The sequence below is a fragment of the Pararobbsia silviterrae genome (assembly GCF_003628125.1).
Lineage (GTDB): Bacteria > Pseudomonadota > Gammaproteobacteria > Burkholderiales > Burkholderiaceae > Pararobbsia > Pararobbsia silviterrae.
This window is the reverse complement of sequence record NZ_RBZU01000016.1, coordinates 1-112,122: the sequence shown is the minus strand read 5'-3', so window position 1 is coordinate 112,122 and position 112,122 is coordinate 1. Positions and strand designations below refer to the sequence as shown.

The window sequence follows — 112,122 nt, the reverse complement described above, 5'->3', positions numbered from 1 at the left end:
GATGGGCGTGTTTCATCCGGATCTCGTCGGCATTCAGGTCCGCGTCATGCAGCGGCTCGGCGCGCAGCACGTGCTCGTCGTCTATGGCCAGGACGGCATGGACGAGGTCTCGCTCGGCGCGGCGACGAAGGTCGGCGAACTCAAGGACGGCATCGTGACCGAGTACGAGATCCATCCCGAAGACTTCGGTCTGCAGATGGTGTCGAACCGCAGCCTCAAGGTCGCCGATGCGACCGAGTCGAAAGCGCTGCTGCTCGGCGCGCTCGACAATACGCCCGGCGTCGCGCGCGAAATCGTGACGCTCAACGCGGGCACCGCGCTCTATGCGGCGAATCGCGCCGCCTCGATCGCCGACGGCATCGCGCTCGCGCGCGAAGCGATCGCCAGCGGCGCCGCGCGCGCGAAGGTCGACGCCCTCGTGCAATTCACGCAACGATGCACGGTCTGACGCCTCGCACGCGTCGCCCCCGTCCAACGACTCTCTGCACGAAGCCATGAGCGATATTCTCGAAAAGATCATTGCGGTCAAGCGCCAGGAAGTGGCGATCGCCGAACAAAGCGCGCCGTTCGAAGACCTCCGTCTGACCGCCGAATCGCGTGCGCCCGCGCGCGATTTCGTCGGCGCGCTGCGCGCCAAACACGCGATCGGCGCACCGGCCGTCATCGCCGAAGTCAAGAAGGCGAGCCCTTCGAAGGGCGTCTTCAAGGAAGACTTCCGGCCCGCCGAGATCGCCGCGTCGTACGCGCGTCACGGCGCGGCCTGCCTGTCGGTGCTGACCGACGTGCAGTTCTTCCAGGGCAGCGCCGCCTATCTCGAAGCCGCGCGCGCGGCATGCGAGATCCCCGTGCTGCGCAAGGACTTCATCATCGATCCGTACCAGATCGTCGAAGCGCGCGCGATGAACGCCGATTGCATCCTGCTGATCGCGGCCGCGCTCGAACCGCAGCAGATGCACGATCTCGAAGCGCTCGCGCATTCGCTCGGTCTCGCCGTGCTCGTCGAAGTCCACAACGGCGAGGAACTCGACGACGCGCTCAAACTGCGCACGCCGCTGATCGGCATCAACAACCGCAATCTGCGCACGTTCGAAACCTCGCTCGACACCACGCTCGGCCTGCTCGAACGCATTCCCGACGATCGCATCGTCGTGACCGAGTCGGGCATTCTCGGCCGCGCCGACGTCGAGCGCATGCGCGCGCGCGACGTCCACACGTTCCTCGTCGGCGAAGCGTTCATGCGCGCCGACGATCCGGGCGCGGAACTCGCGAAGCTTTTCTTCTGAGAGAGGTCGCATCCCATGGCCGTCGAAGCGGAACTTAAACTCGCGCTGCCGGCCGCTCAGCGCGAACACGCGACACGCGTGCTCGAAGCGATCGCGGGCGGCGCAGGGCGCCCGATCCGGCTCTCGAACGTCTACTACGACACGCCGACGCTCGATCTCAAGCGCGCGCGCAGTGCGCTGCGCGTGCGGCTCGCGGGCGATCGCTGGCTCCAGACGTTCAAATCGGGCGGCGGCGCGCAAGGCGGTCTGCATCGGCGTCACGAATGGGAAATGCCCGTCGCGGGCGATGGGCTCGAACGCGATGCGCTGATCGCGGCGGTCGAACGCGATCTCGCGGCCGCGCACGCGTCGTCGAGCGCCGCGCACGATGCCGAACACGCATCGTTGAGCGCGGCGCTGCAAACGCTCCGTGATGCGTTCGCGACGCTCGGCCCGCTGTTCCGCACGGACTTCACGCGCACGCTCTGGAACGTGACCGAAGGCGACGCGCAGATCGAGATCGGATTCGACGACGGCGAAGTCATCGCGGGCGATGCGCTTCACCGCCGCACGCTGCCGATCCTCGAGATCGAACTCGAACTCAAGCGCGGCGACGAATCCGCACTCGAACGGCTCGCCGCGCGGCTGCGCGAACGCATTCCCGGCCTCGCGGCCGACGACGTCAGCAAGGCCGAACGCGGCTATCGCCTGATCGACGCGACACCGCGCTGAGCGCGTCGACTGCGTCGGCCCCGCCGGCCGCGTCGCGCGACGTCGTGGCGAGGCGCACGGTCGCCGCCGCGGCGCTCCATCGCAGGCGATCGCTACAATCGGCTTCACTGTCTCCCGGCGCAACACGCGCCGAGCTCACCTTCGATCCCAGCATGCCGACTTCGCGACGCAATTCGAAAGATCACCAGACGCAGGACCTGTTTGCGGACCCGGCACCCGCGTCCGCCCCGCTCCACACGCCGCTTCATGCGCAGTTCGCGGCGCTGTCGCCCGCCTGGCGAGCGTGCGTCGCGTCGTTCGTCGACGGACCCGCGTTCACGGACCTCTGCCGCTTCGTCGACGGCGAGCGCGCGGCCGGCAAGACGATCTACCCCGACACCGTGTTTCATGCGCTCGAACTTGTCGAACCCGATGACGTGAAGGTCGTGATCCTCGGACAGGACCCCTATCACGGCGAAGACAAGGGCATCCCCCAGGCACATGGCCTCGCGTTTTCCGTGCGGCCCGGCGTGCGCCCGCCGCCGTCGCTGCGCAATATCTTCAAGGAGATTTCGGCGAGCCTCGGTCACACGACGCCGACGCACGGCACGCTCGAATCATGGGCCCGGCAGGGGGTCTTGCTGCTCAACACGGTGCTGACGGTCGAGCGCGCGCAGGCCGCGAGCCACGCGAAACGCGGCTGGGAAGGCTTCACGGACACGCTGATCGCGGAATTGTCCGCGCGGCATGCGGGCCTCGTGTTCATGCTCTGGGGATCGCATGCGCAGGCCAAACGCGGCTTGCTCGGCGGCCGCGACCATACGGTGCTCGAAGCGCCGCATCCGTCGCCGTTATCGGCGCATCGCGGCTTTCTCGGCTGCCGTCATTTCGTGCTCGCGAACGAGGCGCTCGCCGCGCGCGGCCGCGCGCCGATCGATTGGCGTCTGCCCGAGGCGACGGACTGATTGGCTGACTGATGACGGACTGATCGACGAATGAAAAACACCCCGGACGCTCGAACGGCATCCGGGGTGCAGTCATGCTTCGCATCGCGCCGGCGCGACGGCCGGCTCAACGCCGACCGAACGCGACCGCGCAGCACTCGATTACAGCGCGGCAATCGCCTCGCGCGCGCCCGCCAGCGCGGTCTGCGCGGCGTCCGGGCCCATGGCCAGGCCTTCGGCGTAGATGAACTCGACGTCGGTCATGCCGAGGAAGCCGAGGAACGTCTTCAAGAACGGCGTTTGCGTATCGTTCGGCGTGTTGATGTACTTGCCGCCGCGCGCCGCCGTGATGTAGACCTTCTTGCCCTTCACGAGTCCTTCAGGACCGTTCTCCGTGTAGCGGAACGTGACGCCCGCACGCGCGATCTGGTCGAAGTACGCCTTGAGTTGCGTCGAGATGCCGAAGTTGTAAAGCGGCACGCCGATCACGACGACGTCCGCGGCCTGGAGTTCTTCGATCAGCGCGATGCTGCGCGCGTCGATCGCGACTTGCTCGGGCGTGCGCTTGTCGGCCGGCGTGAAGAACGCGCCGAGGATCGCGTCGTCGAGGTGCGGCAGGTTGTCGACGAGCAGGTCGCGAACCACGACCTTCGCGCCTTCGCGCTTCGCGAGTTGCGCGACGAGTTCATTGGCGAGTTGGGTCGATTGCGCGCCTTGCGAGCGAGCGGCGGAATTCAGTTGAAGAATGGTCGTCATCTTGGGCTCCGGTAGTGGGTGGTCTCGCGGAATGCCGTAAGACCTTGGATGCCATTATCGACATCGGCCGCCATCGAAAAAGCCACCGCGCCTCAACAGATTGTCCTGCCCGAGACAACAGTGACGCGTTCGATGCCGAAACCCCAGGGCAGCCTCCGTGCGCCGCCCCGCCCAGCAAGGCTCGCCGTCCTATGCGCCGATCCAGCCCTTGCGCAGCGCCGCCGTGGTGCTTTTCCGGCGACGGATCGTCGCTGTGTCGTTGACAGTCAGCCGGTAGCGCGAGACCTCGGCCGCGTCGAGCGCGATCGTCGTCTCGCGGAGCTCGTCGCGCCGGAACGCATGCACACGGACCTTGTCGCCGGGCCGATACCGCGCGAGCAAGGCGTCGAGGTTGCCTCCCGTGACGCGCAAACCGTCGATCGCGACGAGCACGTCGCCCGCCGACAGCCCCGCGCGACGCGCCGCGCCGCCGTCGTGCACGGCCGCCAGCACGGCGTCCGCGCCCGCCCGCATGCGCACGCCGAGCGAAGGCTTGCCGTTCGCCGCATCGGGTTCGAGGGCAACGCCGAACGGCGCGAGCAGCGCGTCGAGCGGCAGATCGCGCGTGCCGTGCACGGCCTCGCTGAACAGACGGCCGAGCGCGACGCCCGTCACTTCGCGAATCAGCGACTCGACGTCGTCTTCACCGATCCCCTGCGGTTTGCCGCGATAGAAGTCGCGGCCGTAGCGAACCCAGAGCGCGCGCATCACGTCGTCGAGCGACTTGCGATTGCCGGTCTCCGCACGGATCGCGAGATCGAACGCCAACGCGACGAGCGATCCCTTCGTGTAGTAGCTGACGATCGCGTTCGATGCGTTTTCATCCTGGCGGTAATACTTGATCCACGTATCGAACGAACTCTCGGCGACGCTCTGCTTGCGGCGTCCGCTGCCGCGCTGCACGCCGCCGACCGTCTTGCCGATCAGCGTCAGATAGTCGTCACGCGCGATCACGCCGCTGCGCACGAGCATGAGGTCGTCGTAATACGACGTGAAGCCTTCGAACAGCCAAAGCAGCGATGTGTAGTTCTCGCGCGTGAGGTCGTACGGCGCGAACGCGGCCGGCTTGATCCGCTTGACGTTCCAGGTGTGGAAATATTCGTGGCTGCACAGGCCGAGATAGGTCCGATATCCGTCGGTCATCGCCTCCTTGCCGCGCACGGGGAGATCGCCGCGGCTGCAGATCAGCGCCGTCGAGGCGCGATGTTCGAGTCCGCCGTAGCCGTCGCCGACGGCCACGGTCATGAACACGTAGCGGTCCATCGGCGCGCGCTTCGTGCGCGGCTCGAACAAGGCGATCTGGGCCGCGCAGATCGTCGCGAGATCGCGTGTGAGGCGCGGCATGTCGAGCGCCGTCACCTTGCCCGCGATGACGACGTCGTGCGGCACGCCGTGCGCCTCGAAGCGTCCGAGCTCGAAACGCCCGAGCGTGACGGGATGATCGACGAGTTCGTCATAGTTGTCGGCGCGATACTCGCCGAAACCGTAGCGCCGCGTGCCGCGCACCTCGCGCAGCGCGGTCGCGACGCGCCAGTCCGCGTAGGCCTCGCCGTCGGGCGGCGCGATCCGGACGCGGCATTCGACGTCCTCGCGGCCCGCCGGAAACAGGAACACGCTCGTGCCGTTGAAGAAGCCGAGCGTGTCGTCGAGATGCGCCGCGCGCACCGACAGATCCCACGCGTAGACCTCATACGTGACGCTCAACGCGCCTTGCACGGGCGCGGCTTCCCAGGTCTGCTTGTCGAGCTTGCGCAGCGCGACCTTGCGGCCGGTCGCCTCGCTGCGCGCGGCGATCGTCACGATGTTGCGCGCGAATTCGCGAATCATGTAGCTGCCCGGGATCCAGACCGGCAGCATGAACCGCTGCCCCTGCGCGTCGGGATCGGCAATCGTGACGGTGACTTCGAACAGATGGGCGGCGGGGTCTTTCGGGACAATCGCGTAGTGAACGGGCTTCATCGGACGGGTGCGTTCTTGTTGTCATGAAAAACGGCATGCCCCGAATCGGACGGCATGCCGCAATCGTCGGCCCGCAGCGCGGCGGGTCTGTCGAGCCCATCGAGCCGTCGGCCCGCTCGGGCCGATGCTCGAGGATCGAGCGTCAATGGACGCTCGACATTTCCTTCTCGAGCCGGTCCGCGGTCACGGCGCCCGGCAGGCGGCGTCCGTCGGCGAGGAACACGGTCGGCGTACCCGTCACGCGCAAGGTACGGCCGAGATCGAGGTTATGCGAGAGCACGGTCGTATCGCAGGTGCCCGGCGCGCTCGGCGCGTGATGATCGAGCATCCAGCTCGTCCAGGCCTTCGCGCGGTCGGTCGAACACCAGATCGACTTCGACTTGAGCGTCGAGTCCGGCGACAGGATCGGGAACAGGAACGTGTAGACCGTCACGTTGTCGACGGACTTGAGTTCCTCTTCGAGCTTGTGGCAATACGGGCAATTCGGATCCGAAAACACCGCGATCTTGCGCTCGCCGGTGCCCTTGACGAGCTTGACGGCGTCGTTGAGCGGCAATTTCGAGAAGTCGATCTTGTTCAGTTCGGACGCGCGCGCATCGGTCAGATCGACGTGATTCTTGACGTCCATGAGGTCGCCCGTCAACACGTAGTCGCCGTTCGCGTCGCTATAGACGATCTGCTGGTCGGTATCGACTTCGTAGATGCCGGGCATCGGCGTCTTGAGCACGTCGCGCACCTGGATATCGCTGCCGAGACGCGACTGCAAGATGCTCTTGAGCTTGTCGGTCGTCGCATCGGCGTTCGCGCGCGAGAACGGCAACGCGGCGAGCAGCGCGATCGCGAGCAGGGGCAGCGCACGGCGAAGAGGGGATTTCATGCTTGTCTCCGATGTTTCCAGAAAGAGGGGCCACGAATCGCGGCGTACCCGGATGCGCGCGCCGTCGGCGTCAGACGCACATTGTGCGCCGAGTGCCGACCGTTTGCTGCAAGGCCGTCGCGGCGGACCGGCCGGTCTTCGGCATGCGCGCGCCGTGCGGCGACGGCATCCCGCGTCTGCGGCGTGTGCAGCGTTTGCGGCGTGTGTCGTGTGTGTCGCATCGCGCGCGCTCAGCCCAGCGCATGCGAGACGAGCCAGCGCTTGATCTGCGGCTGCGCGCCGACAAGCGCCAGGCCGGCGTTCCGGATGCCCTTCGCAATCGGCCCGGGCAGCGCGAACAGCCGCTGCAGGCCGTCGGTCGCCGCCATCATGCGCTGAATATCCTCGCGGCGCGAGCGCTCGTAGCGGCGCAGCAGGATCGGATCGCCGACGTCGCGGAACGTTTCCTTCGCGCCGAGCGTATCGACGAGCGATGCGACGTCGCGCAAGCCGAGATTCATGCCCTGGCCCGCCAGCGGATGTATCAGATGCGCGGCATCGCCGACGAGCGCCACACGCGGCGCGACGAGCCGGTCGACGGTCTGCAGCGCGAGCGGAAAGCCCTGTGCCGGCGTCACGCACTCGAGCGTGCCGAAGCGGTCGCCGACGACGTCCGCGAGCGCCGCGGTCAGGGCCTCGGGGGACATTTCGAGCAAGGCCTGCGCGTGCGCGGTCCGCGCCGACCAGACGAGCGACGCATAAGGTCCGGCGAGCGGCAGCATCGCCACGATTTCGCCGCCCGTGAACCATTGGGTCGCCGTCTCGCCGTGCGAGCGCGAGATCCGGAAGTTCGCGACCACGCCCGTCTGCTGATAGTCGCGCCGTTCGACCTTCGCCCCCATTTGAGCGCGGACCCACGACTGCGCACCGTCGGCGCCGATCACGAGCCCGGCGGTCAGCGTCTCGCCGTTATCGAGCGAGACCGTCGCGTGCGCGTCGGAGATCTCGAGTCCTTGCGCGCGCGCATCGAGCCAGTTCAATTGGGGCTGGAAACGTAAAGCGGTATCGAGCGCGTGCTCGACGACATTCGATTCGACGATCCACGCGAGCTGAGGCACGGCGGCCTGGAACGCGGAGAAATGCAGTTCCGCGTTCGCGTCGCCGTAGACGCGCATGTCATAGACGGGGCCGATCTTCGACGCATCGATCGCCTGCCAGACGCGCAATCGTTCGAGAAAGGTCTGCGAACTCGACGAGAACGCATAGACGCGCGAGTCGAAGCGCGCGCCGGGCGGCAACGGATGGGCGGGCTGCGCGAGCAGCGCGACACGCATGCCGATCTGGGTCAGAGCAAGGGCGGCGGCCTTGCCGACGAGACCCCCGCCGACGACGAGGGCCTGAAAGGTCTGGGGAGTTCCACGCATGGCGGCATTATAGCCGCGGGGGTCCGGCCGGCAGACGGGACGGCGCACAGGCCGGCGCCCCGCCGACGTCGGCCGCGGCCGCTCGGCATATCGGGGTTCACCGATCGGGGTTCACCCGCGCCCCCTCACGTCGCCGGGTTCCGCGACGCGCGCGACGGTACAATACGCGCTTTCCGGTATGGCGAACTTCGGGGCGGGTCGGACGACCGCCGAGGCGGCAGCACGACCGCGCGAACGCACGCGCGGGCCATACCGTTACCGATACTTCCGGATTCAAAGGATTTCATGAGCCTCAAATGTGGGATCGTCGGCTTGCCGAACGTGGGCAAGTCCACGCTATTCAATGCGCTGACCAAGGCCGGCATCGCCGCTGAAAACTATCCGTTCTGCACGATCGAGCCGAACGTCGGCGTCGTCGAGGTGCCCGATCCGCGCCTGGGCAAGCTCGCGGAGATCGTCAAGCCCGAGCGCATCGTGCCGGCCGTCGTCGAATTCGTCGATATCGCGGGGCTTGTCGCGGGCGCGTCGAAGGGCGAAGGCCTCGGCAACCAGTTCCTCGCGAACATCCGCGAGACCGATGCGATCACGCACGTCGTGCGCTGCTTCGAGGACGACAACGTGATTCACGTCGCGGGCAAGGTCGATCCGCTGTCGGATATCGAAGTCATCAACACCGAACTCGCGCTCGCCGATCTCGCCACGGTCGAGAAGGCGCTGTCGCGCTATTCGAAGGCCGCGAAGTCGGGCAACGATAAGGAAGCCGCGAAGCTCGTCGCGGTCCTCGACAAGGTTCAGAAACAGCTCGACCAGGCGAAGCCCGTGCGCGCGCTCGACCTCAACGAAGACGAACGCGCGCTGATCAAGCCGTTCTGCCTGATCACGGCCAAGCCGACGATGTATGTCGCGAACGTCAAGGAAGACGGCTTCACGAACAATCCGCACCTCGAAGCCGTGCAAAAGTACGCCGAGGCCGAGAAGTCGCCCGTCGTCGCGGTCTGCGCGGCGATCGAGGCGGAAATCGCCGATCTGTCGGATGAGGACAAGGCGGTGTTCCTCGCCGACATGGGCATGGAAGAGCCGGGCCTCGACCGCGTGATCCGCGCGGGCTTCCGGCTGCTCGGCCTGCAGACCTACTTCACCGCGGGCGTCAAGGAAGTTCGCGCGTGGACGATCCATGTCGGCGACACCGCGCCGCAAGCCGCGGGCGCGATCCACACCGACTTCGAGCGCGGCTTCATTCGCGCGCAGACGATCGGCTTCGACGACTACATCTCGCACAAGGGCGAGACCGGCGCGAAGGAAGCCGGCAAGATGCGCGCCGAAGGCAAGGAATACGTCGTCAAGGACGGCGATGTGATGAATTTCCTGTTCAACGTCTAAGCGCGCAACGCAACCCGGACTCCAGACCCCATGGCTCAATACGTATTCACGATGAACCGGGTCGGCAAGATCGTGCCGCCCAAGCGCCAGATTCTCAAGGACATCTCGCTGTCGTTCTTCCCCGGCGCGAAGATCGGCGTGCTCGGCCTCAACGGCTCGGGCAAGTCGACCGTCCTCAAGATCATGGCGGGCCTCGACACGGAAATCGAAGGCGAAGCCACGCCGATGCCGAACATCCAGATCGGCTATCTGTCGCAGGAACCCCAGCTCGACCCCGAGCACACCGTGCGTCAAGCCGTCGAAACCGGTCTCGGCGACGTCTTCGAAGCGCAGAAGAAGCTCGACGAAATCTACGCGGCCTACGCGGAGCCCGATGCGGACTTCGACGCGCTCGCGGCCGAACAAGCGAAGTACGAGGCGATCCTCGCGACGTCCGACGGCGGCAGCGCCGAGCAACAGCTCGAAGTCGCGGCCGACGCGCTTCGCCTGCCCCCATGGGATGCGAAGATCGGTCACCTGTCGGGCGGCGAAAAGCGCCGCGTCGCGCTGTGCCGCCTGCTGCTCTCGAAGCCCGACATGCTGCTGCTCGACGAACCGACGAACCACCTCGACGCGGAATCCGTCGAATGGCTCGAACAGTTCCTGACGCGCTTCCCGGGCACCGTCGTGGCCGTCACGCACGATCGCTACTTCCTCGACAACGCGGCCGAATGGATTCTCGAACTCGACCGCGGCCACGGCATTCCCTGGAAGGGCAACTACAGCAGTTGGCTCGACCAGAAGGAAACGCGCCTCAAGCAAGAAGAAGCCAGCGAATCGGCTCGCCAGAAGGCGCTCAAGAAAGAACTCGAGTGGGTGCGCCAGAACCCCAAGGGCCGCCAGGCGAAATCGAAGGCCCGTCTCGCGCGCTTCGAGGAACTCAATAGCGCCGACTACCAGAAGCGCAACGAGACGCAGGAAATCTTCATCCCCGTCGGCGATCGGCTCGGCAATGAAGTCGTCACCTTCGAGAACGTCACGAAGAGCTACGGCGACCGCCTGCTCATCGACAACCTGTCGTTCACGCTGCCGCCCGGCGCGATCGTCGGCATCATCGGGCCGAACGGCGCCGGCAAGTCGACGCTGTTCCGCATGCTCACGGGCCGCGAACAGCCGGACAGCGGCACGATCACGCTCGGACCGACGGTCAAGCTCGCGTACGTCGATCAGAGCCGCGACGCGCTCGACGGCAACAAGACGGTCTTCGAGGAGATCTCGGGCGGCGCCGACGTGCTGACGGTCGGCAAATACGAAACCCCGTCGCGCGCATATATCGGCCGCTTCAACTTCAAGGGCGGCGACCAGCAAAAGGTCGTCGGGAATCTGTCCGGCGGCGAACGCGGGCGGCTGCATCTGGCCAAGACGCTGATCGCGGGCGGCAATCTGCTGCTGCTCGACGAACCGTCGAACGACCTCGACGTCGAAACGCTGCGCGCGCTCGAAGACGCCCTGCTCGAATTCGCGGGCTGCGTGATGGTCATCTCGCACGATCGCTGGTTCCTCGACCGGATCGCGACGCACATCCTCGCGTTCGAAGGCGAATCGCAGGTCGTGTTCTTCAACGGCAACTACCAGGAATACGAAGCGGACAAGCGCAAGCGTCTCGGCGAAGAAGCCGCGAAGCCCAAGCGCATCCGCTACAAGCCGATCGCGCGCTAAGCATCGCGTCACCGATCCCGTCCGACGGCCGACCCTCATGTCGGCCGTTTTTTTTGCACGCGCGGGTCCGCAACTTGCGCGGACGTTTCAAAAGCGCGTTTGAGGCGTTCCATCCGACAAGGAGGTCGGCATGCAGCGAAGCCCGTCGAGGATCGGCGTCATCGCCTGGATCGCGGTCGTCCTGATCGTCATCGCAGGCACGCTCGCCTATGTCTGGGCCACCCGCACGGTCCGCCAACGCATCCTCGAAGCGCTCGGCCCCGACGCCAGCGTCGAACAGATCGACGTCGGCTGGTCGTCGGTCAGCCTGCGCGGCGTCCGGCTTCGCGCGCCGTCGGGCTGGCCCGCGCCCGACGCGTTTCGCGCCGATCGCATCGATATCGCGCCCGACTGGCCCGCGTGGTTCTCGCACCGCGTCCATCTGACATCGGTCGAGATCACGCATTTCTACGAGTCGGGCGTGCGAACCCCGCAAGGCACGCTCGTCGTCCTGCCCGGACTCAAGGAGCACGTCGCGCGCATGGCGCAGCAGCACGCGGACGACACCGGTCCCGACGGTCCGCGCGCGCCCATGACGATCGACGTCGATCGCATCCATTTCAGCCAGGGCCAGTTCGACTTCTACGACGAAAAGATCGCGTCCCCGCCGTTCGCTGTCCATCTCGATGCGCTCGACGCGTCGATCAGTACGCTCGATTTCCCGGCGCTGTCGAGCCGGTCGACGATCCGGATCGGCGCGCGCATGGGCGGCGGCACCGTCGCGATCGACGGCTGGATCGCGTTCGACACGCGCGACTCCGCGTTCGCGATCCGCCTCGAACGGATCGACGCGAAAGCGCTCGCGCCTTATCTATTGCGCGGACAGAAGGTCACAATCACATCGGGCACGCTCGACATGACGATGGACTGGCATGTGCAGGGATTCGAGTTGCATGCCCCGGGCCGCGTCAGCCTCGCGAACTTCGCCATCGCCCCGAGCCGCGACGGCCCCGTCGATTCGCTCGCGTCGATTCCGAAAAAAGCCGCGGTCGCGGCGCTCAAGAACGACCAGGGCCGCATCGACATTCCGTTCGCGCTGCAGGGCAATCTGCGCGACCCTCATTTTTCGATCGAAGAGGACTGGTCCAAGCGCGTCAGTGCCGGCCTCGCGAAAGCGGCGGGTGTCTCGGTCGACGACGTGAGCAAAGGCGCAAGCGATGCCGCGAAGGGCATCGGCAACGCGCTCAAAAGCCTGATCGGAAAGTAGCGCGGCGCGCGCACGCGTGCGCCATTCGCTCAGAACGTCACGCCGAGCGTCTCGAGCGTGCGCGCGGTCGTCGCGGCGCTCGTATGGTGGATGCCGTGCCAACCGAGGCGCGTCGCCGCGTCCGCGTTCTTCGCGTTGTCGTCGATGAAGACGATCTCGGCCGGTTCGATATCGGGAAACTGCGCGCGGATCCGCGCGAACATCTCCGCGTAGATCGCGGGATCCGGCTTGACGAGCCGGACCCGGCCCGACACGACGATATCGCGAAAGCGCTGCAGGAACGGATAGTGTTCGAGCGCATACGGGAAGGTCTGCGCCGACCAGTTCGTGAGGCTGAACAGCGGCATGCCCGCCGCATCGAGCCGCTCGAACAGCGCGATGCCGTCGTCGAGCGTGCCGCGCAGCATCTCGGTCCACCGCGCATAGAAGGCGCGAATCAGCGGCGCATGGTCGGGAAACGCGGCGACGAGCGCCTCGGTGCCCGCTTCGATCGTCTGGCCGCCGTCTTGCCGGATGACCCAGTCCATCGTGCAGACGTGAGTCAGAAACCAGCGACGCGCGTCGTCGTCGGGAATCAGTTCCTTGTAGACGTACTCGGGACTCCAGTCGAACACGACGCCCCCGAGATCGAACACGACCACCTTGATCGCCATCGCGCGCTCCCCGTTCAGATCGCTGCCGTGCGTTCGATGAGCCACGCTTTCGCCTCGCCGTCGACATGCGGCAGCACGCGCGCGCGCACGGTCTCGTGATACGCGTTGAGCCAGGCGATGTCCTCGGCGCTCAGCAGCGCGCGCTCGATGCAGCGCGTGTCGATCGGGCACAGCGTCAGCGTTTCGAAGCGCAGGAATTCGCCGAACGGCGTTTTGCCGGCGTCGACGTTGAGCACGAGATTCTCGATCCGGATCCCCCACTCGCCCGGACGATAGATGCCGGGCTCGATCGACGTGATCATGCCGGCTTCCATCGCCGTATGCGCCTCGGGCGCGGCGTAGTACGAGATGACCTGCGGGCCTTCGTGCACATTGAGGAAGTAGCCGACACCGTGGCCCGTCCCGTGCGTGTAGTCGACGCCGCTTGCCCAGATCGGGGCGCGCGCGATCGCGTCGAGCAGCGGCGATTTGATGCCGCGCGGAAACGTCGTGCGCGACAACGCCATCGTGCCCTTGAGCACGACCGTGAAATCGCGCTTCTGCGCGGCCGACGGCGTACCGACCGGCACGACGCGCGTGATGTCGGTCGTGCCCCCGACGTACTGGCCGCCCGAGTCGATCAGCAGCAATCCGTCGCCTTCGATGACCGCGTGCGAGGACTCGAGCGCGCGGTAGTGCGGCATCGCGCCGTTCGCGTTGAAAGCGGCGATCGTCGCGAAGCTCGGGCAGGTGTAGCCCGGACGCCGGGCGCGCGCCGCCGTGATCTGCTCGTCGATCGTGAGTTCGGTCACGCGTTCACGGTTCACGGCGCGCTCGAACCATGCGAAGAACTCGCAAAGCGCGGCGCCGTCCTGCTCCATCGCCGCGCGCACGTGATCGGCTTCGGCGCCGACCTTGCGCGACTTGGCGAACGTCGACGGATTCACGCAGGCGATCTGCCGGAGCGTCGCGGGCGCCGACCGGAGCACGCCGTAGGTCACGCGGCGCGGATCGACGAGCAACGCGCCGTCGGCCGGCAGCGCACGCAGCGCATCGGCGAGCGCCTCATAGGGCGCGAGCGTCACGCCATCGGCGTTCAGCGCGTGCTCGACGGCCGCCGGAACCTTGCGCGCGTCGATAAACAACGTCGCCGACGTCGCGCCGATCAGCGCATGCGCGACGAACACCGGGTTGTAGTTCACGTCGGCGCCGCGCAGATTGAAGATCCAGGCGAGATCGTCGAGCGTCGAGACGAGATGCCAGTCGGCGCCCGCGTCGGCGATCGCCTGGCGCACGCGCGCGAGCTTGTCCGCGCGCGAGACCGGCGCAAACGCCGGATCGTGTTCGTAGATCGGCTGGGCGGGCAAGGCCGGGCGGTCGGACCAGATGGCCGCGAGCAAATCGACGTCCGCGACGAGTTCGATGCCGCGCGGGCGGAATGCATCGATGAGTGCGTTCGCGGCCGCGAGTCCGAGCACGGTCCCGTCGACGCCGACGCGCGCGCGTTCGCGCAAATTCGCGGCGAGCCAGTCGATATGCGCGTTCGCCTGCCCGGCGACGATCTTCATCATCTGGATGCCGGTGCCCGCGAGTTGCGCTTCGGCCTGCACCCAGTAGCGGCCGTCGACCCAGAGACCCGCGAAATCGTGCGTGACGACGAGCGTGCCGACCGAGCCCGTGAAGCCCGACAGCCATTCGCGCCCTTGCCAGTGCGCAGGCAGGTATTCAGAGATATGCGGATCGGACGACGGGACGATCGCCGCATCGACGCCGGCCTCGCGCATCGCATGGCGCAACGCGTCGAGCCGGAACTGCACGGACGAGACGGCGGGCGTTCTTGCATTCATCGGTCAATCTCCTGAAAAGTACACAAGCGAGGCGCCGTCAGGTCCGCGCCCGGCGCGCGGCGAGCCGGGCCACGACGACGACGGCCGCGATCGCCGCCAGGACCGTCGCGAGCCATTCGAGTGACTGCCCGTCGCTGAACGCGCCGCTGACGTTACCCGCGAGCTTGATCGCGAGCGCGGCGACGACGCCCGCGACGACCGCCGCGGCCCGACCGCCGCGGCCCGCGAACGCGGGCGTCGACGGATGGAAGCGCCAAGCGGCCCAAGCGATGACCGCGGCAAGAATTGCAGTACCCAACCAACCCATCGGAACGGCATCCCTTTGCAAAAACGGTGTGGCGAATTATCGCAAATCGCCGCCACCGCGACGGATCTGCGCGGAACCGGCCTCAAAGCTATAATACCGGCCAAGTATCAGGGTCTAGTCGAACGAATGCAGCTGCTCGCCATCGGGATCAACCACCACACGGCGCCGCTCGCCTTGCGCGAACGCGTTGCGTTCCCGCTCGACCGGATCAAACCCGCGCTCGAAATGCTGCGCGGCGTCTGGCCCGGTACGGCAGGCACGGCGGCCACGCCGCCCGGCGAACCGACCGCCATTGCCTCGGCGACGGCCATTGTCGGCGCGCCGGCCTGGGTCGGCGGCTCGGCCGAAGCCGCGATTCTGTCGACATGCAATCGGACCGAACTCTATTGCGCGACCGACGACCGCGGCGCGCGCGAGCACGCGATCCAGTGGCTCTCGCAATTTCATAACATCTCCGTCGACGAACTCGCGCCGCACGTCTATGCGCTGCCGCAGTCCGAAGCCGTGCGCCATGCGTTCCGTGTCGCGTCGGGGCTTGATTCGATGGTGCTCGGCGAGACGCAGATCCTCGGCCAGCTCAAGGACGCCGTGCGGACCGCGACCGAAGCGGGCGCGCTCGGCACCTATCTGAACCAGTTGTTCCAGCGCACGTTCGCGGTCGCCAAGGAAGTCCGTGGCCAGACCGAAATCGGCGCGCACTCGGTCTCGATGGCCGCCGCGGCCGTCCGGCTCGCGCAACGGATTTTCGACAATGTCTCGAAGCAGCGCGTGCTGTTCATCGGCGCCGGCGAGATGATCGAACTCTGCGCGACGCATTTCGCCGCGCAAAATCCGCGTGAGCTCGTCGTTGCGAACCGCACGGCCGAGCGCGGCACGCGTCTGGCCGAACGGTTCAACGGCCGGGCGATCCCGCTCGCCGACCTCCCCTCGCGGCTCCACGAATTCGACATCGTCGTCTCGTGCACGGCCAGCACGTTGCCGATCATCGGCCTCGGCGCGGTCGAACGCGCGATCAAGGCGCGCCGCCATCGGCCGATGTTCATGGTCGATCTCGCGGTGCCGCGCGATATCGAACCCGAAGTCAGCGATCTTGAGGACGTGTTCCTCTATACCGTCGACGATCTCGGCGCGATCGTGCGCGAAGGCAACGCGATGCGCCAGGCGGCCGTCGCGCAGGCCGAAGCGATCATCGAAACGCGTGTCTCGAATTTCATGCAATGGCTCGACGCGCGCAGCGTCGTGCCCGTGATCCGTCAGCTCCACGGCCATGCCGACGCGATGCGGCTCGCCGAGCTCGACCGTGCGCAAAAGATGCTCGCGCGCGGCGACGATCCGTCGGCCGTGCTCGAAGCCCTGTCGGTCGCGCTCACGAACAAGTTCATGCATGGCCCCACGCATGCGCTGAACCGCGCGGCCGGCGAGCGCCGCGAGCAACTCGTCGAGCTGCTGCCCGATATGTTCCGCCCCGCCGGACGCTATAGCGGCCACCATTAGCGACGCCCCTCGCGCGACGGCCCGCCGCCGGCGCTTTTCCGACGAGTCCGCCGCGCCACGCACGCCGGCCCGACGCGCTACCTAGCCGTCATGCGACCGACTCGCCCGTACCGCCTCTTCGCCTCGGAACCCCGATGAAATCGAGTATGCAAAGCAAGCTCGACCAGCTCACGCTACGACTGGCCGAACTCAATCAGTTGCTGAGCCAGCCGGATATCACGTCGAACATCGACCAATATCGGCGCTTCACGCGCGAGCACGCGGAACTCACGCCGGTCGTCGAGCAATACGCGCTCTGGCGCCAGGCGTCCGACGATGAGCAGACCGCGCTCGACCTCGTCGCCGATCCGTCGATGCGCGACTTCGCCGAGGACGAAGTCCGCGAGGCGCGCGGCCGCATGACGACGCTCGAAGGCGATCTGCAGAAAATGCTGCTGCCGAAGGATCCGAACGACGACCGCAACATCTTCCTCGAAATCCGCGCGGGCACGGGCGGCGAGGAAAGCGCGCTGTTCGCGGGCGCGCTGTTGCGCATGTATATGCGCTACGCGGAACGCCATCGCTGGCAGATCGAACAGATCTCGGAAAGCGCATCGGATCTCGGCGGCTACAAGGAAGTCATCGTGCGGCTCGTCGGCCAGGGCGCGTATTCGCGGCTCAAGTTCGAATCGGGCGGTCATCGCGTCCAGCGCGTGCCCGAAACCGAAGCGCAGGGCCGCATCCATACGTCGGCCTGCACGGTCGCCGTGATGCCCGAGGCCGACGAAGTCGCCGAAGTCCAGATCAATCCGGCCGATCTGCGCATCGATACCTTCCGTGCCTCGGGCGCGGGCGGACAGCACATCAACAAGACCGATTCCGCGGTCCGCGTGACGCACCTGCCGACCGGCATCGTCGTCGAGTGCCAGGACGACCGCTCGCAGCACAAGAACAAGGAGCGCGCGCTCAAGGTGCTCGCCGCGCGCATCATGGACAAGCAGTATCAGGAGCAGCACGCGAAGGAAGCCGCGACGCGCAAGAGCCTGATCGGCTCGGGCGACCGTTCGGAACGGATTCGGACATACAACTTCCCGCAGGGACGCATGACCGACCATCGGATCAATCTGACGCTCTACAAGCTCGACGCGATCATGGACGGCGACCTCGACGAGTTGATCGGCGCGCTCGCGAGCGAACATCAGGCCGAGCAACTCGCGGCGCTCGGCGAAGGCGCATGAACCCGCGGACCGCCGCCGCGTTGCTGCGCGCGACGCCGCTCGATGCGCTCGATGCGCGCGTCTTGCTCACGCACGCGCTCGGCTGGCGCCGCACGGATCTGATCACGCGCGGCGATGCGCCGCTCAGCGATGCGCAGATCGCGGCGTTTGTCGCGCTCGAACAGCGCCGCGTCGCGGGCGAACCCGTCGCGCAGATCGTCGGACATCGCGAATTTTTCGGCCTCGACTTCGAGGTCACGCGCGATGTGCTGATTCCGCGGCCCGATACGGAGCTGCTCGTCGAAACCGCCTTGCTCGAATTGCGCGCGCGCGCCGAGTCTCGCCCGCGCGTCGCCGATCTCGGCACGGGCAGCGGCGCGATTGCGATCGCGATCGCGCACGCGCGTCCCGATGCGCGCGTCATCGCGACCGACCGCTCGCGCGCCGCGCTCGACGTCGCGCGACGCAACGCGAGCCGCCTGCTCGACGCGACATCCGCCGGGCCGGCCATCGATTTCCGTGAAGGCGACTGGTTCGACGCGCTCGCCGCCGAAGCCCATGCCGACCACGCGGAGCCGCCGCGTTTCGCGTTGATCGTCAGCAATCCGCCGTACATCCGGGCGGGCGACCCCCATCTCGACGACGGCGACCTGCGCTTCGAACCGGTCGACGCCTTGACCGACCACGGCGATGGACTTCGCGCGCTGCGCACGATCGTCGGCGGCGCGCGCGCATGGCTCGATCGCGGCGCGGCGCTCTGGGTCGAGCACGGCTACGACCAGGCCGCGGACGTCCGCGCGCTGTTCACGGCCGGCGGCTACACGGATGTCGAATCGCGCCGCGATCTGGCCGGTATCGAACGCATCACGGGCGGCCGCATGCCGGCTTGATCCGGGGCCGCCCGGGAAGGGCCGCGGCCGAGCGCCACGGCACGCCGGCCGGCGAAATCCGCTATTATTTCCGCATTGTTACCCCCAATCAGAACCCTCGCCATGACTACGCAAGAACGCATCAAGGAAATCGTGACCACGAACCCGGTGGTCCTGTTCATGAAGGGCACGGCTCAGTTTCCGATGTGCGGCTTCTCGGGCCGCGCGATCCAGGTGCTCAAGGCCTGCGGCGTCGAGAAGCTCACGACGGTCAACGTGCTCGAAGACGACGAGATCCGCCAAGGCATCAAGGAATACGCGAACTGGCCGACGATCCCGCAGCTTTATATTCAAGGCGAATTCGTCGGCGGGTCGGACATCATGATGGAAATGTACGAATCGGGCGAACTTCGCCAGATGCTGACGGCCGCGGTCTGACCGCGTGCGCCGGCTGATCATTGCCGTCACCGGAGCGACGGGCGCGATCTATTCGATCCGGCTGCTTGAAAAGCTTCGCTCGCTCGGCGGCATCGAAACGCATCTCGTCGTTTCGTCGGCGGGCTGGCTCAGCATCCAGCATGAATTGGCACTCGACCGGCCGTCGGTCGAGCATTTTGCCGATGTCGTGCATAACGTGCGCGACGTCGGCGCGACGATCGCCAGCGGATCGTTCGCGACGGACGGCATGATCGTCGCGCCTTGCTCGATGAAAACGCTCGCGAGCATTGCGCACGGCTTGTCCGACAACTTGATCGCGCGCGCCGCGGACGTCACGCTCAAGGAGCGCCGCCGGCTCGTGCTGATGGTGCGCGAAACGCCGCTCAATCTCGCACATCTGCGCAATATGACCGCCGTGACCGAGATGGGCGGCGTGATCTTTCCTCCGTTGCCCGCGTTTTACGAAAAACCTGCCTCGATCGACGAGATGGTCGACCATACGGTCTCACGCGTACTCGATATGTTCTCGCTGGGCCCGACCCTTACCGAAGGCTGGGGCGGACTTCAGAAAACATCGGCCGGCGGGACGCATTAACTGACTTTGCCGAGGCGATTCTGTGAAGCTCGATTCGCAGCGATCCAACGGATCTTGAGCATTTTCGACCGACCGTGCGAGCCTTATCCGGCGGTCTTTCCGGTAAATGAACCCCTTTGCAGGAAGATCGCATCGCATGTCGAAAAAAGCGATTGACCGCCGTCCGGATTGACCGTATAAAGCTAGTGCAGGATTTTCAAGCGACGACGAGTAACAGCCTTCGCAGTCGCCCTCCAACGGTACTCCGGTTGTCCTATTCAAACCATCCTTGATTGTCATGCGCACCACGGGAGCCTCTAAGGCTCTCAGATTCAATTCATCTTTTGGAACGTAATATGGAAACGGGTACCGTTAAGTGGTTCAACGACGCAAAGGGCTTTGGCTTCATTACGCCGGACGGCGGCGGTGAAGATCTGTTCGCGCATTTCTCGGAAATTCGCGTCGAAGGCTTCAAGACGCTGCAAGAAAACCAAAAGGTCAGCTTCGAAGTGAAGACGGGCCCGAAGGGCAAGCAAGCAGCGAACATCAAGCCGCTGTAAGGGTTTTGGATGTCCGGGCGTCCTCGATGCTCGGTGCCTCCCCTGAAAAAAACCGCAAGACGTTTGTCTTGCGGTTTTTTTATGGCCGTTTCGATCGTCGCCGCCCCGCGACGCCTGTTCGCGTGCGCCCCCACGCCCTGACGGCCCCCCCGCCGCGCGCGATCACGCGGGATCGAACAAACGCCGTGCGTGAATGCCGAGGCCCGTCGCCACGCTCGCGAGCCGATCGCCGATCACGGGTTTCGCGTTCGGAAACGCGGCGCCGAGCGCATCGGTCAGAAAGCCGAGCCCCGTCGATCCCCCCGTGAAGTACAAGGCATCGACGCGATGCGCGGGCATGCCGGCCATGCGAACGGTGTCGTGCGCGGCGTCGACGATGCGCCGCGTCTCGTCCAGCGAGCAGGCGATCAAGGCCGCATTGTCGAACGCGGCCTCGAGCGCGGGCTCGACATCGTCGAGTTCGATGACCGACGCGCCGCCCGCGGACACCGCGATCTTCGCGTCCTCGGCGCGCGCGGCGAGCGCGTGACCCAGCCGACGTTCGATGACGGCCATCAAACGCCGGTGATAGGCCGGATCCGCGTAGAGATGCCGGAGCAGCGCGAATTCGCCCGCCCGTCGCGGCGTATATACCGTATTGATCAGATGCCAAGTCGCGAGATCGTAATAGATACGATTCGGCACTTCCTTGCCCGACGGATCGAGCGACTTGTAGCCGAAGCGCGTCAGCACGCCTTCGAGTTCGACGCGCTTGTCATAGTCCGTCCCCGCGACGTGCACGCCGTGATGCGCCAGCACGTCGGACTTCCGATTCAGGTGTTTGGCACGCTCGGGACCCACGCGCACGAGCGAAAAATCGGATGTGCCGCCGCCGATATCGGCCACGAGAACGAGTTGCTCGTGATCGAGCCGCGCTTCGTAATCGAACGCCGCCGCGATCGGCTCGTATTGGAACTCGACCTCGCGAAAGCCCGTACGCTTCGCGACGGCCTCGAGTTGCGACTGCGCGAGCCGATCCGCAACGGGATCGTCATCGACGAAATAGACCGGACGCCCCATCACGACACGTTCGAGCATCCGCTGGCCGGCCGCCTCGGCCTTTTGCTTCAGATGCTGGACGAACAGCGTGATCACGTCGACATAGCGGATCGCCGAGCCGTCGCCGAGTTCGGTCGTCGAGTCGGCCAGCGCGGAACCCAGGATGCTTTTCATCGAGCGCATGAGCCGGCCGTCGTACCCGTCGATATAGGCTTCGATCGCGGCGCGCCCGTACGCCTGCGACTCCTCGTCCGTATTGAAGAACACGGCCGTCGGCAGCGTGACCGCCTGGTCCTCGACGGGCACGAGCCGCATCGAGGCGTGGTGAGGCACGGCAATCGCCGAATTGGACGTTCCGAAATCGATAGCGCAGAAATTCATGCGTGAAGCCCGGTTGGCGCCTCGAAAGAGGCTGCACGCGGATTCGAATCGCGCGTGCGAAGTGGGCTTCGGGTTTTAGCACAACGCAAAAGCGGCGACAACCGCCGCACACCGCATCATTGCTCGGCCGACGGGACGGAAGATACCGTAATGTGCGGGGCCGGCGATCGCCGGCCCTGAAGGTGACGTCATGCGACGCGAACTGTTACTGTGCAGCGGCGTTGGTCAGCAGCGTGCCGTTGCCTGCCGCGTTGTTCGCGACGAGCAGGTTGATTGCATCCGCCGTCAGACCGCTCAACCCGGTCGTCGGCACCGTGACAAGCAGCCAATCGGCGTTGTTGCTCAGCGAGAACGGCGCCGAACGGAAAAGCTCGGTCTTCGATCCCGCGTCGGTGACGATGACGACATAGGTGCCGCCGTCGACGTAGATCGAATCGGAGCCCGAGGCCGGTACGGCGGCGTTGTACGCGACATTCGCGAGTTGGGGTGTCACGCTCGTGATGTCGGGGTTCGTCGCGCTGCCCGCGATCACGTAGACGTCGACGGCGCCGCCCGCGTTCGCGTTGACCGACGCGTTGAACACGCGCAGACGCGCCTGGTCGTTGAGCAGCCCCTTGTCGAACGGATCGTCGATGATGGTCAACGCGGGCGTCAGCGTCGAACTCACGAGTGCAATACCGGTATATTCGTGTCCATTCGCCGCATTGAAGGGGCCGGCCGACGCGAGGGGATTCGTCGGACCCGCGCCGGCGGTGTTGTACGAGAGGGTTGTCGCGCCCGACGAGAAGCTGTTGTACCCGCTGACGAATTCATAGGACACGCTGCCTTGCGCGAGCACGTTATTGTTGAAGAAGTCGACCGTCGGACCCGCCGGGATCGCGTGGATATATCGGACCACGGGCTTGCTGATACCCAGCTCCGCGGCGACATCGTTACCGCCGCCGCACGCCGCCAGCGTCAGCGCCGCGGCGCCGGCCAGCATCAGGGACTTGAACACTTTCATGACGTCACTCCTGTCTATCGATCCATACCGTTTGAATAAATGAGCCGCATGTGCGACAAAGCGTGGTATTCCAGCGATGCACCGTGATGCAGCTGATCCGGCAGGCGAGAGGTCATTCTTGTGTTGGGGAAGGTGTCTTACCTCCCCTTACAGGCGCTTCAAGCGACGGGATCGTCGAACCGCGGATAGGCCCGAAGACGCGACGTTGCGCCACAATTCAGCAATCGATGTGCCTCGCGTAGGTATACAAAGCGCGCGCGCCGGGTTCGTACCGTGCGCGTTCGAACGAGCGTTCCTAAAGATCCGGCTCAATCAGCCGTAATTGAAGACGAATACACTGTTCTTGGACTCTCGATGAACGACCGTGCCGTACCCGGTCCGGTGCCGGTCAGCGCCGACGCCTCGCGGCCGGAAAGCCGCCCTGCCGCCGCCTCTCACGCCGCCCCGTCGGCCGACGCGTCGCCGTCGTCGCTGGCGGGCCTGTTTCGCGCCGTCTCGCGGCTCGCCCCGTTCGGCGGCCGCGAAAGCGCGACGCCGCCTGTCGCGCGACGCATGGGCGGGCGTATCGGCGATGAAGACATCGTTGAAACGCGCAGCCACGCGCCCTACGTACTCGGCGAACACACGGTCGAAGGGATCGACTTTCTGGCGCAGGTCGATCTCGATCTGCGCTTTACCTACATCTCGGAAGCCGGCCTGCGGTTCATGGGCTATCACCGCGCGTTCCTCGAGGCGACCTCGCTCACCGCGCTCGTGCCCGACGCCGATGCGCCACTGCTGTCCGACGCGATCGCGCAAGCCCGTGAAAGTGCCGAGCCGATCGGCTGCACGCTGCGCATGAACAAATCGTTGACCTACCCCGGGTGGGTCAATTTGCGCGTCGCGCCGCTGCGCGAGGACAACGCGCTCGTCGGCTTCGCGATCTCGGCGTCGGATATCTCGGCGTGGGCGATCCGTCAGGAACGCCTGCGCTTCGAGGCCGAACACGACGCGCTGACGGGACTCGACAATCTCGTGTCGATCCAGCGGCGCCTGCAACGCGTGTTTGCGGACGCATCGCGCGGCGATGTGCGCGTCGCGCTGTTGTCGATCGATCTCGACGCATTCCAGCGGATCAACAATGCGCTCGGCTACGAAGCGGGCGACATGATGCTCAAGCTCACGGCCGAGCGGCTGATGGCGAGCGTGGACCCCGACGACATCGTCGCGCGGACCGGCAGCGACGAGTTCGTCGTGATGAGCCGGCGCAGCGCCGACGCGCGGAGCAGCGAAACGCTTGCGCGCCGCCTGATCGCGGCGATCTCGCAACCCTACTCGTACGAAGGACAATCGCTGCATATCGCGGCGAGTATCGGGATCGCGTTGAGCGAACAGGTCGGCTCGGACGAGCGCCAATTGCTGCGCGGCGCGGACCAGGCGCTCTATCGCGCCAAGCGCCTCGGCGGCAACACGCTGATGTTCTTCGTCGACCAGCGCGACCCCGAGGCGGCCGACAAGCTCAAGCTTGAAGCCGAGCTCTATGAAGGCGTGCGCAACGGCGAGTTTTCACTGCACTATCAGCCGATCGCGCGTATCGATTCGCGCAATGTCGTCGGCGTCGAAGCGCTGATGCGCTGGCATCACCCGAAGCGGGGTCTGGTGCCGCCGTCGACGTTCATTCCGCTCGCCGAGGCCGTGGGGCTGATCAATTATCTCGGCGCGTGGGCGCTCAAGACCGCGTGCATGCAGCTCGCGCTCTGGGACTCGCTCGGCATGCGGCTCGAATACGTCGCGGTCAACGTGTCGGCACAGCAATTCCGGGAGGCCGGGTTTGCCGCGACCGTGCGCGAAACGCTGCAGCTCACGGGCATCGAGCCGCATCGGCTCGTGCTCGAAATCACGGAAAGCGTGCTCATGCACGATCCGCAACGTGCGCGCGTGCTGCTCGAAGCGCTCGCGGAGATCGGCATCCGGTTCGCGGTCGACGATTTCGGCACGGGGTATTCGAGTCTTGCGTATCTGCAGCGCTTCCCGCTCACCGAACTCAAAATCGACCGCAGTTTCGTCGAGAATCTCTCGGAGTCGCGAAACGACCAGGCGATCGTCACGGCGGTCGCGGCGCTGGCGAAGACGCTGAATCTGAGGCTCGTCGCCGAAGGCGTTGAAACAGAAGCGCAACGGAGCTTGCTGATTCGGCTCGGATGTGGCCATATACAGGGTTGGTTGCTATGCAAGGCGCTTCCGGCGCATGAGCTGCAAGAAAAATTCAGGTCGCACGCACTCGCGATCCACGACGTACACGGAAAATAACAAAGCACGATGTTAAGCCGCTTGGCAACTGGGTTCCTATGAGCAGCTCACCGATCGACAAGGTCTGGGCTCGCTTCAGCGACCGCGGTGATTTCCCTATGCTGTCCCAGTCGGTACAGGCTGCGGTCTCCGCGATGGATACGCGGGACTTCGATTTCACCGCGCTCGTCAATGTGATCCTCTCGGATTTCGCATTGACGCAGAAGGTCATTCGCCTCGCCAACTCGGCGATGTATTCGGCATTCGGCGGCAACGTGACGACCGTCTCGCGCGCGTTGATGATTCTCGGCATCGAGGCCGTCGGTCACCTGGCCGTCGGCCTCAAACTGCTCGACCATTTCTCGAGCGCGCGCAGCAATCGAATCGACGCGCAACTCGAACTGAGCCGGACCATGTTGTCGAGCCATGTCGCGCGGCATGTGGCGGACCGCAGCAAGAAAGCCGCGCGCGAAGAAGCGGTCGTCTGCACGCTGATGCGTCAGGTCGGGAAGCTGCTCGTCGTGTTTTATCTCGAGGACGAGTGGCGCGAAATTCAGCTTCGCTCGGCGCGCGAGGAACGCAGCGAGGAAGAGGTCTGCGCCGACGTGCTCGGCATCACGTTCGAGCAATTGGGCCAGGAAGCCGCCGCGCGCTGGCGTCTGCCCGATGCGATCCGGACCGGCATGCGGAGTCCGACCGAGCCGGCGTCATCGCCGCCGTCGCATCATCAATGGCTGCAGTCGGTCACGGGTTATTCGACCGCCGTCTCCGAGATCATGGCGAATCGCGACCTCGACGAGGACCTGCGTCAGATTCTGCTCGGCGACCTCGCGCGCGCGCATTCCGACACGCTCGCGATGACCCCCGAGCAACTCGTCGAACTCACGGTCTCGCTGTCCGAGGAAGAAACGGCCAACAACCTGCTCGACGAGATCGGCAATCTGCGCAGCAACTCGGCAGCGGCCGCACGGCCGGTCGATCCCGAAGCGCGCCTGCAGGCGGGCATCGTCGAGCTCCGGACGCTGCGCTCGAATCACGCGCTCAAGCCCGTGCAGACGCTTGCGTCCGAAACGATCCTCGCGGCGATGGGCATGGCGCGGGTTATCGTGTTCGAACGGCTTGCCGAGCATCAGGCGTTCGAGGCGCGGCTCGGCGCGGGATCGAACGTCAATCGCGTGCTGCCGATGCTTCGGTTCCCGGAGTCGTTCGCCCCCGACGTGTTTCATCTCGCGATCGCGAACTCGGTCGGCATCTTCATCGAGCAGGCGCGCGAGGCGAAGATCGCCGCCCATATCCCGTCGTGGTTCCGCAATGCGCTGCCTGACGCGCATGCGTTCGTGCTGTTGCCCGTGCGCGTGAACACGACGACGGTCGGGCTCGTCTATGGCGACTGGACGCACGCGAGCACGGTCCGCAAGATCACGCCGAAAGAGATGTCTGCGCTCAACGAACTCGCGGCCGAACTCGGCCGCTTCTTCCAGCACGCATCCGTCGGCGCGCGCGTCCGCTAAGCGCGGTATACGCGCGGGCTCACCCGTGCGTGTTCCGCTGCTTCCGATTGCCCCGCGAGTCAGGCGCTCGCCACGCCGCCCGCGATCTTGAACGCGTCGATGAGTTCGACGTCGGTCCGTGCGCCGAGCTTCTTCATCGCGCTCTGCTTCTGAGCGCTGATCGTCTTGAGGCTGCGTCGCGTGCAATGCGCGATCTCGGTGACGGTCATCCCGCGCGAGTAGAGGCGCATGACTTCCATTTCACGCATCGTCAAGGGCTCGTCGCCGACGCCCTCGCGTCGCCGCTCGAACATATGGCCAAGCAGCAGCTTGGCCGTGCGCGTATCGACGAATTTGCATCCTTGCAGCACTTCGTCGATCGCGTCCGGCAAACAGGCGATACCCGTCGTCTTGCTCACGAACCCCGCGGCAATCGTCATGATGCGTTTGACTCGAACGAGATCGTCGTGTTGGGACAGTACGATGATCTTCACGTGCGGATACGAGCGCGAAAGACGCTCGAGCATCATGAGACCGTCGGGTTCGGGATCGCCGCAAAATGAGAAGTCGCTGACGACGATGTCGCAGCGATAGAGCCGGAGCGCATCGAACAAACCGCCGATCGACTGCGCAACAGCCACGACGCGGCGTCCCTCGCACGCTTCGATGGTCTTCTCGACGCCTGCGAGAACGACCGGATGATCGTCCGCGATGATGATGTCAACAACGGGCGACATATCCGCCTCGCCGCACGGATCTTCCCGTAGTGCGCACATAGCTTTTCTCCATAGCGTCCGGAAATGCTGCGAGGGGATGCCGTGTGACGACACGCCTCCGCCTCTTGAATGGCCGATCGTGGCCGCTCGGCTCGGCCCGGGCACCGCCCGGAACGCCAGGACGCGATCGTTTGCTTCGCGTCAATCGCGCGCCGTCGCGTCGGTGCCTGGGTCAAAACACAAATCGCTCATGCGAGGCACTCATTAGAAAAAATCTTGCCGCCCATCACAACCCGAAAGTTTATTAGGATTGGTCTGAATCGAACCCCTTGACCGACTTCCCGCGTGACGAAGCGTGTCTCGTCGATGCGGATGTCGCGCGGAATCACCGAAGCGAGGCGGCTCGGCCCGTCGCCGAGGACGGCAAGGTATCCCCCGGAACTCGTGCGAAGGCCCGAGGATGGGGGCGTCGGACGAACGCGGGACGTCGGCTCGTGTGGCGCGCGGCGCATCGCGCTCGACTCGCGCGGCCCCTACCTCGGTGTGCGACTGCGCGTGCATCGATGCCCCCACTTTTTCGAGATACACGCGCGATTTTCTATCTACCGGTAGATTTGGGACGCAAAATAATCGGTCCGCCTCCGTCGACGACATCGGCGACGACGTCGACTTCGTGGGCCCGCGACACGGTCAATCGGCCATCTTGGGCCTCACCTGGCGGCTGCGTACGCCGGATCTCGCGTGCATCGGTCGACGATCGTCGCAAGCCCCTATCTTCTGATAGATAGCCTGTGACCCCGCTCCGCTGTGAGGTTTAGCTACAGGGTTTAGCTACAGGGTTTGGATGCAGGATTGCAGAGCTGCGGAAGTGCGGGTTCTGGGCTTGGGGCTTGGGGCTTGGGGCTTGGGGCTTGGGGCTTGGGGCTTAGGGCTTAGGGCTCGGGTGCGAGTCGTACCCCCTGAATTCGGCCACACGCACACCGTCACGACAAAGCGGCTAGAGTCCGAACGCGCTCAGCGTGCCGTTGCCGAGCATCACGGAAAATCCGATCAGGATCAGCACCCAGGGTAAGACGAGCGGAGCATATCGGCGAATCGGCCGACCGATCAGGCGGTGGGACACGAGCCAGTTCGCGAGCGCGCACCAGATGCCGACCATGACGACGAACACGAGTCCGACGACGATGTCTTCCGCCAACGGACGTGCCGCGAACAACGGCACATAGACGGCGAGATTGTCGGAACCGTTCGCGATCGCGACGGTGGCCACCATCCAGACGATCGAACGCGTACGCGCGGCCCCCACCCGCCCGTCCGTGCGCGACAACGGACTCACGCCGTCGGCCGCCCCATGCATCGACGCTCCGTTGCGGCGAAACAGTTCGAGCGCCTTGCCGACACCGATCAGTATCGGCATCACGCCGATCAGGCCGACGTAGGCCCGCGGAATATGGATCATGAGCGCAGCGATCACCGCCGCGAACGCGACAAGCGCCATCGATCCGATGTACTGGCCGATCACGACCGCGCGCGCCGCGCCGCGCGCATCGGCAAAGCATGCGAGCAGCACGAACAGGTTGTCGACGTTGGTCGCGGCGAAAGCCGCCACCGCGAGCAAGACGGCTGTCAGCATATCGATCCCGTCGCGTTCAACGCATCGCCGTCAGCGGGCACGGCGGTCCGCCGAATCGGCGTCCGCGCGCCGACACGGATCGCGCGGCCGAACCCGCGCAGCGCGTCGCGCATCCGTCGCGAGGACACGCTAGGCATGGCGTCGGCGGGTCGGTTCGCCCGAATAGGTGTAGGCTCGTCGTGACATCGGTCCATTCTGGCGCGCACGCGCGTCCCTTTGTATTGCATTGAAGTCCCGGGCGCGGCATGGCAATTGCAGGCGCTCCCGAATCTTTGACAAACGACGGGTATGACCATGACCTCTGACACGCAGGATCACTTCCCGCAGAACGAGATGCTCAACACTCTGCGCAAGGAGCGCAAGCGCGTTCAGATTTTTCTGATCAACGGCATCCGTCTCGTCGGCACGATCGAGTCGTTCGACGCGTATCTGATCATGTTGAGTACACCGACCGGCGTCCAGGGCATCTACAAGCGCGCGATCTCGACCGTTCAGGTCGATACCGGCACGCGGCCGCCTTCCACGCGCGATCGTCCTCGCGACGAGCACACATCGTCGACCGTGATCACGCGCCGTCGCCGGCCCACGGGCCCTCCGGGCGCAGGTGGCCATGGCCGCTCCGACACGGACGACTCCAGCTGATCGAGATCCGCGTCGAATCGACCCGCACATCGGACAGACTTGCCGTTTGCATCGAACCCGGTACCCACATCGATCAGACGGTGAGCGGATCGCCCGGATGCCTTGCCGCGACACGTTCCGCGCGAGCCGGACACCGCCTGGCCACGCCGCTCATCACACGCGCGCCGCTCAGCCTGCGCGCGAACCGAGCAGATCCAGCGCGAGCGCTTCGGCGACCTCGATGCCGTCGATCGCAGCCGAGTAGATGCCTCCGGCATACCCGGCGCCCTCACCGGCCGGATACAGCCCTTCGACGTTGACGCTCTGGCAATTGTCTTTGCGACGGATACGCAAGGGCGACGACGTGCGCGTTTCGACGCCCGTCAGGACCGCGTCGCCCATCGCGAAACCCGCGATCTTCTTGTCGAGCTCGGGCAGCGCTTCGCGGATCGCCTCGATCACGTAGTCGGGCAATGCGGTGCTGAGGTCGGTCGGCGTCACGCCCGGCTTGTACGACGGAATCACCGAGCCGAGCGACGTCGACGGCCGCCCGGCGATGAAGTCCTCGACGCGTTGCCCCGGCGCGAAATAGTTGCCGCCGCCGAGTTCGAAGGCACGCGACTCCCAATGCCGCTGGAATTCGATCCCCGCGAGCGCACCGCCCGGATAGTCATCGGGCGTGATGCCGACGACGATGCCGGCGTTCGCGTTGCGTTCGGCTCGCGAATACTGGCTCATGCCGTTCGTCACGACGCGCCCGGGTTCGGATGTGGCCGCGACGACCGTGCCGCCCGGGCACATGCAGAAGCTGTAGACGGCGCGTCCGTTGCTCGCGTGATGGACGACCTTGTAGTCGGCCGCGCCGAGGTCCTTGTGACCCGCGAATTTGCCGAAGCGGCTTCGGTCGATGACGCTTTGCGGATGTTCGATCCGGAAACCGAGCGAAAACGGTTTGGGTTCGAGATAGACGCCGTTGTCGTCGAGCATCTTGAACGTATCGCGCGCGCTGTGGCCGATCGCGAGCACGACGTGATGCGTGACCAGCGTTTCGCCGGTCGACAGTTCAAGGCCGCGGATCTTGCCGTCTTCGATGACGAGATTCTCAACCTTCGTCTCGAAGCGCACCTCGCCGCCGAGCGCGTGGATCGTCGCGCGCATCTTCTCGACCATGCTCACGAGCCTGAACGTGCCGATATGCGGCCGGCTCAGATACAGAATGTCCTCGGGCGCGCCGGCCTTGACGAATTCGTCGAGCACTTTACGGCCGAGATGACGCGGATCCTTGATCTGGCTATAGAGTTTGCCGTCGGAGAACGTGCCGGCGCCGCCCTCGCCGAACTGGACGTTCGAATCGGGGTTCAGCACGCTCTTGCGCCAGAGGCCCCAGGTGTCCTTGGTCCGCTCGCGCACGGCCTTGCCGCGTTCGAGAATGATCGGTCGCAAGCCCATCTGGGCAAGGATCAGGCCCGCGAACAAGCCGCATGGCCCCATGCCGATCACGACCGGGCGATGCCGATCGAAACCCGGCGGCGCCATCGCGACAAAGTGATAGTCCATGTCCGGCGTCACACCGTAATGCGGCTTGCCGGCCATGCGCTTGAACGCGCTCGCCTCGTCCTTGAGTTCGCAATCGACGATATAGGTGAGCTTGATGTCGGACTTTTTGCGCGCGTCATGGGCGCGGCGATAGACCGTATAGCGGATCAGACCATCGGGCTTGACGCCGATATCGGCGAGCCGCGCATGGACCGCGGCGTCGAGCGCAAGCTGCGGATGGTCGAGCGGCAGTTTGACTTCGGAGATTCGGAGCATAGGTTCGGACGAAAAGTGGGCGCGCGGGGTGCGCCAGACTCAGGCGAGATTCTAGCGGTTTTGGGCCGACGCTTCCGCGAAGTGGTACTGCATTCGGACTTCGCATATAATCGGCGGCTGTGTTTCGCCCCCTTAGCTCATTTGGTAGAGCACTTGACTTGTAATCATGAGGTGGTCTGTTCGAATCAGACAGGGGGCACCAGACAAATAAAACGGGCTGCACGAAAGTGCAGCCCGTTTTTCATTGCGGGTCGCGCCGAACCGCCGATCTTGCGGCGGGACAGCGGTCCGGCTACTTGACGACTTTCAGATGGCCTCGGCCGCCCTTGCCCGGCGAATCGTCGGGCGAACCGTCGCTCGACGACTCCGCCGAGACACCGCCCTCTTGCGCGGCTTCGCCCGACACGACGAGCGACGGCGCGCCGGCCTGCGACGCGGGTTGGGCGCCGACGGGCGACTCGCTGTCGAGTTGTTCGAGTTCCTCGACGCCGTCCCCGGCGCCGTCGCCAAGCGCGTCGTCTTCCGGCACGACGTCGTCAGGTTGCCGTTCCTCGACCGGGAACGCCATGCCCTGGCCGTTCTCGCGCGCATAGATCGCGAGCACGTTCGAGACCTGCACTTCGATGTGGTGCGACTTCCCCGAGAACCGCGCGTTGAAGTCGATCCACTCGTTGCCCATCTTGAGGCCGCTCGTCGCTTCGAAGCTGATGTTGAGCACGATCTCGCCATCGCGGACGAATTCGCGCGGCACGCGCGTCCGATCGTCGACGCGCACGGCCAGATGCGGCGTATAGCCGTTGTCGGTGCACCATTCATACAGCGCGCGCAACAAATACGGCTTGGTCGGTGTTTCTGCCATTCCCATGTCCTATCGCGTGCGCACGCCATCGCCGGCATAGCGGCGTTCAGGCATCCGCCCGCATCCATCCAATCGTCCGGCCCCGCGCGTTCGACGGCGCGAAGCAGCACATCTCGTCATTCGGGCGGCCGCCGCGCGCCGCAAGCGCGCTCGGCCGCATCCAACCGCCCGCGGCGTGCCGTGACCCGGGCGGAGACCCGAGCCCGGTCGGCGTCTTACCGGCGCATGACCTTTTCGGACGGCGTCAGCGCTTCAATATACGCCGGACGGCTGAAAATGCGCTCGGCGTACTTCATCAGCGGCGCCGCATTCTTCGACAATTCGATCCCGTAGTGGTCGAGGCGCCAAAGCAGCGGCGCGATCGCGACGTCGAGCATCGAGAACTCTTCGCCGAGCATGTACTTGTTTTTGACGAAGATCGGCGCAAGTTGCGTCAGGCGGTCGCGGATCGCGATGCGCGCCTTTTCATGCGACTTTTCCGCGGCCTTGCCCTTTTCGTTTTCGAGCGTGCCGACATGCACAAACAGCTCCTTCTCGAAATTGAGCAGGAACAGGCGCGCGCGTGCGCGTTGGACCGGATCGGCCGGCATCAGTTGCGGGTGCGGGAAGCGCTCGTCGATATACTCGTTGATGATGTTCGATTCGTAGAGAATCAGATCGCGTTCGACGAGAATCGGCACCTGGCCGTACGGATTCATGACCGCGATGTCTTCAGGCTTGTTGAACAAGTCGACGTCACGGATTTCGAAATCCATCCCCTTTTCGAACAGCACCAGACGGCAGCGCTGGGAGAACGGGCAAGTCGTGCCTGAATAAAGAACCATCATTTTTTAGTTTCCTTAAAAAACCGAAGGGCCAGCGAGGCGGCACGCGCATCGGCGCGTCGCTGTTCGCTGGCCCCTGCATCAAATCGCTGGCGCGTTATTTGACGTCTTTCCAGTAGGCGGCGTTCAGACGCCATGCGAAAAAGCTCAGCAAACCCAGGAACAGCAGCACCCAGGCCCCAATTTGCTTGCGCTCCTTGGCCGCCGGCTCCGCCATCCAGACGAGGTACGAGGTCAGGTCCGCGACCGCCTCGTCATAGTCGTTGGGCGACATAGTACCGGGAGTGACTTGCTGAAATCCAATAATTCGGTGCTGAACCTCACCGTTTTCGTCGGTGGAATCCTCGAATTTCGGCGTTCTGACGCCTTGCAGCTGCCAAAGTACGTGCGGCATGCCCACATTCTGGAACACGGCATTGTTCCAGCCCGTCGGACGCGTGTCGTCCTTGTAGAACGAGCGCAGGTAGGTGTAGATCCAGTCCGCGCCGCGTGCGCGCGCCTCGACGCTGAGGTCGGGCGGCGCCACGCCGAACCATTCCTTCGCGTCTTGGGCGCGCATCGCCACGGTCATCGGATTGCCGACCTTGTCGGTCGAGAACAGGAGATTGTCCTCGATCTCCTTGTCCGTCAGGCCGATGTCGCGCAATCGCGAGTACCGCATCGCGGTCGCGCTATGGCAATTCAGGCAGTAATTGACGAAAAGCCGCGCGCCTCGCTGGAGCGAGACGAGATCGGCCGTGCGATTCGGCGCCTCGTCGAGATGCACGTTTTCTTCGGCGACGACATGCGTGCTCAGCAGCGCCGCACCGAGCATCGCCAGGATCGAAAGAAGCTTTTTCATTCGTATTGTCCCGTTGGCTGGCGTTCAGTGAGGTTTGTACGTCACGCGTTCCGGCACCGGCTTGAACGTGCCGAGCCGCGTCCAGAACGGCATCCCCCAGAAGAAGCAGAAGTACACGAGCGTGCCGATCTGCGCGAGCAACGTACCCGCGGGCGTCGGCGGTTTCGTGCCGAGGAACGCGAGCATCAGGAAAACGAACACGAACAGGACGTAAAGCAGCTTGTGGAACGTCGGCCGGTAGCGGATCGACTTGACCGGACTTTGATCGAGCCAGGGCAGGAAGAACAGCGTGACGACCGCGCCGCCCATCGTGAGCACGCCCCAGAACTTGGCCTGCGTGACGAGCATGATGCCGATCACGATGCCGGCGCCGACGACCGAGCCGATCTTGCCGCGCGCCGTGCGCGCCTTGATGAGCCCGAGCAGCGCAAGCAGACCCGCGATGACTTCGAGCACGATCTTGAAGTACTCGGTCACCGAACGCAGCATCGCGTAGAACGCTGTGAAGTACCAGACCGGCGCGATTTCAGGCGGCGTCTTCAGCGAGTCGGCCGGGATGAAGTTGTTCGCTTCAAGGAAGTAGCCGCCCATTTCCGGCGCGAAGAACACGATCGCGCAGAAGATGAACAGGAAGACCGACACGCCGAGGAAGTCATGCACCGAGTAGTACGGATGGAACGGAATGCCGTCGAGCGGAATGCCGTTCGCGTCCTTCTTCTCCTTGATCTCGACGCCGTCGGGGTTGTTCGAGCCCACTTCGTGAAGCGCCATGATGTGCGCGACGACGAGCGCGAGCAGCACGAGCGGAATCGCGATCACGTGGAAGGCGAAGAACCGGTTCAGCGTGACGTCGCTGACGACGTAGTCGCCGCGAATCCAGAGCGAGAGGTCCGGACCGATGAACGGAATCGCCGAGAACAGGTTCACGATGACCTGCGCGCCCCAGTACGACATCTGTCCCCACGGCAGCAGGTAGCCGAAGAACGCCTCGGCCATCAGGCAGAGGAAGATCAGGCAGCCGAAGATCCAGACGAGTTCGCGCGGCTTGCGATACGAGCCGTACAGCAGCCCGCGGAACATATGCAGATAGACGACCACGAAGAACATCGATGCGCCGGTCGAATGCAGGTATCGGATCAGCCAGCCAAACGGCACGTCGCGCATGATGTACTCGACCGACGCGAACGCGAGCTGCGAATCCGGCTTGTAGTTCATCACGAGGAAGATCCCCGTGACGATCTGCAGCACGAGCACGAGCAGTGCGAGCGAGCCGAAGAAGTACCAGAAATTGAAATTCTTCGGCGCGTAATACTCAGAGAGATGCGCCTTCCAGAGCGAGGTCAGCGGGAATCGGCGATCGATCCAGCCGAGCAGCCCCGTCGTATCGACTTGCTTTTCTGCAGCCATGATTACGCCTCCCCACTTTCGTCTTTGCCGATCACGAGCGTCGTCGCGTTGACGAACATATAGCGCGGCACGTCGAGGTTCTGCGGCGCGGGCTTGTTCTTGAACACGCGGCCGGCGAGATCGAAGGTCGAACCGTGACACGGACAGAGCCAGCCGCCGGGCCAGTCGCTCGGCAGGTTCGGCTGGGGCCCGGGCGAGAAGCGCGGGCTCGGAGAGCAACCAAGATGGGTGCAGATGCCGACGAGAACGAGAATGTTCTTGTGATCGGCGCGTGACCGGTACTCATTGTTGCAGTACTCGGGCAAAGGCATCGAGAAGGGGTTCAGCGTGTGCGGATCAGCAAGCTCGGGGTCGGCCTTGACCACGTCCTCGAGCATCGCGTCGGTGCGGTTGACGATCCAGACGGGTTTGCCGCGCCACGGCACGACCATCATTTCGCCGGGCTTCAGATTGCTGATATCGGCCTCGACCGGCGCCCCCGCCGCCTTGGCCTTTTCGGATGGTGCCAACGAACCTACAAACGGAACCAGCGTCGCTACTCCACCTACTCCTCCTGCAACCGACGTCGCAATGAGCCAGGTACGGCGGCTATTGTCGACGCGACCATTCTCGTTATCTCGCATCACACGCCCCACTTCTAAGTTGGATTTTCCGGCACGTTAGATTATACCGACGGCCTTTTTGAGCATAAGACGGCGCTTATAAGGATTGACTAAATCCGATTTCACCCGCCGCTATTCGCAACATGCTTCAGAGGCAGTGCAACAAACCTTTGATCGATAAGTATTTTTCAGCAAGAGCAGAATAGTGCAGCTCAGTTCAATATATGCAATGCAGCATAAATTGCGAGAATGGGCGGCAATGGGGCGCGCTATGGATGCGCGCCCGCGGGAAAACCCGATGTCTGCGGATTTCAAACCGGATTGTCGATATCGATAAACAGGTGTTCGATATCGAATTGATCGGACAGATGCGCGCCGACCGCCTGCACGCCGTAGCGTTCGGTCGCGTGATGGCCGGCTGCGATATAGGCAACACCGGACTCGCGCGCGAGATGCGTCGTCGGCTCGGAAATCTCGCCGCTCAGGTAGACATCCGCGCCCGCCGCGATCGCGTCTTCGAAATAACCCTGCGCGGCCCCCGTGCACCAGGCGATCCGACGGATCGGCCGATCGTCGTCGCCGATCACGAGCGGCTCGCGGCCGAGCGTGTTGTTGACCTGTGCCGCCAGCCCCTCGAGCGTCACGGGCATCGGCAGCGTCGTCATCCAGCCCATCTCGTTGTCGCCGAAACGGCCATCGGGAATCCAGCCGAGCCGTTCGCCGAGCTGGACGTTATTGCCGAGCTCGGGATGCGAGTCGAGCGGCAGGTGGTAGGCGAACAGATTGATGTCGTTGACGAGCAGCGCGCGCAGGCGCCCGTGCTTCTGTCCGACGACGGGTGCGGCCTCGTTCTTCCAAAAATAGCCGTGATGGACGAACAGCGCGTCGGCGCCCCACTCGATCGCGGCTTCGACGAACGCGAGCGATGCGGTCACGCCCGTCGCGATCTTCTCGATGCGGCGGCGCCCTTGTACCTGAAGCCCGTTTGGGCAGTAATCCCGAAAGCGCGGCGTTTCAAGCAGGTTGTTCAGATACAATTCAAGGTCATTCCGATCCATATAAGCCCCTGATAACTTTATGCTTCGACGCTTCTGGCTGCTCTTTGCGCAGGCAGTAACGGTGCTGTTGGCGCTGATCTTCATCGTCGCCACTTTGAAGCCCGAGTGGTTACAACACCAGGGTCGCTTCGGCCGCCAGCTTTCGGCGCCGATCGTCGCGCTGCAGGAAGTCGCTCCGGGGCTTACGGGCCACGTCGCGAGTTCCGCCTCGTCGTATGCCGACGGCGCCCAGAAGGCGATGCCCGCCGTCGTCAATGTCTTCTCGAGCAAGGGCAACGGGTCGGCAGCCAAGGATCCGCGCCTCAACGACCCGCTGTTCCGCTACTTCTTCGGCGAGCGCGGCTCGCCCGCCAAACCGGCGCCGCATGCGACGTCGAACCTAGGCTCGGGCGTCATTGTCAGCGCAGACGGTTACATTCTAACGAACCAGCATGTCGTCGACGGCGCCGACGAGATCGAGGTCGCGCTCGCCGACGGCCGCAAGACCGACGCGAAGATCATCGGCTCCGATCCGGAAACCGACCTCGCGGTGCTCAAGATCAACCTGCCGAATCTGCCGATCATCACGCTCGGACGCATGGATTCGACGCGTGTCGGCGATGTCGTGCTCGCGATCGGCAATCCGTTCGGCGTCGGCCAGACGGTCACGATGGGGATCATCTCGGCGCTCGGGCGCAATCACCTCGGCATCAACACGTTCGAGAACTTCATCCAGACCGACGCGGCGATCAATCCGGGCAATTCGGGCGGCGCGCTCGTGGACGTGAACGGCAATCTGCTCGGCATCAACACGGCCATCTACTCGCGCAGCGGGGGCTCGCTCGGGATCGGCTTCGCGATTCCCGTGACGACGGCGCGGACCGTGCTCGAAAGCATCATCGAAACCGGCACGGTCACGCGCGGCTGGATCGGCGTCGAGCCGCAGGACGTTACGCCCGACATCACGGAGTCGTTCGGGCTCACGCAGAAAACCGGTGCGATTGTCGCCGGCGTGCTTCAGGGCGGCCCTGCCGACAAGGCCGGCATCAAGCCGGGCGACATTCTGATCGGCGTCAACGATCAGACGATCGAAGACACGACGAAACTGCTCAATGTGATCGCGCAAATCAAGCCGGGCACGACCGCGCTCGTTCATCTGATTCGCAAGAACAAGCCGCTCGACGTCGATCTCGTCGTCGGCAAACGTCCGCCGCCGCCGAAACGCGCGGCCGCGGACGGCGGGGACAACGGCGGCGACGGCAACGGTGACGATAACGGCGACGACGGCAGCTCGGGGGCTCAGTAGCGCTTGCTAGAGGGGCGTTCGGGATGGAGAGGAGAGCCCGCCGGGAAGGCATGCCCGCCCTGCGCTTGCCGCCCGAACCGATTCGATCGCCGAGTCGGGCGCGAAGCGCCCGTCTCGACAATCGATCCGGCTCGGCGTCCGTCAGTCCGACGTCGCGCTGTCGCCGCTTTCGATACGCGGCTTGTCCTTGCCGACGATAAGCCGCGCGGCGACGATGCCGGCTTCATAGAGCAGGATCAACGGTACGGCCAGAATCAGTTGCGAGAACACGTCGGGCGGCGTCACGACGGCCGACACGACGAACGCGCCGACCACGACGTACGGGCGAATCTGCTTGAGCTTCGCGAGCGTGACGACGCCCATGCGCACGAGCAGCACGACGACGATCGGCACCTCGAACGTCACGCCGAAGCACAGGAACATCGTCAGCGTAAAGCTCAGATAGTTATCGATATCGGTCGACATTTCCGCGCCGAGCGGCGCGTTGTAGTGCGCCATCACGCGAAAGATCGTCGGAAACACGACGAAATAAGCAAATGCCATCCCGCACAAAAACAGGATGTAGCTGCTGCTCACGAGCGGCACGACAAGCTTCTTCTCATGCTGATAGAGGCCCGGCGCGATAAAGGCCCAGATCTGATAAAGCACGACGGGCAGCGCAATCACGAGCGCGACCATCATCGTGACCTTCATCGGCACGAAAAACGAGCCCGTGACGTCGGTCACGATCATCTTGCCGTCCTTGGGCAGATTGTCGAGCAGCGGCCGCGCCAGCAGGTGGAAGATATTGGGCGCCCAGTAGACAAGCCCGATGAACACGACGATCACGGCAATGCCGGCGCGGATGATGCGATCGCGCAGTTCGATCAGATGCGAAATGAACGACTCTTCGCCGGGTTGTCCGCTGTCCTCGGTTCGGTTCGGTTCGGGTGAGCTCACGCGGGCCCTTCAGGATGGTGTGATCGGTCGGATGGAAGTCCCGCGCGCGACATGCGATCCTCGGCGCGCCGGGGCGCGGGCGATCGGCTCGATGGAGCGCGGGGCGGCGGGTCGAAGGTCGGAGCGCGCGGGTCGGGTCTCAGAGGAAGCGGATCGGCCGTCGCAAGCTCGGCGGGGTATGCCGCGCAACGCGTGCGGCGCCCGACTGGACGCGCGTGCGCGTCGCGCTCACGCGCTTGTACCAGTTCGGCATGGCGGTCTGCTTGACGCGCCAGTTCTTGCGCTTGGGCGCAGGCGCACCCGCGCCGTAGCGCGACACCACGGGCGTGCCCGTGATATTGACGTCGGCGCCGATCTCGTTCGACGCGACGCTTTCGCCCTGGCTCCACGCATCGGTGATCGACGCCTGCTGCTCGCGCGCGGCATCGTGGACCGTATTTTCGACGTTGCGCGCCGCGTCCTCGAAGCCCGTCTTCATCTTGCGAAGCTCGTCGAGCTCCATCTCGCGCGTGACTTCCGCCTTGACGTCGTTGATGTAGCGCTGCGCGCGGCCGAGCATGGTGCCGGCGAGACGCGCGACGCGCGGCAACCGTTCAGGGCCGATCACGACTAGCGCGACCACCCCGATCAGAGCCATCTTTGAGAGACCGAGATCGAGCATCGATACGTGCCGAAGCGTGGATTAGCGGAAGTCCTGAGCCTTGGCGCGTTCCTTCGCCTCGACGTCGATCGTCGTTTCGCGCGGCAATTCCTTGTGCTCGCCGGCGGGCGCTGCCGTCTCGGCCTCGCGCATGCCTTCCTTGAATCCCTTGACGGCGCCGCCGAGGTCGGTGCCGATATTGCGCAGCTTCTTCGTGCCGAACACCAGGGCCACGATCAACAACACGATCAACCAATGCCAAATGCTAAGCGAACCCATCATCTATCTCCATTGCACATCACTGCGCGCGCCGAGCGGCGCGTCGCGTTCATGGTCCATGGCCAATATTCGACGGCAAAGCGTCTTTTTACCGGTCGCCAATGTCCCACGCGTGTCACGGGCAAGTCCCCGCTGTCACATACCTGCCTACCCCATCCGCGACCACGGACGCGGGCCCGCGAGAAGATGCGCGTGCAGATGGTAGACCTCTTGTCCGCCGCCGGGCCCCGTGTTGATCACGGTCCGGAACCCCGTGTCGCCATCCGTATAGGCGACGCCGAGCTGTTCGGCGAGTTTCGAGACAAGCACGACCATTCTACCAAGCAGCGGCGCATCGTCCGGCGTAACTTCCGAGAGCGTCGCGATATGCTTGCGCGGAATCACGAGCACGTGGATCGGCGCGGCCGGACGAATATCGTGAAACGCGACGAATTCGGGGTCTTCGTGGATCTTCTTGCTTGGAATTTCGCCTGACGCGATTTTGCAGAACAGGCAATTGTCATGGCTCATAGTGTTCGATCACCGTCGTCCCAACAGGTTGATTGTCTCGCCTCGACCGGCCCGCGAACCTCACGCCGCCCGCACCGCTCGTCAGCACCCGCCATGGCGCGCATCCGGCCCCGCCTGTCCAGGCGGGGCATCGGGCCTATGCATCGGGCCTATGCATCAGGCCCATGCATCGCGCCCATCCGTCCGACAGGCGCATCACGGCGGCCGATCCGCGCGCGGCTCCAGTGTAGTGCACGCCGCGCATCATGACCGCGCGCACGCCTAGCCGGGCCGCCGCGCCTTTTCCTCGAGCCCCGAGAGCCCCTCGCGACGCTCAAGCTCGGCGATCACGTCCGCGGGACCCAGTCCGAAGTGCGCCAGCAGCACCATGCTGTGGAACCAGAGGTCCGCAACCTCGCCGACGAGCTTCGCGGGCTCGCCGCCATGGCGCGCATCCTTCGCGGCCATGACCGTTTCGGTCGCTTCTTCGCCGATCTTCTTCAGAATCGCGTCATCGCCCTTATGAAACAGGCGCGCCACGTACGACGAATCGGGATCGCCGCCCTTGCGGCTTTCGAGCACCGCCGCGAGCTTGCTCAACGTATCAGGGGTTGTCATGCGTCGATCGTCTTCGTTTATTTGTAAATCGCGTCCGGGTCCTTGAGCACGGGCTCGACGGTCACCCACTCGCCCGCCTCGGCCGTCCCCTCGAACTTCTGGAAGAAACACGCGTGACGGCCCGTATGACACGCAATGCCCGAGACCTGCTCGACCTTGAGCAGGACGACATCCTCGTCGCAATCGAGCCGGATCTCGTGCACGTGCTGGACGTGGCCCGACTCCTCGCCCTTGAACCAGAGCTTGTTGCGCGAGCGCGAGAAATAGACCGCGCGTCGATGTTCGACGGTAAGCCGCAAAGCCTCGCGATTCATCCACGCGAACATCAGCACGTCGTTGCTGCCCGCTTCCTGCGCGATCACGGGTACGAGCCCGTTCGCGTCCCACCGGACCTTGTCCAGCCAATCGGTCGTCATGATCAAAGCCTCACTGCGATGCCGCGGTCGGCCATGAAGTGCTTGGCCGCTTGAATCGTGTGTTCGCCATAGTGGAAGATGCTCGCGGCGAGTACCGCGTCAGCGTGGCCTTCGGTCACGCCGTCGGCGAGGTGCGCGAGCGTGCCGACACCGCCCGATGCGATCACGGGGACCGGCACGGCATCCGAGACGGCGCGTGTGAGTCCGAGATCGAAGCCCGACTTCGTGCCGTCGCGATCCATGCTCGTGAGCAGGATTTCACCCGCGCCGAGCGCCGCGACCTTGCGCGCCCATTCGATCGCGTCGAGTCCGGTCGTCTTGCGCCCGCCATGCGTGAACACTTCCCAGCGCGGCGGCTCGCCGTCAGCGGACACGCGCTTTGCGTCGATCGCGACGACGATGCATTGCGAACCGTATTTGTCCGCCGAGTCCGCGACGAGCTGCGGATTCGCGACCGCGGACGAATTCATGCTGATCTTGTCGGCACCCGCATTGAGCAGACGGCGAATGTCCTCGACGACGCGCACGCCGCCACCGACCGTCAACGGAATGAAGACCTGCGAAGCGACGGCTTCGATGATCGGCAGAATGAGGTCGCGACCGTCGGACGTCGCCGTGATGTCGAGAAAGGTCAGTTCGTCGGCGCCTTCGCCGTCGTAGCGGCGCGCAATTTCGACCGGGTCGCCCGCGTCGCGGAGTTCGACGAAGTTGACGCCTTTGACGACGCGACCGGCGGTCACGTCGAGACACGGGATGATGCGTTTCGGGAGAGCCATGATGTTCGTGAAGATCGCGCGTCGATCGCGCGAAGAGTCGCTCATTGTGCACGGATGCGCGTCGTTGAATCGAACGCCGCACCGGAACCGGCCGGGGTGCACGGTCCCGCGCACGCATCCGTATGACGCGCGCGCGGATCAGGGAACCGCTCGGCGCCGGACCGGCCGCGTGACGCCGGACAGCCTGTCACGCGCGCCGACATGCCGCGATCAGACGCCCGTTTCGCGCAACGCGTCGGCGCGCGACTGCGCGGCGGCGAAATCGAGTTCGCCCGCATAGATCGCGCGGCCGCAAATGACACCCTCGACGCCGTGATCCTCGACTTCGCAGAGCAGATCGATATCGGCGAGCTTCGAGAGTCCGCCCGATGCGATCACGGGAATCTTGACCGATTGTGCAAGACGCACGGTCGCGTCGATATTGATGCCCTGAAGCATGCCGTCGCGGCCGATATCCGTATAGATGATCGACTCGCAGCCGTAGTCCTCGAACTTCTGCGCGAGATCGATGACTTCGTGGCCCGTCAGCTTGCTCCACCCGTCCGTGGCGACCTTGCCGTCCTTCGCGTCGAGACCGACGATGATGTGACCGCCGAACGCCGAGCACGCGTCCTGCAGAAAGCCGGGATTCTTGACGGCGGCCGTGCCGATGATCACGTACGAGAGGCCGTCGTCGAGATAGCGCTCGATCGTGTTCAGATCGCGGATCCCGCCGCCGAGCTGCACGGGGATATCGGCGCCGACCTCTTCGATAATCGCGCGAATCGCGGCTTCATTCTTCGGCTTGCCGGCGAACGCGCCGTTGAGGTCCACGAGGTGCAGGCGACGCGCGCCCTGATTCACCCAGTGCCGCGCCATGGCCGCGGGGTTTTCCGAGAAAACCGTCGCCTGATCCATATCGCCTTGCTTGAGGCGAACGCATTGACCGTCTTTCAGATCGATGGCCGGAATAAGCAGCATAGCAATCGTGTTGTGTATGAGAAAAAAAGCGGTCCGGGCCGCACAGGGCCCTGTGGGCCGGGTTTCACGCTAGTGTAGTACAAGTCCCGCGCCGCGCACGACCTGGCCGGATGGGGGAAACCCAGTCCGTGCGCCTGCGGCGGGCTGATGCGGCGCGCCAAGCGATCGAATCGATCGGTCGTCGGCGCGCGCGGCCGCGACGCCGAGCCGGCCTACGGCCGCCACTCGACAAAGTTGCGATACAGGTGCAGCCCTGCGTCGGCGCTTTTCTCGGGGTGAAACTGGGTCGCGAAAATGTTATCGCGCGCGACGGCCGACGTAAACGCGTCTCCGTAGACCGTCTCGCCCGCCGTGTGCGTCGGGTCCGACGGCGTCACGAAATAGCTGTGGACGAAATAGAAGAAGCTCTGGTCCGCGATGCCGCGCCAGACCGGATGCGCAGCCGTCTGCCGCACACGGTTCCAGCCCATCTGCGGAATCTTGAAACGCGACCCGTCGTCCTGCAAGCGCCCGTCGAGCGCGAAACGCGTGACCGAGCCGTGAATAAGCCCGAGCCCCGGCGTGTCGCCTTCGGCGCTCCAGTCGAGCAGCATCTGCTCGCCGACACAGACGCCGAGCAGCGGCTTTTCGCGCGACGCTTCGAGCACCGCCTCGAGCAGGCCCGACTCGCGCAGCGAGCGCATGCAATCGGGCATCGCGCCCTGTCCGGGCAGCACGACGCGCTCGGCCGCGCGGATGCGTTCGGGCTCGGTCACCACGGCGACCTCGGCCTCGGGCGCCGCCTTGCGCAGCGCCTGGGCGACCGATCGAAGGTTGCCCGAACCGTAGTCGACAATCGCAATCGAATTTTTCATCTCAAAACTGGAAACAGGGACTTGAGTCCATTAGCCATAAATTCGACGGCCAGCGCCGCCAGGATCAGACCCATGATGCGGGTCGCGATATTGATGCCCGTCTGCCCGACAACGTTCGCGATCGGCTCGGCCGCGCGCAGCGCGACGTAACAGATCGCGCCGAGCCCGGCGCCGACCGCGATCAGCGGCAGTCGGTCGTACCAGTGCACGGCTTGCCCCGCATAGACGATCACGGTGCTGATCGTACCCGGCCCCGTGAGCAGCGGAATCGCGAGCGGGACCACGGCGACGTTGTCCTTGAGCTCGGCGTCGGTCCGCTCCTGCGGCGTGGCCTGCTGCGGCGGCGTGCGCGCCGCGAGCATGTTGATCGCCATCATCAGCATGATGATGCCGCCGCCAACCTGCAGCGAGCCGATCGAGATGCCGAAGAACGCGATCGTGCGCTCGCCGATCGTCGCCGCGAACCCGATCACGAAGGCGACCGCGATCGATGCGATCCGGACCGTGCGCTGCGTTTGCACGCGCGTCTGCGACGCCGTCAGACTCAAAAAGATCGGAATCGCGCCAAGCGGATTGATCAGCGCAACCAGCGATATGAACGACTTGAGTAGGTCCATCGGATCGTCCGGATCGGCATCAACGTGGTCGGGACCTTCGCCGCCGGTTCAGGCCGCGTTCGCGGCCCCGCCACCGGCGGCGCGGCGGATCGACGCACGCGAGCCCATCATGCGTCAGCCGATGAGGTTACCTTTTGTCGACGGGACTTGCCCAGCGGCACGCTCGTCGAACTCGACGGCCATACGCAGCGCGCGTCCGAACGCCTTGAACGCGGTCTCGACCTGATGATGCGCATTGATGCCGCGCAGATTGTCGATATGCAACGTCGCCGCCGCGTGATTCACGAAGCCGCGGAAAAACTCGATCGTCAGATCGACGTCGAACGTGCCGATCCGCGCGCGCGTAAACGGAATATGGAATTCGAGGCCCGGCCGTCCCGACAGATCGATGACCACGCGCGTGAGCGCCTCGTCGAGCGGCACGTACGAATGACCGTAGCGGCGCACGCCTTTCTTGTCGCCGAGCGCCTTCGCGACGGCTTGTCCGAGCGTGATGCCGACGTCCTCGACCGTATGGTGATCGTCGATATGGACGTCACCGTGCGCTTCTACTTCGAGATCGACCATGCCGTGGCGTGCGATCTGATCGAGCATGTGGTCGAGAAACGGCACGCCGCTCGCAAGCTTCTGCTGGCCGGTGCCGTCGAGATTGATCTTCACACGGATCTGCGTTTCGCTGGTGTTGCGAACGACTTCCGCTATGCGCATGGGTATGTCCTGAATCGGGTTTGAACAGTGGGCGTTGGCCTAGGCCTTGAGTGCAGCGGCCATCGCGGCCAGCATCTGCGCATTCTCGTCAGGGGTACCGACCGTGAGTCGCAGGCAATTCGAGAGTTGCGCGTGCATTTTACTCACGTTTTTGACGAGCACCCCTCGCCCAAGCAAGGTTTCGAACGCGTGCGAGGCGTCGGGCACGCGCACGAGCACGAAGTTCGCCGCACTCGGAAACACGCGCACGTCCGGGATCGATGCGAGCGCGTCGACGAGCGCCTCGCGCGCGTCGCGCAACGTCGCGGCCTGCGCGTCGAGCACGTCGAGGTGATCGAGCATGAAATCGGCCGTGGCCTGCGTGAGCACGTTGACGTTGTACGGCGGCCGGACCTTGTCGAGTTCGGCGACCCAATCGGGCGGCCCCGCGAGATAACCGAGGCGAATCCCCGCGAGCCCGAGCTTCGAGACGGTCCGCATGACGACGAGATTGTCGAATTCGCCGACGCGCGACATCCAGCTCCGTTGCGCGAACGGCTGATACGCCTCGTCGATCACGACGAGCGCGCCACGCGCGGCGCGAAGCACGCGCTCGATCTGCGCATCGTCGAACAGATTGCCCGTCGGATTGTTCGGGTACGGCAGATAGACGAGCGCGGGACGATGCGTGTCGATCGCCGCGCAGATCGCGTCGGCATCGAGGCTGAAGTCGTCCCTCAGCGGCACGCCGACGAAGTCGAGATGCGCGAGCCGCGCCGAGATCTCGTACATGACGAAGCTCGGCACGGGCGCGAGCGCCACCGCGCCGGGCTTCGAGAGCGCGACCGACACGATCGAAATGAGTTCGTCGGAACCGTTGCCGAGCAGGACGTCGGCGTGCGCGGGCACGCCCATGCGGGCGCGCAGCTTGTCGAGCACGGCGGCCGGGCGCGGCGCCGGATACCGGTTCAGCGCGACGCCGGCGAGCCGTTCGCCGAGCTCGGCCGCGAGCGCGGCGGGCAGCGGGAACGGGTTCTCCATCGCGTCGAGCTTGATCAGGCCCGTCGCGTCGGCAACCGCATAGCGTTGCATCGCAAGGACGTCAGGGCGAACGATCGTGTGCAGCGTGGCATTCATATCGGTGTCCGGCAGTACGGGCAACGCGCCCGCCTTCGTACGGGGGCCGCCCGAGCGTCCGGCGAACGCCCGGGGATCGCCCCCGGGGTTCACCTGGGGACCACCCGGCGCGTCCCCCGACCCAGCTATTTCATGCGCATTTCGGCGCTGCGCGCATGGGCCTGCAGCCCTTCGCCATAAGCGAGTTCGGCCGCGATCTCGCCAAGGGTCTGCGCGCCTTCCTGGCTGATCTCGATCATGCTCGAACGCTTGATGAAGTCGTACACGCCGAGCGGCGACGAAAACCGCGCGGTCCGCGAGGTCGGCAGCACGTGGTTCGGTCCCGCGCAATAGTCGCCGAGACTTTCGCTGCTGAAGCGGCCGAGGAACATCGCGCCCGCATGGCGGATCTGCTGCGCCCAGGTCTGTGCGTCGAGCGCCGACACTTCGAGGTGCTCGGGCGCGATGTCGTTGGCGATCGCGCAGGCCTCGGCCATGTCGCGCACCTTGACGAACGCGCCGCGGCCTTCGAGCGACTTCGCGATGACGTCGCGTCGCGGCATCTCGGGCAGCAGCTCCTCGATCGCGGCCTGCACGCGCACGAGGAAGTCCGCATCGGGGCACAGCAGGATCGATTGCGCGAGTTCGTCGTGCTCGGCTTGCGAGAACAGATCCATCGCGACCCAACGCGGATCGGTCGTGCCGTCGCAGACGACGAGAATTTCCGAGGGCCCCGCGATCATGTCGATGCCGACGACGCCGAACACCCGGCGCTTGGCCGCCGCGACATACGCGTTGCCGGGACCGACGATCTTGTCGACGGCGGGCACGGTCTGCGTGCCGTACGCGAGTGCGCCGACCGCTTGCGCGCCGCCGATCGTGAAGACGCGGTCGACGCCGCCGATGAGCGCGGCCGCGAGCACGAGATCGTTCGCGACGCCGTCGGGCGTCGGCACGACCATGATGATCTCCTTGACGCCCGCGACCGTCGCCGGAATCGCGTTCATGAGCACCGACGACGGATACGCGGCCTTGCCGCCGGGCACGTACAGGCCGACGCGGTCGAGCGGCGTGACCTTCTGGCCGAGCACCGTGCCGTCGGCCTCGGTGTATTGCCAGCTATGCGTGCCGCATTCGAGCTTCTGCTTCTCGTGATACGCGCGCACGCGCGCCGCCGCGCATTCGAGCGCCGCGCGCCGCTTCGGCTGCAGTCCCTCGAGCGCCGCCTCGAGCCGCGCGCGCGGCAGTTCGAGCGTCGCGACGTCGGTCGCATCGACGCGGTCGAACCGTTTCGTGTAGTCGAGCACGGCCGCATCGCCGCGCGCCTTGACGTCGGCGAGAATCCGCGTAACCGCGCTTTCGATCGCCTCGTCTTCGCTCGCCTCGAATGCAAGCACCGCGTGCAACGCCTCCTTGAACCGGGCTTGCGTGGAATCGAGCTGGCGAATCTTGATCGACATCTGTTGGGTTCCTTTCCGATCTCGTCAGGCCGCCGTCGCGGGCGACACGGCGCGCTCGAACGCGTCGAGAATCGGCTTGAGCGCCGCGCGCTTGAGCTTGAGCGCGGCCTGATTGACGACGAGCCGCGAACTGATCTCCATGATCTGCTCGACTTCGACGAGATTGTTCGCGCGCAGCGTGCCGCCCGAACTCACGAGGTCGACGATCGCATCGGCGAGTCCGACGAGCGGCGCGAGCTCCATCGAGCCGTACAGCTTGATCAGATCGACGTGCACGCCCTTCGACGCGAAATGCTCGCGCGCCACCTGCGTGTACTTCGTCGCGACGCGCAGGCGCGCGCCCTGCCGCACGGCGTTCGCGTAGTCGAAACCGCCCGGCACCGCGACCGACATCCGGCAACGCGCGATATCGAGATCGAGCGGCTGGTAGAGCCCGCCGCCGCCGTGCTCGATGAGCACGTCCTTGCCCGCCACGCCGAAATCGGCTGCGCCGTATTCGACGTACGTCGGCACGTCGGTCGCGCGCACGATGATCACGCGCAGGTTCGGGTTCGTCGTCGGCAGGATCAGCTTGCGCGAAGTCTCGGGATTCTCGGTGACCTCGATGCCCGCCGCCGCGAGCAGCGGCAGCGTTTCCTCGAAGATGCGGCCCTTCGACAGCGCGAGGGTCAAAGGCGTCGTCGTCATTGCACGCGCCCCGCCGGTGCGTCGCCCGCGCGATTCGCCGGCGCCGAGATGTCGGCGGCGTGCGCGTCGATCGCATGCGTCGCGTTCGAGTCGTGGATGCCGTTCACGCCGTTGACGTGCGGCGCGTCGTCGTCGGCTTCGTCGACAAGCGTAGCGGGCGCGCCGCGACCGTCGATCCGGCGTACGTCGGCGCCCACGCCGCAGAGCTTCGCTTCCATGCGGTCGTACCCGCGGTCCAGGTGATAGATCCGGTCGACATGCGTTTCGCCCGACGCGACGAGGCCCGCGATCACGAGGCTCGCCGACGCGCGCAGATCGGTCGCCATGACGTTCGCGCCCGACAGACGCTCGACGCCGGTCACGAGCGCCGTATGACCGTCGATCGTGATGTTCGCGCCGAGACGGTTGAGTTCCTGGACGTGCATGAAGCGATTTTCGAAAATCGTCTCGACGACGCGCGACGCGCCGTCCGCGACGCTGTTCAGCGCCATGAACTGCGCCTGCATATCGGTCGGGAACGCCGGATATTCGGAGGTCCGGAAGCTCACGGCCGTCGGACGGCGATCCATGCGCACGCGGATCCAGTCGTCGCCGCCCGAAAGCTCGGCGCCCGATTCGCGCAGCTTGTCGAGCACGGCGTCGAGCAGGCCCGCGCGCACGCTGCGCAGCGTCACGTCGCCGCCCGCGGCCGCGACGGCGCACAGGAAGGTGCCCGCTTCGATGCGGTCGGGAATCACACGATGGCTCGCGCCATGCAGGCGCTCGACACCCTGGATCACGAGACGGCCCGTGCCGATGCCGTCGATCTTCGCGCCCATGCTCACGAGCAGATTCGCGAGATCCGTGACCTCGGGTTCGCAGGCGGCGTTCTCGAGCACCGTCTCGCCCTCGGCGAGCGTGGCGGCCATCAGCAGATTTTCCGTGCCGGTGACCGTGATCATGTCGGTCAGGATCGAATTGCCCTTCAGGCGTCGCGCGCGGGCCTCGATGAAGCCATGCTCGATCGAGATCTCGGCGCCCATCGCCTGCAAGCCCTTGATGTGCTGGTCGACGGGCCGCGCGCCGATCGCGCAGCCGCCCGGCAGCGAGACCTTCGCATAGCCGAAGCGCGCGAGCAGCGGACCGAGCACGAGGATCGACGCGCGCATCGTCTTGACGAGTTCATACGGCGCGACCGGATTGTCGACATGACGTCCGTCAAGGCTCACTTCGTGGCCCGATGCGCTCGCGTGCACGCCCATCTGACGCAGCAGCTTGAGCGTCGTGCGCACGTCCTGCAGATTCGGCACGTTCGACAGCGATACGGTGTCCGCCGTCAGAAGGCTGGCGCAAAGAATCGGCAACGCCGCGTTCTTCGCGCCGGATACGGTGATTTCGCCGGAAAGCCGGCGGCCGCCCTGAATCACAAGTTTGTCCATGATTTCCTTCGTGGACGAGTTGTTCTGAGAGATGCCGGCTGTTTGTGCGCCGCCGGCCCTGCCGCTTGATTCTTCGATTCGCAAAACGATTCCCAATGTACTGCGAGTGACTGCGTATCCCGATTGCGCGTGTGGTTCGCATGCGGCCCCGTCATCGCGAGACCGCTTCTTGTCGATTCGATCGCGGGTGCGCGCTCAGGCGGCGCGCCACTCCGCGGGTGTCAGCGTCTTCATGCTCAATGCGTGGATCTCGGCCTTCATGCGATCGCCGAGCGCGGCATAGACAAGCTGGTGCCGCTGGATCGGCCGCTTGCCCGTGAAGGCTTCGCTGACGATCGTCGCAAAGAAATGCTGGCCGTCGCCCTCGACCGCGAGGTGCTCGCAGGCGAGCCCCGCGGCGATGTATTGCTTGACGTCTTCGGGAGTCGGCAACATGAATCTTCCTTTCAATAGCGAAGCTTGTAGCCGCGCTTGAGCAAGGCCACGGCGAGCGCGGCCACGATAACCAGAAAACCGCCGACGACGAGCACGCTGAGCCACGGATCGACGTCGCCGACGCCGAAAAAGCCGTAGCGGAATCCGTCGATCATGTAGAAGAACGGGTTCAGCTGCGAAATCGCGCGCCAGACCGGCGGCAGCGAGTGCGTCGAGTAAAAGACGCCCGATAAGAAGGTCAGCGGCATAATCAGGAAATTCTGAAATGTCGCGAGCTGATCGAATTTCTGAGCCCAGATCCCGGCGATCAGGCCGAGCGTGCCGAGAATGGCCGCGCCGAGCGCGCCGAACACGATGATGAAAAACGGCGACGCGAACGTGATCGGCACGAACCAGATCGTCACGATGAATACGCCGAAGCCGACCGCGAGTCCGCGCACGATCGCGGCGAGCACGTAGGCCGAGAACATCTCCCAGTGCGAGAGCGGCGTCAGCAGCACGAACACGAGATTGCCCGTGACCTTCGACTGGATCAGCGACGACGACGAGTTCGCGAACGCGTTCTGCAACACGCTCATCATCACGAGCCCCGGGATCAGGAAGCTCGTATAGAGCACGCCCGGATAGACGGCGACGTGGTTTTGCAGCGCGTGCCCGAAGATCGTCAGGTAAAGCAGCGCGGTCACGATCGGCGCCGCGACGGTCTGAAACGCGACCTTCCAGAAACGCAGGACTTCCTTGTAGAACAGCGTGCGGAATCCGCTCATGCGAGCCCCTCCACGAGCGCGGGCTCGCGCATGACCTGCACGAACACGTCCTCGAGATCGGCCTTGCTGATCTCGATCTCGTCGAACGTGCATCCGGCCGCGCGGCATTGCGCGAGGATCGGTTCGACGTCCTCGTAGCTGCCGAGCCGCAGCACGTGATCGCGCTCGCTCGCGTTCGGGCGTCGGCCGCCCTCGGACTCGAGCACGCGCAGCTCGGCCGGCAGCACGCCCGTGGCGAGCCGCAGCGACAGCTGCATGACCGAGAACCGCTTGAGCAGATCGGCCGTGCGGTCGAGCGCGACGATTTCGCCCCGGCGCAGCATCGCGATGCGCGTGCAGAGCTGTTCGGCTTCTTCGAGATAGTGCGTCGTCAGCACGATCGTATGGCCTTCGCGATTGAGCCTCGAAATGAACTTCCAGAGACCCTGGCGAAGCTCGACGTCGACGCCCGCGGTCGGCTCGTCGAGCACGATGACGGGCGGCTTGTGCACGAGCGCCTGAGCGACGAGCACGCGCCGCTTCATGCCGCCCGAGAGTGCCCGGGTGTTGACGTCGGCTTTTTCGGTCAGGTCGAGATTCGCCATGATCTCGTCGATCCAGTCGTCGTTGCGGCGCAGGCCGTAGTAGCCCGACTGGATGCGCAGCGTTTCGCGCACCGTGAAGAACGGATCGAAGACGAGTTCCTGCGGCACGACGCCCAGCGCGCGGCGCGCGGCCTGGAAGTCGGTGACGACGTCATGCCCTTCGACGAGGATATGGCCCTCGTCGGCGCGCGCGAGGCCTGCGAGGATGCTGATCAGCGTGGTCTTGCCGGCGCCGTTCGGGCCGAGCAGGCCGAAGAACTCACCGGGTTCCACGCTCAAATTGACGCCCTTGAGCGCTTGAAGCGCCTGATAGCGCTTCTTGACGTTGCGTATTTCGATCGCTGACATGACGGCTCGCCCGGTCCAAGCAGACCGCGACAGGAGGGCAAAACGCGAGATCGCGCCCTGCCTCAATGCTCAAAAACGCTTGATTATAGGCGAAGTCGGCACACCGCCCCGCGTGCGCCTCAATCCCGTCTCGACTCAGGGCTTGAGCACGCGCTCGCGCGGGCGAAACGATCAGACCGCGGACACGATCAGGGGCGTGACGCCGTAGGCCTCGGCGAGGCTCGCCAGTCCGGCCGGCAAGCCGGCGACCGCGAGATCGGCGCCGCGCTCCTGCGCGGCGCGGCGCCACGCGAGCAGGACCGCGAGCGCCGACGAGTCGAAGTGTTCGAGCGGCGCGCAGTCGACCTGCGTCGCCCCGGCCGCGATGCGCGAGAGCCCCGCGTCGAGCACCGCTTTCGCGGTCTCGAACGTCAGTCTCGCGCCGGTTTCAAATTGCGTGTGAGCACCCATGCGACAGCACGCGATTACGACTGGCCGCGCGCGGGCGACGCGTTGAAGTGCGTGAGGAAATCGAGCAGGCCGTCGATCCCGCTTTGCGTGATCTTCTCGTTGAACTGCGACTGATACGCCTGGATCAGCCACGCGCCGAGCACGTTGATGTCATAGACTTTCCAGCCGTTCGCCGTCTTCTCGAGCCGGTAATCGAGCTCGATCGTCTGACCCTGGTTCAGGACCTGCGTGCGCACGACGGCATCCGTATCGGACGCGCCGCGCAACGGCTGGAACGTGACCTGCTGGTCGTGGATCTGCGCGATCGCGCCCGAATACGTGCGGATCAGCAGCTTCTTGAACTGTTCGACGATCTGCGTCTGCTGCTCGGGCGTCGCCTTGTTCCAGTTGCGGCCCATCACGAGGCGCGTCGTGCGCTCGATATCCGTGTACGGGAGGATCGTTTCGTTGACGAGCTGCGTGATGTGATCGAGATTGCCGCCTTGAACAGCCTTGTCGCTCTTGACCGCCGCCATGACTTCGGCCGTCAGGCCCTTGACGAGCCCCTCGGGCGTGCTCGCATCGATCGTCTGCGTCGCCTGCGCGCGCGCGAGGCCGCACGCCAACATGAGCACCACGAACATCGACATCCAGAAAGGCTTCTTCATCGCTGAGTTCCCTACCATTTGAGTCACCATTCGAGCGAGCGTAACGCATTCAGTTCACGGCGCAGACGTTGCGATCCGTGCGAATCCGTATCCTCGCGTTACTTCATTACACCCAACCACGCGGTTCGCGTCGTTTGACGCACGCGCGCGCCGAGACATTTCGAATCGTTTCAAGCGCGCCGGCGACAGGCCACGACCGACCGCAGCGCCATCCCGCATGCTTGCACGGTCACGCGCAACCCGGTCGGCTCGACGTCACTTGACCCGGAGCGCGGGCGCGATCGACGGCATCATCATCTGCGATCCCGGCATCGACGGTTCGACCGGCTCGCTTGCCCCGACAGGCGCCGACGCGACCGCATCGCTCGACGACGCGGTCGCCGCGCCACCGTCCGACGAGGCGCCCGGACTCGCGTCCGATGCGGGCGCCGCGGGTGCGGGCGTCGGGTGCGACGATCCCGGCGCGGGCGTCGTCGGAGCCGGCGACGACGCCGGACTCGCGGGCGCCGCCTTGCCCGGCGACGTCGGCGCAGCGCCCGCCGCGGGCGCTGCCGCACCGCTATCGGTCGCGCCCTCGTCATCGTAATTCGGCAGCGGCGCCGACGTACCGTTACCCGCGTGCAGCAAATACGCGCGGCGCTGCTGATACGCGTCACGCACGAACGAATACTTGTCGAGCGCCGCGTTCGAGAGCAGATCGCTGGCGCCGAGCAGGTTCGCCCGCGTATTCACGAGACGCACGACGAAGATGTAGTTGCGCAGGCTCACCGGACTGATGAACGACGTCGGATCGAGCTCGAAATCGACGATCGTGCCGACGCCGTCGCGCAGATCGCTCGGGCCGAGCAGCGGGATCACGAGATACGGGCCCGCCGGCACGCCGTAGCGCCCCATCGTCAGACCGAAATCCTGTTGATGCTTGGGCAGATTCATCAACGTCGCGACGTCGAACAACCCGCCGAGCCCCCAGAACGTATTGACCGTCACGCGCATGACGTCCGATACGAAATCGGTGATCTTGAGCTGCAGCAATTCGTTGAACGCCGTGTACGCGTCGCCGACGTTCGCGAACACATTGGTCACGCCCGTGCGGATCGGCTGCGGCACCGCCCATTGGTAACCCTGCGCGACCGGCTTGAACGTGTACTTGTCGAGCGTGTCGTTGAACGTGAAGATTGCACGATTCATGCCTTCGAGCGGATCGCTCGGCGACGGCGTGCGCGTCGTCGCGCACGCCGCGAGCGCGAGGCTCAGAGCCAGCGCGCCGAGGCGCGGAAGGTGCCGAACATTCATTACTTCACCCCTTGAGCGTCCGCCGGTGCGCCCGACGTGGCGGGCGCCGGCGTTGCGGCCGGACCGGCGGGCGCCGCCTTCGTGCCCGCGTCGGCCGCTTTGTTATAGAGAAACTGCCCGATCAGGTTCTCGAGCACGATCGCTGATTGCGTCATTGTGATCGTATCGCCCGATTTCAGCATGTCGGTGTCGCCGCCCGGTTCGAGGCCGATGTATTGCTCGCCGAGCAGGCCCGAGGTCAGGATCTTGGCCGACGAATCCTTCGGGAATTGGTATTGCTTGTCGATCGACAGCGTGACGACCGCCTGATACGCCTTGTCGTCGAACCCGATGCTCTTGACGCGCCCGACGACCACGCCCGAACTCTTGACCGCCGCACGCGGCTTGAGTCCGCCGATATTGTCGAAATTGAGCTTGACGTCGTAGGTCGGCTGGAACGACAGCGCACTCAGGTTCGCCGCCTTGAGCGCGAGAAACAGCAACGCGGCGAATCCCACGATCACGAATACGCCAACCCAGAAGTCCAGTGCGTTTTTCTTCATGCGTTCTCTCTGCTTTCGATTCTTGGGACGTTCGTAGGTCGACGTGGGAGGGCCGGAATGGACGAAGGGGCTAGTTCGCGAACATCAGCGCGGTCAGCAGGAAATCGAGTCCGAGCACGGACAGCGACGCATAGACGACCGTGCGCGTCGTCGCACGCGAGACGCCTTCGGGGGTCGGCTTCGCCTCAAAACCCTGGAACAGCGCGATAAACGTCACGGCGAGCCCGAACACGACGCTCTTGAGCACGCCGTTGCCGACATCGCTCCAGACGTCGATGCCGCCCTGCATTTGCGACCAGAACGCGCCCGGATCGACACCGATCATGACGACGCCGACGACATACCCGCCGAGGATGCCGACCGCGCTGAAGATCGCGGCCAGCGCGGGCATCGCGATCGCGCCGGCCCAGAAGCGCGGCGCGAGTACGACGGACATCGGATCGACCGCCATCATTTCCATCGCGGTCAGCTGTTCGCCGGCCTTCATGAGGCCGATCTCCGCGGTCAGCGACGTCCCCGCGCGCCCCGCGAACAGCAGGCCCGTGACGACGGGCCCGAGTTCGCGCACGAGCGACAGCGCGACGAGCAGGCCCAAGGCCTGTTCCGAGCCGTAGCGGTTCAGCGTGTAGTAGCCCTGCAGACCGAGCACGAAGCCGACGAACAGGCCCGACACGCCGATGATCAGCAATGAATAATTGCCGAGAAAATGGATCTGCTTCATCACGAGGCGCGGACGCCGCACCATCGCGAACCCAAGCAGCACGAGACGCACGAACATGCGCGCGCCGTAGCCGGTGCGCGCAATCGCGTCGATGAAGCCCCGCCCGATCGCTTCAATCACGCGCGCGTCTCCGTCGAAGCCGGGACCGACGCCGAGGCAGCGGACGCGAAGCCGAAGTCGTGATCGAGTCCGGCGTTCGCGTAGTGGAACTTGAACGGACCGTCGGGCGCGGCGTCGATGAATTGACGCACGATCGGGTCGTCCGACGCGCGCAGCATGTCGGGCGTGCCTTCCGCGTGCACGCCGCCGTTCGCGATGAAATAGACGTAGTCGGCGATGCCGAACGACTCGGGCACGTCGTGCGTGACGAGAATCGACGTCGCGCCGAGCGCGCGGTTCAGCGTGCGAATCAGATTCGCCGTGATGCCGAGCGAGATCGGATCGAGCCCCGCAAACGGTTCGTCGTACATGATCAGCGCCGGATCGAGCGCGATCGCGCGCGCCAGCGCGACACGACGCGCCATGCCGCCCGAGATCTCGGACGGCGTCAGCGCACGCGCGCCACGCAGGCCAACCGCATTGAGCTTCATGAGCACGAGGTCGCGAACGATGTCATCGGGCAAGTCGGTGTGCTCCCGCAGCGGGAACGCCACATTGTCGAACACCGACATGTCGGTAAAAAGCGCGCCGAACTGGAACAGCATCCCCATCCGGCGCCGCGCCGCATAGAGCCCGGCTTCGTCGAGCGCGCCGATGTTCTGTCCCTCGAAGAGGACCTGGCCGCGCCGTGCGCGAATCAGTCCGCCGATCAACCTCAGAATCGTCGTCTTCCCGCAGCCCGACCCGCCCATGACCGCGACGACCTGCCCGCGTCCGAAACGCATGTCGACCGACGACAGGACGGACGTTTCGCCATAGCCGAACTCGACTTGCTTCAATTCGAGAATGGGATCGGGCATTGGATTTGGCACAGTAGGGGTTTTCTGACTGGACGGCGCATTATAGGGGTTAAGCCGGACACCTGCCGCGGCAGGCGATCCGAGAGCTTAACAAAGACTTTCTTTTCTTTCTATTTGAAAGGTTGGCGAGCACCGATCGGATTGGCGCGCGACGCTCAATCCGAGACACCGAAATGCGCTTGCAGCGCATCGACGGCCGCCGTGAGATCCGGGGCCTCCGTCACGGCCCGTACGACCGCGGCGCTGCCGACGCCGGTCGCGAGCACGGCGTCGATGACCGATAGATCGATCCCGCCGATCGCGACGAGCGGCACGTGTCCCGACAGTAACCCCGCGTAATGCGCGAGCCGCACGAGCCCCTGCGGCGCCGTCGGCATTTGCTTGGTCGTGGTCGGGAAAACGGCGCCCATCGCGATATAGCTCGGGCGAAAGCGCAGCGCGACGAGCATCTCGTACGGACCGTGCGTCGACAGGCCGAGACGCAGACCCGCGGCCGCGATCGCATCGAGATCGGCGGTCTGGAGGTCTTCCTGACCCAGGTGCACGCCGTAGGCGCCCGCGTCGATCGCGCGTTGCCAGTGATCGTTGATGAACAGACGCGCATCGCACGCGCGCGCCGCCCGCACCGCGCGCGCGATCTCGGCGTCGAGCCAACGGCCGTCGGTCGATTTGGTGCGCAGCTGGATCGTGCGGACGCCGCGCTCGAGCAGGCGCTCGATCCACTCGGCCGTCGGCACGACGGGATAGAGACCCAGCGCGTCGGGGCACGTCGGGAATGGGCGGCCCGGCGCGGGCAGCCCTTCGATCGCCGGGTACGTGGCGAGATCGACAGGCCATCCGGGCGCGATCGCTCGGGCTGCGGCATGGTCCGCGGGCTGGTTCGCGCGCGGGTCCGCGGTTGGGTCCGCGGTTGGGTCCGTGATTGGGCCCGTCGCGTGCGCGTCGGGGCGCCAGGCGAGCGCCAGCGTCAACGCGTCGTGCAAGGCGAAATCGCATGCGCAAAAGGCGGCAAGCGCGGCGAGCCAGTCATCGGAACGCTCGCCCGACCACGCATAGACCTCGGACGCCGTGCGCAGCTCGACGCGCGCGGGCGCCGCCTCGATGATCGCGGCTCCCGCCTCAAGCCACGCGCGCCGCTCATCGGGATGCGCGCTCGCATCGATCAGCACGCGGACGTCCGTCGGGCTCGGTCGAGTCGGCGCCGACAGGCAAAAGCGCAGCTTCCGTGCGGGCGCCGGCCAGTTCGAACCCAGCGACGCGCGGATGTCGTCGGCCGCTTCGAGCAATTCGTCGGCCGGCGGCCAGAAGGCCTCGGAATCGACGCGCTCGGGGGTATGGAGCATGTTCGATGTCATGCGAGATGCCCCGCTTCGTGATGCCAGAACGGCATGCCGACCGTCGGCGTGCTCGCCTGCGCGCTCTCGCGCTCGGCCATCGGTCCCGCGAGATACGCGGCGCGGCCGGCCTCGACGGCCTGGGCGAACGCGTGCGCCATCCGCGCCGGCGACGCCGCTTGCGAGACGGCCGTATTGAGCAGGACGCCGTCGAATCCCCACTCCATGACCTGGCATGCGTGGGACGGTACGCCGAGTCCCGCGTCGACGATCAGCGGGACGTCCGGCAGACGGTCGCGCAGCACGCGCAAGCCGTACGGATTGACGATGCCCTTGCCCGTGCCGATCGGCGCGCCCCACGGCATCAACGCCTGGCAGCCCGCGTCGAGCAGACGGCGTCCGACGACGAGATCCTCGGTGCAATACGGCAGCACCTTGAACCCCGCGCGCACGAGCTGGCTCGCCGCGTCGACGAGGCCGATCGGATCGGGCTGCAGCGTATAGTCGTCGCCGATCAGTTCGAGCTTGATCCAGTCGGTCTCGAAGACCTCGCGCGCCATCTCGGCCGTGGTCAGCACCTCCTGGACCGAGTGACACCCGGCCGTGTTCGGCAGCAACGGCACGGCGTACTGCTTGAGCATCTCGAAGAATCCGACGGTGCCGTCGGCATCGGCCGCCATCTGACGCCGCAATGCGACCGTGACCATGCCGGGACCGCAGACTTCGATCGATTCGCCGAGCGTCGCGAGCGACGGATAGCGCGCGGTGCCGAGCAGCACACGGCTCGCGAAACGCTCGCCGTAGAGCACCAAAGTGTCTTCCATATTGTCCTTCATGCTTGAGAGGTTCACGCGGATCAACCGCCTGTCACGGGACGCACGACATCGACGCGATCGCCGGCGTTGAGCACATGCGCGGCATGCCGCGCGCGCGCGACGAATGCGCCATTGACCGCGACCGCGAACGGCGGCTGCGCGCCGAACGCCGCGAGCGCGTCAGCGACGGTCGCTTGCTCGGGCACCGTCAGCGCCTGTTGATTGATCTGAATATCCATCCGTCTTCCATCGAGTGCGATGCGGCGATCGAGGTCGCATCGGTGTTCATCTGCGCGTGTACGGATCCGCTTATGCGCGCCCCTTATGCGATTCCTCTTGTGCGCACCCTGTGTGCGTAAGCGCCTGTGTACATTGGCTCGCGCGCGACCGCGCACGCATGCGCGATCCGGCCCGCGGCGATCTCGTCACGCGGGTTCATGCTGTCTGACCCTGCGGCGCATCGCTCGCGAACAGACTCGGCCATCGCGTGCCGGCCGCCCAGTATTCGAATGCGTCGGCGTCCGCGCACGCCCCGGATGCCTGCGCGAGCGCGCAGTCGACCGCGAGCCGCGAGACTTCGGGCGCCAGCATGAATCCATGACGATAGAGCCCGTTGACCCGCATGACCCGGTCGCCGACCCGGCGGATCCGAGGACGATGGTCGGGCAGCGTGGGGCGGCATTGCGTCGAAAGTTCGAGGATACGCGCCTCGCCGAAGCCCGGATGAATCGAAAACGCTGCGCTCAGCAGTTCGAGCGACGAGCGCACGCTGATCGGCGACATGTCTTCGCCTTCGATTTCCGTCGCGCCGATCACATACCGGTCGTGTTCCTTCGGCGCGATATAGAGCGGATAGCGCGGATGCAGCAGGCGCACGGGCCGCCGCAGTCCGACGCCCGGCGCGTGCACGCGGGCAACCTCGCCCCGGATGCCGCGCAGTCCGTTCCATGCGGGTTTCGCGCCGAGTCCGCGACAATCGATTCGATACCGCGCGGGCAACGCCTCGATCCGCGCATCGTCGAGTTCCGTATGCCAATGCGTCTCGACGCCGCGCGCGACGAGGCCTTCCGCGAGCGCTTCGAGCACCTGGCGATTGTCGAGTTGTCCCTCGTCGGGCAGCAGAAATCCCTGTTGAAACCGGCCGCCGAGCACCGGCTCGGCCTCGTCGAGCGCGGCGCCCGAGAGCGCAACGAGACCGCCCTGGAGCAGCGACGCCGGCGCGTTGACGCGCAGCCGGCTCGTGAACATCGTCGACTCCGCGCGATCGCTCGGATGCCAGACGACGAGCGTGCCGTTGCGCTGAAAGAACACGGGGCGAGGCAATTGGGCCAGCAAGGCGGGCCATGCGTCGAGCGACGCCGCGCCGAGTTCGGTGATCAGCAATTCGGCCGAGGCGGCCTCGGCGAGCGGCGCGAGCATCGCCGCGGCGACCCAGGCGGCCGACTCGCGGCCCTGTGCGTCGCCGCGCTCGTAGAGCGCGACGCGCGCGCCGGCGCCCGCGAGACGCCACGCGATCAGGCGGCCGATCAGGCCGCCGCCGATCACGGCGAAATCGGATTCAGAAGACATACGGTGTGCTGCGGGCGCGTCCATCGCAAGATTCCCAATCGAACGGGGCATTAACGGTCTGGACGAGACAAGGGACGCCATCGCGGAATCGCCGGCCGCCTGTGCAGCGGCCCGCACGCGGCCTTCGGAGCGGCGGACCGCCGGTCCTCGCGCCGCGATGCGGCGTATTCGGCAACCCGGCTGTGCGGATGCCGGTCGGCACGCGCTGCACGACGCGATCGGTCTCGCGCGGCACGGCATCCGAGGGGATCGATCGCGTGCGCCGACGTCGAAAACGCGCTGGGCGGTGTCGAAAACTTCCCGCGCCGGTATTATCCGGATCGGGTCCGAAGGGTGTTTTCTCAGCCTTGCACGACTCGCAAAGCACCCCTGTTTCGTCCCGGGCATTAAATCACACATGGCCTGACACCCGCAAACGCGCAGCCCTCCGGCACAGACGCGTCCACCCGCCGTCATTTCTCGTAAGCATGCGTGCTACGCCCGCAAAGCCCGCCCGCAGTGGCTCTGGCACAATGCTCCGTACATTTTAAGTCTCAATAAAGTTCGGCATCGCAGACTCGCTGCACCCGAACCGCTCCCCGAGAAGATACGCATGAACGACACCGCCGCCCCGCTTCATACCTCGGCCCGTTCGGCCGACGCGTCGCGCGTCACCGCGTGGAGCCTTATCAAGCCGTACTGGGTCTCGGAGGAACGATGGAGCGCGATCGGGCTGTTGCTGCTCGTGATCGCGCTGAACATGGCGATCGTCTATATCAACGTGCGGCTCAACGCGTGGAATCGCGAGTTCTACGACGCGCTCGCGGCGAAGAACTGGAACGTGTTCATCCACTCGATGCTCGAGTTCTCGTACCTCGCGTTCGCGTACATCTTCATCGTGACGACGCGCATCTGGTTCCGTCAGCTCCTCGAGATTCGCTGGCGCACATGGCTCACGACGCGCTTCGTCGAACGGTGGCTGTCGGACCACGCGTTCTATCGGATCGAGCGCGACCGCCTCGCCGACAACCCTGACCAACGGATCTCGGACGACCTCGAATCGCTCGCGAGCACGACGCTTGCGCTCTCGCTCGATCTGCTGTCGACGGTCGTCACGCTGTTTTCGTTCGTCTTCATTCTCTGGCATATTGCGGGCGCGCTGACCTTCACGGTCTCGGGCACCGTCGTCACGATCCCCGGCTATATGGTCTGGGCCGCCGCGCTCTATGCGCTCGCGGGGTCGTTCGTGATCCAGCGCTTCGGCAAGCCGCTCGTGGCGATCAACTATCAGAAGCAGCGCGTCGAGGCGAATTTCCGTTTCTTCCTCGTGCGCGTGCGCGAGAACGCCGAACAGATCGCGCTCTATGGCGGCGCCGACGCCGAACGCAAGCAGGCGCGCACGATCTTCCAGACGATTTACGACAACTGGCGCGGCATCATGACCTACACGAAGCGGCTCACGATCGTGAACGCCGTCTACGGTCAGCTCGCGAACATCTTCCCGTTCTTCGTCGCGGCGCCGCGCTATTTCTCGGGCGCCTATCCGATCGGCACGCTGTTCCAGATCTCCGATGCGTTCGGCACGGTCAGCGAGTCGTTTTCATGGTTCATCAACAGTTTCTCGACCCTCGCGGGCTGGCGCGCGACGGTCAACCGGCTGCGTGAGTTCGTGCGCTCGATCGACGAGCAACACACGCGCGAAGCCCTGTCTCCGGCCACCGAGCACGGCGGCATCAATCGCCATCTGACCGATACGCAATCGTTGCGCACCGACCGCCTCGTGCTCGCGCTGCCCGACGGCACCGTGTTGGCTCGCGTGGGCGAGATCGGCATCGATCCGGGCGCGCGCGTGCTCGTGCGCGGCGCATCGGGGTCCGGCAAGAGCACGCTGCTGCGCGCGCTCGCGGGTCTCTGGCCGTTCGGCGACGGATCAATCGACATCCCCGTCTCGGCCAAGCTGCTGTTCGTGCCGCAGGTCAGCTATATCCCGATCGGCCCGCTGCACGCCGCGCTCGCCTATCCGTCGCAGGCGACGGCGTTCACCGACGATGCGTGCCGCGCGGCGCTGCGCATGGTCAAGCTCGACGACTACGTCGACCGTCTCGACGAAGACGCGCATTGGACACGCCGTCTGTCGCCCGGCGAACAGCAACGGCTCGCGTTCGCGCGCGTGCTGCTGCAGAAGCCCGACTTCGTGTTCCTCGACGAAGCGACGAGCGCGCTCGACGCGCCGACCGAGCGTCACGTCTACGAAGCCCTGCTGCGCGAATTGCCGGGCACCGCGATCGTCAGCGTCGCGCATCGCGACTCGCTCGATGTCTACCATCGCGACACGATTCTGATCACGCGCGAACAGGTCGCGGCGGCGGCGTAAGTCGCTACGGCATCCCAAAGCCGAACGCCTCGGGACGGCCCCGACCGGCACCCCGGAAAGCGCGGACGAACCGAGCCGATCGCGAAAGGATCGGCCGTGTCGCCGACGATCGCTACCGTCGGCGTCAGGCAAAAAAAGACCCCGATGCGCCGGCATGAGCCGGACCCATCGGGGTCTTCGTCAGGTCTTCGGGGTCTCGCGACATCGCACACGGCGGACGCTCACACGCCGCCGCGCGCGTACCGCGGACCGATCAGCGCGGGAGTTCCGAGCTGCCCATCAGGTACGTATCGACCGCGCGCGCGGCCTGGCGGCCTTCGCGGATCGCCCAGACGACGAGCGACTGGCCACGGCGCACATCGCCCGCCGCGAACACCTTGTCGACGTTCGTGTAGTACGCGCGATCGCCTTCGGTCGCCGCACGCGCATTGCCGCGCGCATCCTTGTCGACGCCGAACGCCTCGAGCACGGTCGCGACCGGCGACACGAAACCCATCGCGAGCAGCACGAGATCGGCCTTCATTTCGAACTCGGAGTCCGGCACTTCCTGCATCTTGCCGTCCTTCCATTCGACACGCGCCGCGATCAGCTTCTCGACCTTGCCGTTGCTGCCTTCGAGACGCTTCGTCGCGACCGCCCAGTCGCGCGAGCAGCCTTCCTCGTGCGACGACGACGTGCGCAGCTTGATCGGCCAGTACGGCCAGACCATCGTCTTGTTCTCTTGCTCGGGCGGTTGCGGCAGCAATTCGAATTGCGTGACGCTCGCCGCGCCGTGACGGTTCGACGTGCCGACGCAGTCCGAACCCGTATCGCCGCCGCCGATCACGATCACGTGCTTGCCCGTCGCCTTGAGCTGATGCTCGACGACGTCGCCCGCATTGACCTTGTTTTGTTGCGGCAGGAACTCCATCGCGAAGTACGTGCCTTGCAGCTCGCGGCCCGGCACGGGCAGATCGCGCGGCATTTCGGCGCCGCCGGCGATCACGACCGCATCGAAGTCGGCCTTCAGTTGCTTCGGCGAAATCGTTTCGCGCGAACCGTTCTGGATATGTACGGGGAAGCCTTCGCCGCCGACATACACGCCCGTGCGAAACGTCACGCCTTCGGCTTCCATCTGCTCGATGCGGCGGTCGATCAGGCCCTTCTCCATCTTGAAGTCGGGAATGCCGTAGCGAAGCAGGCCGCCGGCGCGATCGTTCTTTTCGAACACGGTCACGGCGTGACCCGCACGCGCGAGCTGCTGCGCGGCCGCGAGGCCCGCGGGGCCCGATCCGACGACCGCGACCTTCTTGCCGGTCTTGTGCTTGGCCGGTTGCGGCTCGACCCAGCCCTCTTCCCACGCCTTGTCGATGATCGCGTGCTCGATCGACTTGATGCCGACCGCGTCGTCATTGATGTTCAGCGTGCAGGCCGCTTCGCACGGCGCCGGGCAGATCCGGCCCGTGAACTCGGGGAAGTTGTTCGTCGAGTGCAGCACCTGAATCGCCGACTTCCAGTCCTGCCGATAGACGAGGTCGTTGAAGTCGGGAATCACGTTGTTGACCGGGCAGCCGTTATTGCAGAACGGAATGCCGCAGTCCATGCAACGTGCGCCCTGGATCTTCGCGTCCTCGTCGGACAGTGCGAAGACGAATTCCTTGTAGTGCTTGACGCGCGCGGTCGACGGTTCGTACGTCTCGTTGCGGCGCTCAAATTCGAGAAAACCGGTTGCCTTACCCATTCGATTCTCTATCCGTATTGGTGAGGATCCGGCGGTCGGCGCGCGCGGCGCATCGTGCGATGCGCGCGGCGTCCGCCGCCTGCCTTGTCAGTATCGATGCGCCGCGGATCAGGCCGCGAGCGCCTGCTTGCTGGCCTTCGCGCCAAGTTCGCCGAGCGCGCGCTTGTAGTCGACCGGGAACACCTTCACGAATGCCGCACGCGAGGTGTCCCAGTTTTCAAGCAGCGATTTCGCGCGCGTCGAGCCCGTGAACTGGAAGTGCCGTTCGATCAGGTCGCGCAGTTGTGCTTCGTCGCCGAGGCCACGGTGCCACAACGCGCGATCGAGCGTACGTTCCTGTTCGACCGCCGGCAGCACCGGATCGAGCGCGACCATCGACGTATTGCACTTCGCGCGGAACGTGCCTTCGGGATCGTAGACGTACGCGACGCCGCCCGACATGCCGGCCGCGAAGTTACGGCCCGTCTCGCCGAGCACGACGACCGTGCCGCCGGTCATGTACTCGCAGCCATGGTCGCCCGTGCCTTCGACGACGGTCGTCGCGCCCGAGTTACGGACCGCGAAACGCTCGCCTGCGACACCGCGGAAGAACGCTTCACCCTCGACCGCGCCGTAGAGCACCGTGTTGCCGCAGATGATGTTGTCTTCGGCCTTGCCGCGGAAGTCGTTCGTCGGACGGATGATGATGCGCCCGCCCGACAGGCCCTTGCCGACATAGTCGTTGCCGTCGCCGACGAGGTCGAGCGTCACGCCGCGCGCGAGGAACGCGCCGAAGCTCTGGCCCGCCGTGCCCTTGAACTGGACATGGATCGTGTCGTCCGGCAGACCGTCATGGCCGTAGCGGCGCGCGACTTCGCCCGAGAGCATCGCGCCGACGGTACGGTTCACGTTACGCACCGGCTGGATGAACGAGACGTGCTCGCCGTTCTCGAGCGCCGCGCGGGCCTTCTCGATCAGCGTGTGATCGAGCGCGCGCACGAGGCCGTGATCCTGCGTGTCGACGTGAATGCGCGGCACGTCGGCCGGCGCGTCGGCCTGGTAGAAGATCCGCGAGAAGTCGAGACCGCGCGCCTTCCAGTGCTCGATGCCCTTCTTCGTGTCGAGCAGTTCGGCGCGGCCGATGAGTTCGTCGAACGTGCGCACGCCGAGCTGCGCCATGATCTCGCGCACTTCTTCGGCGACGAAGAAGAAGTAGTTGACGACGTGTTCGGGCTGGCCACCGAACTTGCGGCGCAGCACCGGATCCTGCGTCGCGACGCCGACCGGGCACGTGTTCAGATGGCACTTGCGCATCATGATGCAGCCTTCGACGACGAGCGGCGCCGTCGCGAAGCCGAATTCGTCGGCGCCGAGCAGCGCGCCGATGACGACGTCGCGGCCCGTCTTCATCTGACCGTCGGCCTGCAGGCGGATACGGCCGCGCAGGCGGTTGAGCACGAGCGTCTGCTGGGTTTCGGCCAGGCCGAGTTCCCACGGCGAGCCTGCGTGCTTCATCGACGACAGCGGCGACGCACCCGTGCCGCCGTCATGACCGGCGATCACGACGTGATCGGCCTTGGCCTTCGCGACACCCGCGGCCACCGTGCCGACACCGACTTCGGACACGAGCTTGACCGAGATGTCGGCCTTCGCGTTGACGTTCTTCAGATCGTGGATCAGCTGCGCGAGATCTTCGATCGAGTAGATGTCGTGGTGCGGCGGCGGCGAAATCAGACCGACGCCCGGCACCGAGTAGCGAAGCTTGCCGATGTAGTCGGACACCTTGTGACCCGGCAACTGGCCGCCTTCGCCGGGCTTCGCGCCCTGCGCCATCTTGATCTGGATCTGGTCGGCCGACGTCAGGTACTCGGCGGTCACGCCGAAGCGGCCCGATGCGACCTGCTTGATCTTCGAACGCAGCGAGTCGCCGTCTTCGAGCACGGTGTCGCGCACGACGGCTTCGCTGCCGAGCAGGCCCGCGACGGTCTCGCCCTTCGTGATCGGAATGCCGCGCAGCTCGTTGCGATACCGGCGCGCGTCTTCGCCGCCTTCACCCGTGTTCGACTTGCCGCCGATGCGGTTCATCGCGATCGCGAGCGTCGTGTGCGCTTCCGAGCTGATCGAGCCCATCGACATCGCACCCGTCGCGAAACGCGTGACGATGCTCTTCGCCGACTCGACTTCGTCGAGCGGAATCGCCTTCGCCGGATCGACCTTGAATTCGAACAGACCGCGCAGCGTCATATGGCGCTTGCTTTGGTCGTTGATGATGTTCGCGTATTCCTTGTACGTCTGGTACGAATTCGAGCGCGTCGAATGCTGAAGCTTCGCGATCGCGTCCGGCGTCCACATATGCTGTTCGCCGCGGATCCGGAATGCGTATTCGCCGCCCGCGTCGAGCATGTTCTCGAGCACGGGGTTGTCGCCGTACGCTTCACGATGCAGACGCACGGCTTCCTCGGCGACTTCGAACAGGCCGATACCGCCGACGTTCGACGCCGTGCCAGGGAAGTACTGCGAGACGAGCTGCTTGTTCAGGCCGATCGCTTCGAAGATCTGCGCGCCCGTGTACGACATGTACGTCGAGATGCCCATCTTCGACATGACCTTATGCAGGCCCTTGCCGATCGCCTTGACGAAGTTCTTGACGGCCTTCGCGGGCGTCATCTCGGCGCCGAGCGACGACGCCATCGACTGCAGCGTTTCCATCGCGAGGTACGGGTGGACGGCTTCGGCGCCATAGCCCGCGAGCAGCGCGAAGTGATGCACTTCGCGCGCCGAACCCGTCTCGACGACGAGACCCGTGCTCGTACGCAGACCTTGCGAGACGAGGTGGTTGTGGATCGCCGAGGTCGCGAGCAGCGCGGGGATCGCGACGTTGTCGCGGTCCGCCTTGCGGTCCGACACGATCAGGATGTTGAAGCCCGACTTGACCGCGTCGACGGCTTCCGCGCACAGCGAAGCGATGCGCGCCTCGACCCCTTCCTTGCCCCAGGCGACCGGATAGCAAATGTTGAGGTCGTACGAACGGAACTTGCCGCCCGTGAACTGATCGATGTCGCGGATCTTCGCGATGTCTTCGAAGTCGAGCACGGGCTGCGACACTTCGAGACGCATCGGCGGGTTCACGTGGTGCGTGTCGAGCAGGTTCGGCTTCGGACCGACGAACGAAACGAGCGACATCACCATGTTCTCGCGGATCGGATCGATCGGCGGGTTCGTGACCTGCGCGAACAACTGCTTGAAGTAGTTGTAGAGCGTCTTGTTCTTGTCCGACATCACCGCGAGCGGCGAGTCGTTGCCCATCGAGCCGACGGCTTCCTCACCCGACTGCGCCATCGGCTGAAGCAGGAACTTGACGTCTTCCTGCGTGTAGCCGAACGCTTGCTGGAGGTCGAGCAGCGACGCGCTGTCGCGGACCTGCGAATCGGTCGACGCGGCGTCGATTTCGTCGAGCTTGATGCGCACGGCGTCGATCCAGCTCTTGTACGGCTTCGCGTTCGCGAGGTTGTCCTTGAGCTCCTTGTCGTCGACGATGCGACCGTGTTCCATGTCGATCAGGAACATCTTGCCCGGCTGCAGACGCCACTTCTTGATGATCTTCGATTCGGGCACCGGCAGCACGCCGGCTTCCGACGCCATGATCACGAAATCGTCGTCGGTGATGCAGTAGCGCGCGGGACGCAGACCGTTACGGTCGAGCGTCGCGCCGATCTGACGGCCGTCGGTGAACGCGATCGCGGCGGGGCCGTCCCACGGCTCCATCATCGCGGCGTGATATTCGTAGAACGCGCGGCGGTTGTCGTCCATCAGCGTGTGCTGTTCCCAGGCTTCGGGAATCATCATCATCATCGCGTGGACGAGCGGATAGCCGGCCATCAGCAGCAGTTCGAGACAGTTGTCGAACGACGCCGTGTCCGATTGGCCCGGATAGATCAGCGGCCAGAGCTTCTGGAGATCGTCGCCGAGCACCGCGCTCGAAATCGCGCCGGTGCGTGCCGACAGCCAGTTCACATTGCCCTTGACCGTGTTGATTTCGCCGTTGTGCGCGACGAGACGGTACGGGTGCGCGAGTTCCCATGCGGGGAACGTGTTCGTCGAGAAACGCTGGTGCACGAGCGCGAGCGCCGAGACCGCGCGTTCGTCCTGCAGGTCGCGGTAGTAGACGCCGACCTGATGCGCGAGCAGCAGACCCTTGTAGACGATCGTGCGCGCCGACATCGACGGCACGAAATACTCCTTGCTGTGCGCGAGCTTGAGCGCCTGAATGCGGTGGCTCGCGGTCTTGCGGATCACGTAGAGCTTACGTTCGAGCGCGTCGGTGACCATGATGTCGCGACCGCGGCCGATGAAGATCTGGCGGATCACGGGCTCGCTCGCCTTGACGGTCGGCGAGATCGGCATCGCGTGGTCGACCGGCACGTCGCGCCAGCCGAGCACGACCTGGCCTTCGGCCTTGACCGTGCGTTCGAGTTCCTGTTCGCAAGCGAGCCGCGACGCGTGTTCCTTCGGCAGGAAGATCATGCCGACGCCGTATTCGCCGGCCGGCGGCAACACGATGCCCTGACGCGCCATTTCCTCGCGATAGAACGTGTCGGGAATCTGGATCAGGATCCCCGCGCCGTCGCCCATCAACGGATCGGCGCCGACGGCGCCCCGGTGGTCGAGGTTTTCGAGGATCTTGAGACCTTGCTCGATGATGCCGTGGCTCTTCTTGCCCTTGATATGGGCGACGAAGCCGACGCCGCAGGCGTCATGCTCGTTGGCCGGGTCGTAGAGACCTTGCGCGGCGGGCACGCCGGTCGGCGCGCCGAGGGTCGTTTGCGGGTCTTTCATCTTGACACCCTGGTTGGAGGCTGTGGGGACAGCCGGTGGAACCGGAAACGTATTGGGAGGCCCACGGACGGGGCTACCGGACTGCGCCTGCTAGATGCCGCGACTCGAACCCGACGATGTCGGCTTGACGCCACGGATAGACCATCACGAGGAAAACCTGCCGGAATACGGAATATACGCGACGAATCAGAGAATTACCAAATAAAAATGGGCGATTTGGCCCCATATATTGCAGCCGCACCAAAAACGTGGGAATTAATTGGGGTCACATTTGAAATTCACCAAAAAAGACCCGCAAACACGGCGGGTCTTCGGTTTCGCGCATCACTTCGAGGCAGTCTTCGCGGCGTCCGTGCACAGCCATCGAGCGAGCCGGACGTCGCGTCGCGATCCATTATTGCGAGACGCCGTTGCAATTTTGCGACGAAATTCAGCGAATGCTGAATTTGAGGTATGGTACCGGCCCGTCGGGTCCGTGGCGCCAGGGTTCGCACCGCTGCCATCCGTGCGGCCAGAGGCCGTGCCGATACGGATCCGCGCCGCAAGGGCGCGATCCGCTCGGGACTCATTCAATCGAGGTTCAATCGATGCGGACAGACTTAACCGACGCGGCGTTGCGGGTCGTCTTCCGAGCCCGGTTCGACCGCGGGTTCGTCGGCCCGCGCCTTGCGCGGGCGGCCGCGCGGCAACGGGGACACGCGGCGGTTCGCCTGACGCGCGCACCAGTCGAGCCACGCCTCGGAGCCGATGACCCAGCCCTTGAGCGTCGCCTGCTCGAGCAGGTCGACGTCACGCTCGTCAAGCGGCTGTTCGATCATTTCCTTGTAGCGGCGCTGGCGCTCGAACGGCGTGTTGCCGAGCGACCAGTACTGGGCATGATCGGTGATCAGCGCATCAAGCACGACGCCCGTATGGTGGGCGAAGCTCGTCCATTTGTAGTCGACGGGATCGGCGACGATTTGTGCGCGGACCGGACGCAATTCGACGAAGCGGCTGCACAGCAGGAAATAGCGCTCGCTTTCGAGCACGGTGGCGCGATAGCGGCCCTCCCAGAGCGTGCCGCGTCGGCCGTAGCGACGATTGAAGTGCGCGACGTAGCGTCGCCCGACGGCCTGCATCGCCTTGGGCAGACTCGTCTCCTCGCGGGGCGTCACGAGCAGATGAACCGCCGATGGCATCAGCGAATACGCATGCACGGCGAGCGAGTGATCGCGCGACGCCGCCTTCAGGCAGTCGAGAAACAACGCATAGTCTTCCGCGTCGACGAACGCGGACTGGTTGTTGAGGCCGCGCAAAATCACGTGCTGCGGCTCGTCCGGTACATAAAGTCGGGCTAGGCGGGCCATGCTCAGGTTCCGTGTGATCGCGATTGGAGTATACCCGCGCGTGCAAAGTTCAACCGGGCGGGAAATCGCCCCGCGGCGCGCGCAAGCGAGAAACAGCGCGGCTTTTAGGTTAAAGGCTCTATCGGCGAGCCTTCATCGTTTCAAACGTTATCGTCATAATCGATTCCGCTTTCATAAGGAGGAGACAATGAACTACAAGATCATCGCTGCGGGGGCGATGGCGTTGGCCTGCGCGGGCGCCGCGCACGCGCAGTCGGCTGGCAGCTTCATTCTGAGCACCGGGTGGTTCCACCTCTCGCCGCAAGACCAAAGCAGTCCGTTCACGCTCGTTTCGCGCGGCGGCACGACATTCAACGACCCGATCGCGAATACGGGCGCGGCGGTCAGCGATGCGGACACGATCGGCTTCACGGGCACGTATTTCGTCACCGACAACATCGCGGTCGAAGGCGTGATGGGCGTGCCGCCGAAGTTCTATCTGAGCGGCGAAGGCCAGCTCGCGGCGTTCGGCGAACTCGGCCAGGTCCGGCAATGGAGCCCGACGCTGCTGCTCAAATATTATTTCGGCCAGGCCACGCAGCGTCTGCGGCCGTATCTGGGCATCGGCGTCTCGCGCGTGTGGTTCTCGGACGCGCAGATCACGAATCAGTCGTTCATCAGCAACGTCGCGATCCTCAACGGTCCGACGACCGTCAGCGTCGAAAACAAGTGGGCGGCGGTGTTCAACGGCGGTTTCACGTTCCAGATCACGGACCACTGGTACGCGGGCTGGTCGCTGTCGTATATGCCGCTGAAGACGACCGCGACGCTCTACACGCCGCAATCGCAGTCGCTCGTCGGCAAGCTGAACAGTGTCTCGAAGGCCGACATCAAGCTGAACCCGATCATTTCGTACATCAACGTCGGTTACAAGTTCTGATCGGCGCGCGCGCCGCGTCACGCACGCGGGGCGTATCGAACAAGCACAACAACCCAGCAGGGATTGATCGCCCGCACACCTCGTGTGCGGGCGTTTTCTTTGGCGTGCGCCCTGCCTCGCGCACGGGATGGCGCTCGGCGCTCGGCGCTCGGCGCAAGCGCCTGCGTCAGGGCAGGCACCCGGCTTGCTGGTCGAGGACGGCATCGCGCACTTCGCGCGGTGTTTTCGTTCATCGATAGGAGAACTCCATGACCGCGTTTGTCCACACCCGGGATGCCGTCGACGATTCGATGCATGCCACGCGCCGGCACATGAAGCGCATCGCGCGTCGCGGCAAGCACGCCGCGAATGATATCGGCGACGAATTGCGCACGCTGATCGACGAACTTCAGGCCTGCCTCGCCGACGGCACGCACGCCGATATCGCGACGTTGCGCGGTCAGATTCGCGAGCGCGTCAACACCGCACGCGAGAAGCTCGACGCGACGCGCGACATCGCACGCGAGCGTGCGCGCGCCGCATTCAATCAAACCGATGAATTCGTTCACGAGAAGCCGTGGCAGACGATCGCGGCGTTCGCCGGTGTCGCGCTCTTGGTGGGCGCGGTGCTCGGGCGAAAGACGACGCACTGAGATCACGACGCGCTGAGCTGGCAGGGGTGCTGCGGCAAGTGCTGAGGTGCGCGCGTGTTTGTCGCGCGTCGTCACCGCGAGATCCGCGCATCGCTCCCGTCGATGCGGCCCGAGCCCATCGCAGGACGCGCGGCCGCGCGACACCTTGCGTCGGCGCTCGCCTTCAAATCAACGGCGTCAGCGCATCGATCCCATCGATGCGGTCCGGGCCCATCGCAGGTCGCGTGGCCGCACGACACCTCGCGTCCGCGCTCGCCCTCAAACCGACAGCGTCAGCGCGTTGATCCGATCGATGCGGTCCGTGCAGATCGCATCGACGCCCCAGGCGACAAGCGTGCGTGCGCGTTCGAGATCGTTGACCGTGTAGACGAGCGTCCGATAGCCCGCCTCGCGCAACGCGGCGACGCGCGCCGCGTCGAGATCCGTGTGATCCAGATGAACCGACACGCATCGCAAGCGCCACACGCACTGCGCCCAGTCGTCGGGAAGCGCGCCGAACAACATGCCGCGCGGGAGTTCGGGCGCGGCATCGCGCGCGGCGGCGAGCGCCGTTTCCGAAAACGACGAGAGCAACGGCTGGACCGGCGCGTCGGCCCAGTAGGCCTGCACGGCACGCGCGACACGCGTGCCGGTCTCCGCGTCGCGGCCCGGACACGGCTTGATCTCGACATTCGCCTGAAGACCCAGCGCAATGCATCGTCGCGCGACGGATTCGAGGGTCGGCATGCGTTCGCCCGCATACGACGCGTCGAACCACCGCCCCGCATCGAGTTTCGACAGCGCCGCGTACGACAAACGCGCCGCCGGCCCGTGTCCGTCGCTCGTCCGATCGACATCGTCGTCGTGCAGCAGAAACGGCACGTCGTCGCTCGACAACTTCGCATCGAACTCGACCATCGCGACCTGATGACGCACGGCTTGATCGAGCCCCGCGAGCGTATTCTCGGGCGCGAGCACACCGCCGCACCGATGGGCGACGACATGCGGATACGACCACGCGATCGGCTCACTCATGTGGACTCGCTCATGTGGACTCGCTCATGCGGACTCGCTCTTGTGGACTCACTGATGTGAACTCCCTCATGCCGGCTTCCTCATGTAGACGCCCTCACGTCGGATCGCCTTTGTCCGGTCACCCATGTCAGGCCGCCCGTGCCGGGTCGCTCGCATTGAATCGTTCCCCTCGGCGCGCTCGTATTGGACCGTTCACGGCCGGATCCCCCGGGGATCGGCTCGCTCACGTTTCGTCGACCACGAACAAGCGCCGGTATTCCTTCATCGCGTAGCGGTCCGTCATGCCCGCGATATAGTGCGCGATCCGCCTCGGTTGCTGCGCGGGATCCTCGGCCTGATAAGGCGACGGCAACAGCCGCTTGTCGGCGGCGAACGCGTTGAACAGGCTCTCGATGATGCGGCCGGCCTTGCTCGCCATCCGCATCACGCGGTAATGACGATAGAGATTTCTGAACAGGAAGCGCTTGAGTTCAAGCGCCTGCGCCGCGATCTCGGGACCATGTTTGACAAGCAACGGCGCATTGCGCACGTCGTCGATGCTCACGGGCCCACATGCGTCGATACGGGCCGCGGTCGCGTCGATCAGATCGACGACGAGCGCGTTGATCATGCGCCGGATCGTTTCATGGATCATCCGGCGCCCCGTGATCTGCGGAAAAGCCGCAAGCGTGGCGCGATGATGGACGCGCCAGATCTCGAGTTCGTCGAGTTGGTCGAGTTCGAGCAGACCGGAACGCAAGCCGTCGTCGAGATCGTGGTTGTTGTAGGCGACCTCGTCGGCGAGATTCGCGATCTGCGCTTCGAGCGAAGGCTGTCGTCCGTGCAGGAACCGTTCGCCGAGTTCGCCAAGCCGCGCCGCGTTCTCGCGCGAGCAATGCTTGAGAATGCCCTCGCGCGTTTCGAAGCACAGATTCAGGCCGTCGAACGCGCCGTAGTGCTCCTCGAGTTCGTCGACGACCGCGAGGCTCTGCAGATTGTGTTCGAACCCGCCATGCTCGCGCATGCACGCATTCAACGCATCCTGTCCCGCATGGCCGAACGGCGTATGGCCGAGATCGTGCGCGAGCGAGATCGCTTCGACGAGATCTTCGTTGAGACACAGATTGCGCGCGACCGACCGTGCGATTTGCGCGACTTCGAGGCTGTGCGTGAGCCGTGTGCGGAACAGGTCGCCCTCGTGATTGACGAAGACCTGGGTCTTGTATTCGAGGCGGCGGAATGCGGTCGAATGAATGATCCGATCGCGGTCGCGCTGAAACTCGGTGCGCGCGGCCGGCTTCGGCTCGGGGAATCGGCGACCACGCGACGTCGCCGAGCGCGCCGCGTAGGGCGCGAGGTGCGCCTCCCAGTCGAGGGAGGGATCGCGCCGCGTCTGCGGCTCCGCGGAACTATCGACTACCGCCACTACCGCCCCCTTGTGTCGAGTGTCCGATGACGCGTTTGCATCGCCCACGCGCCGCGGACGGACCTAGATCGAAGCGGCGAGCGTCGCGCGCAGCTCCGCTTCGGGCACCCCGGTGATCACCGCTTCGCCGATCTTCTTGAGCAGGATGAATTTGATCTCGCCGCCCTCGGCTTTCTTGTCGACGCGCATGAGATCGATATAACGCTCCTCGCCGAGCGCGGGCGCGCGCACCGGCAGCTTCGCGCCGCGCGTGACGTTGACGATCCGCTCGCGCGACGCCTCGCTCAGCAGGCCGAGCCGCGCCGAGAGATCCGCGGCCATGACCATGCCGCAGCCGACGGCTTCGCCGTGCAGCCATTCGCCGTAACCGAGACCCGCTTCGATCGCGTGGCCGAACGTATGGCCGAAATTGAGAATCGCGCGGATGCCGCCCTCACGTTCGTCTTCGCCGACCACCTTGGCCTTGACCTCGCACGAGCGCCGAACCGCGACCGCGAGCGCAGCCTGATCGTAATTCGACAAGGCTTCGATATTCGACTCGACCCAGCTGAAGAACGCATGGTCGGCGATCGCCGCGGTCTTGATGACTTCCGCGATCCCGGCCGCCAGCTCGCGCGGCGGCAGCGAGCGCAGAACCGCCGAATCGGCGATCACCGCCTGCGGCTGATAGAACGCGCCGATCATGTTCTTGCCGAGCGGATGATTGATCCCCGTTTTTCCGCCCACGGACGAATCGACCTGCGCGAGCAGCGTCGTCGGGACCTGGATAAACGGAATGCCGCGCATATACGACGCTGCGGCAAAGCCCGTCATATCGCCGATGACGCCGCCGCCGAGCGCGATCAGCGTGGTTTTGCGATCGGCGCGTTCGGCGAGCAGCCGATCGAAGATCCGGTTCAGCGTTTCCCAGTTCTTGTGCGCTTCGCCATCGGGCAGCACGATCCGGATGATCGTTTTCCCGAGCGGCGCCAGCGTCGCTTCGAGTCGAGCGGCATAAAGCGGCTCGACGGTCTCGTTCGTGACGATGGCGACCGTCTTGCCGCGCACGTGCGGCTCGAACAGATCGGTGCGATCGATGAGGGCGGGGCCGATATGGATCGGGTAGGCGCGCTGGCCGAGGTCGACGGTAACGGTAATCATGGCGACATTATGACGCACTCGGCGCGCACTCCAGATGACAGCGCGCAGCCGCGACGCCGCGGCGTGCGCGGCGCTCGAATCGCTCAGGTCAACGCGGCCGGCGGAATCGTCATTCCCGCGACTTCGAGTTGCATGAGCACCATGTTGACGAGGGCGTTGACCGACGGCCGGCCCGTCTCGATCGTGTAATGCGCGCACTCGCGGTAAAGCGGGTCGCGAACCGTATAAAGCGATTCGAGACGCGCGCGCGGGTCATCGGTCTGAAGCAGCGGACGGTTCTTGTCGCGCCGCGTACGAAGCCAGAGGTCGTGCGGATGCGCGCGCAGGTAGATCACGAGCCCCCGCTGGTTCAGCCACGAGCGATTATGCGGCGCGAGCACGGCGCCGCCGCCCGTTGCGAGAACGATCCCGTCACGTTGCGTCAATTCATCGAGCACGAGCGATTCGCGCGCACGAAAGCCCGCTTCGCCTTCGCGTTCGAAAATAAACGGGATCTTGACGCCCGTACGCGCCTCGATTTCATGATCGGAGTCGTAGAACGGCCGATCGAGCCGTTTCGCGACCGCGCGCCCCACTGTCGTTTTCCCCGCACCCATCAGCCCGATGAAGAACACATTGGCGCGGGCCTTGGGGTCTTCCAAGATATGCCTCGCAAATTACATTCAAGTCGGCGGAATTAAAGAGGAATCTGCCGGTTTTGTCGAGCCCGCGGCATCCTGGAGGCGCGTGGGCGAGCCGGTCACCGGATGCGCCTGCGGCCCGTCCGGCGGGCCTGCGACGACATTCGGGGTAATAAAAACGATCAATTCACTTTTCGTCCGGCTCGTCGCATGTCGGCGAAATAACGCGCCGATGACGGGAAGCGTGCCCAAACCCGGGATGCCGACGGTGTCGTCGCGCTCATCCTGGATATAGATGCCGCCGATCGCCACCGTGCCGCCATTTTCGACCTGCACCTGGGTGCGCACGTGTTTCGTGTTGATCGCGGGGCCCGACAGGGTTTGCGCGCCCACGGTGTCCTTCGTGATATCGAGGTCGAGCATGACGTGTCCGATCGGGGTGATCTGCGGTGTGACCTCGAGCTTGAGCCCGGCGCGCCGAAACTGGACGCCCGACACCTTTTCGCCGTTGACGGCCTGATAGGGAAGCTCGGTACCCTGCTCGATGACCGCCTTGATGCGATCGGACGTCACGATGCGCGGGCTCGACACGATGCGTCCGCGCCCGTCGGCCTCGAGCGCGCTGAGTTCGAGCGCCAGAATGCGCTGCGCGCCGACCGACAGCAGCGCGAGGCCCGCGCCCGCCGCACCGAAGCCCGCAAGCGCGCCGGCCGGCAGGCTGTACAAGGTGCCGACGGCGCCGACGATCGCCTCGGGCACATCCGAGCCCCCACCCGCTTCACGGCCGTCCGCCCCGGCGGCGCCGGAACTCGGTGATGAGCTCGAACGACGTCCGCGCGCGGCGTGGAACGATCCCGGCTCAAGCGATTGCGGCCCTGAGGCGAACACCGTCGCCGGTTCGCCATTGGCTGCGGCATGGGCGGCGGCGCCGATCGTCGTGCCGGCGCCCAGCAGCGACAGGCGCGCGCCGAGCTGGTGCCCGAAGCCGTCTTCGGCCTCGACGATGCGCGCTTCGATCAGCACTTGGCGCGTCGGGCGGTCGGCGCGTTCGATGACCTCGCGAATTCTCGCGAGACTGGAGACCGTATCGTTCACGAAAAGCTGGTTCGTCCGCGCGTCGGCGCTTGCCGCGCCGCGCCGCGCCGCGAGAGCAGGCGTGCGTTGCCCGCCCCCGCGATCAATTGGCGGGCCGCGTCGGCGCCGAGGTAGTGCAGTTCGTAGGCGTCGGTGCCGAGCGCTTCGGCGAGCGCCAGATGCATCTCGGAATCGGCGGATCGGCGTTCGCGGCTCGCGATCTGGTCGGCCGGGAGCAACCAGAGAATCGGACCATGTCGCCGCGCGACGAGTCCGTGCGCGTCGAGCAGCGCCTCGAAGGCGTGACGCCATCCGACGTGCTGCAGATGAAGGGTCACCGTGCCGCGCACGGTGTCGGCCAACACGATGTTGACGCCGGCAAAATCGGCGAAGACCTTGATGACCTGAGCGAGCGGCGCCGCGTCGAAATCGAGGCTCAGGATGCCCGGGTCGGGCAGCGCGGCGTCGACCTCGACCTTCGTGCCGCGCGTCTCGGCGGCGTACGTGTCCGGCGTCCGCGTGGCGGGCAGTGGCGGCCGGACGGCGACCGGGCCCGGCATCGCGAAGGGCGTGGGCGGGGCGGCGATCGAATCGCTCGGCGCCGCGGCCGCCGCGATCGGCGGTGACGCGAAGGCCACCCCATACGCGGCCAAAAGATGCGCGAGGATCGCGACCATCGGCGCGTGCCGCCCTCCCGAGGCCATCCATCGCCTCGTGCGCGCGGACATCGCGAACGCGACGCGCCTGGCTGCGCGCGCACGGCTCGCGAGATCCGCCGCATACCGAGCGCTAGGCCCCGAATGCACGCTCATCATGCCCCCTGCGCGTCGCCGCGCGACGCTACGTCGGCGGGGTTCAAAGCACAACGCGCATCATCGTCCGAACCGCACGGCGGCGAAGGAGCGGGGGATGGCGACGACGGCGCCGGCGCAGCCGGCATCGAAACGGGCCCCTGAAGCCATTCCGAAGCAGAAGCCGAATCCCAATTCGTGACCGAAGCGAGCGGCGACGTCGGAGCCGGAGCTTGCCCCGAAGCTGGGTTCAGCGCCGAAGACGGACTCGATGCCCAATCGGACGTCGACGCCAAAGCCGTATCCATGGCATCCGCCACCGGAATGCGCGCGTCTTCGCCGCTCAGCACGAGCGAGACCGATCGCGTGGCGCCGCGGATCCGCCCGGCCACGCGGACATCCGCAAATCGGCTTCGGTCAAACGGATCATCGATCCAAAACGCCGCACGCCTGTCGTCGGCGACGGCGCTGTCCATCGCAACATGTGAGGCCGCCGTTCGCGCACGCGCGACATCGGGATCGACCACGCCAAATTCCGCGGAAATCGTGACCGCCGCGTCGTCTCTCGCTGCGCGTCTCGCCCGCGCATGCGGATCGGCTTCATCGAGCACACGTTCGGGACGAAGCGCATGGATCGTCGCATCCGGCACGCTCGACACGTGCCGTTCGCCGGCTGCACGCCGCACGCGCACGATCTCCAGACGCTCAAGCGCGAAAGGGACGCCGCTCCGATTCACGTCCGCGATCCACGCGCGCGCCGCGGCGAACCCGCCGTGCGCCGCGATGGATAACGTGCGATGCGAACCGGTCGCCGGACGCTCGATCCGATCGACGATCAAGCCTGCGCGTTCCGCCTGTGCGGCGAGCACGCCGGTGTCGTCGCCGTGCCGATCCGAATCCATACCTGGAGCGCTCGTATGCAAGTCGACATGCGCGCCAGATGCGCGCGGCGTCACACGCCGCCGCGACGCCTCACGATCGGCCCCGCGACCCGCCGCCGCCGACTCCGTCGATATGTCGCTCGCATCGGTACGCATCGAAGCAGTCGAAGCTCCCGACACGTCGATCTCGCCGAATGTTCGGGGGAACAGCAGACCGTACCCGATCCAGAACGCGATTCCGAATGCGCATGCGCCGACCACGAATCGCCTGCGCCAACCCCACCAATGAATCGGCTCACGAAGCGACGTCCGCGCGTGTCGCCATCGTTCGATCGCGCGCGTCGGGACGTTCACGTGTGCGCTCCCGACCCATCGGACTCGCTCGATGCCCGTTCGCCCGACACGGCGTCCAGCGATCGCACGTCGTCGGCGCGACGATTCGCATGCGCGCGAAAGCGCACGCGTTCGGCATCGCGTTCCGCCGTACCGATAAGGGTCGAGGCGAACCGCTCGTCTCGATCCAGTGCCGCCATCCATTGCGCGAGATCCCGCGTACTGCGGGCCGTGCCCCGCACGTCGAATCCTTCGGCGTCGAACGTCACGGCGTCCAGTGCGATCGGCGGATGGACCGTGGCGAGCCGTGCGAGCGATTCGAGGCGCACAACGATCGGATCAGGCGGTGCCGGCTCATCGAGCCTCGCGTTGTCCTCGATGTCCGAGCTCGCCTGCGCGCGCGGATTCACCGAAGCATCGCCGCGGCTCGCGATCTCGACGCGCGCAGCGTCCCCGCGACCACGACGCCGATCATGCTCGCTTTCGCTCACGGCCTGAACGTCGCTCGCACGCGCAGCCTGCTGCGCGATCCACGCACCCAGCACGCCGAGCGCACCCGCGAGCATCCATTCGCATACCATCGCACGTCGACGGCGCTCGACGCGCCGCATTCGGCATGGCATCAGATTGATATCGGTCGACGCCGTCATTGGATCCCTCGCAGCGCGAGTCCGAATGCGACCGCGTATCCATTCGCGCGAAGCGCGGGCGTCTGAGGCTCGAGGCCAGCGCAGCACTGCCCGAGACTGAAGCGGTCGGTCTCGCAACCGATCTCGCTCGCCACGCCGGATGTCGCGAACCGGCTCCGCGCGCACGCCGCGTCGTCGAGCGCCACGACGATCACGCCCGGCTTGCGCTCGCGCGCCCAGCACGCGAGCCGCTGCAAATGCGCGTCCGTCTCGCCGTCGAGCGCCATCTCGACAGCCTGGTCATGCACGCACCAGATGCGCACGTGCGCCGCGCCGCCCCAGATCACGGCATAGGTCGTCTCGGCCGCACTGCGCCGCTGGACCCAGAACCGGCATGCGCGCAGCGCCGCTTCGGCATTGCCGTCGACGATCGCGACACGCAGTCCGGAAAGCGCGGCCGCTTCGACGCGCGATTCGACATGCTGACGCGTCGTCGCGATGATCGTCGCGTGTTCGCTGCCGTCGGTCGCGACGCAGCGAAACCAGTCGACGCAGAGCGCGTCGCGATCGAGCGACATCACGCATTCCGCTTCGCGCAACACGCGCTCCTCGAACCAGTCGAGACCCAGTTCACGCCCGCATCGCACCTGCCTGCCGCCGCAGACGTCATCGATCCACGGGTGTCGCGTCAAATCCGATAGCGCAACCGAACGAATCAACACCGCGCACGGCGGCAAGCCGAGCGTCAGATGCGCGTTCGACCACCGCGTGAGCTGATCGGCGCCGCCGAACGCGTCGACGATCGCACGCGCGACCGCGCGCGGTTCGAGGATATCGGTGCCCGACATCGCACCGTCGGGGATCGACACATGACTTGCGCGCACGACCCGCAGCCACGGCGATGCGTGATCGTCGGAGCGTCCGTGCCCGAGTACGACCGCGCGGATCGATCCCGCGTCGATCTCGATCCCCGCCGCATAGTTGAGCGGCGGCCCATTGAACCCGATGCGCATGCCTTTCTCCCGGTGAATGGCGCCGCTCGAGCCGAGCGGCGCAACGGCACGCGATTTGCGTGGCGATCCGTTGCGAACCATTGTGTCGATCGAGGCCCGTCGCGAACATTCAGCCGTTCGGCCAACAGATGGGCACGCGTCGAACCGACGACGCGCCGATGTGCTCAAAGCATGAGCTTGAGCGACACTTGCACGGACATGGACGTGCGACATGCGCCGCAAAAAAGAGAAACGAAAACCGAGAAAGGATGTTGTAAGGTCACCCCTCTAATTGCCGGGTTTCGCGCCTCCCGTTCTCCATGGACCCTCACGACTCGCCCGATCCCGCCTCCCCGCGTGATCCAGATCGCCCCCACGGCGCCGAACATCGGCCGGGGACGCCTGACGAACACGCGAGCGTGCGCCGGGAGGCGAATCGGGCGCCGATGTCCGTGGAATCCGCGTCGGAACACGACGCCCCGCCGAGCGCGTCGGGCGCCGCCCCGCCCTCCCCCAAGAAGCCGCGCAAACGTTCGTGGCCCGCGCGGATCCTGATTGCCCTCGCTGCGCTGCTCGTCGGGCTCGTGGCCGTCCCCGTCCTCGCCGGCGTGTTCGCGTTGATCGTCATGGCGCCGAATCTGCCCTCGCTCGACGCGATCACGGCCTACCACCCGAAGGAGCCGCTGCGCATCTTTACGGCCGACCACGTGCAGATCGGCGAATTCGGCGAAGAGCGCCGGCGCTTCATGCCGCTCAAGCAAATTCCCGACAACGTCAAACACGCGGTGCTCGCGATCGAAGACGCGCGCTATTACGAGCACGGCGGCGTCGACATCCAGGGCGTATTGCGCGCGGGCATGGCGAACTTCACGAAGGGCGAGAGCGCCCAGGGCGCGAGCACGATCACGATGCAGGTCGCGCGTAACTTCTTCCTGTCGAGCGAAAAAACCTATACGCGCAAGATCTACGAGATGCTGCTCGCGTACAAGATCGAGGCCGCCCTGTCGAAAGATCAGATCCTCGAGTTGTATATGAACCAGATCTATCTCGGGCAGCGAGCATACGGATTCGCCGCCGCCTCGCGCGTCTACTTCGGCAAGGACCTGCGCGACGTGTCGCTCGCGCAGGCCGCGATGCTCGCGGGGCTGCCCAAGGCGCCGTCCGCCTACAACCCGATCGTGAATCCCGAGCGCGCGAAAATCCGGCAGGCGTACATCCTCAAACGCATGCTCGATCTCGGGTTCATCACGCAGGCGCAATACGACGACGCGGTGCGCGAACCCATTCGCACGCGCGCTCAGCAGAACACGCAATACACGGTGCACGCCGAATACGTCGCCGAAATGGTGCGCCAGTTGATGGTCGCGCAGTATCACGAGGATGCGTACACGCTGGGCCTCGACGTCACGACGACGATCGACTCGGCGGATCAGCAAACGGCCTACGAGGCGATTCGGCGCGGCGTCATGGCCTACGAAAGCCGGCACGGATACCGCGGGCCGGAAGCCTATATCAAACTGCCCGAGGTCGCGGGCGACGACACGGCCGAGCGCGATCAGGCGATCGACGACGCACTCGACGCGCATCCGGACAACGGCGAGCTTGTCGCGGGCGTCGTGCTTGCGGCGTCGCCGAAAGCCCTGCAGGTCGCGCTCGGCGACGGCGTGATCGTCACGGTCAACGGCGACGGCTTGCGGCCCGCGCTCGGCATGCTCGGCGCAAAAGCCGGGGCGACGCCGAAGATGCGCCCGGGTGCGGTGATCCGCATCATGCAGAAGCCCGACGCGAGCTGGGCGATCACGCAGTTGCCGCAGGTCGAGGCGGCGTTGATCTCCGTCACGCCGCAAGACGGCGCGATTCGCGCGCTCGTCGGCGGGTTCGATTTCCGCAAGAACAAGTTCAACCACGTGACGCAAGCGTGGCGCCAGCCGGGCTCGAGCTTCAAGCCGTTCATCTATTCGGCCGCGCTCGACAAGGGCATCGGCCCCGCGACGATCGTCAACGACGCGCCGCTCTACTTCCCGCCCAACGGCCCCGGGCAGGAGCCCTGGGCGCCGAAGAACTACGCGGGCGGCTACGACGGCCCGATCTCGATGCGCACCGCGCTCCAAAAATCGAAGAACATGGTGTCGATCCGGATCCTCCAGTACATCGGACCGAAGTACGCGCAGAACTACATCACGCGCTTCGGCTTCGATGCGGACCGCCATCCGGCCTATCTTCCGATGGCGCTCGGCGCGGGCCTCGTCACACCGTTGCAGATGGCCAGCGCCTACTCGGTGTTCGCGAACGGCGGTTATCGCGTGAATCCGTATCTGATCGCCGAAGTGAGCGACCAGCAGGGACGCATGATCGCGTCGGCCAAACCGCTCGTCGCAGGCAGCAACGCGCCGCGCGCGATCGATCCGCGCAACGAGTACGTGATGACGAGTCTGCTCAAGTCCGTCGCTCAGCACGGCACGGGCGCGGGCAGCAACGTCCTCGGCCGCACGGATCTCGCGGGCAAGACCGGTACGACGAACGATTCGCGAGACGCATGGTTCGCGGGCTTTCAGCACACGATCGCGACGATCGCCTGGATCGGGTACGACCAGCCGCGCAGTCTCGGCGACAAGGAAACGGGCGGCGGCCTCGCGCTGCCGATCTGGATCGACTACATGCGGCACGCGCTCAAGGACGTCCCGCCGTATCAGTGGCCGATGCCGGCCGGTGTCGAGACGATCGGCAACGAGCTTTACTACGATGCGATGACGCCGGGGAACGGCTTTGTCGCGAGTCTCGGCGTCGACGAGGCGACGCTCGCCGACATGGCGAACGGCACGAGCGGAGCCAGCGCAACGCTGACGGCCGGCGAAGCCGCGCCGCCCGCCGCTTACCCGTCGGCGCCACCGCCGACGCCCGAATCGGTCACCCCGACCGAGAAGCAGGACATCATGAACTTGTTCCGCCGGCACTGATCGCGCGCCGAGTGCACGGCGCGTGCAGTTCGCTCAGCGCGCGGCAAGCTCGACGGATTCGCCGGCCTGACCGCTCGCGAGCGACGACAGGCTCGCGAACAACTCGCTGCCGTCGCGCGTATCGAGCCACTGCCCGTCTCGATGCCGGTAGTGAAAACCGCCGGCTTTCGCGGCGATCCAGATTTCATGCATCGCGGCCTGAAGATTCACGATGATCTTCGTGCCGGTTTCGAATTCGAGCGTGAGCACATTGCCGCTGCGTTCGCACTCGATGTCGGCGCCGCTGTCGTCGACAGCCTGCTCGATCGCATCGAGCGTGGCCTCCGCGAGCGCCAGGTATTCACTATCCGTCATGCTAAACTCCGCCGATTATTTGATCCGGGTTCCGACATGCGCGTCGTCTTTCGGTTGAGCGCGATTGTAGTCGCTTTCGCCGCCATGGCCGCCGCATTGGCCGCATGCGGCCAACGCGGCTCGCTCTATCTTCCGCAAGTGCCGCCGCTGCCGCCCGCGCGCGTCGCCGCCGATTCGACTTCGGGCGCGAATGCCGCATCCGCCGCGAGCGACACGCACACGACGCAAGAGCCCCCGCTGATCAAACTCGCTCCCGACTCCGACACACTCAAGTCGAACTGACCCCTGACGATGGCCCGCCCCTTCGAATATATCGACGGCGCGCTGCACGTGGAAAACGTGCCGCTCGCCTCACTCGCCGAACGTTTCGGCACCCCGCTTTACGTCTATTCGCGCGGCGCGCTCGAAACTGCCTATCGCGCCTATGCGAAAGCCTGCGAAGGACGACGCGCATCGATTCACGTCGCCGTGAAGGCCAATAGCAATCTCGCGGTCCTCAATGTGTTCGCGCGCGCGGGCGCGGGCTTCGACATCGTCTCGGGCGGCGAACTCGCACGTGCGCTCAAGGCCGGCGCGAGCGCCGATCGGATCGTGTTCTCGGGCGTCGGCAAGACGGCGGGTGAAATGCGCGTCGCGCTCGAGGCCGGCGTCAAATGCTTCAACGTCGAATCGATCCCCGAACTCGACCGGCTCAATGCCGTCGCGGCCGAACTCGGCAAACGCGCACCGGTGTCGCTGCGCGTGAATCCCGATGTCGATCCGAAGACGCATCCGTATATCTCGACGGGCCTCAAGTCGAACAAATTCGGGGTCGCGTTCGAAGAGGCGCGCGAGACCTATCGCGCGGCGGCACGCATGAGCCATCTCGCGATCGTCGGCATCGATTGCCATATCGGTTCGCAGATCACCGAAATCAGCCCGTATCTCGACGCGCTCGACAAAGTGTTGGGACTCGTCGAACAGATCGAAGCCGACGGCGTGACGATTCATCACGTCGATGTCGGCGGCGGGCTCGGCATTCGCTATGACGATGAGACGCCGCCTGAAATCGGCGAACTCGTCAAAGCGGTGCTCGATCGCATCGCGGAACGCGGACACGGACATCGCGAAGTGTTGTTCGAACCGGGTCGCTCGCTCGTCGGCAACGCCGGTGTGTTGCTTACGCGCGTCGAATATCTGAAGCCCGGCTCCGTGAAGCACTTCGCGATCGTCGATGCGGCGATGAACGATCTTGCGCGTCCCGCGATGTACGAGGCCTATCACGCAATCGATGCCGTCAAGCCGCGCGACGGCGCCGCGACGACTTACGACGTCGTGGGTCCGGTCTGCGAAAGCGGGGACTGGCTCGGACGCGATCGCGCGCTCGCGCTCGAACCCGGCGACCTGCTCGCGATCCGCTCGGCGGGTGCATACGGCTTCACGATGAGTTCGAACTACAACACGCGTGCGCGGGCGGCCGAGGTCATCGTCGACGGCAAGACGGTCCACGTCGCGCGCGAGCGCGAGACGCTCGAACAACTGCTCGCGAACGAGCGGATCCTGCCGGCCTGAACACCTCATCACCGATCGTCGCGCGTGCCGCAGCGCATCGCGCGACGATCGGCGCCTTCGAACGCTTCGCCGCGCCGTCTCTGCGTCCCACCGAGCCCCGCTCAGCCCGTGCTCATGCTCCGCCCGATCCGCGCTCGCACGACCCACACGAGACGAATACCGAGCAGCAACGCGACAATCGTCGCGTAAATTTCGGGCAGTTCGAGGTCGTGTTTGCCGGCCTTCATCCACCAGAAATGCAGGATGGCGAGTACCGCGATCGCATAGATCGCACGGTGCAGCGTCTGCCATCGCCGCCCGAGCTTGCGCACGGCGGCCCGAAACGACGTCGCCGCGAGCGGAATCAGCAGCACGAACGCCGCGAATCCGACCGTGATGAACGGGCGCTTGAAAACGTCCTTGTAGATCGCGTGCACGTCGAACCACTGGTCGAACCAAAAGTACGTCGTGAAATGCAGCGTGCCGTAGAAGAACGCGAACAGCCCGAGCATGCGCCGCACGCGCGCGAATGCGTTCCACCCCGTCAGCCGGCGCAACGGTGTGATCGCAAGCGTGATGCACAGAAAGACGAGCGTCCAGAGCCCCGTCGAGCGTGTGATGAACTCGATCGGATTCGCACCGAGCCGTCCCGTGAGACCGAAGAGCACGAGCCGGCCCAGCGGATACAGCGACGCGGCGAACACGACACCTTTCGCGACGGCGATTTGCCGTGGAGCGGCGCTCATCAATAGAACTTCTTGAGATCCATGCCCTGATAGAGCGATGCGACCTGATCGCCGTAACCGTTGAACATCAGCGTCGGCCGCTTCGGCGAGAAAAAGCCGTCCTCGCCGATCCGGCGTTCGGTGGCCTGGCTCCAGCGCGGGTGATCGACGTTCGGGTTCACGTTCGAGTAGAAACCGTACTCATCGGATGCGTACGTGTTCCAGCTCGTCGCCGGCGCCTTTTCGACGAAGCGGATCTTCACGATCGATTTCGCGCTTTTGAAGCCGTATTTCCACGGCACGACAATGCGGACCGGCGCGCCGTCCTGCTTCGGCAACACCTGGCCGTACAGGCCGACCGTCAGCAAGGTCAGCGGATGCATCGCCTCGTCGATGCGCAGGCCCTCGCGATACGGCCAGTCGAGAATCTTCGATGCGAGGCCCGGCATCTGGCGCGGATCGGCGAGCGTGACGAACTCGACGTACTTGGCATTGGCCGTCGGCTGCGCGCGCTTGATGATCTCGGCCAAGGAATAGCCGACCCAGGGGATCACCATCGACCAGCCTTCGACGCAGCGCATCCGGTAGGTCCGCTCCTCGAGCGGCGCGAGCTTGAGCAGATCGTCGATCGAATAGATCTTCGGCTGGTGGACTTCGCCCTCGACGGAAACCGTCCACGGACGGGTCTGCAGCGTGTGCGCGTTCTGCACCGGGTCGCCCTTGTCCGTGCCGAACTCGTAGAAATTGTTGTAGCTCGTGATGTCCTTGAACGCGGTCGGCTTGTCGGCGACCTGGAACGCGGGGTTCGGCGTCGCGGCGAGCTTCGCGCCTTCGGCCGCATCGTTCGCCGCGAACGCGCGCGGGCCGAAAACGAGGCCCGCCGCCCCGGCTCCGGCTGCGCGCAGCACATGCCGCCGGCGCTCGAACACGCGACGGGGGGTCACTTCGCTCGCCGCGATATCGCTGCCGTCGAGTCGCCGGGATGACTTGATCAACATGATCGGATGTCCTGATGTCTGTGCCCGCACGCGGGCCCGCGGTGTTCCGCGCGGCGTCCGCATGCGGACGTCGGCGCTTCGAGTCCGACCTTACACCGGCCGCCCTCGGCGCGTACATGAAGAAAATCTAATCGGCAAAACAAAGGGCCGTCACGATCGACGTGACGGCCCTTGGTCTTCAAGTCCGGTGTTCAAGCCCGAAATTCAAGCTCGGCATTTAAGCGCAGCATTGAAGCCCTGTTTGACGTCGAGGTCGGGCGCCGAGGTATGACACCGAAACGCGCTCGACGGGCACCGCGGCGACGCACCCGGCTTCATCCGGCGCCTGCCCAAACGTCCATGCCATCGGGTCAGAGCTTGCCGTAGCTGTGCAAGCCCGACAGGAACATGTTGACGCCGAGAAACGCGAACGTCGTCACGAGCAGGCCCGTCAGCGCCCACCACGCGGCGACCGAACCGCGCAGCCCCTTCATCAGACGCATATGAAGCCACGCCGCGTAGTTGAGCCACACGATGAGCGCCCAGGTCTCCTTCGGGTCCCAGCTCCAGTAGCCGCCCCAAGCCTGCGCGGCCCACGCCGCGCCGAGGATCGTCGCGATCGTGAAGAACGCGAAACCGACCGCGATCGACTTGTACATGACGTCGTCGAGCACATCGAAACCCGGCAAGCGATCGGCGAGCACGCCGCGTTCCTTGAGCAGGTACGCGACGGAGACCATCGCGCTCAACGCGAAGCTGCCGTACCCGATGAAGTTCGCGGGCACGTGGATCTTCATCCACCAGCTCTGCAGCGCCGGCACGAGCGGCTGGATCTGCTGCGCATCGCGCGCGACCGAATACCACATCAGGAAACCGACCGCCGCGCTGATCACGAGCAACACGAACGCGCCGAGGGCGCGCGTCTGGTAGTGCTGCTCGTAGTAGAGATAAAACAGCGACGTGATCAGGCAGAACAGCACGAACACTTCATAGAGGTTCGAGATGGGAATATGGCCGACGTCCGCGCCGATCAAATAGGACTCGTACCAGCGAACCATGAGACCGACGAAGCCCATGAGCACGGCGGCCCACGTGAGCCGCGAACCGATGCTGCCGCCCGATGGCGATCGCGTGAGCATGCCGATCCAGTAGAACACGGTCGCAATGACGAGCAGCGCGCTCATCCAGAGGATCGCCGACTGGCTCGACAGCAGGTATTTGAGGAAGAACGACGTCTCGGCCCGGCCGAGATCGCCCTGATACAAGCTGATCGCGCCGATCGACAACGCGGCGATCAGCACCATGAGCAGGCGCACGGGCTTCCAGCGCCAGCCGAGCACGGCGAACGTCGGCACGGAACAGACGAGCACGAGCTCGTCGTAGTAGTTCATGTGCGCGTTATAGCGATGAAGCGCGAAGCCGGCGCCGGCCGCGAGCAGCAATGCGAACGCCCAGTCGAGCAGCGTCAGGCTCGCGAAGAATGACTTTCGGACCGGCCGCGGGCGCAGCACGGACCCGCTCGGCGTGGCGTCCGGCGCGGGACGGCCGGCTTGCGCTGAAGATGAGTGCGTAACTTCCATAGGGTTCACTTGGTGGAGGGCGGTTCGTCGTGAGACGCGCGAGCCGCGCCGAGTTCGGTACCGACGACCTCGCGAAGGTCGGCAAATTCTTTCTCGAAATCGAGCGTACGACGTGCCGTGGACATCGCCATCAGCACGCCGGTTCCGGCGTCGGTCTCCTTGACCCAGAACCAGACCCGGCGTTCGCGCACGAAAAACATCGCAAAGACGCCAACTACCAGGAACAGGCTGCCAAGATACACGATTTTCGTACCCGGAGCGCGCGAGACCTGGAATACCGAAGCCTGGATCTGCTGGAAGCTGTCCAGTTGCAGAAAGACCGGCGCACCGTAGAAGAAGCTGTCGGACAGCGCGTTGATCGACGAACGGATAAAGCGGCTGCTGTCGTCGCCCGAGGCCGGCGCGGGTTCGCCCGCGTTCTGGCGCGCGATGCGCCAGAGGTCGTAGAACGAGCCTTCGAGCATGCGCAGCAGCAGATCGGCCGCCTTCGATTGCTCGGCGCGCGGCACCGAGTGGTCGATGAAGGCCGCGACGGCCGAGAAACCGCCTTCCGCGCCTGCGATCGGCTTCCCGTCGGCGCCGTTGACGGGCGCCGCGCCCGCGAAGAGATTGAGCACGCGGCTCGCGCTTTCTTCGAGATGCTCGCGCAACGACGGATTCGACGGATCCGCCGCGCGCGCCGCGAACGACTGCGCCGCGGCCGCGCGCAGCGCGGGATCCGCCAGCGCGGCGCGCAGCAGCATCCACTCCTTGACCGTGCCGCCCTCGTCGGCCGGAATCCGCAGATAGCGGAACGGGTCGGCTTCGCTCCCCCGCACGCCCGCGAGGATCACGCGCTCGCCGTCGATCGTGAGCGGCACCATGTAGTTGTTGAACTCGCGCGCCTGGCCATTTCGATCGCGAATCTTGTACTGGATCGACGGGCCGACGTTGTGCAGATCGATCGACTTCGACGACTTGGCGCCCGAACCGAGCCGCGCATCGAGCTCCTGTTCGAGCGACTCGTGCGCGACGCCGCGCACATCGGTCTTGCCCGACGCGTTATTGATGTTCTCGACGTTGATCGCGCGGAAATCCGTGAACTCGATCGTGTCGCCGTCCGGACCCGGCAACGGCGTGTTGGAACCGATGATCCCGTCGAGCGCGAGCGGGCTCGATGCGCCGCCGGCCATCGGCCACGCGCTCACGTGAAGTTTCGAGCCCCCGTCCTCGAAGCTCGATTGGTAGATCGAGACGCCGTCGTACGTGAACGGCTTATTGACCTCGACGCGGGCCGGGATCTGCTCGCCCGTCGCGTGGTCGATCACGACGATGTCGCTCGCGAACAGCTTCGGCATGCCCGTCGAGTAGTAGTCGACGATGAATTTATTGAGCTGGATCGAGAACGGCAGATCCTGAATCATCGAGCCGTCGGGCTGGTTCAGGATCGCCGTCGACACGTTCTGGCCCTCGGGCACCCATGCATTGCCGCGGAACGTGACATTCGACGGCGATAGGCGATGTTCGGGGCCGATGTCGTTGATCACGCTGTTTCCGCGAATCGGCGACTTCCCGCCGACCCACATCTCGAAGCGAATCGGCAGATTGCTGTCGAGCAGCCCGCCGATACAGATCACGACGATCGCGAGGTGAGCGGAGATATAGCCGATCTTCGTGAAGGCGCCGCGTTTGGCCGCGATCAGCGTCGCGCCGTCGGCGTCCTTGATCTTGAAACGGTAACCTTGCTCGGACGCGAGTGCCACAAGGTGAGTGGCCACTTCGACACGCGGCGCCGCCGTCGTGAATTCCGCCTTGTGATGGAATGCGCGCAAGCTGCCTTCGCGGACCTTGTCTTTCCAGCTGCGCATGTCGGCGATCATCTTCGGGCCGTTGCGGATCACGCACAGCGAGATCGACACGACGAGGAAGATCATGATCAGCATGAACCACCAGGCGCTATAGACCGTGTACAGGCCCAGCGCGCGGAAGATATCGGCCCAGAACGGTCCGAACTGATTCACGTAATTCGGATAGGGATCGTCCTGAGTCAGCACGGTGCCGACGATGCTCGCAATCGCGAGCACGACGAGCAAGCTGATCGCGAAACGCATCGAACTCAGCAACTCGACGGCGCTGCGGCCGATACGGTGACGGGTCCGGATCTCGAAACCCGAGGTGGTGACGCTCATTACTGCTCCAACACTCAAAGAAAAAGGGTGGCCGCGCCGCTGTCTCGATCGGCGCGCGTCACCCTTTGTTCTTTCTGTTCATCGGCTGCCCCGATCGTTCCTGGGGCGCTATACAACGGGGCCGGCGGTGCCAACGCGGCTCGTGCGGCCCGGCGGCGCATCCGTGCACACGCAAGGCCCGCCGGTCGCATTCGCCTGTCGCGGCAGGATCGACGCACTGCGGCCAGCCGGACATACGACTCGCCGGCCGCGCGCCCCAAGACCCAACCCACGGGGGCACGGTCGGACGGCGACCGCAGGTGCCGGCATGCCACGTCGGTGCTGCATCGGGGCGTTCGACTCAAGGCCCGCAGTCTACGCCTTGTTTTTGACAACGTCCTGATTCATCACAAAGATTTCATCCGCGACGATCAGTGCAATCCGGCCGCGTAGTCGGCGACCGCCTTGATCTCCTGATCGGTCAGGCGCAGCGCGATCGTCGTCATCGGCGCGCTGTTGGCGCGCGTGCCTTGCTGGAACGCCGTCAGTTGAGCCACCGTGTAGTCCTGCCACTGGCCCGAGAGCCGCGGGTATTGGACCGGCAGACCCGCGCCCGTCGCGCCATGGCAGCTTGCGCAGGCCGGCACGCCCTTCTCCGCGATCCCGCCGCGCCAGATCTTCTCGCCGAGCCCGACGTCGGCCGGGTTCTTGGCGGCGCCGGGCTTCGCGGTCTGGCTCGCGAAATAGGCCGCGACGTTGTGGGCGTCCTGATCGTTGAGCGCGCCGGCCATGCCGGCCATGATCGGGTTCTTGCGCTCGGCGCCCTTGGCGCCGGACTGCGGAACGAAGTCCTTGAGCTGCTTGTAGAGGTAGGCGTCGTGCTGCCCAGCGAGCTTGGGATACATGCCGGACGTGCTATTGCCGTCCGCCGCGTGACACGCGACGCAGACCGTCGTCGCGATTTGCTGCCCCCGGTTGATATCCACTTTCGCGGCGGCCGCCGGCTCTGCCGCGATCGCCGAACCCGCCCAGATGCTTGTCCCCACCACACCTGCCACCACGACCTGCGTTACCAACACAGTCTTGCACAGTCGGTTCATCGCACACCTTGTTCTTTTGAGGAATTGAGGTTTTGCAACATCGCCTGCGACCGGGCACGCGGCTCCCCGGCGTTGAGTAAACATCTGCATTGTACAATAGCGCCCGAGTCCTCCCGGCGCGCCAGCGCGCCATTCTGGGTGGGTGAAAACCCGCCCCCGACAGCCCCTCATGCGCTCTTTTCTGCTCCATCGCTCCCGTTTTCTGACGACGGTCAACCACCTGAAAGACCTGCCGGCGACCGTGCGTCCCGAGGTAGCGTTCGCCGGACGGTCGAACGCCGGTAAGTCGACGGCGATCAATATCCTCTGCAATCAAAAGCGGCTCGCCTTCGCGAGCAAGACGCCCGGTCGCACGCAACACATCAATTATTTCTCGGTCGGTCCGCAGGACGAACCCGTCGGCTATCTCGTCGATTTGCCCGGCTACGGCTATGCGCAGGTCTCGGGCGACGTGAAGTTTCACTGGCAGCATCTGCTCAGCGACTATCTGCATGCACGGCACCAGTTGCGCGGCCTCGTGCTGCTCATGGACGCGCGGCGGCCATGCACCGAGCTCGATATGGAATTGCTCGACTGGTTCGCGCCGACACGCAAGCCGATTCACGTGCTGCTCACGAAATCGGACAAGCTGACCCGCCAGGAAAGCACGCTCGCGTTGCGCTCGACGCAGAAGGTGCTCGACGACTACGAGCAGCCCGTCGAGGGCGCGCCGCGCTTGCTTACGGTGCAGTTGTTTTCGTCACTCAAGCGCGTCGGGCTCGAACAGGCGCACGACGTCATCGAACACTGGATCGCGCCCGTCGACCGCACGCAGACCGAGACCTCGCCCGAGGCGCCGGCGGGCCAATAGCACGCGATTCGCACGACAGGCCGAGCATGTCGTGCGGTCCGCGGGGCATGTGTCGATACGCATCTCGGCATTTTTATGTAGCGCATCCATATTCAAAATCGACTACATCGATCGCGATGCGGACATAAAAAAACCCGCCGTGAATCCACGGCGGGCTAACAGCCTAATCGTAAAACGACAGGCACCCGCTCAGGGAGGAGAAGCGGGGAGTCTCAAGCCAAGACCTGACACTCGGTCGGTATGATATACCAACGAATCGCAAAAGTTCTGTGTGGCATACCCCAGACTTTACTGAGAATAATTACATCAAGCACCCGGATACGCTCCGATAGGGCGACCCGGTGCCCACGGGTCGACACGCCGCCAGCCTTATCGAAACGCTGAAGACATCGCGGCACCGATCGACGCGAGGCCGGTCAACGCCGTTATCTTACGTTTTATTACCGTTCGACCGGATTCGTGCGGATGGCGCCCGTGAGCGGCTCGGCCGCTCCGTCCGATCGGCAGATGCAACGCACCGCGGCACCGGCGTCCGTCGAAGCGGATCCACGATGCGGGAAAATGTCGGTCTATCGCGGATTCACCATCCGGAGATTGCCATGCGCGCCATCGCTTCATATGCGCGGGTGACAACGCTATCGATTCTCGCAGACAACATTCAATCAGCACCGCGATGTTGCATTTAACGCGGCGCGCTTGATTGTCGAGACGACGTTTGAATATTCGATATTTAGACGCGCATTTAAGACGCACACTGATCGTGTGATATCACAATTGAAACTCCATCGAACTCATATTCCCGAAAGCGAGATTCGGCGCGGATATACACAATTCGACGCTCGAAAATTAACCGTCGGATCGATCGATACGCTCAAGCCGATCGCGATTCGAATTACCGGAAAGACGATCACGGGAATCGCGGTCCGTCGGCGTCGTGGATCCGAACGCGGCATCGAGGCTGCGAAGAAAGACGTCAGGCGATTGAAATCCGACCACGCGTAACGATTTGATTTCGCGCCCTTCGCTATCGAAGAAGATAATGCCGGGCGGACCAAACAAGGCAAAACGCTTGAGCAGGGCTTGATCGTCCGAATTGTTCGCCGTGACATCGGCCCGCAGGAGTTGGAGCTGCACGAGACGCGCGTGAACGCGCGGATCGCTGAACGTGAATTTCTCCATCTCGCGACAGCTCACGCACCAATCCGCATAGAAATCGAGCATCGATTGCCGGCGTGCCGTCCCGACCGCTTGGTCAAGCGCGCCCGTCGACGCGACGGGCGCGAACGTCAACGTAGAGACAGTCGCCGATGCGGACGGACCATCGCCGGCTCGTCCACCACCTTGCGCGCCCGTGTAGACAGCGAGCGGTGCAAGCGGATCGCGCGAACCGCCGGCGACACCCGTGAGCTGAATGACCGCGGCGACTGTCAGCAAGACGCCGATCCCCTTTCCAACCCGCGTGGCGATCGGGCGCGCCCCCGACGCGGCGCCCTCGAACGTGCCGAGCAGCGCAGCCGCGATCAGTGCCCAGACGGCCATTGCGATCATCGTGAGCCACGTGGGCAAGACGGGGAAGACGATATAGAGCGCGACACCCAGCAACAGCATGCCGAAGCCCCGCTTGACCGAATCCATCCAGCCGCCCGCGCGGGGGAGCAGAGCGCCGGCGCCGGCGCCGACGACCAGTAGCGGCGCGCCGATGCCGAGCGCCATCGCGAACAGCGCCGCGCCGCCGAACGCGGCATTGCCGGTCTGCGCGATATAGGCGAGGACGGCGAACAGCGGTGCGGTCATGCACGCGCCGACGACGAGCGCCGACAGCGCCCCCATCGCAAAGACGCCCGCGATCTGCCCGCCGCTCGCGCGTCGCGCGGCACCGTCGACGCGACTTTGCCATGCGGCCGGCATCTGGAGCTCATAAAGCCCGAACATCGACAGCGCAAACGCGACGAGCAGCAGGCCGAATGCGCCGAGCACCCACGGGTTCTGCAGCCAGACGGTCAACGACGCGCCGGCCAAACCGGCGATGACGCCGAGGATCGCGTAGACGCATGCCGATCCGATCACATAGATGAGCGACAGCAGCAGACCGCGCGAACGCGTGACTTCGGCGCCTTGGCCGACGACGATCGACGCGAGTATCGGGACCATCGGCCACGTGCACGGGAGCAGGCTCAAGCCGATGCCGATCAGGAAGAACGCACCGAGCGCCAGCGGCCCGCTGCGACCGGTCAGGAGTCGCTCGGCCGGTTCTTGCGTCTGTAGTACATCTTGCCAACGCGAGGCATCAGAGGCCTCGGGCGTCTGGCTGGAAGGCGTGATGTGCGCGCCGGCCGGCGACGTCTCGGTTGACGAGTCCGACGTGGCCGCACCATGGGAATCGGCCGTCGAAGCCGAGCTCGACGAATGCTGGGCGGCGTCGGTCGAATCGACAGGATGGCCGCCCGGCAACCCGCTCTGAACGGCCGGGGAATTCAGGGGGGGCGCGCCCGTACCACCCGCGAGCGTCGATGCCGCCTGCGCGGTCGAAACGGCCTTGAGCGCGTCGCCGCTCACATGGATCGTCCGATGCATCGGCGGGTAGCAGATGCCCTGGTCCGCGCATCCCTGATAGGTCACGTCGAGATCGAACGGCGCGCCCGCGTGCGCGACCGGCACGTCGATCGTGACCTCGTCGCGATAGGTATCGACGTTCTTCTCGAGCGTCGGATCGAAGTGGGTCTTGGCGGGTGGAAACGCAGGCGGACCGAGCTTGACGTCGGTTCCGTGAGGATCGAAAGCGAAGCGTTCGAGATAGAGGTAGTAGCCTTTCGCGATCGCGAAATGAACCTCGACGGCGCCTTGTTGCTCGGCGCTCTTGAACTTGAACGCGACGTCCGGATCGAGAAAATCGTCCGCGTGTGCCGCACCCGCCCAACCGAACCACGCAATACCGGCGCCGAGAATCAGGACAGCGACAACGCGCGAGAGAATCTGCTTAAACATGAAGAGGGACGACCGTCTCTAAGTGAACCCATTGTGCGTACGACGCGGCGGCCTCCACCGTCCAACTCACGATCTCGGGCACGTCGTACGGGTGGCGCTGGCCGATCAACGCCATGAGGGCCACGGCACGCGCCGGGCTCGTTTTGAAGGTCAACGTGTACTCCTCGGCGGACTCGACCTTGTCTTGCCATCGATAGCTCGACCGAACCGGCAATGCACGCTGCACGCATGCGGCCAGTCGCGCTTCAAGCGCCTCGCGCACGAGAACGTCGGCGGTTTCCGCATCGGGCACGGTCGTCAGAACCATCGTCACACTCTGCAGCATGTCGGCCTCCCTGCGCGGTTTGGCGTGCACACAGCGATCGATCGTACCACCGCGCTTCGTCTCGCGTTCGCGAGTCCGGCGCCTCGAATGCCGGGCACAACCGGTCCTCATCTCGCAAGCGGTACGCCTTCTGCGCGAGCGGACGCCGAATGCCGATCCAGAACGGCCATCCCCATGAAAAAAGCCAGGCATACGCCTGGCTTCGGATACAGCATCGAGCGAGTCGATCGCTAACGCTTATTCAGCGTCGACGATGTCTTCGGCTTCAACCGGTTCCGGACGGTCGAGCAGTTCGACGAGCGCCATCGGCGCGTTGTCGCCCTGACGGAAACCGAACTTCAGAATGCGCAGATAGCCGCCGGGGCGCTTTTCGAAGCGCGGGCCCAGCACGTCGAACAGCTTCGTAACCGAGTCACGATCGCGCAGACGGTTGAACGCAAGACGGCGATTCGCGAGCGACGGCTTCTTGCCGAGCGTGATCAGCGGTTCGACGACCTTACGGAGTTCCTTCGCCTTCGGCAGCGTCGTCTTGATGACTTCGTGCTCGATCAGCGAGTTCGACATATTACGGAGCATTGCCAGACGGTGGCTGCTGGTCCGATTCAGCTTACGCAAACCATGACGGTGACGCATGATGATTCCTCTAACTCAAGTTTTCGCGCCAGCTCTTCTATTGCATCGCGAGGATGCACGGGCCGGTGATGCTTCCAAAAAAGCAGAGACCGGCTTTCGCCGGTTTCTGCGGTAACCCACAATTCTACTCTATTACTTGTCGAGACCAGCGGGCGGCCAGTTCTCGAGCTTCATGCCGAGCGTCAGACCACGCGACGCGAGCACTTCCTTGATTTCATTGAGCGACTTGCGACCCAGGTTCGGGGTCTTGAGCAGCTCGTTCTCGGTACGCTGAATCAGGTCGCCGATGTAATAGATGTTTTCGGCCTTCAGGCAGTTTGCCGAACGGACCGTCAGTTCGAGATCGTCGACCGGACGCAGCAGGATCGGGTCGATCTGCGGCGCACGCGACGGTGCTTCGGCTGCGGTTTCGGTGCCTTCGAGCGCCGCGAACACATTGAGCTGGTCGACGAGAATGCGCGCCGATTGACGGATCGCTTCTTCGGGCGAAATCACGCCGTTCGTCTCGATGTTCATGACGAGCTTGTCGAGGTCGGTACGTTGCTCGACCCGAGCCGATTCAACGGCGTAGCTCACGCGGCGAACCGGCGAGAACGATGCGTCGAGCACGATGCGGCCGATGACCTTGACCGAGTCTTCGCCGAAGCGGCGCACATTACCCGGCACATAACCACGGCCCTTTTCGACCTTGATCTGCACGTCGAGCTTGCCGCCCTTCGACAGGTGCGCGACGACGTGATTCGGGTTGATGATCTCGCAGTCGTGCGGGACTTCGATTTCGCCGGCTGTCACGACACCTTCGCCGTCCTTGCGCAGCGTCACCGTCACTTCGTCACGGTTATGCAGCTTGAAGACGATGCCCTTCAGGTTCAGCAGCAGGTTGACGACATCTTCCTGCACGCCATCGATCGTCGAGTACTCATGCACGACGCCTGCGATCGTCACTTCGGTCGGCGCATAGCCGATCATCGACGAGAGGAGGACGCGGCGCAGCGCGTTGCCAAGCGTATGACCGTAGCCGCGTTCGAACGGCTCCATCACGACTTTGGCGTGGTTGTCGCCCAGCGCTTCGACGGCGATGATCTTGGGCTTCAACAGACTGGTTTGCATAGGTTTTCCTTTTCAATACCCTCGGCTCGTTACACCGATAAGGCTGACGGGATGACAACCTGAAATGAACTGCCGAGGGATTCGCTCGCGCGACGAGCCGGCATGCCGCGCCAAAAGCCACACCGAGGTGTGGCCTTGCGGCGTACCGATAGAGACAGACGGATCCTCGCGATGAGGGGCCTCGGCGGTCGATTCGATTAACGCGAATACAATTCGACGATCAGGCTTTCGTTGATGTCGCCCGCGATGTCCGAACGTTCCGGCACGGACTTGAACGTGCCTTCGAACTTCTTCGAGTCGACCGAAACCCAGCTCGGCAGACCGACTTGCTCGGCGAGCGACAGCGCTTCGGCGATACGCACTTGCTTGCGTGCCTTTTCGCGGATCGAAATCACGGAGCCCGGCTTGATCTGCATCGAAGGCACGTTCGCGACGACGCCGTTCACGACGATCGCGGCGTGGCTCACGAGTTGGCGCGCTTCAGCGCGCGTCGAACCGAAACCCATGCGGTAGACGACGTTGTCGAGACGCGATTCGAGCAATTGCAGCAGCGTTTCGCCCGTGTTGCCCTTGCGGCCGGCAGCCTCGGCGAAATAACGGCGGAATTGGCGCTCGAGCACGCCGTAGATACGCTTGACCTTTTGCTTTTCGCGCAATTGGGTGCCGTAGTCCGACGTACGGGCGCCCGACGTGCGGCCGTGCTGACCCGGCTTGCTATCGAGCTTGCACTTGTCGGCGAGCGAGCGGCGTGCGCTCTTCAGGAACAGATCGGTGCCTTCACGGCGGGACAGCTTGGCCTTCGGGCCGGTATAACGTGCCACGTTAATTTCCTTTGTCGTTCGCGCAGACTTGAGACCTGCGCGAGTTCATCCTCGATCGAATGAACAGTGGGCTTATAACGAAGAGGATCTGGCGACAGCGCACGACCTCGCGGAACGCCGTCTCGGCGTTCGCGGAGACGTCAAAACCGTCGTCGACACGACCCTCGTTACTTCATGTCAGGCTCGTCGAGCCGACATTCCAACTACTTCACAGGGTGAGAGCGGATGCCCTGACCCTGTGAAAGTGTGCATCACGTTCGGCCGGTCAATTGACGACCGGCCGAGCGTCACGTCCATGCGAAACGCTTAGATCCGGCGACGCTTCGGCGGACGGCAGCCGTTGTGCGGCACAGGCGTCACGTCCGAGATCGCGGTGATCTTGATGCCGAGGCCGTGCAGTGCACGAACCGCGGATTCGCGGCCCGGGCCCGGGCCCTTGATGCGAACTTCGAGGTTCTTCACGCCGTACTCGAGCGCGACACGGCCAGCCGACTCAGCAGCAACCTGTGCGGCGAACGGAGTCGACTTGCGCGAACCCTTGAAGCCTTGGCCGCCCGACGTCGCCCATGCGAGCGCGTTGCCTTGACGGTCCGTGATCGTGATGATCGTGTTGTTGAACGATGCATGGACGTGCACGACGCCTTCCGCAACGCTCTTCTTCACTTTCTTGCGAACGCGTTGCGCCGCAGAGTTGTTCTGAGCCTTAGCCATTACCTTTTCCTGTAACTATCCGTGCTTACTTCTTCAGCGATTGCGCTGCACGACGCGGACCCTTACGGGTGCGCGCATTCGTGCGCGTACGCTGTCCATGCACCGGCAGACCCTTGCGGTGACGCACGCCACGGTAGCAACCCAGATCCATCAGGCGCTTGATGTTCATCGTCACTTCACGGCGCAGATCGCCTTCAACGACGAACTTGCCGACTTCATCACGCAGCTTTTCGAGATCTGCGTCGTCCAGGTCCTTGACCTTCTTCGAGAACGGGACACCGGCGGCGACGCAAATGCCGCGCGCGCGAGTGCGACCGACACCGAAAATGGCCGTCAGGCCGATCTCGGTATGCTGATGGTTCGGGATGTTAACCCCTGCGATACGAGCCATTGTTGTTCCTCAAACAAAAAGCGCAAAAAAGCGCGGCGCTCAGCCTTGGCGCTGTTTGTGACGCGGATCCGAGCTGCAGATCACGCGCACAACACCCTTTCGCTTGATGATCTTGCAATTGCGGCAGATTCGCTTAACCGATGCCATCACTTTCATGATATTACCCTTTTTCTAACTCACTTCGCCCGGAAGACGATCCGCGCACGCGACAAATCGTAGGGCGTCAACTCTACCGTGACCTTGTCACCGGGCAGAATCCGGATGTAGTGCATCCGCATCTTTCCGGAAATGTGCCCCAGCACGACATGGCCGTTTTCCAGCTTTACTCTGAACGTCGCATTCGGGAGGTTTTCTAGAACCTCCCCCTGCATCTGGATTACATCGTCTTTTGCCATATGTTCGTAAGCTCAATTCCCGCGCTTAGCGCGTCGGGAGGTTGCCGCCCTTGAAATTGGCTTTCCGGAGCAGCGACTCATACTGTTGCGACATCACGTAGGACTGCACCTGCGCCATGAAGTCCATCGTCACCACGACGATAATCAACAACGACGTTCCACCGAAGTAGAAGGGCACATTCCAGCGCAGCACCAGAAACTCCGGCAACAAACATACGAACACGATGTAGATCGCACCCGCCAACGTCAGTCGCGTCAGGATCCTGTCGATGTAGCGTGCCGTTTGGTCGCCCGGACGAATGCCCGGAACAAACGCACCGCTCTTCTTCAGGTTGTCGGCGGTCTCCTTGCTGTTGAACACCAACGCGGTGTAGAAGAAGCAGAAGAAAATAATCGCCAACGAATACAAAATCACGTACACGGGCTGCCCGGGCGCCAGCGTCGCCGCCAGATCGTGCAACCAATGCATACGGCCATTCGGACCGGAGCTGAACCAATTCGCGATCGTTGCCGGGAACAGGATGATCGACGACGCAAAGATCGGCGGAATCACGCCCGACATATTCAGCTTCAACGGCAAGTGCGACGCCTGACCACCGTAGACCTTATTGCCAACCTGACGCTTCGCGTAGTTGACGAGAATCTTCCGCTGGCCTCGCTCGACATACACCACGGCGTACGTGACGCCTGCGATCAACACGACCACGGTAATCGCCGACACCGGACCCATCGCACCCGACTTCACGAGTTCGACAAGCCCACCGAGCGCATTCGGCAACCCGGCGGCAATCCCGCCGAAGATGATGATCGAGATACCGTTACCGAGACCGCGCTCCGTGATCTGCTCACCGAGCCACATCAGGAACATTGTGCCCGTCACGAGCGTCACGACCGCCGTCAACCGGAACAGCACACCCGGCTCGACAACGAGACCCGGCTGGTTTTCAAGCGCAATCGCAATACCGAGCGCCTGGAACGTTGCAAGGCCGACGGTGAAATAACGCGTGTATTGCGTGATTTTCCGTTGCCCCGACTGCCCTTCCTTCTTGAGCGCCTCAAGCTGCGGCGAAACGATCGCCAGCAACTGCATGATGATCGATGCCGAGATATACGGCATGATGCCCAGCGCGAACACGGTGAAGCGCGACAGCGCACCGCCCGAGAACATGTTGAACATCCCGAGGATGCCGCCCGACTGGCTCTGGAACAGCTTGGCCAGTTGATCGGGATCAATCCCCGGCACCGGAATATGCGCACCGATACGATAGACGATCAGTGCCAGCACCAGGAACACCAGGCGCCGGCGCAGATCGCCGTATTTCGCTGCGGACTTGCCGGTCTTCGCGAGAGTCGGGCTGTTAGCCAAATGCTTTCTCCGAGCTATTGCCTGAAGCGATCGCCTTACTCGGCGATCGAGCCGCCCGCTGCTTCAATCGCAGCGCGCGCGCCCTTCGTCGCAACCAAACCCTTGATCGTCACCTTGCGCTTGAGTTCGCCCGAAGCGATCACGCGCGCGCTCGTGACGAGCACACCGAGAACGCCAGCTTGCTTGAGCGCGATCAGATCGATCTCGTCGACAGGCAGCTTTTCGAGGTCCGACAGGCGCACTTCACCGACGAATTCGTGCGTCAGCGACGTGAAGCCACGCTTCGGCAGACGACGTTGCAGCGGCATTTGACCGCCTTCGAAGCCCACCTTGTGGAAGCCGCCCGAACGCGACTTCTGACCCTTGTGACCACGGCCAGCCGTCTTGCCGAGGCCCGAGCCGATACCACGGCCCACGCGACGCTTAGCATGCTTCGCGCCGGCAGCCGGTTTCAGGTTATTGAGTTCCATGTTCTTTCCTCGCCGGCTTAGCCGAGCACCTTCACAAGGTACGAAACCTTGTTGATCATGCCGCGGACCGCGGGCGTATCCTCGAGTTCCGACACCGAGTTCAAACGACGCAGGCCGAGGCCCTTGACCGTTGCACGGTGCGAATCACGGGTGCCGATCAGGCTCTTGACGAGCTGAACTTTGACGGTTTTCTTATCCATAACGATCACCTATCAGCCGAGGATGTCTTCGACCGTCTTGCCGCGCTTCGCTGCGATATCGCCCGGGGTCGATTGCTTGCGCAGACCGTCGAGCGTTGCACGAACGAGGTTGTACGGATTCGTCGAACCGTGGCTCTTCGCGACGACGTTCTGCACGCCCATCACGTCGAACACGGCACGCATCGGACCACCGGCGATGACACCGGTACCGTCCTTCGCCGGAGCGAGCAGGACTTCCGAAGCGCCGTGCTTGCCGAACACTTCATGTTGAAGCGTGCCGTTCTTGAGCGGCACCTTGAACATGTTGCGGCGAGCCTGTTCCATTGCCTTCTGGACAGCGACCGGCACTTCCTTCGCCTTGCCCTTGCCCATGCCGATACGGCCATCACCGTCGCCGACCACCGTCAGTGCGGCGAAACCGAGAATCCGGCCGCCCTTCACCACCTTGGTGACGCGGTTGACCGCGATCATCTTTTCGCGCAGGCCGTCATCGCGTTCGTCAGCCTGAACTTTCGCTTGCATCTTTGCCATGACGAATCCTTTAGAACTTGAGTCCGGCTTCACGCGCTGCGTCGGCGAGAGCCTTCACGCGGCCGTGATAACGGAAACCCGAGCGATCGAAAGCGACGGACTCGACACCGGCTGCCTTCGCCTTTTCAGCGATACGCTTACCGATCAGCGAGGCTGCAGCTGCATTGCCGCCCTTGCCCGTCTTGTCGGCGAGCTGGGCACGCACTTCCGCTTCAAGCGTCGAAGCGCTGGCAATAACCTTCGTGCCGTCTTCCGAGAACACTTGAGCGTAGATATTCGTGTTGGTCCGGTGGACCGACAGGCGGTGCACTTGCAACTCGGCGATCTTGATCCGGGTCTGCAGCGCACGGCGCGCGCGAGATTGCTTCTTATCCATGATCGGCACCCTTACTTCTTCTTGGTTTCCTTGAGGATCACAACCTCGTCGGCGTAACGCACACCCTTGCCCTTATAAGGCTCAGGCGGACGATAGCCGCGCACTTCGGCGGCCGTTTGGCCAACCTTCTGCTTGTCGATCCCTTTGATGATGATTTCCGTCTGCGAAGGCATTTCAGCCTTCACACCTTCGGGCAACGCATGGATGACCGGGTGTGAAAAGCCGAGCGACAGATTCAGGCTGTTGCCTTGAACTTGCGCACGATAACCAACGCCGACCAGCGTGAGCTTGCGCTCGAAGCCAGTCGTGACGCCCTTGACCATGTTTGCGACCAGCGCACGCATCGTCCCCGACATCGCATTCGCTTCACGGCTGTCATCCGCCGGTTCCAGCTTCAGCGTGCCGTTGTCGTTGACGATCTTGACGAGCGCGTTCTGCGCTTGCTTGATCGTGCCCAGCGGGCCCTTGACGGCGATTTCGCTATCCGACAGCGTCACTTCCGCGCCGTTGGGCAGCGCGATCGGGCTTTTACCTACTCGAGACATAGCTTCTTCTCCTTAGGCCGTTAAGCGACGTAGCAGATGACTTCGCCGCCGACACCCGTCGCGCGCGCCTTGCGATCCGTCATCACGCCCCGGGGGGTCGAGACGATCGCGACGCCGAGGCCATTCATGACCTGGGGAATGTCGTTACGGCCCTTGTACACGCGCAGGCCCGGGCGCGAAACACGCTCGAGACGCTCGATAACCGGACGGCCGGCGTAATACTTCAATGCGATTTGCAATTCGGCCTTCGCGCCTTCCGCCTTAACGGCGAAATCTTCGATATAGCCTTCGTCCTTCAGGACTTGCGCGATCGCGACCTTAACCTTCGATGACGGCATCGCGACGCTGACTTTCTCAACCATCTGCGCGTTGCGGATGCGAGTCAGCATGTCGGCGATAGGATCACTCATGCTCATTTACGTATCTCCTATTACCAGCTTGCCTTGGTCAGGCCGGGGATCTCGCCGCGGAACGCGATTTCGCGAATCTTGTTACGCGCCAGGCCGAACTTGCGGAACGTACCGCGCGGACGGCCGGTCAATGCGCAACGGTTGCGCTTGCGAGTCGGGCTAGCGTTGCGCGGCAGTTGTTGAAGCTGGAGCCGTGCGTCGTAACGCTCTTCGTCCGACTTGCTGGAGTCGTCGATGATTGCCTTGAGGGCAGCGCGCTTGGCAGAATATTTCTGCACCAAACGGGCGCGTTTCTTTTCACGTTCGATCAGAGCCAGTTTAGCCACGTTAACCTCAGTTTCTGAACGGGAACTTGAAGCCGGCGAGCAGTGCCTTTGCTTCTTCGTCGGTCTTCGCAGTCGTCGTGATGCTGATGTTCAGCCCACGCAGCGCGTCGATCTTGTCGTAATCAATTTCGGGGAAAATGATCTGCTCTTTCACACCGATGTTGTAGTTACCGCGACCGTCGAATGCGCGACCCGACACACCGCGGAAATCGCGCACACGCGGCAGTGCCACGGTCACGAAGCGGTCGAGGAATTCGAACATCGTTTGGCCACGCAGCGTGACCATTGCGCCGATCGGATAGCCCTGGCGAATCTTGAAGCCCGCGATTGCCTTGCGTGCCTTCGTGATCACCGGCTTCTGACCCGCGATCTTCGTCAGATCGCCAACGGCCAGCTCGATAACCTTCTTGTCAGCCACCGCTTCGCCAAGGCCCATATTCAGGGTGATCTTGGTGATACGCGGCACTTCCATGACCGACTTGTAGCCGAACTTTTCAGTCAGCGCAGGAACGATCTTTTCTTTGTAAATTTCTTGCAAACGTGCCATTTGTCACTCCGCAGCGTTAGGCGCCCAGGGTCGCGCCGGTCGTCTTCAGGAAGCGCACCTTCTTGCCTTCCTCGACCTTGATGCCAACGCGCGACGGCTTGCCGTTCGCATCGACCAGCGACACGTTCGAGATATGCAGCGGCATCGACTTGCTTTCCACGCCACCGGTCGTACCCTTCATCGGGTTCGGCTTGACGTGCTTCTTGACGAGGTTAAGGCCCTCGACCGTCACGCGCTCGCCGTCGACGACCAGCACGTTGCCGCGCTTGCCTTTGTCTTTACCGGCGATCACGACGACTTCATCACCTTTGCGAATCTTGTTCATCGCGACTCCTTACAGCACTTCGGGCGCAAGCGAAACGATCTTCATGAAACGTTCGCTACGCAGTTCACGCGTGACCGGCCCGAAAATACGCGTACCGATCGGCTCAAGCTTCGCATTCAGCAGCACGGCGGCATTGCCGTCGAACTTGATCAGCGAGCCATCCTGGCGGCGCACGCCCTTCGCCGTACGAACGACGACAGCGTTGTAGATTTCGCCCTTCTTCACGCGCCCACGCGGCGCTGCCTCTTTGATCGACACCTTGATGATGTCGCCAATGCTGGCGTAACGACGCTTCGAGCCGCCGAGCACCTTGATGCAAAGGACTTCCTTCGCACCCGTGTTGTCGGCCACTTCAAGCCGAGTTTCGGTCTGGATCATGGTTTGTCTTTCCCAACTTAATCCGGCAAACCACCATGGCTTGACCGGTCAGTCTTGGTCCCGTCAGCCGTGAGGCTGCTTGGGTTGAAACAGCAGCGACGGCAGACGAAACCGCCATCGCAATCAGGTGAATTCGCGACACGAATGACTTCGTTTCGCGCTGCCCCACCACATCGCCCGCGACGGGGCTCCCTCGAAACAAATGAGGGAAGACCGAGATCATAACAGAAGACCTCGGCCGTGCAACTTATTTTTTTTAAAATCAGCGGCTTTGCACCGCTGATCCTGTCCTGCTGGGTACGACTTTCGACGCTCAGATCACGCGAGCGGCTTCAACGAGGCGCGACACGGTCCAGGCCTTCGTCTTCGAAATCGGACGGGTCTCCTGAATTTCAACGAGGTCGCCCTCGTTGTACGTGTTCGCATCGTCGTGTGCGTGGTACTTCTTCGAGCGCACGACGTACTTGCCGTAGATCGGGTGCTTCACGCGGTGCTCGACGAGCACGGTGACGGTCTTGTCCATCTTGTTGCTGACGACCTTACCGACCAGCGTGCGCTTGAGCGAGGTGGTTGCGCTTTCGTTCATTTTTGGCTCGCCTTCTCGGTCAACACGGTCCGGACGCGCGCGATGTCGCGGCGCACCTTCTTCAGTTGGCTCGTATTCGCCAGCTGTTGGGTGGCCAACTGCATGCGCAGACCGAATTGCGCCTTCAGCAGTTCCGACAGCTCTTGATTCAGGGCTGCCTGGTCCTTGGCGCGAAGTTCAGATGCTTTCATGGCTATCTCTCCATCAGGTGCCGAGTTGGCGAACGATGAACGTCGTCTTCAGCGGCAGCTTCGCTGCAGCAAGACGGAACGCTTCACGCGCCAGTTCTTCGGTGACACCGTCCATTTCGTACAGCATTTTGCCCGGTTGGATTTCGGCAACGTAGTACTCGGGATTGCCCTTACCGTTACCCATCCGAACTTCGGCCGGCTTCGTCGAAATCGGCTTGTCCGGGAAAACGCGGATCCAGATGCGGCCGCCACGCTTGATGTGACGGGTCATCGCACGACGCGCTGCTTCGATCTGACGTGCGGTCAGACGGCCACGGCCGAGCGACTTCAGGCCGAATTCGCCGAACGACACGGCATTGCCGCGCGTTGCGACGCCGGTGTTCCGGCCCTTCTGCTCTTTACGATACTTTCTGCGTTTCGGTTGCAGCATGGTTATTCTCCAGACTTCGCGTCGGTGCCAGCGCCACGGCGCGGACCACCACGGCGTTGACCCGGACCGCCACCTTCGCCATCACGGCGCGGACGGCGATCGCCACCCGGACGTGCGTTGCGGCGCGGACGCTTTTCTTCAGCCGCTTCTTCGACGACCGGCGCTTCATTACGGCCCAGGTGGTCGCCCTTATAGACCCACACCTTGACGCCGATGATGCCGTACGTCGTCTTCGCTTCCGAAGTCGCGTAGTCGATGTCAGCGCGCAGCGTATGAAGGGGCACGCGACCTTCGCGATACCACTCCGTACGAGCGATTTCGATACCGTTCAGACGGCCGGCGCTCATGATCTTGATGCCTTGCGCGCCCATACGCATCGCGTTCTGCATCGCACGCTTCATCGCGCGGCGGAACATGATCCGACGTTCGAGCTGTTGCGTGATCGAATCGGCAATCAGTTGAGCATCGGTTTCCGGCTTGCGGATTTCCTCGATGTTCACGTGGACCGGCACACCCATGCGGCGTTGAAGCTCGCTCTTGAGCAGCTCGATGTCCTCGCCCTTCTTGCCGATCACGACGCCCGGACGCGAGCTGAAAATCGTGATGCGTGCATTCTTAGCCGGACGCTCGATGACGACGCGGCCGACCGATGCGTTCTTGAGCTTCTTCTTCAGAAACTCGCGAACGCCGATGTCTTCCTGCAGCATCCCCGCGAACTGGGTGTTGTTCGCGTACCAACGCGACGCCCAGTTACGGCTGACGGCCAGACGGAAGCCAGTCGGATGAATTTTCTGTCCCATCGTATGACCCCTTAATTCCCAACCGTCACAGTGATGTGACAGGATTGCTTCTCGATGCGGTTACCGCGGCCCTTGGCGCGCGCGGTGAAACGCTTGAGCGAAGCCGCCTTGTCGACGTAGATCGTCTTGATCTTGAGTTCGTCGATGTCCGCACCTTCGTTGTGCTCGGCATTCGCAATCGCCGACAGCACGACCTTCTTCACGATGCCTGCCGCCTTCTTCGGCGAGAACGTCAGAACGTTCAGCGCCTTGTCGACGGGCAGTCCGCGGATCTGGTCGGCCACGAGGCGCGTCTTCTGCGCCGAGATGCGAGCACCGCGATGAATTGCTTTCACTTCCATCTCATTGCCCCTTATTTCTTGGCCTTCTTGTCGGCCGCGTGACCCTTGAACGTACGGGTCAGTGCGAACTCGCCAAGCTTATGGCCGACCATGTTTTCCGAGACATACACCGGGACATGCTGACGACCGTTGTGGACGGCGATCGTCAGACCGATGAAGTCCGGCAGAATCGTCGAACGACGCGACCAGGTCTTGATCGGCTTCTTGTCACGCGTCGATGCAGCCGCCTCAACCTTTTTCAGCAAATGGGCGTCGCAGAACGGACCTTTTTTAACAGAACGTGCCATTGCCTACTCCTTAACGCTTGTGACGGCGCTGAACGATCATCGTCGTCGTGCGCTTGTTGCGACGGGTACGATAGCCCTTCGTCGGCGTGCCCCACGGGCTCACCGGATCGCGACCCGCCGCGGTCTTGCCTTCACCACCGCCGTGCGGGTGGTCGACCGGGTTCATCACGACGCCACGGACGGTCGGGCGAATACCGCGCCAGCGGTTCGCACCGGCCTTGCCGATCTGGCGCAGGCTATGCTCTTCATTGCCGACTTCACCGATCGTTGCGCGGCATTCGATGTGCACGCGGCGGATTTCGCCGGAGCGCAGGCGGACCTGAGCGTACGTGCCTTCACGAGCCAGCAACATCGCCGACGTACCAGCCGAGCGCACCATTTGCGCGCCCTTGCCCGGCAGCATTTCGACGCAGTGAATCGTCGTACCGACCGGAATGTTGCGGATCGGCAGGGCGTTACCCGCGCGGATCGGCGCTTCCGAACCGGACACCAGCGTTTGGCCGACGGTCAGACCCTTCGGGGCGATGATGTAACGACGCTCACCGTCTGCGTAGCAGAGCAGCGCGATGTTCGCGCTACGGTTCGGATCGTATTCGATCGTCTCGACCTTGGCCGGAATGCCGTCCTTGTTGCGACGGAAGTCGACTACACGATAGTGATGCTTGTGACCACCACCCTTATGACGGGTCGTGATATGGCCGTTGTTGTTACGGCCCGATTTCTGCTTCTGGCTGTCGAGCAGCGGTGCATACGGCGCACCCTTGTGGAGGTCCGCATGGACCACCTTGATCATGCCGCGACGACCAGGCGAAGTCGGTTTGACTTTAACGAGTGCCATGTTTACTTGGCCTCCGCTTCAAAGTTGATTTCCTGGCCCGGCTTGAGGCTCACGTACGCCTTGCGAACGTCCTTGCGCTTGCCGTTGAAACGGCCGAAACGCTTCGCCTTGCCCTTGATGTTCAGGACTTGCACGGACTCGACTTCGACCTTGAACAACAGCTCGACAGCCGCCTTGACTTCGGGCTTCGTCGCATCAGGAGCGATTTCGAACACGACCTGTTCGTTCTTGTCGGCGACCAGCGTCGCCTTTTCCGAAATCACCGGCGCGCGCAGAACCTGCAGCAGGCGGTGATCGTTTTTGCGAAGTTCGGTCATGACAGCAACTCCTCGATCTGAGCGACCGCAGCCTTCGTGACCAGAATCTTCTTGAAGTAGATCAGCGACAGCGGGTCGGCGAAACGCGGCTCGACAACTGCGACGTGCGGCAGATTGCGCGAAGCCAGGTACAGGTTCTCGTCGACCGTGTCGGTAATCACCAGCACGGACTCGAGGCCCATCGCCTTGAATTTTTCCGCGAGCAGCTTGGTCTTCGGCGCTTCGAGCTTGATGTCCTCGACCACCGACAGACGGCCTTCGCGAGCCAGTTGCGACAGGATCGAGCAGACCCCGGCGCGGAACATCTTCTTGTTGACCTTCTGCGAGAAGTTTTCTTCCGGCGAATTCGGGAAGATGCGACCACCGCCACGCCACAGCGGGCTCGAGCTCATCCCCGCACGCGCGCGGCCGGTGCCCTTCTGGCGCCACGGCTTCTTCGTCGAGTGCTTGACTTGCTCGCGGTCCTTCTGCGCACGGTTACCGCTGCGTGCGTTTGCCTGATAGGCCACGACGATTTGGTGGATCAGCGCTTCGTTGTAGTCACGACCGAACACGACGTCCGATGCGTTAACCGCTGCGCCTTCCTGACCCTGTTCATTCAGGAGCTTGAGTTCCATTATTACGCTCCTTTCGCCACGCGCGCCTTGACAGCCGGCGTCACGGAAACCTTGCCGTCCTTCGCACCCGGAACTGCACCCTTGACGAACAAGAGGCCGCGTTCTGCGTCGATGCGAGCGATCACGAGGTTTTGAACGGTCGTCGTCACGTCACCGAGGTGACCCGTCATGCGCTTACCCGGGAACACACGGCCCGGATCCTGCGCCATACCGATCGAGCCCGGCACGTTGTGCGAGCGCGAGTTACCGTGCGATGCACGGCCCGACGCGAAGTTATAGCGCTTGATCGTACCGGCGTAGCCCTTACCGATCGAGGTGCCGTGCACGTCGACCTTCTGGCCTTCCGAGAACAGATCGACGCCGACGGCTGCGCCGAGCGAGAGCTCAGCAGCCTTGGTGGCGTCAACGCGGAATTCCTTGAGGATTTCACCCGCTTCCGTACCTGCCTTGGCGAGGTGCCCGGCAGCCGGCTTGGTAACGCGCGAAGCGCGGCGCTTGCCGAAGGCAAGCTGGACGGCCGTGTAGCCATCCGTTTCAACAGTCTTGATCTGAGTGACGCGGTTGCCCGACACGTCCAACACGGTAACGGGGATCGAATCACCGTCAGCCGTGAAGATACGGGTCATGCCAACCTTGCGACCTAGGAGTCCAAGGCTCATCGTTTTCTCCATTCCCGACTACGATTGGTCGGGGCTAAAGTCCAAAATGCCTCGCCGAAGCGCGGCCTTTTCATGCTTTTTTCGCCACGGAATGACGAAAAGCCTTGCATTATAGCGAGGCATTTCGTTTTCCGCAAGCAATCAAAGACTTACGATGCCGCAAACCACTTGCGGCACCGCCAAACAACTTACTGCAGCTTGATTTCGACGTCGACGCCTGCGGGCAGATCGAGCTTCATCAGCGCGTCGACCGTCTTGTCGGTCGGATCGACGATGTCCATCAGGCGCTGGTGGGTGCGGATTTCGAGCTGATCGCGCGACGTCTTGTTCACGTGCGGCGAACGCAGGATGTCGAAGCGCTGGAAGCGGGTCGGCAGGGGAACCGGGCCACGCACGATTGCGCCGGTCCGCTTCGCGGTTTCAACAATTTCCGTCGCCGATTGATCGATCAGACGGTAGTCGAACGCCTTGAGGCGAATGCGGATCTTTTGATTTGCCATGATGCTGTCTCAAAGAACAAGGCGAACGCAAAGTACGTCGCCGAATGGGTAAAAGAGCACGGGGCGAGTCAGTTGCCCCTAATGACTTGTCTTGCCTACAACAACTGCGTGTACGGCGATACCACTACTACCCGCAAAAAATAACGGGGAAACGCGGATTGTACCCGTGTTTCCCCGCTCATGTCGCGTTTACTTTTTAACCGCGGTCGCTGCGATCGTGCTGTTAGGCGATGATCTTAGCGACGACGCCGGCGCCGACGGTACGGCCGCCTTCGCGGATCGCGAAGCGCAGACCTTCTTCCATCGCGATCGGGTGGATCAGCTTAACCGTGATCGACACGTTGTCGCCCGGCATCACCATTTCCTTGTCCGCCGGC

General features: G+C 64.4%; 118 protein-coding genes, 1 tRNA gene, 2 pseudogenes and 1 riboswitch (1 of these 122 only partly in view). Of the genes and pseudogenes, 25 read left to right on the top strand and 96 right to left on the bottom strand.

What is annotated here, in order from left to right; genetic code table 11:
• The 4 genes from trpD to D7S86_RS25925 all read left to right on the top strand — a co-directional run.
• On the top strand, positions 1-448 hold the end of the coding sequence (gene trpD / locus D7S86_RS25940) for an anthranilate phosphoribosyltransferase (protein ID WP_121090854.1). It extends 614 nt beyond the left edge of the window; 448 of the gene's 1,062 nt are visible here — the last part of the coding sequence; the start codon falls outside the window, past its left edge; the stop codon is at positions 446-448.
• A 46-nt stretch (positions 449-494) separates the two neighbouring features.
• Positions 495-1,283: an indole-3-glycerol phosphate synthase TrpC gene (gene trpC / locus D7S86_RS25935; protein ID WP_121090852.1), complete on the top strand. Its 789-nt coding sequence runs from the start codon at positions 495-497 to the stop codon at positions 1,281-1,283.
• A gap of 15 nt (positions 1,284-1,298) precedes the next feature.
• Positions 1,299-1,994, top strand: a complete 696-nt coding sequence (locus D7S86_RS25930) for a CYTH domain-containing protein (RefSeq protein WP_121090850.1) — start codon at positions 1,299-1,301, stop codon at positions 1,992-1,994.
• Between the two features lie 152 nt (positions 1,995-2,146).
• Positions 2,147-2,938, top strand: coding sequence for a uracil-DNA glycosylase (locus tag D7S86_RS25925; protein ID WP_121090849.1), 792 nt, complete (start codon positions 2,147-2,149; stop codon positions 2,936-2,938).
• A 141-nt stretch (positions 2,939-3,079) separates the two neighbouring features.
• Here D7S86_RS25925 and D7S86_RS25920 read toward each other — a convergent pair whose 3' ends face one another.
• From D7S86_RS25920 to D7S86_RS25905, 4 genes are all read right to left on the bottom strand, one after another.
• A complete protein-coding gene (locus D7S86_RS25920) occupies positions 3,080-3,673 on the bottom strand; it encodes an FMN-dependent NADH-azoreductase (protein WP_121090847.1) in 594 nt (197 codons plus the stop codon).
• Positions 3,674-3,862: 189 nt separating this feature from the next.
• Positions 3,863-5,671 (bottom strand): M61 family metallopeptidase, encoded by a 1,809-nt coding sequence (locus D7S86_RS25915; protein ID WP_121090846.1) that lies wholly within the window; start codon positions 5,669-5,671, stop codon positions 3,863-3,865.
• A gap of 142 nt (positions 5,672-5,813) precedes the next feature.
• On the bottom strand, positions 5,814-6,548 hold the full coding sequence (locus D7S86_RS25910; RefSeq protein WP_121090845.1) for a DsbC family protein: 735 nt from the start codon (positions 6,546-6,548) through the stop codon (positions 5,814-5,816).
• A 230-nt stretch (positions 6,549-6,778) separates the two neighbouring features.
• Positions 6,779-7,951, bottom strand: a complete 1,173-nt coding sequence (locus tag D7S86_RS25905; RefSeq protein WP_121090843.1) for a UbiH/UbiF family hydroxylase — start codon at positions 7,949-7,951, stop codon at positions 6,779-6,781.
• Between the two features lie 285 nt (positions 7,952-8,236).
• Between D7S86_RS25905 and ychF the strand changes: the two genes are divergently transcribed.
• The 3 genes from ychF (at position 8,237) to D7S86_RS25890 (ending at position 12,275) form a co-directional block, all read left to right on the top strand.
• Positions 8,237-9,331 (top strand): redox-regulated ATPase YchF, encoded by a 1,095-nt coding sequence (ychF, locus tag D7S86_RS25900; protein WP_121090842.1) that lies wholly within the window; start codon positions 8,237-8,239, stop codon positions 9,329-9,331.
• Positions 9,332-9,361: 30 nt separating this feature from the next.
• Positions 9,362-11,029: an energy-dependent translational throttle protein EttA gene (gene ettA, locus D7S86_RS25895; protein WP_121090841.1), complete on the top strand. Its 1,668-nt coding sequence runs from the start codon at positions 9,362-9,364 to the stop codon at positions 11,027-11,029.
• A gap of 130 nt (positions 11,030-11,159) precedes the next feature.
• Positions 11,160-12,275, top strand: coding sequence for a DUF748 domain-containing protein (locus D7S86_RS25890; protein ID WP_121090839.1), 1,116 nt, complete (start codon positions 11,160-11,162; stop codon positions 12,273-12,275).
• A 29-nt stretch (positions 12,276-12,304) separates the two neighbouring features.
• On the opposite strand, the gene D7S86_RS25885 is transcribed toward D7S86_RS25890, so the two are convergent.
• Genes D7S86_RS25885 through D7S86_RS25875 form a run of 3 tightly spaced genes read right to left on the bottom strand, consistent with a single transcriptional unit; the run spans position 12,305 to position 15,052 of the window.
• A complete protein-coding gene (locus D7S86_RS25885) occupies positions 12,305-12,928 on the bottom strand; it encodes an HAD family hydrolase (protein ID WP_121090838.1) in 624 nt (207 codons plus the stop codon).
• Between the two features lie 14 nt (positions 12,929-12,942).
• Positions 12,943-14,754 carry an aminopeptidase P family protein gene (locus D7S86_RS25880; protein WP_121090836.1) on the bottom strand — a complete coding sequence of 604 codons (1,812 nt, stop codon included), beginning with the start codon at positions 14,752-14,754 and terminating at the stop codon, positions 12,943-12,945.
• Positions 14,755-14,791: 37 nt separating this feature from the next.
• On the bottom strand, positions 14,792-15,052 hold the full coding sequence (locus tag D7S86_RS25875; protein WP_420813306.1) for a hypothetical protein: 261 nt from the start codon (positions 15,050-15,052) through the stop codon (positions 14,792-14,794).
• Positions 15,053-15,187: 135 nt separating this feature from the next.
• Between D7S86_RS25875 and hemA the strand changes: the two genes are divergently transcribed.
• From hemA to D7S86_RS25845, 6 genes are all read left to right on the top strand, one after another.
• Positions 15,188-16,555, top strand: a complete 1,368-nt coding sequence (gene hemA, locus D7S86_RS25870; RefSeq protein WP_121090834.1) for a glutamyl-tRNA reductase — start codon at positions 15,188-15,190, stop codon at positions 16,553-16,555.
• A gap of 134 nt (positions 16,556-16,689) precedes the next feature.
• The gene (gene prfA / locus D7S86_RS25865) at positions 16,690-17,772 is read left to right on the top strand and encodes a peptide chain release factor 1 (RefSeq protein ID WP_121090833.1); all 1,083 of its coding nucleotides are present in this window, start codon (positions 16,690-16,692) and stop codon (positions 17,770-17,772) included.
• On the top strand, positions 17,769-18,641 hold the full coding sequence (gene prmC, locus D7S86_RS25860; protein WP_121090831.1) for a peptide chain release factor N(5)-glutamine methyltransferase: 873 nt from the start codon (positions 17,769-17,771) through the stop codon (positions 18,639-18,641). The genes prfA and prmC overlap by 4 nt, the downstream gene beginning before the upstream one ends.
• Positions 18,642-18,743: 102 nt before the next feature.
• On the top strand, positions 18,744-19,058 hold the full coding sequence (grxD, locus tag D7S86_RS25855) for a Grx4 family monothiol glutaredoxin (protein ID WP_121090830.1): 315 nt from the start codon (positions 18,744-18,746) through the stop codon (positions 19,056-19,058).
• 4 nt (positions 19,059-19,062) lie between these two features.
• Positions 19,063-19,653: a UbiX family flavin prenyltransferase gene (locus tag D7S86_RS25850; RefSeq protein ID WP_121090828.1), complete on the top strand. Its 591-nt coding sequence runs from the start codon at positions 19,063-19,065 to the stop codon at positions 19,651-19,653.
• Positions 19,654-19,988: 335 nt separating this feature from the next.
• The gene (locus D7S86_RS25845) at positions 19,989-20,192 is read left to right on the top strand and encodes a cold-shock protein (RefSeq protein WP_102610995.1); all 204 of its coding nucleotides are present in this window, start codon (positions 19,989-19,991) and stop codon (positions 20,190-20,192) included.
• 162 nt (positions 20,193-20,354) lie between these two features.
• On the opposite strand, the gene D7S86_RS25840 is transcribed toward D7S86_RS25845, so the two are convergent.
• A complete protein-coding gene (locus D7S86_RS25840; protein WP_121090827.1) occupies positions 20,355-21,611 on the bottom strand; it encodes an Hsp70 family protein in 1,257 nt (418 codons plus the stop codon).
• 205 nt (positions 21,612-21,816) lie between these two features.
• Complete coding sequence (locus D7S86_RS25835; protein WP_121090825.1) at positions 21,817-22,614, bottom strand: DUF4397 domain-containing protein; 798 nt, start codon at positions 22,612-22,614, stop codon at positions 21,817-21,819.
• Positions 22,615-22,968: 354 nt separating this feature from the next.
• Here D7S86_RS25835 and D7S86_RS25830 point away from each other — a divergent pair, with 354 nt between their 5' ends.
• Positions 22,969-24,903: a putative bifunctional diguanylate cyclase/phosphodiesterase gene (locus D7S86_RS25830; protein ID WP_240648407.1), complete on the top strand. Its 1,935-nt coding sequence runs from the start codon at positions 22,969-22,971 to the stop codon at positions 24,901-24,903.
• A gap of 98 nt (positions 24,904-25,001) precedes the next feature.
• Positions 25,002-26,393, top strand: a complete 1,392-nt coding sequence (locus tag D7S86_RS25825; RefSeq protein WP_240648406.1) for an HDOD domain-containing protein — start codon at positions 25,002-25,004, stop codon at positions 26,391-26,393.
• A 59-nt stretch (positions 26,394-26,452) separates the two neighbouring features.
• Here the strand turns inward: D7S86_RS25825 and D7S86_RS25820 are convergent, their stop codons facing one another.
• Positions 26,453-27,109 (bottom strand): response regulator, encoded by a 657-nt coding sequence (locus tag D7S86_RS25820; RefSeq protein WP_158602090.1) that lies wholly within the window; start codon positions 27,107-27,109, stop codon positions 26,453-26,455.
• A 976-nt stretch (positions 27,110-28,085) separates the two neighbouring features.
• Positions 28,086-28,721, bottom strand: coding sequence for a cadmium resistance transporter (locus tag D7S86_RS25815; RefSeq protein ID WP_121090820.1), 636 nt, complete (start codon positions 28,719-28,721; stop codon positions 28,086-28,088).
• Positions 28,722-29,015: 294 nt separating this feature from the next.
• On the opposite strand from D7S86_RS25815, the gene hfq reads away from it, so the two are divergent.
• Positions 29,016-29,363, top strand: a complete 348-nt coding sequence (gene hfq / locus D7S86_RS25810) for an RNA chaperone Hfq (protein WP_121090818.1) — start codon at positions 29,016-29,018, stop codon at positions 29,361-29,363.
• A 168-nt stretch (positions 29,364-29,531) separates the two neighbouring features.
• On the opposite strand, the gene D7S86_RS25805 is transcribed toward hfq, so the two are convergent.
• Complete coding sequence (locus D7S86_RS25805; protein ID WP_121090816.1) at positions 29,532-31,154, bottom strand: NAD(P)/FAD-dependent oxidoreductase; 1,623 nt, start codon at positions 31,152-31,154, stop codon at positions 29,532-29,534.
• A gap of 126 nt (positions 31,155-31,280) precedes the next feature.
• On the opposite strand from D7S86_RS25805, the gene D7S86_RS25800 reads away from it, so the two are divergent.
• Positions 31,281-31,356, top strand: a tRNA-Thr gene (locus tag D7S86_RS25800).
• A 90-nt stretch (positions 31,357-31,446) separates the two neighbouring features.
• Here D7S86_RS25800 and D7S86_RS25795 read toward each other — a convergent pair.
• The 6 genes from D7S86_RS25795 to D7S86_RS25770 form a co-directional block, all read right to left on the bottom strand.
• A complete protein-coding gene (locus tag D7S86_RS25795) occupies positions 31,447-32,013 on the bottom strand; it encodes a ClpXP protease specificity-enhancing factor (protein WP_121090814.1) in 567 nt (188 codons plus the stop codon).
• A 215-nt stretch (positions 32,014-32,228) separates the two neighbouring features.
• A complete protein-coding gene (locus tag D7S86_RS25790) occupies positions 32,229-32,840 on the bottom strand; it encodes a glutathione S-transferase N-terminal domain-containing protein (RefSeq protein ID WP_121090813.1) in 612 nt (203 codons plus the stop codon).
• Between the two features lie 94 nt (positions 32,841-32,934).
• Positions 32,935-33,678 carry a cytochrome c1 gene (locus D7S86_RS25785; RefSeq protein ID WP_121090811.1) on the bottom strand — a complete coding sequence of 248 codons (744 nt, stop codon included), beginning with the start codon at positions 33,676-33,678 and terminating at the stop codon, positions 32,935-32,937.
• A gap of 24 nt (positions 33,679-33,702) precedes the next feature.
• Positions 33,703-35,085: a cytochrome b gene (locus D7S86_RS25780; protein WP_121090809.1), complete on the bottom strand. Its 1,383-nt coding sequence runs from the start codon at positions 35,083-35,085 to the stop codon at positions 33,703-33,705.
• 2 nt (positions 35,086-35,087) lie between these two features.
• A complete protein-coding gene (petA, locus tag D7S86_RS25775; protein ID WP_121090808.1) occupies positions 35,088-35,708 on the bottom strand; it encodes a ubiquinol-cytochrome c reductase iron-sulfur subunit in 621 nt (206 codons plus the stop codon).
• Between the two features lie 290 nt (positions 35,709-35,998).
• Positions 35,999-36,745 (bottom strand): Nif3-like dinuclear metal center hexameric protein, encoded by a 747-nt coding sequence (locus D7S86_RS25770; protein WP_121090806.1) that lies wholly within the window; start codon positions 36,743-36,745, stop codon positions 35,999-36,001.
• A gap of 19 nt (positions 36,746-36,764) precedes the next feature.
• On the opposite strand from D7S86_RS25770, the gene D7S86_RS25765 reads away from it, so the two are divergent.
• Positions 36,765-38,030, top strand: a complete 1,266-nt coding sequence (locus D7S86_RS25765; RefSeq protein ID WP_121090805.1) for a Do family serine endopeptidase — start codon at positions 36,765-36,767, stop codon at positions 38,028-38,030.
• 141 nt (positions 38,031-38,171) lie between these two features.
• On the opposite strand, the gene tatC is transcribed toward D7S86_RS25765, so the two are convergent.
• The 28 genes and pseudogenes from tatC to D7S86_RS25625 all read right to left on the bottom strand — a co-directional run bounded on the left by tatC (position 38,172) and on the right by D7S86_RS25625 (position 60,450).
• On the bottom strand, positions 38,172-38,969 hold the full coding sequence (gene tatC / locus D7S86_RS25760; RefSeq protein ID WP_121090803.1) for a twin-arginine translocase subunit TatC: 798 nt from the start codon (positions 38,967-38,969) through the stop codon (positions 38,172-38,174).
• Positions 38,970-39,108: 139 nt separating this feature from the next.
• The gene (tatB, locus tag D7S86_RS25755; RefSeq protein ID WP_121090802.1) at positions 39,109-39,630 is read right to left on the bottom strand and encodes a Sec-independent protein translocase protein TatB; all 522 of its coding nucleotides are present in this window, start codon (positions 39,628-39,630) and stop codon (positions 39,109-39,111) included.
• 21 nt (positions 39,631-39,651) lie between these two features.
• Positions 39,652-39,888, bottom strand: coding sequence for a Sec-independent protein translocase subunit TatA (tatA, locus tag D7S86_RS25750; protein ID WP_121090800.1), 237 nt, complete (start codon positions 39,886-39,888; stop codon positions 39,652-39,654).
• Between the two features lie 147 nt (positions 39,889-40,035).
• A complete protein-coding gene (locus D7S86_RS25745) occupies positions 40,036-40,398 on the bottom strand; it encodes a histidine triad nucleotide-binding protein (protein ID WP_121090798.1) in 363 nt (120 codons plus the stop codon).
• A 261-nt stretch (positions 40,399-40,659) separates the two neighbouring features.
• On the bottom strand, positions 40,660-40,995 hold the full coding sequence (locus D7S86_RS25740; RefSeq protein ID WP_121090796.1) for a phosphoribosyl-ATP diphosphatase: 336 nt from the start codon (positions 40,993-40,995) through the stop codon (positions 40,660-40,662).
• Positions 40,996-41,012: 17 nt separating this feature from the next.
• Positions 41,013-41,411, bottom strand: coding sequence for a phosphoribosyl-AMP cyclohydrolase (gene hisI, locus D7S86_RS25735; RefSeq protein ID WP_121090795.1), 399 nt, complete (start codon positions 41,409-41,411; stop codon positions 41,013-41,015).
• Positions 41,412-41,413: 2 nt separating this feature from the next.
• Positions 41,414-42,187, bottom strand: a complete 774-nt coding sequence (hisF, locus tag D7S86_RS25730; RefSeq protein WP_121090870.1) for an imidazole glycerol phosphate synthase subunit HisF — start codon at positions 42,185-42,187, stop codon at positions 41,414-41,416.
• 210 nt (positions 42,188-42,397) lie between these two features.
• Positions 42,398-43,147: a 1-(5-phosphoribosyl)-5-[(5-phosphoribosylamino)methylideneamino]imidazole-4-carboxamide isomerase gene (gene hisA, locus D7S86_RS25725; protein WP_121090793.1), complete on the bottom strand. Its 750-nt coding sequence runs from the start codon at positions 43,145-43,147 to the stop codon at positions 42,398-42,400.
• Between the two features lie 212 nt (positions 43,148-43,359).
• Positions 43,360-44,001: an imidazole glycerol phosphate synthase subunit HisH gene (gene hisH, locus D7S86_RS25720; protein ID WP_121090791.1), complete on the bottom strand. Its 642-nt coding sequence runs from the start codon at positions 43,999-44,001 to the stop codon at positions 43,360-43,362.
• Positions 43,998-44,618, bottom strand: a complete 621-nt coding sequence (locus D7S86_RS25715) for a MarC family protein (protein WP_121090790.1) — start codon at positions 44,616-44,618, stop codon at positions 43,998-44,000. The genes hisH and D7S86_RS25715 overlap by 4 nt, the downstream gene beginning before the upstream one ends.
• Before the next feature lie 114 nt (positions 44,619-44,732).
• Positions 44,733-45,326 (bottom strand): imidazoleglycerol-phosphate dehydratase HisB, encoded by a 594-nt coding sequence (gene hisB / locus D7S86_RS25710; RefSeq protein WP_121090788.1) that lies wholly within the window; start codon positions 45,324-45,326, stop codon positions 44,733-44,735.
• 39 nt (positions 45,327-45,365) lie between these two features.
• Positions 45,366-46,442 (bottom strand): histidinol-phosphate transaminase, encoded by a 1,077-nt coding sequence (gene hisC / locus D7S86_RS25705; protein WP_121090787.1) that lies wholly within the window; start codon positions 46,440-46,442, stop codon positions 45,366-45,368.
• A gap of 125 nt (positions 46,443-46,567) precedes the next feature.
• Positions 46,568-47,881, bottom strand: a complete 1,314-nt coding sequence (gene hisD / locus D7S86_RS25700; protein WP_121090785.1) for a histidinol dehydrogenase — start codon at positions 47,879-47,881, stop codon at positions 46,568-46,570.
• A 24-nt stretch (positions 47,882-47,905) separates the two neighbouring features.
• Positions 47,906-48,568 carry an ATP phosphoribosyltransferase gene (hisG, locus tag D7S86_RS25695; RefSeq protein WP_121090783.1) on the bottom strand — a complete coding sequence of 221 codons (663 nt, stop codon included), beginning with the start codon at positions 48,566-48,568 and terminating at the stop codon, positions 47,906-47,908.
• Positions 48,569-48,726: 158 nt separating this feature from the next.
• Positions 48,727-50,019, bottom strand: a pseudogene (murA, locus tag D7S86_RS25690) (UDP-N-acetylglucosamine 1-carboxyvinyltransferase); the annotation flags it as partial.
• A gap of 162 nt (positions 50,020-50,181) precedes the next feature.
• The gene (locus D7S86_RS25685) at positions 50,182-50,421 is read right to left on the bottom strand and encodes a BolA family protein (RefSeq protein WP_121090780.1); all 240 of its coding nucleotides are present in this window, start codon (positions 50,419-50,421) and stop codon (positions 50,182-50,184) included.
• A gap of 11 nt (positions 50,422-50,432) precedes the next feature.
• Positions 50,433-51,188 carry an ABC transporter permease gene (locus D7S86_RS25680; protein ID WP_121090779.1) on the bottom strand — a complete coding sequence of 252 codons (756 nt, stop codon included), beginning with the start codon at positions 51,186-51,188 and terminating at the stop codon, positions 50,433-50,435.
• Positions 51,185-52,120 carry an ABC transporter ATP-binding protein gene (locus D7S86_RS25675; RefSeq protein ID WP_121090778.1) on the bottom strand — a complete coding sequence of 312 codons (936 nt, stop codon included), beginning with the start codon at positions 52,118-52,120 and terminating at the stop codon, positions 51,185-51,187. Before D7S86_RS25675 ends, D7S86_RS25680 begins: the two co-directional genes overlap by 4 nt.
• A 171-nt stretch (positions 52,121-52,291) precedes the next feature.
• Positions 52,292-52,570, bottom strand: a complete 279-nt coding sequence (locus D7S86_RS25670; RefSeq protein ID WP_121090777.1) for an STAS domain-containing protein — start codon at positions 52,568-52,570, stop codon at positions 52,292-52,294.
• Positions 52,571-52,584: 14 nt separating this feature from the next.
• A complete protein-coding gene (locus tag D7S86_RS25665; protein ID WP_121090776.1) occupies positions 52,585-53,217 on the bottom strand; it encodes an MlaC/ttg2D family ABC transporter substrate-binding protein in 633 nt (210 codons plus the stop codon).
• A gap of 255 nt (positions 53,218-53,472) precedes the next feature.
• Entirely contained in the window at positions 53,473-54,510 is a 1,038-nt protein-coding gene (locus D7S86_RS25660) for an MlaA family lipoprotein (protein ID WP_121090775.1), read from the bottom strand.
• Positions 54,510-55,052, bottom strand: coding sequence for an outer membrane lipid asymmetry maintenance protein MlaD (gene mlaD, locus D7S86_RS25655; RefSeq protein ID WP_121090774.1), 543 nt, complete (start codon positions 55,050-55,052; stop codon positions 54,510-54,512). The genes D7S86_RS25660 and mlaD overlap by 1 nt, the downstream gene beginning before the upstream one ends.
• Before the next feature lie 70 nt (positions 55,053-55,122).
• Complete coding sequence (gene mlaE / locus D7S86_RS25650) at positions 55,123-55,893, bottom strand: lipid asymmetry maintenance ABC transporter permease subunit MlaE (RefSeq protein WP_121090773.1); 771 nt, start codon at positions 55,891-55,893, stop codon at positions 55,123-55,125.
• Positions 55,890-56,732: an ABC transporter ATP-binding protein gene (locus D7S86_RS25645; protein ID WP_121090772.1), complete on the bottom strand. Its 843-nt coding sequence runs from the start codon at positions 56,730-56,732 to the stop codon at positions 55,890-55,892. Before D7S86_RS25645 ends, mlaE begins: the two co-directional genes overlap by 4 nt.
• Positions 56,733-56,887: 155 nt before the next feature.
• A complete protein-coding gene (gene thiE, locus D7S86_RS25640) occupies positions 56,888-58,075 on the bottom strand; it encodes a thiamine phosphate synthase (RefSeq protein WP_121090771.1) in 1,188 nt (395 codons plus the stop codon).
• A gap of 8 nt (positions 58,076-58,083) precedes the next feature.
• Entirely contained in the window at positions 58,084-58,890 is an 807-nt protein-coding gene (locus D7S86_RS25635) for a thiazole synthase (protein ID WP_420813305.1), read from the bottom strand.
• A gap of 32 nt (positions 58,891-58,922) precedes the next feature.
• Positions 58,923-59,120 carry a sulfur carrier protein ThiS gene (gene thiS, locus D7S86_RS25630; RefSeq protein ID WP_121090770.1) on the bottom strand — a complete coding sequence of 66 codons (198 nt, stop codon included), beginning with the start codon at positions 59,118-59,120 and terminating at the stop codon, positions 58,923-58,925.
• Positions 59,121-59,316: 196 nt separating this feature from the next.
• A complete protein-coding gene (locus D7S86_RS25625; RefSeq protein ID WP_205962895.1) occupies positions 59,317-60,450 on the bottom strand; it encodes an FAD-dependent oxidoreductase in 1,134 nt (377 codons plus the stop codon).
• A 280-nt stretch (positions 60,451-60,730) separates the two neighbouring features.
• Positions 60,731-60,831: riboswitch (TPP riboswitch) on the bottom strand.
• A gap of 211 nt (positions 60,832-61,042) precedes the next feature.
• Between D7S86_RS25625 and D7S86_RS25620 the strand changes: the two genes are divergently transcribed.
• Positions 61,043-62,803: an ABC transporter ATP-binding protein/permease gene (locus D7S86_RS25620; RefSeq protein ID WP_121090768.1), complete on the top strand. Its 1,761-nt coding sequence runs from the start codon at positions 61,043-61,045 to the stop codon at positions 62,801-62,803.
• 253 nt (positions 62,804-63,056) lie between these two features.
• Here D7S86_RS25620 and D7S86_RS25615 read toward each other — a convergent pair whose 3' ends face one another.
• From D7S86_RS25615 to D7S86_RS25605, 3 genes are all read right to left on the bottom strand, one after another.
• A complete protein-coding gene (locus D7S86_RS25615) occupies positions 63,057-64,523 on the bottom strand; it encodes a glutamate synthase subunit beta (RefSeq protein WP_121090767.1) in 1,467 nt (488 codons plus the stop codon).
• A 108-nt stretch (positions 64,524-64,631) separates the two neighbouring features.
• A complete protein-coding gene (locus D7S86_RS25610) occupies positions 64,632-69,338 on the bottom strand; it encodes a glutamate synthase-related protein (protein ID WP_121090766.1) in 4,707 nt (1,568 codons plus the stop codon).
• A gap of 599 nt (positions 69,339-69,937) precedes the next feature.
• Positions 69,938-70,684, bottom strand: coding sequence for a transposase (locus tag D7S86_RS25605; protein ID WP_121090765.1), 747 nt, complete (start codon positions 70,682-70,684; stop codon positions 69,938-69,940).
• Positions 70,685-70,871: 187 nt separating this feature from the next.
• On the opposite strand from D7S86_RS25605, the gene D7S86_RS25600 reads away from it, so the two are divergent.
• The gene (locus tag D7S86_RS25600; protein ID WP_121090764.1) at positions 70,872-71,603 is read left to right on the top strand and encodes an OmpW/AlkL family protein; all 732 of its coding nucleotides are present in this window, start codon (positions 70,872-70,874) and stop codon (positions 71,601-71,603) included.
• A gap of 248 nt (positions 71,604-71,851) precedes the next feature.
• Positions 71,852-72,235 (top strand): ElaB/YgaM/YqjD family protein, encoded by a 384-nt coding sequence (locus tag D7S86_RS25595; RefSeq protein ID WP_121090763.1) that lies wholly within the window; start codon positions 71,852-71,854, stop codon positions 72,233-72,235.
• A 258-nt stretch (positions 72,236-72,493) separates the two neighbouring features.
• Here D7S86_RS25595 and ugpQ read toward each other — a convergent pair whose 3' ends face one another.
• From ugpQ to D7S86_RS25555, 9 genes and pseudogenes are all read right to left on the bottom strand, one after another.
• Complete coding sequence (gene ugpQ, locus D7S86_RS25590) at positions 72,494-73,249, bottom strand: glycerophosphodiester phosphodiesterase (RefSeq protein WP_121090762.1); 756 nt, start codon at positions 73,247-73,249, stop codon at positions 72,494-72,496.
• A 223-nt stretch (positions 73,250-73,472) separates the two neighbouring features.
• A complete protein-coding gene (locus D7S86_RS25585) occupies positions 73,473-74,654 on the bottom strand; it encodes a deoxyguanosinetriphosphate triphosphohydrolase (RefSeq protein ID WP_166444165.1) in 1,182 nt (393 codons plus the stop codon).
• A 63-nt stretch (positions 74,655-74,717) separates the two neighbouring features.
• The gene (gene aroB / locus D7S86_RS25580) at positions 74,718-75,794 is read right to left on the bottom strand and encodes a 3-dehydroquinate synthase (protein ID WP_121090760.1); all 1,077 of its coding nucleotides are present in this window, start codon (positions 75,792-75,794) and stop codon (positions 74,718-74,720) included.
• A gap of 83 nt (positions 75,795-75,877) precedes the next feature.
• Positions 75,878-76,390 carry a shikimate kinase gene (locus D7S86_RS25575; protein ID WP_121090866.1) on the bottom strand — a complete coding sequence of 171 codons (513 nt, stop codon included), beginning with the start codon at positions 76,388-76,390 and terminating at the stop codon, positions 75,878-75,880.
• Between the two features lie 66 nt (positions 76,391-76,456).
• A pseudogene (locus tag D7S86_RS30715) lies at positions 76,457-77,539 on the bottom strand (type IV pilus secretin PilQ); the annotation flags it as partial.
• A complete protein-coding gene (locus D7S86_RS30710; RefSeq protein WP_158602089.1) occupies positions 77,506-78,192 on the bottom strand; it encodes a type IV pilus secretin PilQ in 687 nt (228 codons plus the stop codon). The pseudogene D7S86_RS30715 and the gene D7S86_RS30710, both read right to left, overlap by 34 nt.
• Positions 78,193-78,299: 107 nt before the next feature.
• Complete coding sequence (locus D7S86_RS25565) at positions 78,300-79,181, bottom strand: hypothetical protein (RefSeq protein WP_147432477.1); 882 nt, start codon at positions 79,179-79,181, stop codon at positions 78,300-78,302.
• A 329-nt stretch (positions 79,182-79,510) separates the two neighbouring features.
• Positions 79,511-80,074: a hypothetical protein gene (locus D7S86_RS25560; RefSeq protein ID WP_147432476.1), complete on the bottom strand. Its 564-nt coding sequence runs from the start codon at positions 80,072-80,074 to the stop codon at positions 79,511-79,513.
• Positions 80,075-80,139: 65 nt separating this feature from the next.
• The gene (locus tag D7S86_RS25555) at positions 80,140-81,135 is read right to left on the bottom strand and encodes a type IV pilus biogenesis protein PilM (RefSeq protein ID WP_147432475.1); all 996 of its coding nucleotides are present in this window, start codon (positions 81,133-81,135) and stop codon (positions 80,140-80,142) included.
• Positions 81,136-81,560: 425 nt separating this feature from the next.
• On the opposite strand from D7S86_RS25555, the gene D7S86_RS25550 reads away from it, so the two are divergent.
• Complete coding sequence (locus D7S86_RS25550; protein WP_121090755.1) at positions 81,561-84,071, top strand: penicillin-binding protein 1A; 2,511 nt, start codon at positions 81,561-81,563, stop codon at positions 84,069-84,071.
• A 33-nt stretch (positions 84,072-84,104) separates the two neighbouring features.
• On the opposite strand, the gene cyaY is transcribed toward D7S86_RS25550, so the two are convergent.
• A complete protein-coding gene (gene cyaY / locus D7S86_RS25545; RefSeq protein WP_121090754.1) occupies positions 84,105-84,425 on the bottom strand; it encodes an iron donor protein CyaY in 321 nt (106 codons plus the stop codon).
• A gap of 36 nt (positions 84,426-84,461) precedes the next feature.
• Between cyaY and lptM the strand changes: the two genes are divergently transcribed.
• Together lptM and lysA are read left to right on the top strand one after the other, a co-directional pair.
• Entirely contained in the window at positions 84,462-84,707 is a 246-nt protein-coding gene (lptM, locus tag D7S86_RS25540) for an LPS translocon maturation chaperone LptM (protein ID WP_121090753.1), read from the top strand.
• A 9-nt stretch (positions 84,708-84,716) separates the two neighbouring features.
• On the top strand, positions 84,717-85,976 hold the full coding sequence (gene lysA / locus D7S86_RS25535) for a diaminopimelate decarboxylase (protein ID WP_166444163.1): 1,260 nt from the start codon (positions 84,717-84,719) through the stop codon (positions 85,974-85,976).
• A 101-nt stretch (positions 85,977-86,077) separates the two neighbouring features.
• Here lysA and msrQ read toward each other — a convergent pair whose 3' ends face one another.
• The 5 genes from msrQ to D7S86_RS25510 all read right to left on the bottom strand — a co-directional run bounded on the left by msrQ (position 86,078) and on the right by D7S86_RS25510 (position 92,484).
• A complete protein-coding gene (msrQ, locus tag D7S86_RS25530; protein ID WP_121090751.1) occupies positions 86,078-86,701 on the bottom strand; it encodes a protein-methionine-sulfoxide reductase heme-binding subunit MsrQ in 624 nt (207 codons plus the stop codon).
• Entirely contained in the window at positions 86,701-87,678 is a 978-nt protein-coding gene (gene msrP, locus D7S86_RS25525) for a protein-methionine-sulfoxide reductase catalytic subunit MsrP (protein WP_121090750.1), read from the bottom strand. Before msrP ends, msrQ begins: the two co-directional genes overlap by 1 nt.
• A 350-nt stretch (positions 87,679-88,028) precedes the next feature.
• On the bottom strand, positions 88,029-89,237 hold the full coding sequence (gene ccsB / locus D7S86_RS25520) for a c-type cytochrome biogenesis protein CcsB (protein WP_121090749.1): 1,209 nt from the start codon (positions 89,235-89,237) through the stop codon (positions 88,029-88,031).
• Between the two features lie 5 nt (positions 89,238-89,242).
• Positions 89,243-91,405 (bottom strand): cytochrome c biogenesis protein ResB, encoded by a 2,163-nt coding sequence (locus tag D7S86_RS25515; RefSeq protein WP_121090748.1) that lies wholly within the window; start codon positions 91,403-91,405, stop codon positions 89,243-89,245.
• A 410-nt stretch (positions 91,406-91,815) separates the two neighbouring features.
• On the bottom strand, positions 91,816-92,484 hold the full coding sequence (locus D7S86_RS25510; protein WP_121090747.1) for a c-type cytochrome: 669 nt from the start codon (positions 92,482-92,484) through the stop codon (positions 91,816-91,818).
• 169 nt (positions 92,485-92,653) lie between these two features.
• On the opposite strand from D7S86_RS25510, the gene yihA reads away from it, so the two are divergent.
• The gene (gene yihA, locus D7S86_RS25505) at positions 92,654-93,334 is read left to right on the top strand and encodes a ribosome biogenesis GTP-binding protein YihA/YsxC (RefSeq protein WP_121090746.1); all 681 of its coding nucleotides are present in this window, start codon (positions 92,654-92,656) and stop codon (positions 93,332-93,334) included.
• Between the two features lie 846 nt (positions 93,335-94,180).
• Here yihA and dsbD read toward each other — a convergent pair.
• From dsbD to D7S86_RS25345, 32 genes are all read right to left on the bottom strand, one after another.
• The gene (gene dsbD, locus D7S86_RS25500; protein WP_121090745.1) at positions 94,181-96,319 is read right to left on the bottom strand and encodes a protein-disulfide reductase DsbD; all 2,139 of its coding nucleotides are present in this window, start codon (positions 96,317-96,319) and stop codon (positions 94,181-94,183) included.
• Positions 96,312-96,644 (bottom strand): divalent-cation tolerance protein CutA, encoded by a 333-nt coding sequence (gene cutA / locus D7S86_RS25495; protein ID WP_121090864.1) that lies wholly within the window; start codon positions 96,642-96,644, stop codon positions 96,312-96,314. Before cutA ends, dsbD begins: the two co-directional genes overlap by 8 nt.
• A gap of 237 nt (positions 96,645-96,881) precedes the next feature.
• A complete protein-coding gene (gene rplQ / locus D7S86_RS25490; protein ID WP_121090744.1) occupies positions 96,882-97,277 on the bottom strand; it encodes a 50S ribosomal protein L17 in 396 nt (131 codons plus the stop codon).
• 132 nt (positions 97,278-97,409) lie between these two features.
• Complete coding sequence (locus D7S86_RS25485; protein WP_121090743.1) at positions 97,410-98,387, bottom strand: DNA-directed RNA polymerase subunit alpha; 978 nt, start codon at positions 98,385-98,387, stop codon at positions 97,410-97,412.
• A 197-nt stretch (positions 98,388-98,584) separates the two neighbouring features.
• Entirely contained in the window at positions 98,585-99,208 is a 624-nt protein-coding gene (rpsD, locus tag D7S86_RS25480; protein ID WP_121090742.1) for a 30S ribosomal protein S4, read from the bottom strand.
• 306 nt (positions 99,209-99,514) lie between these two features.
• Complete coding sequence (rpsK, locus tag D7S86_RS25475) at positions 99,515-99,919, bottom strand: 30S ribosomal protein S11 (protein WP_121090741.1); 405 nt, start codon at positions 99,917-99,919, stop codon at positions 99,515-99,517.
• 25 nt (positions 99,920-99,944) lie between these two features.
• Positions 99,945-100,310, bottom strand: coding sequence for a 30S ribosomal protein S13 (gene rpsM, locus D7S86_RS25470; RefSeq protein ID WP_121090740.1), 366 nt, complete (start codon positions 100,308-100,310; stop codon positions 99,945-99,947).
• Between the two features lie 39 nt (positions 100,311-100,349).
• Positions 100,350-100,466, bottom strand: coding sequence for a 50S ribosomal protein L36 (gene rpmJ / locus D7S86_RS25465; RefSeq protein WP_004199844.1), 117 nt, complete (start codon positions 100,464-100,466; stop codon positions 100,350-100,352).
• 20 nt (positions 100,467-100,486) lie between these two features.
• Complete coding sequence (gene infA, locus D7S86_RS25460) at positions 100,487-100,705, bottom strand: translation initiation factor IF-1 (RefSeq protein ID WP_003264140.1); 219 nt, start codon at positions 100,703-100,705, stop codon at positions 100,487-100,489.
• Between the two features lie 25 nt (positions 100,706-100,730).
• Positions 100,731-102,071 (bottom strand): preprotein translocase subunit SecY, encoded by a 1,341-nt coding sequence (secY, locus tag D7S86_RS25455; protein WP_121090739.1) that lies wholly within the window; start codon positions 102,069-102,071, stop codon positions 100,731-100,733.
• A 35-nt stretch (positions 102,072-102,106) separates the two neighbouring features.
• Positions 102,107-102,541, bottom strand: a complete 435-nt coding sequence (gene rplO / locus D7S86_RS25450; RefSeq protein WP_121090738.1) for a 50S ribosomal protein L15 — start codon at positions 102,539-102,541, stop codon at positions 102,107-102,109.
• A 17-nt stretch (positions 102,542-102,558) separates the two neighbouring features.
• A complete protein-coding gene (rpmD, locus tag D7S86_RS25445) occupies positions 102,559-102,741 on the bottom strand; it encodes a 50S ribosomal protein L30 (RefSeq protein WP_121090737.1) in 183 nt (60 codons plus the stop codon).
• A 12-nt stretch (positions 102,742-102,753) separates the two neighbouring features.
• Positions 102,754-103,272, bottom strand: a complete 519-nt coding sequence (gene rpsE, locus D7S86_RS25440) for a 30S ribosomal protein S5 (protein ID WP_121090736.1) — start codon at positions 103,270-103,272, stop codon at positions 102,754-102,756.
• Between the two features lie 10 nt (positions 103,273-103,282).
• The gene (gene rplR / locus D7S86_RS25435; protein WP_121090862.1) at positions 103,283-103,648 is read right to left on the bottom strand and encodes a 50S ribosomal protein L18; all 366 of its coding nucleotides are present in this window, start codon (positions 103,646-103,648) and stop codon (positions 103,283-103,285) included.
• A gap of 11 nt (positions 103,649-103,659) precedes the next feature.
• On the bottom strand, positions 103,660-104,193 hold the full coding sequence (gene rplF / locus D7S86_RS25430) for a 50S ribosomal protein L6 (RefSeq protein WP_121090735.1): 534 nt from the start codon (positions 104,191-104,193) through the stop codon (positions 103,660-103,662).
• Positions 104,194-104,213: 20 nt separating this feature from the next.
• Positions 104,214-104,609: a 30S ribosomal protein S8 gene (rpsH, locus tag D7S86_RS25425; protein ID WP_121090734.1), complete on the bottom strand. Its 396-nt coding sequence runs from the start codon at positions 104,607-104,609 to the stop codon at positions 104,214-104,216.
• A 14-nt stretch (positions 104,610-104,623) separates the two neighbouring features.
• Positions 104,624-104,929 (bottom strand): 30S ribosomal protein S14, encoded by a 306-nt coding sequence (gene rpsN, locus D7S86_RS25420; RefSeq protein WP_121090733.1) that lies wholly within the window; start codon positions 104,927-104,929, stop codon positions 104,624-104,626.
• Positions 104,930-104,936: 7 nt separating this feature from the next.
• Positions 104,937-105,476, bottom strand: coding sequence for a 50S ribosomal protein L5 (gene rplE / locus D7S86_RS25415; protein ID WP_121090732.1), 540 nt, complete (start codon positions 105,474-105,476; stop codon positions 104,937-104,939).
• Positions 105,477-105,492: 16 nt separating this feature from the next.
• Positions 105,493-105,801 (bottom strand): 50S ribosomal protein L24, encoded by a 309-nt coding sequence (rplX, locus tag D7S86_RS25410; protein WP_121090730.1) that lies wholly within the window; start codon positions 105,799-105,801, stop codon positions 105,493-105,495.
• A gap of 9 nt (positions 105,802-105,810) precedes the next feature.
• The gene (gene rplN / locus D7S86_RS25405; protein ID WP_121090728.1) at positions 105,811-106,179 is read right to left on the bottom strand and encodes a 50S ribosomal protein L14; all 369 of its coding nucleotides are present in this window, start codon (positions 106,177-106,179) and stop codon (positions 105,811-105,813) included.
• Between the two features lie 313 nt (positions 106,180-106,492).
• Positions 106,493-106,765 carry a 30S ribosomal protein S17 gene (gene rpsQ, locus D7S86_RS25400; RefSeq protein ID WP_121090725.1) on the bottom strand — a complete coding sequence of 91 codons (273 nt, stop codon included), beginning with the start codon at positions 106,763-106,765 and terminating at the stop codon, positions 106,493-106,495.
• Entirely contained in the window at positions 106,762-106,956 is a 195-nt protein-coding gene (rpmC, locus tag D7S86_RS25395; protein ID WP_121090723.1) for a 50S ribosomal protein L29, read from the bottom strand. Before rpmC ends, rpsQ begins: the two co-directional genes overlap by 4 nt.
• Positions 106,957-106,969: 13 nt before the next feature.
• Positions 106,970-107,386 carry a 50S ribosomal protein L16 gene (gene rplP, locus D7S86_RS25390; protein ID WP_121090721.1) on the bottom strand — a complete coding sequence of 139 codons (417 nt, stop codon included), beginning with the start codon at positions 107,384-107,386 and terminating at the stop codon, positions 106,970-106,972.
• A 2-nt stretch (positions 107,387-107,388) separates the two neighbouring features.
• Positions 107,389-108,186 (bottom strand): 30S ribosomal protein S3, encoded by a 798-nt coding sequence (gene rpsC / locus D7S86_RS25385; RefSeq protein WP_121090719.1) that lies wholly within the window; start codon positions 108,184-108,186, stop codon positions 107,389-107,391.
• Positions 108,187-108,197: 11 nt separating this feature from the next.
• A complete protein-coding gene (rplV, locus tag D7S86_RS25380; RefSeq protein ID WP_121090717.1) occupies positions 108,198-108,527 on the bottom strand; it encodes a 50S ribosomal protein L22 in 330 nt (109 codons plus the stop codon).
• A gap of 11 nt (positions 108,528-108,538) precedes the next feature.
• Entirely contained in the window at positions 108,539-108,814 is a 276-nt protein-coding gene (rpsS, locus tag D7S86_RS25375; protein ID WP_121090715.1) for a 30S ribosomal protein S19, read from the bottom strand.
• Positions 108,815-108,824: 10 nt separating this feature from the next.
• The gene (gene rplB / locus D7S86_RS25370) at positions 108,825-109,652 is read right to left on the bottom strand and encodes a 50S ribosomal protein L2 (protein ID WP_121090713.1); all 828 of its coding nucleotides are present in this window, start codon (positions 109,650-109,652) and stop codon (positions 108,825-108,827) included.
• A 2-nt stretch (positions 109,653-109,654) separates the two neighbouring features.
• Positions 109,655-109,969: a 50S ribosomal protein L23 gene (gene rplW / locus D7S86_RS25365; RefSeq protein WP_121090711.1), complete on the bottom strand. Its 315-nt coding sequence runs from the start codon at positions 109,967-109,969 to the stop codon at positions 109,655-109,657.
• Positions 109,966-110,586, bottom strand: a complete 621-nt coding sequence (gene rplD / locus D7S86_RS25360; RefSeq protein WP_121090709.1) for a 50S ribosomal protein L4 — start codon at positions 110,584-110,586, stop codon at positions 109,966-109,968. The genes rplW and rplD overlap by 4 nt, the downstream gene beginning before the upstream one ends.
• Positions 110,587-110,588: 2 nt before the next feature.
• Positions 110,589-111,245: a 50S ribosomal protein L3 gene (gene rplC, locus D7S86_RS25355; protein ID WP_121090860.1), complete on the bottom strand. Its 657-nt coding sequence runs from the start codon at positions 111,243-111,245 to the stop codon at positions 110,589-110,591.
• A 188-nt stretch (positions 111,246-111,433) separates the two neighbouring features.
• Positions 111,434-111,745, bottom strand: a complete 312-nt coding sequence (rpsJ, locus tag D7S86_RS25350; protein WP_121090707.1) for a 30S ribosomal protein S10 — start codon at positions 111,743-111,745, stop codon at positions 111,434-111,436.
• Between the two features lie 223 nt (positions 111,746-111,968).
• Positions 111,969-112,122: EF-Tu C-terminal domain-related protein (locus D7S86_RS25345; protein WP_476704093.1), on the bottom strand; the 154-nt coding region annotated here is incomplete at its 5' end.

Bases quoted from the DNA above. Each gene is read 5' to 3' on its own strand.
- trpC (WP_121090852.1), top strand. From the start codon at position 495: ATGAGCGATATTCTCGAAAAGATCATTGCGGTCAAGCGCCAGGAAGTG.
- D7S86_RS25930 (WP_121090850.1), top strand. From the start codon at position 1,299: ATGGCCGTCGAAGCGGAACTTAAACTCGCGCTGCCGGCCGCTCAGCGC.
- D7S86_RS25925 (WP_121090849.1), top strand. From the start codon at position 2,147: ATGCCGACTTCGCGACGCAATTCGAAAGATCACCAGACGCAGGACCTG.
- D7S86_RS25920 (WP_121090847.1), bottom strand. From the start codon at position 3,673: ATGACGACCATTCTTCAACTGAATTCCGCCGCTCGCTCGCAAGGCGCG.
- D7S86_RS25915 (WP_121090846.1), bottom strand. From the start codon at position 5,671: ATGAAGCCCGTTCACTACGCGATTGTCCCGAAAGACCCCGCCGCCCAT.
- D7S86_RS25910 (WP_121090845.1), bottom strand. From the start codon at position 6,548: ATGAAATCCCCTCTTCGCCGTGCGCTGCCCCTGCTCGCGATCGCGCTG.
- D7S86_RS25905 (WP_121090843.1), bottom strand. From the start codon at position 7,951: ATGCGTGGAACTCCCCAGACCTTTCAGGCCCTCGTCGTCGGCGGGGGT.
- ychF (WP_121090842.1), top strand. From the start codon at position 8,237: ATGAGCCTCAAATGTGGGATCGTCGGCTTGCCGAACGTGGGCAAGTCC.
- ettA (WP_121090841.1), top strand. From the start codon at position 9,362: ATGGCTCAATACGTATTCACGATGAACCGGGTCGGCAAGATCGTGCCG.
- D7S86_RS25890 (WP_121090839.1), top strand. From the start codon at position 11,160: ATGCAGCGAAGCCCGTCGAGGATCGGCGTCATCGCCTGGATCGCGGTC.
- D7S86_RS25885 (WP_121090838.1), bottom strand. From the start codon at position 12,928: ATGGCGATCAAGGTGGTCGTGTTCGATCTCGGGGGCGTCGTGTTCGAC.
- D7S86_RS25880 (WP_121090836.1), bottom strand. From the start codon at position 14,754: ATGAATGCAAGAACGCCCGCCGTCTCGTCCGTGCAGTTCCGGCTCGAC.
- hemA (WP_121090834.1), top strand. From the start codon at position 15,188: ATGCAGCTGCTCGCCATCGGGATCAACCACCACACGGCGCCGCTCGCC.
- prfA (WP_121090833.1), top strand. From the start codon at position 16,690: ATGAAATCGAGTATGCAAAGCAAGCTCGACCAGCTCACGCTACGACTG.
- prmC (WP_121090831.1), top strand. From the start codon at position 17,769: ATGAACCCGCGGACCGCCGCCGCGTTGCTGCGCGCGACGCCGCTCGAT.
- grxD (WP_121090830.1), top strand. From the start codon at position 18,744: ATGACTACGCAAGAACGCATCAAGGAAATCGTGACCACGAACCCGGTG.
- D7S86_RS25845 (WP_102610995.1), top strand. From the start codon at position 19,989: ATGGAAACGGGTACCGTTAAGTGGTTCAACGACGCAAAGGGCTTTGGC.
- D7S86_RS25840 (WP_121090827.1), bottom strand. From the start codon at position 21,611: ATGAATTTCTGCGCTATCGATTTCGGAACGTCCAATTCGGCGATTGCC.
- D7S86_RS25835 (WP_121090825.1), bottom strand. From the start codon at position 22,614: ATGAAAGTGTTCAAGTCCCTGATGCTGGCCGGCGCCGCGGCGCTGACG.
- D7S86_RS25830 (WP_240648407.1), top strand. From the start codon at position 22,969: ATGAACGACCGTGCCGTACCCGGTCCGGTGCCGGTCAGCGCCGACGCC.
- D7S86_RS25825 (WP_240648406.1), top strand. From the start codon at position 25,002: ATGCTGTCCCAGTCGGTACAGGCTGCGGTCTCCGCGATGGATACGCGG.
- D7S86_RS25820 (WP_158602090.1), bottom strand. From the start codon at position 27,109: ATGTCGCCCGTTGTTGACATCATCATCGCGGACGATCATCCGGTCGTT.
- D7S86_RS25815 (WP_121090820.1), bottom strand. From the start codon at position 28,721: ATGCTGACAGCCGTCTTGCTCGCGGTGGCGGCTTTCGCCGCGACCAAC.
- hfq (WP_121090818.1), top strand. From the start codon at position 29,016: ATGACCTCTGACACGCAGGATCACTTCCCGCAGAACGAGATGCTCAAC.
- D7S86_RS25805 (WP_121090816.1), bottom strand. From the start codon at position 31,154: ATGCTCCGAATCTCCGAAGTCAAACTGCCGCTCGACCATCCGCAGCTT.
- D7S86_RS25795 (WP_121090814.1), bottom strand. From the start codon at position 32,013: ATGGCAGAAACACCGACCAAGCCGTATTTGTTGCGCGCGCTGTATGAA.
- D7S86_RS25790 (WP_121090813.1), bottom strand. From the start codon at position 32,840: ATGATGGTTCTTTATTCAGGCACGACTTGCCCGTTCTCCCAGCGCTGC.
- D7S86_RS25785 (WP_121090811.1), bottom strand. From the start codon at position 33,678: ATGAAAAAGCTTCTTTCGATCCTGGCGATGCTCGGTGCGGCGCTGCTG.
- D7S86_RS25780 (WP_121090809.1), bottom strand. From the start codon at position 35,085: ATGGCTGCAGAAAAGCAAGTCGATACGACGGGGCTGCTCGGCTGGATC.
- petA (WP_121090808.1), bottom strand. From the start codon at position 35,708: ATGCGAGATAACGAGAATGGTCGCGTCGACAATAGCCGCCGTACCTGG.
- D7S86_RS25770 (WP_121090806.1), bottom strand. From the start codon at position 36,745: ATGGATCGGAATGACCTTGAATTGTATCTGAACAACCTGCTTGAAACG.
- D7S86_RS25765 (WP_121090805.1), top strand. From the start codon at position 36,765: ATGCTTCGACGCTTCTGGCTGCTCTTTGCGCAGGCAGTAACGGTGCTG.
- tatB (WP_121090802.1), bottom strand. From the start codon at position 39,630: ATGCTCGATCTCGGTCTCTCAAAGATGGCTCTGATCGGGGTGGTCGCG.
- tatA (WP_121090800.1), bottom strand. From the start codon at position 39,888: ATGGGTTCGCTTAGCATTTGGCATTGGTTGATCGTGTTGTTGATCGTG.
- D7S86_RS25745 (WP_121090798.1), bottom strand. From the start codon at position 40,398: ATGAGCCATGACAATTGCCTGTTCTGCAAAATCGCGTCAGGCGAAATT.
- D7S86_RS25740 (WP_121090796.1), bottom strand. From the start codon at position 40,995: ATGACAACCCCTGATACGTTGAGCAAGCTCGCGGCGGTGCTCGAAAGC.
- hisI (WP_121090795.1), bottom strand. From the start codon at position 41,411: ATGACGACCGATTGGCTGGACAAGGTCCGGTGGGACGCGAACGGGCTC.
- hisF (WP_121090870.1), bottom strand. From the start codon at position 42,187: ATGGCTCTCCCGAAACGCATCATCCCGTGTCTCGACGTGACCGCCGGT.
- hisA (WP_121090793.1), bottom strand. From the start codon at position 43,147: ATGCTGCTTATTCCGGCCATCGATCTGAAAGACGGTCAATGCGTTCGC.
- hisH (WP_121090791.1), bottom strand. From the start codon at position 44,001: ATGAAAAATTCGATTGCGATTGTCGACTACGGTTCGGGCAACCTTCGA.
- D7S86_RS25715 (WP_121090790.1), bottom strand. From the start codon at position 44,618: ATGGACCTACTCAAGTCGTTCATATCGCTGGTTGCGCTGATCAATCCG.
- hisB (WP_121090788.1), bottom strand. From the start codon at position 45,326: ATGCGCATAGCGGAAGTCGTTCGCAACACCAGCGAAACGCAGATCCGT.
- hisC (WP_121090787.1), bottom strand. From the start codon at position 46,442: ATGAATGCCACGCTGCACACGATCGTTCGCCCTGACGTCCTTGCGATG.
- hisD (WP_121090785.1), bottom strand. From the start codon at position 47,881: ATGTCGATCAAGATTCGCCAGCTCGATTCCACGCAAGCCCGGTTCAAG.
- hisG (WP_121090783.1), bottom strand. From the start codon at position 48,568: ATGACGACGACGCCTTTGACCCTCGCGCTGTCGAAGGGCCGCATCTTC.
- D7S86_RS25685 (WP_121090780.1), bottom strand. From the start codon at position 50,421: ATGTTGCCGACTCCCGAAGACGTCAAGCAATACATCGCCGCGGGGCTC.
- D7S86_RS25680 (WP_121090779.1), bottom strand. From the start codon at position 51,188: ATGAGCGGATTCCGCACGCTGTTCTACAAGGAAGTCCTGCGTTTCTGG.
- D7S86_RS25675 (WP_121090778.1), bottom strand. From the start codon at position 52,120: ATGTCAGCGATCGAAATACGCAACGTCAAGAAGCGCTATCAGGCGCTT.
- D7S86_RS25670 (WP_121090777.1), bottom strand. From the start codon at position 52,570: ATGGGTGCTCACACGCAATTTGAAACCGGCGCGAGACTGACGTTCGAG.
- D7S86_RS25665 (WP_121090776.1), bottom strand. From the start codon at position 53,217: ATGAAGAAGCCTTTCTGGATGTCGATGTTCGTGGTGCTCATGTTGGCG.
- D7S86_RS25660 (WP_121090775.1), bottom strand. From the start codon at position 54,510: ATGAATGTTCGGCACCTTCCGCGCCTCGGCGCGCTGGCTCTGAGCCTC.
- mlaD (WP_121090774.1), bottom strand. From the start codon at position 55,052: ATGAAGAAAAACGCACTGGACTTCTGGGTTGGCGTATTCGTGATCGTG.
- D7S86_RS25645 (WP_121090772.1), bottom strand. From the start codon at position 56,732: ATGCCCGATCCCATTCTCGAATTGAAGCAAGTCGAGTTCGGCTATGGC.
- thiE (WP_121090771.1), bottom strand. From the start codon at position 58,075: ATGCTCCATACCCCCGAGCGCGTCGATTCCGAGGCCTTCTGGCCGCCG.
- D7S86_RS25635 (WP_420813305.1), bottom strand. From the start codon at position 58,890: ATGGAAGACACTTTGGTGCTCTACGGCGAGCGTTTCGCGAGCCGTGTG.
- thiS (WP_121090770.1), bottom strand. From the start codon at position 59,120: ATGGATATTCAGATCAATCAACAGGCGCTGACGGTGCCCGAGCAAGCG.
- D7S86_RS25625 (WP_205962895.1), bottom strand. From the start codon at position 60,450: ATGTCTTCTGAATCCGATTTCGCCGTGATCGGCGGCGGCCTGATCGGC.
- D7S86_RS25620 (WP_121090768.1), top strand. From the start codon at position 61,043: ATGAACGACACCGCCGCCCCGCTTCATACCTCGGCCCGTTCGGCCGAC.
- D7S86_RS25615 (WP_121090767.1), bottom strand. From the start codon at position 64,523: ATGGGTAAGGCAACCGGTTTTCTCGAATTTGAGCGCCGCAACGAGACG.
- D7S86_RS25610 (WP_121090766.1), bottom strand. From the start codon at position 69,338: ATGAAAGACCCGCAAACGACCCTCGGCGCGCCGACCGGCGTGCCCGCC.
- D7S86_RS25605 (WP_121090765.1), bottom strand. From the start codon at position 70,684: ATGGCCCGCCTAGCCCGACTTTATGTACCGGACGAGCCGCAGCACGTG.
- D7S86_RS25600 (WP_121090764.1), top strand. From the start codon at position 70,872: ATGAACTACAAGATCATCGCTGCGGGGGCGATGGCGTTGGCCTGCGCG.
- D7S86_RS25595 (WP_121090763.1), top strand. From the start codon at position 71,852: ATGACCGCGTTTGTCCACACCCGGGATGCCGTCGACGATTCGATGCAT.
- ugpQ (WP_121090762.1), bottom strand. From the start codon at position 73,249: ATGAGTGAGCCGATCGCGTGGTCGTATCCGCATGTCGTCGCCCATCGG.
- aroB (WP_121090760.1), bottom strand. From the start codon at position 75,794: ATGATTACCGTTACCGTCGACCTCGGCCAGCGCGCCTACCCGATCCAT.
- D7S86_RS25575 (WP_121090866.1), bottom strand. From the start codon at position 76,390: ATGGGTGCGGGGAAAACGACAGTGGGGCGCGCGGTCGCGAAACGGCTC.
- D7S86_RS30710 (WP_158602089.1), bottom strand. From the start codon at position 78,192: ATGGCCTCGGGAGGGCGGCACGCGCCGATGGTCGCGATCCTCGCGCAT.
- D7S86_RS25565 (WP_147432477.1), bottom strand. From the start codon at position 79,181: ATGGATTCGGATCGGCACGGCGACGACACCGGCGTGCTCGCCGCACAG.
- D7S86_RS25560 (WP_147432476.1), bottom strand. From the start codon at position 80,074: ATGGTATGCGAATGGATGCTCGCGGGTGCGCTCGGCGTGCTGGGTGCG.
- D7S86_RS25555 (WP_147432475.1), bottom strand. From the start codon at position 81,135: ATGCGCATCGGGTTCAATGGGCCGCCGCTCAACTATGCGGCGGGGATC.
- D7S86_RS25550 (WP_121090755.1), top strand. From the start codon at position 81,561: ATGTCCGTGGAATCCGCGTCGGAACACGACGCCCCGCCGAGCGCGTCG.
- cyaY (WP_121090754.1), bottom strand. From the start codon at position 84,425: ATGACGGATAGTGAATACCTGGCGCTCGCGGAGGCCACGCTCGATGCG.
- lptM (WP_121090753.1), top strand. From the start codon at position 84,462: ATGCGCGTCGTCTTTCGGTTGAGCGCGATTGTAGTCGCTTTCGCCGCC.
- lysA (WP_166444163.1), top strand. From the start codon at position 84,717: ATGGCCCGCCCCTTCGAATATATCGACGGCGCGCTGCACGTGGAAAAC.
- msrQ (WP_121090751.1), bottom strand. From the start codon at position 86,701: ATGAGCGCCGCTCCACGGCAAATCGCCGTCGCGAAAGGTGTCGTGTTC.
- msrP (WP_121090750.1), bottom strand. From the start codon at position 87,678: ATGTTGATCAAGTCATCCCGGCGACTCGACGGCAGCGATATCGCGGCG.
- ccsB (WP_121090749.1), bottom strand. From the start codon at position 89,237: ATGGAAGTTACGCACTCATCTTCAGCGCAAGCCGGCCGTCCCGCGCCG.
- D7S86_RS25515 (WP_121090748.1), bottom strand. From the start codon at position 91,405: ATGAGCGTCACCACCTCGGGTTTCGAGATCCGGACCCGTCACCGTATC.
- D7S86_RS25510 (WP_121090747.1), bottom strand. From the start codon at position 92,484: ATGAACCGACTGTGCAAGACTGTGTTGGTAACGCAGGTCGTGGTGGCA.
- yihA (WP_121090746.1), top strand. From the start codon at position 92,654: ATGCGCTCTTTTCTGCTCCATCGCTCCCGTTTTCTGACGACGGTCAAC.
- dsbD (WP_121090745.1), bottom strand. From the start codon at position 96,319: ATGTTTAAGCAGATTCTCTCGCGCGTTGTCGCTGTCCTGATTCTCGGC.
- cutA (WP_121090864.1), bottom strand. From the start codon at position 96,644: ATGCTGCAGAGTGTGACGATGGTTCTGACGACCGTGCCCGATGCGGAA.
- rplQ (WP_121090744.1), bottom strand. From the start codon at position 97,277: ATGCGTCACCGTCATGGTTTGCGTAAGCTGAATCGGACCAGCAGCCAC.
- D7S86_RS25485 (WP_121090743.1), bottom strand. From the start codon at position 98,387: ATGCAAACCAGTCTGTTGAAGCCCAAGATCATCGCCGTCGAAGCGCTG.
- rpsK (WP_121090741.1), bottom strand. From the start codon at position 99,919: ATGGCTAAGGCTCAGAACAACTCTGCGGCGCAACGCGTTCGCAAGAAA.
- rpsM (WP_121090740.1), bottom strand. From the start codon at position 100,310: ATGGCTCGTATCGCAGGGGTTAACATCCCGAACCATCAGCATACCGAG.
- rpmJ (WP_004199844.1), bottom strand. From the start codon at position 100,466: ATGAAAGTGATGGCATCGGTTAAGCGAATCTGCCGCAATTGCAAGATC.
- infA (WP_003264140.1), bottom strand. From the start codon at position 100,705: ATGGCAAAAGACGATGTAATCCAGATGCAGGGGGAGGTTCTAGAAAAC.
- rplO (WP_121090738.1), bottom strand. From the start codon at position 102,541: ATGGAACTCAATAACCTGAAACCGGCTGCCGGCGCGAAGCATGCTAAG.
- rpmD (WP_121090737.1), bottom strand. From the start codon at position 102,741: ATGGATAAGAAAACCGTCAAAGTTCAGCTCGTCAAGAGCCTGATCGGC.
- rpsE (WP_121090736.1), bottom strand. From the start codon at position 103,272: ATGGCAAAGATGCAAGCGAAAGTTCAGGCTGACGAACGCGATGACGGC.
- rplR (WP_121090862.1), bottom strand. From the start codon at position 103,648: ATGGATAAGAAGCAATCTCGCGCGCGCCGTGCGCTGCAGACCCGGATC.
- rplF (WP_121090735.1), bottom strand. From the start codon at position 104,193: ATGTCTCGAGTAGGTAAAAGCCCGATCGCGCTGCCCAACGGCGCGGAA.
- rpsH (WP_121090734.1), bottom strand. From the start codon at position 104,609: ATGAGCATGAGTGATCCTATCGCCGACATGCTGACTCGCATCCGCAAC.
- rplE (WP_121090732.1), bottom strand. From the start codon at position 105,476: ATGGCACGTTTGCAAGAAATTTACAAAGAAAAGATCGTTCCTGCGCTG.
- rplX (WP_121090730.1), bottom strand. From the start codon at position 105,801: ATGAACAAGATTCGCAAAGGTGATGAAGTCGTCGTGATCGCCGGTAAA.
- rplN (WP_121090728.1), bottom strand. From the start codon at position 106,179: ATGATCCAGACCGAAACTCGGCTTGAAGTGGCCGACAACACGGGTGCG.
- rpsQ (WP_121090725.1), bottom strand. From the start codon at position 106,765: ATGAACGAAAGCGCAACCACCTCGCTCAAGCGCACGCTGGTCGGTAAG.
- rpmC (WP_121090723.1), bottom strand. From the start codon at position 106,956: ATGAAAGCATCTGAACTTCGCGCCAAGGACCAGGCAGCCCTGAATCAA.
- rplP (WP_121090721.1), bottom strand. From the start codon at position 107,386: ATGCTGCAACCGAAACGCAGAAAGTATCGTAAAGAGCAGAAGGGCCGG.
- rpsC (WP_121090719.1), bottom strand. From the start codon at position 108,186: ATGGGACAGAAAATTCATCCGACTGGCTTCCGTCTGGCCGTCAGCCGT.
- rplV (WP_121090717.1), bottom strand. From the start codon at position 108,527: ATGGAAGTGAAAGCAATTCATCGCGGTGCTCGCATCTCGGCGCAGAAG.
- rpsS (WP_121090715.1), bottom strand. From the start codon at position 108,814: ATGGCACGTTCTGTTAAAAAAGGTCCGTTCTGCGACGCCCATTTGCTG.
- rplB (WP_121090713.1), bottom strand. From the start codon at position 109,652: ATGGCACTCGTTAAAGTCAAACCGACTTCGCCTGGTCGTCGCGGCATG.
- rplW (WP_121090711.1), bottom strand. From the start codon at position 109,969: ATGACCGAACTTCGCAAAAACGATCACCGCCTGCTGCAGGTTCTGCGC.
- rplD (WP_121090709.1), bottom strand. From the start codon at position 110,586: ATGGAACTCAAGCTCCTGAATGAACAGGGTCAGGAAGGCGCAGCGGTT.
- rplC (WP_121090860.1), bottom strand. From the start codon at position 111,245: ATGAGCCTTGGACTCCTAGGTCGCAAGGTTGGCATGACCCGTATCTTC.
- rpsJ (WP_121090707.1), bottom strand. From the start codon at position 111,745: ATGGCAAATCAAAAGATCCGCATTCGCCTCAAGGCGTTCGACTACCGT.